Annotated in this window: 110 protein-coding genes and 3 tRNA genes (2 of these 113 running past the window's edge); 71 read left to right on the top strand and 42 right to left on the bottom strand. The window is 41.4% G+C overall.

The window, feature by feature from the left end; translation table 11 throughout:
* From ABIC84_RS01635 to ABIC84_RS01530, 22 genes are all read left to right on the top strand, one after another.
* On the top strand, positions 1–280 hold the end of the coding sequence (locus ABIC84_RS01635; RefSeq protein ID WP_426586684.1) for a glycosyltransferase family 4 protein. It extends 890 nt beyond the left edge of the window; only the last 280 of its 1,170 coding nucleotides appear in the window; the start codon falls outside the window, past its left edge; it ends in the stop codon at positions 278–280.
* Between the two features lie 18 nt (positions 281–298).
* On the top strand, positions 299–1,066 hold the full coding sequence (locus ABIC84_RS01630; RefSeq protein WP_426586682.1) for a DUF2334 domain-containing protein: 768 nt from the start codon (positions 299–301) through the stop codon (positions 1,064–1,066).
* A 17-nt stretch (positions 1,067–1,083) separates the two neighbouring features.
* Positions 1,084–2,328, top strand: a complete 1,245-nt coding sequence (locus ABIC84_RS01625; protein ID WP_426586680.1) for a DegT/DnrJ/EryC1/StrS family aminotransferase — start codon at positions 1,084–1,086, stop codon at positions 2,326–2,328.
* A gap of 9 nt (positions 2,329–2,337) precedes the next feature.
* Positions 2,338–2,928 carry a sugar transferase gene (locus tag ABIC84_RS01620; protein ID WP_426586678.1) on the top strand — a complete coding sequence of 197 codons (591 nt, stop codon included), beginning with the start codon at positions 2,338–2,340 and terminating at the stop codon, positions 2,926–2,928.
* An 84-nt stretch (positions 2,929–3,012) separates the two neighbouring features.
* A complete protein-coding gene (locus ABIC84_RS01615) occupies positions 3,013–4,170 on the top strand; it encodes an O-antigen ligase family protein (protein WP_426586676.1) in 1,158 nt (385 codons plus the stop codon).
* Positions 4,171–4,195: 25 nt separating this feature from the next.
* Positions 4,196–5,257: a glycosyltransferase gene (locus ABIC84_RS01610; protein WP_426586674.1), complete on the top strand. Its 1,062-nt coding sequence runs from the start codon at positions 4,196–4,198 to the stop codon at positions 5,255–5,257.
* A 30-nt stretch (positions 5,258–5,287) separates the two neighbouring features.
* Positions 5,288–7,129 carry an asparagine synthase (glutamine-hydrolyzing) gene (gene asnB / locus ABIC84_RS01605; protein ID WP_426586672.1) on the top strand — a complete coding sequence of 614 codons (1,842 nt, stop codon included), beginning with the start codon at positions 5,288–5,290 and terminating at the stop codon, positions 7,127–7,129.
* Positions 7,130–7,143: 14 nt separating this feature from the next.
* Positions 7,144–7,875, top strand: a complete 732-nt coding sequence (locus ABIC84_RS01600) for a hypothetical protein (protein WP_426586670.1) — start codon at positions 7,144–7,146, stop codon at positions 7,873–7,875.
* The gene (locus ABIC84_RS01595; protein WP_426586668.1) at positions 7,872–8,789 is read left to right on the top strand and encodes a glucosamine inositolphosphorylceramide transferase family protein; all 918 of its coding nucleotides are present in this window, start codon (positions 7,872–7,874) and stop codon (positions 8,787–8,789) included. The genes ABIC84_RS01600 and ABIC84_RS01595 overlap by 4 nt, the downstream gene beginning before the upstream one ends.
* 8 nt (positions 8,790–8,797) lie before the next feature.
* Positions 8,798–9,859: a glycosyltransferase gene (locus tag ABIC84_RS01590; protein WP_429262473.1), complete on the top strand. Its 1,062-nt coding sequence runs from the start codon at positions 8,798–8,800 to the stop codon at positions 9,857–9,859.
* Positions 9,860–9,917: 58 nt separating this feature from the next.
* Positions 9,918–10,364, top strand: a complete 447-nt coding sequence (locus tag ABIC84_RS01585; RefSeq protein WP_426586664.1) for a hypothetical protein — start codon at positions 9,918–9,920, stop codon at positions 10,362–10,364.
* A 208-nt stretch (positions 10,365–10,572) separates the two neighbouring features.
* Entirely contained in the window at positions 10,573–11,658 is a 1,086-nt protein-coding gene (locus ABIC84_RS01580; RefSeq protein WP_429262472.1) for an NAD-dependent epimerase, read from the top strand.
* 91 nt (positions 11,659–11,749) lie between these two features.
* Entirely contained in the window at positions 11,750–12,880 is a 1,131-nt protein-coding gene (locus tag ABIC84_RS01575) for a glycosyltransferase family 4 protein (protein ID WP_429262471.1), read from the top strand.
* A 27-nt stretch (positions 12,881–12,907) separates the two neighbouring features.
* Positions 12,908–13,711: a phytanoyl-CoA dioxygenase family protein gene (locus ABIC84_RS01570; protein ID WP_426586658.1), complete on the top strand. Its 804-nt coding sequence runs from the start codon at positions 12,908–12,910 to the stop codon at positions 13,709–13,711.
* 31 nt (positions 13,712–13,742) lie between these two features.
* The gene (locus ABIC84_RS01565; protein ID WP_429262470.1) at positions 13,743–14,717 is read left to right on the top strand and encodes a hypothetical protein; all 975 of its coding nucleotides are present in this window, start codon (positions 13,743–13,745) and stop codon (positions 14,715–14,717) included.
* The gene (locus ABIC84_RS01560) at positions 14,714–15,220 is read left to right on the top strand and encodes a GNAT family N-acetyltransferase (RefSeq protein ID WP_426586654.1); all 507 of its coding nucleotides are present in this window, start codon (positions 14,714–14,716) and stop codon (positions 15,218–15,220) included. Before ABIC84_RS01565 ends, ABIC84_RS01560 begins: the two co-directional genes overlap by 4 nt.
* 26 nt (positions 15,221–15,246) lie before the next feature.
* Positions 15,247–16,272, top strand: a complete 1,026-nt coding sequence (locus tag ABIC84_RS01555; RefSeq protein ID WP_426586652.1) for a GNAT family N-acetyltransferase — start codon at positions 15,247–15,249, stop codon at positions 16,270–16,272.
* A 23-nt stretch (positions 16,273–16,295) separates the two neighbouring features.
* Positions 16,296–18,248 (top strand): polysaccharide biosynthesis protein, encoded by a 1,953-nt coding sequence (locus tag ABIC84_RS01550; protein WP_426586650.1) that lies wholly within the window; start codon positions 16,296–16,298, stop codon positions 18,246–18,248.
* Positions 18,249–18,385: 137 nt separating this feature from the next.
* On the top strand, positions 18,386–19,912 hold the full coding sequence (locus ABIC84_RS01545; RefSeq protein WP_429262469.1) for a PAS domain-containing protein: 1,527 nt from the start codon (positions 18,386–18,388) through the stop codon (positions 19,910–19,912).
* Between the two features lie 577 nt (positions 19,913–20,489).
* Positions 20,490–20,927: a helix-turn-helix domain-containing protein gene (locus ABIC84_RS01540; RefSeq protein WP_426586646.1), complete on the top strand. Its 438-nt coding sequence runs from the start codon at positions 20,490–20,492 to the stop codon at positions 20,925–20,927.
* Between the two features lie 279 nt (positions 20,928–21,206).
* The gene (locus ABIC84_RS01535; protein ID WP_429262468.1) at positions 21,207–22,580 is read left to right on the top strand and encodes an MBOAT family O-acyltransferase; all 1,374 of its coding nucleotides are present in this window, start codon (positions 21,207–21,209) and stop codon (positions 22,578–22,580) included.
* Between the two features lie 3 nt (positions 22,581–22,583).
* Positions 22,584–23,531 carry a hypothetical protein gene (locus tag ABIC84_RS01530; protein ID WP_429262467.1) on the top strand — a complete coding sequence of 316 codons (948 nt, stop codon included), beginning with the start codon at positions 22,584–22,586 and terminating at the stop codon, positions 23,529–23,531.
* Positions 23,532–23,803: 272 nt separating this feature from the next.
* On the opposite strand, the gene ABIC84_RS01525 is transcribed toward ABIC84_RS01530, so the two are convergent.
* From ABIC84_RS01525 to ABIC84_RS01515, 3 genes are read right to left on the bottom strand one after another with little or no spacing between them, the layout of a single operon-like run.
* Positions 23,804–24,397, bottom strand: a complete 594-nt coding sequence (locus ABIC84_RS01525; protein WP_429262466.1) for a hypothetical protein — start codon at positions 24,395–24,397, stop codon at positions 23,804–23,806.
* Entirely contained in the window at positions 24,394–26,544 is a 2,151-nt protein-coding gene (locus ABIC84_RS01520; RefSeq protein ID WP_429262465.1) for a molybdopterin cofactor-binding domain-containing protein, read from the bottom strand. Before ABIC84_RS01520 ends, ABIC84_RS01525 begins: the two co-directional genes overlap by 4 nt.
* Positions 26,541–27,011 (bottom strand): (2Fe-2S)-binding protein, encoded by a 471-nt coding sequence (locus ABIC84_RS01515; protein WP_429262464.1) that lies wholly within the window; start codon positions 27,009–27,011, stop codon positions 26,541–26,543. Before ABIC84_RS01515 ends, ABIC84_RS01520 begins: the two co-directional genes overlap by 4 nt.
* 453 nt (positions 27,012–27,464) lie before the next feature.
* Here ABIC84_RS01515 and ABIC84_RS01510 point away from each other — a divergent pair, with 453 nt between their 5' ends.
* The 5 genes from ABIC84_RS01510 (at position 27,465) to ABIC84_RS01490 (ending at position 31,208) form a co-directional block, all read left to right on the top strand.
* Complete coding sequence (locus ABIC84_RS01510; protein ID WP_429262463.1) at positions 27,465–28,682, top strand: PQQ-dependent sugar dehydrogenase; 1,218 nt, start codon at positions 27,465–27,467, stop codon at positions 28,680–28,682.
* Positions 28,683–28,848: 166 nt separating this feature from the next.
* A complete protein-coding gene (locus tag ABIC84_RS01505) occupies positions 28,849–29,727 on the top strand; it encodes a helix-turn-helix domain-containing protein (protein ID WP_429262462.1) in 879 nt (292 codons plus the stop codon).
* Positions 29,728–29,791: 64 nt separating this feature from the next.
* Positions 29,792–30,052, top strand: a complete 261-nt coding sequence (locus ABIC84_RS01500; protein WP_426586630.1) for a hypothetical protein — start codon at positions 29,792–29,794, stop codon at positions 30,050–30,052.
* Between the two features lie 10 nt (positions 30,053–30,062).
* Positions 30,063–30,623, top strand: a complete 561-nt coding sequence (locus ABIC84_RS01495) for a DapH/DapD/GlmU-related protein (RefSeq protein WP_429262461.1) — start codon at positions 30,063–30,065, stop codon at positions 30,621–30,623.
* Positions 30,624–30,812: 189 nt separating this feature from the next.
* Positions 30,813–31,208 (top strand): (R)-mandelonitrile lyase, encoded by a 396-nt coding sequence (locus ABIC84_RS01490; RefSeq protein WP_429262460.1) that lies wholly within the window; start codon positions 30,813–30,815, stop codon positions 31,206–31,208.
* 244 nt (positions 31,209–31,452) lie between these two features.
* On the opposite strand, the gene ABIC84_RS01485 is transcribed toward ABIC84_RS01490, so the two are convergent.
* Positions 31,453–32,358, bottom strand: a complete 906-nt coding sequence (locus tag ABIC84_RS01485; RefSeq protein ID WP_429262459.1) for a VOC family protein — start codon at positions 32,356–32,358, stop codon at positions 31,453–31,455.
* Positions 32,359–32,667: 309 nt separating this feature from the next.
* Between ABIC84_RS01485 and ABIC84_RS01480 the strand changes: the two genes are divergently transcribed.
* A complete protein-coding gene (locus tag ABIC84_RS01480; protein WP_429262458.1) occupies positions 32,668–33,036 on the top strand; it encodes a hypothetical protein in 369 nt (122 codons plus the stop codon).
* Positions 33,037–33,051: 15 nt separating this feature from the next.
* Here ABIC84_RS01480 and ABIC84_RS01475 read toward each other — a convergent pair whose 3' ends face one another.
* The 6 genes from ABIC84_RS01475 to ABIC84_RS01450 all read right to left on the bottom strand — a co-directional run bounded on the left by ABIC84_RS01475 (position 33,052) and on the right by ABIC84_RS01450 (position 38,439).
* A complete protein-coding gene (locus ABIC84_RS01475; RefSeq protein ID WP_091162486.1) occupies positions 33,052–33,246 on the bottom strand; it encodes a hypothetical protein in 195 nt (64 codons plus the stop codon).
* Positions 33,247–33,455: 209 nt separating this feature from the next.
* Positions 33,456–34,328, bottom strand: a complete 873-nt coding sequence (locus tag ABIC84_RS01470; protein ID WP_429262457.1) for an alpha/beta fold hydrolase — start codon at positions 34,326–34,328, stop codon at positions 33,456–33,458.
* A gap of 492 nt (positions 34,329–34,820) precedes the next feature.
* Positions 34,821–35,924, bottom strand: a complete 1,104-nt coding sequence (locus tag ABIC84_RS01465) for a hypothetical protein (protein ID WP_429262456.1) — start codon at positions 35,922–35,924, stop codon at positions 34,821–34,823.
* Positions 35,925–35,928: 4 nt separating this feature from the next.
* Positions 35,929–36,588, bottom strand: coding sequence for a hypothetical protein (locus ABIC84_RS01460; RefSeq protein WP_429262455.1), 660 nt, complete (start codon positions 36,586–36,588; stop codon positions 35,929–35,931).
* Between the two features lie 7 nt (positions 36,589–36,595).
* Complete coding sequence (locus ABIC84_RS01455) at positions 36,596–38,200, bottom strand: ATP-binding protein (protein WP_429262454.1); 1,605 nt, start codon at positions 38,198–38,200, stop codon at positions 36,596–36,598.
* Positions 38,197–38,439, bottom strand: coding sequence for a helix-turn-helix domain-containing protein (locus ABIC84_RS01450; RefSeq protein ID WP_429262453.1), 243 nt, complete (start codon positions 38,437–38,439; stop codon positions 38,197–38,199). The genes ABIC84_RS01455 and ABIC84_RS01450 overlap by 4 nt, the downstream gene beginning before the upstream one ends.
* Before the next feature lie 84 nt (positions 38,440–38,523).
* Here ABIC84_RS01450 and ABIC84_RS01445 point away from each other — a divergent pair, with 84 nt between their 5' ends.
* Positions 38,524–39,399 carry a DNA adenine methylase gene (locus ABIC84_RS01445; protein WP_429262452.1) on the top strand — a complete coding sequence of 292 codons (876 nt, stop codon included), beginning with the start codon at positions 38,524–38,526 and terminating at the stop codon, positions 39,397–39,399.
* 10 nt (positions 39,400–39,409) lie between these two features.
* On the opposite strand, the gene ABIC84_RS01440 is transcribed toward ABIC84_RS01445, so the two are convergent.
* The 5 genes from ABIC84_RS01440 to ABIC84_RS01420 all read right to left on the bottom strand — a co-directional run bounded on the left by ABIC84_RS01440 (position 39,410) and on the right by ABIC84_RS01420 (position 42,652).
* On the bottom strand, positions 39,410–40,174 hold the full coding sequence (locus ABIC84_RS01440; RefSeq protein WP_429262451.1) for a hypothetical protein: 765 nt from the start codon (positions 40,172–40,174) through the stop codon (positions 39,410–39,412).
* Between the two features lie 193 nt (positions 40,175–40,367).
* A complete protein-coding gene (locus ABIC84_RS01435; protein WP_429262450.1) occupies positions 40,368–40,607 on the bottom strand; it encodes a hypothetical protein in 240 nt (79 codons plus the stop codon).
* A gap of 3 nt (positions 40,608–40,610) precedes the next feature.
* Positions 40,611–41,675, bottom strand: coding sequence for a DUF932 domain-containing protein (locus ABIC84_RS01430; protein WP_429262449.1), 1,065 nt, complete (start codon positions 41,673–41,675; stop codon positions 40,611–40,613).
* Positions 41,676–41,680: 5 nt separating this feature from the next.
* Positions 41,681–41,848, bottom strand: coding sequence for a hypothetical protein (locus tag ABIC84_RS01425; RefSeq protein ID WP_429262448.1), 168 nt, complete (start codon positions 41,846–41,848; stop codon positions 41,681–41,683).
* A gap of 195 nt (positions 41,849–42,043) precedes the next feature.
* On the bottom strand, positions 42,044–42,652 hold the full coding sequence (locus tag ABIC84_RS01420; protein ID WP_429262447.1) for a hypothetical protein: 609 nt from the start codon (positions 42,650–42,652) through the stop codon (positions 42,044–42,046).
* A 599-nt stretch (positions 42,653–43,251) separates the two neighbouring features.
* Here ABIC84_RS01420 and ABIC84_RS01415 point away from each other — a divergent pair.
* Positions 43,252–44,076 (top strand): alpha/beta fold hydrolase, encoded by an 825-nt coding sequence (locus tag ABIC84_RS01415; protein WP_429262446.1) that lies wholly within the window; start codon positions 43,252–43,254, stop codon positions 44,074–44,076.
* Positions 44,077–44,175: 99 nt separating this feature from the next.
* Here the strand turns inward: ABIC84_RS01415 and ABIC84_RS01410 are convergent, their stop codons facing one another.
* The gene (locus tag ABIC84_RS01410; protein WP_429262445.1) at positions 44,176–44,532 is read right to left on the bottom strand and encodes a winged helix-turn-helix transcriptional regulator; all 357 of its coding nucleotides are present in this window, start codon (positions 44,530–44,532) and stop codon (positions 44,176–44,178) included.
* Between the two features lie 94 nt (positions 44,533–44,626).
* Between ABIC84_RS01410 and ABIC84_RS01405 the strand changes: the two genes are divergently transcribed.
* The 15 genes from ABIC84_RS01405 to traK all read left to right on the top strand — a co-directional run bounded on the left by ABIC84_RS01405 (position 44,627) and on the right by traK (position 56,387).
* Entirely contained in the window at positions 44,627–45,379 is a 753-nt protein-coding gene (locus tag ABIC84_RS01405) for an SDR family NAD(P)-dependent oxidoreductase (protein ID WP_429262444.1), read from the top strand.
* 192 nt (positions 45,380–45,571) lie between these two features.
* On the top strand, positions 45,572–46,333 hold the full coding sequence (locus tag ABIC84_RS01400; protein WP_429262443.1) for a DUF6597 domain-containing transcriptional factor: 762 nt from the start codon (positions 45,572–45,574) through the stop codon (positions 46,331–46,333).
* A gap of 27 nt (positions 46,334–46,360) precedes the next feature.
* Positions 46,361–46,924, top strand: a complete 564-nt coding sequence (locus ABIC84_RS01395) for an NADPH-dependent FMN reductase (RefSeq protein ID WP_429262442.1) — start codon at positions 46,361–46,363, stop codon at positions 46,922–46,924.
* Between the two features lie 12 nt (positions 46,925–46,936).
* On the top strand, positions 46,937–47,296 hold the full coding sequence (locus ABIC84_RS01390) for a nuclear transport factor 2 family protein (protein ID WP_429262441.1): 360 nt from the start codon (positions 46,937–46,939) through the stop codon (positions 47,294–47,296).
* A gap of 522 nt (positions 47,297–47,818) precedes the next feature.
* Positions 47,819–48,685 carry an RteC domain-containing protein gene (locus tag ABIC84_RS01385; protein WP_429262440.1) on the top strand — a complete coding sequence of 289 codons (867 nt, stop codon included), beginning with the start codon at positions 47,819–47,821 and terminating at the stop codon, positions 48,683–48,685.
* A 146-nt stretch (positions 48,686–48,831) separates the two neighbouring features.
* Complete coding sequence (locus tag ABIC84_RS01380; RefSeq protein ID WP_429262439.1) at positions 48,832–49,335, top strand: hypothetical protein; 504 nt, start codon at positions 48,832–48,834, stop codon at positions 49,333–49,335.
* 4 nt (positions 49,336–49,339) lie between these two features.
* The gene (locus tag ABIC84_RS01375; RefSeq protein ID WP_429262438.1) at positions 49,340–49,636 is read left to right on the top strand and encodes a DUF4134 domain-containing protein; all 297 of its coding nucleotides are present in this window, start codon (positions 49,340–49,342) and stop codon (positions 49,634–49,636) included.
* Positions 49,633–49,941, top strand: coding sequence for a DUF4133 domain-containing protein (locus ABIC84_RS01370; RefSeq protein WP_429262437.1), 309 nt, complete (start codon positions 49,633–49,635; stop codon positions 49,939–49,941). The genes ABIC84_RS01375 and ABIC84_RS01370 overlap by 4 nt, the downstream gene beginning before the upstream one ends.
* On the top strand, positions 49,928–52,387 hold the full coding sequence (locus ABIC84_RS01365) for a TraG family conjugative transposon ATPase (RefSeq protein ID WP_429262436.1): 2,460 nt from the start codon (positions 49,928–49,930) through the stop codon (positions 52,385–52,387). Before ABIC84_RS01370 ends, ABIC84_RS01365 begins: the two co-directional genes overlap by 14 nt.
* Positions 52,384–52,680, top strand: coding sequence for a hypothetical protein (locus tag ABIC84_RS01360; RefSeq protein WP_429262435.1), 297 nt, complete (start codon positions 52,384–52,386; stop codon positions 52,678–52,680). The genes ABIC84_RS01365 and ABIC84_RS01360 overlap by 4 nt, the downstream gene beginning before the upstream one ends.
* Positions 52,677–53,327, top strand: coding sequence for a conjugal transfer protein TraI (locus tag ABIC84_RS01355; protein ID WP_429262434.1), 651 nt, complete (start codon positions 52,677–52,679; stop codon positions 53,325–53,327). The genes ABIC84_RS01360 and ABIC84_RS01355 overlap by 4 nt, the downstream gene beginning before the upstream one ends.
* Positions 53,314–53,943 (top strand): hypothetical protein, encoded by a 630-nt coding sequence (locus ABIC84_RS01350; RefSeq protein ID WP_429262433.1) that lies wholly within the window; start codon positions 53,314–53,316, stop codon positions 53,941–53,943. The genes ABIC84_RS01355 and ABIC84_RS01350 overlap by 14 nt, the downstream gene beginning before the upstream one ends.
* Positions 53,930–54,553 carry a TerB family tellurite resistance protein gene (locus ABIC84_RS01345; RefSeq protein ID WP_429262432.1) on the top strand — a complete coding sequence of 208 codons (624 nt, stop codon included), beginning with the start codon at positions 53,930–53,932 and terminating at the stop codon, positions 54,551–54,553. The genes ABIC84_RS01350 and ABIC84_RS01345 overlap by 14 nt, the downstream gene beginning before the upstream one ends.
* Before the next feature lie 5 nt (positions 54,554–54,558).
* Positions 54,559–55,764, top strand: a complete 1,206-nt coding sequence (traJ, locus tag ABIC84_RS01340) for a conjugative transposon protein TraJ (RefSeq protein ID WP_429262431.1) — start codon at positions 54,559–54,561, stop codon at positions 55,762–55,764.
* Positions 55,765–55,769: 5 nt separating this feature from the next.
* Entirely contained in the window at positions 55,770–56,387 is a 618-nt protein-coding gene (traK, locus tag ABIC84_RS01335) for a conjugative transposon protein TraK (protein ID WP_429262430.1), read from the top strand.
* Between the two features lie 5 nt (positions 56,388–56,392).
* On the opposite strand, the gene ABIC84_RS01330 is transcribed toward traK, so the two are convergent.
* Positions 56,393–56,521: a hypothetical protein gene (locus ABIC84_RS01330; RefSeq protein ID WP_429262429.1), complete on the bottom strand. Its 129-nt coding sequence runs from the start codon at positions 56,519–56,521 to the stop codon at positions 56,393–56,395.
* 46 nt (positions 56,522–56,567) lie between these two features.
* Here ABIC84_RS01330 and traM point away from each other — a divergent pair, with 46 nt between their 5' ends.
* From traM to ABIC84_RS01290, 8 genes are all read left to right on the top strand, one after another.
* Positions 56,568–57,590 (top strand): conjugative transposon protein TraM, encoded by a 1,023-nt coding sequence (gene traM / locus ABIC84_RS01325; RefSeq protein ID WP_429262428.1) that lies wholly within the window; start codon positions 56,568–56,570, stop codon positions 57,588–57,590.
* A 20-nt stretch (positions 57,591–57,610) separates the two neighbouring features.
* On the top strand, positions 57,611–58,369 hold the full coding sequence (locus ABIC84_RS01320; protein ID WP_429262427.1) for a hypothetical protein: 759 nt from the start codon (positions 57,611–57,613) through the stop codon (positions 58,367–58,369).
* Between the two features lie 373 nt (positions 58,370–58,742).
* The gene (locus ABIC84_RS01315; protein ID WP_429262426.1) at positions 58,743–60,206 is read left to right on the top strand and encodes an FRG domain-containing protein; all 1,464 of its coding nucleotides are present in this window, start codon (positions 58,743–58,745) and stop codon (positions 60,204–60,206) included.
* A gap of 45 nt (positions 60,207–60,251) precedes the next feature.
* The gene (locus ABIC84_RS01310; protein ID WP_429262425.1) at positions 60,252–61,010 is read left to right on the top strand and encodes a BglII/BstYI family type II restriction endonuclease; all 759 of its coding nucleotides are present in this window, start codon (positions 60,252–60,254) and stop codon (positions 61,008–61,010) included.
* Positions 60,997–61,434, top strand: coding sequence for a very short patch repair endonuclease (locus ABIC84_RS01305; protein WP_429262424.1), 438 nt, complete (start codon positions 60,997–60,999; stop codon positions 61,432–61,434). The genes ABIC84_RS01310 and ABIC84_RS01305 overlap by 14 nt, the downstream gene beginning before the upstream one ends.
* A 64-nt stretch (positions 61,435–61,498) precedes the next feature.
* Entirely contained in the window at positions 61,499–61,822 is a 324-nt protein-coding gene (locus tag ABIC84_RS01300; protein WP_429262423.1) for a helix-turn-helix domain-containing protein, read from the top strand.
* 1 nt (position 61,823) lies between these two features.
* The gene (locus tag ABIC84_RS01295) at positions 61,824–63,473 is read left to right on the top strand and encodes a DNA cytosine methyltransferase (RefSeq protein WP_429262422.1); all 1,650 of its coding nucleotides are present in this window, start codon (positions 61,824–61,826) and stop codon (positions 63,471–63,473) included.
* A gap of 35 nt (positions 63,474–63,508) precedes the next feature.
* Positions 63,509–64,120: a BglII/BstYI family type II restriction endonuclease gene (locus ABIC84_RS01290; protein ID WP_429262421.1), complete on the top strand. Its 612-nt coding sequence runs from the start codon at positions 63,509–63,511 to the stop codon at positions 64,118–64,120.
* A gap of 16 nt (positions 64,121–64,136) precedes the next feature.
* Here ABIC84_RS01290 and ABIC84_RS01285 read toward each other — a convergent pair whose 3' ends face one another.
* The 13 genes from ABIC84_RS01285 to ABIC84_RS01225 form a co-directional block, all read right to left on the bottom strand.
* Positions 64,137–65,843 carry an AIPR family protein gene (locus ABIC84_RS01285; RefSeq protein ID WP_429262420.1) on the bottom strand — a complete coding sequence of 569 codons (1,707 nt, stop codon included), beginning with the start codon at positions 65,841–65,843 and terminating at the stop codon, positions 64,137–64,139.
* A gap of 56 nt (positions 65,844–65,899) precedes the next feature.
* Positions 65,900–66,262 carry a hypothetical protein gene (locus tag ABIC84_RS01280; RefSeq protein ID WP_429262419.1) on the bottom strand — a complete coding sequence of 121 codons (363 nt, stop codon included), beginning with the start codon at positions 66,260–66,262 and terminating at the stop codon, positions 65,900–65,902.
* A 77-nt stretch (positions 66,263–66,339) separates the two neighbouring features.
* Entirely contained in the window at positions 66,340–68,256 is a 1,917-nt protein-coding gene (mobC, locus tag ABIC84_RS01275; RefSeq protein WP_429262418.1) for a conjugal transfer protein MobC, read from the bottom strand.
* Between the two features lie 3 nt (positions 68,257–68,259).
* On the bottom strand, positions 68,260–69,471 hold the full coding sequence (locus tag ABIC84_RS01270) for a relaxase/mobilization nuclease domain-containing protein (RefSeq protein ID WP_429262417.1): 1,212 nt from the start codon (positions 69,469–69,471) through the stop codon (positions 68,260–68,262).
* Positions 69,438–69,848, bottom strand: coding sequence for a plasmid mobilization protein (locus tag ABIC84_RS01265; protein ID WP_429262416.1), 411 nt, complete (start codon positions 69,846–69,848; stop codon positions 69,438–69,440). Before ABIC84_RS01265 ends, ABIC84_RS01270 begins: the two co-directional genes overlap by 34 nt.
* A 143-nt stretch (positions 69,849–69,991) precedes the next feature.
* Positions 69,992–70,270 carry a hypothetical protein gene (locus tag ABIC84_RS01260; RefSeq protein ID WP_429262415.1) on the bottom strand — a complete coding sequence of 93 codons (279 nt, stop codon included), beginning with the start codon at positions 70,268–70,270 and terminating at the stop codon, positions 69,992–69,994.
* A gap of 213 nt (positions 70,271–70,483) precedes the next feature.
* Positions 70,484–71,089, bottom strand: coding sequence for an AAA family ATPase (locus ABIC84_RS01255; RefSeq protein ID WP_429262414.1), 606 nt, complete (start codon positions 71,087–71,089; stop codon positions 70,484–70,486).
* Between the two features lie 56 nt (positions 71,090–71,145).
* Positions 71,146–71,466 (bottom strand): hypothetical protein, encoded by a 321-nt coding sequence (locus ABIC84_RS01250; RefSeq protein WP_429262413.1) that lies wholly within the window; start codon positions 71,464–71,466, stop codon positions 71,146–71,148.
* Positions 71,467–71,487: 21 nt separating this feature from the next.
* Positions 71,488–71,805 (bottom strand): helix-turn-helix domain-containing protein, encoded by a 318-nt coding sequence (locus ABIC84_RS01245; protein ID WP_429262412.1) that lies wholly within the window; start codon positions 71,803–71,805, stop codon positions 71,488–71,490.
* 186 nt (positions 71,806–71,991) lie between these two features.
* Positions 71,992–72,513, bottom strand: coding sequence for an ORF6N domain-containing protein (locus ABIC84_RS01240; protein ID WP_429262411.1), 522 nt, complete (start codon positions 72,511–72,513; stop codon positions 71,992–71,994).
* A 64-nt stretch (positions 72,514–72,577) separates the two neighbouring features.
* Positions 72,578–73,861, bottom strand: coding sequence for a site-specific integrase (locus ABIC84_RS01235; protein ID WP_429262410.1), 1,284 nt, complete (start codon positions 73,859–73,861; stop codon positions 72,578–72,580).
* A gap of 301 nt (positions 73,862–74,162) precedes the next feature.
* Positions 74,163–74,236 (bottom strand) — tRNA-Pro (locus ABIC84_RS01230).
* Between the two features lie 101 nt (positions 74,237–74,337).
* Positions 74,338–74,411 (bottom strand) — tRNA-Pro (locus ABIC84_RS01225).
* A 225-nt stretch (positions 74,412–74,636) separates the two neighbouring features.
* Between ABIC84_RS01225 and ABIC84_RS01220 the strand changes: the two genes are divergently transcribed.
* From ABIC84_RS01220 to ABIC84_RS01205, 4 genes are all read left to right on the top strand, one after another.
* Positions 74,637–75,839, top strand: a complete 1,203-nt coding sequence (locus tag ABIC84_RS01220; protein ID WP_429262409.1) for an NAD(P)/FAD-dependent oxidoreductase — start codon at positions 74,637–74,639, stop codon at positions 75,837–75,839.
* A gap of 39 nt (positions 75,840–75,878) precedes the next feature.
* Positions 75,879–76,316 carry an AraC family transcriptional regulator gene (locus ABIC84_RS01215; protein WP_429262408.1) on the top strand — a complete coding sequence of 146 codons (438 nt, stop codon included), beginning with the start codon at positions 75,879–75,881 and terminating at the stop codon, positions 76,314–76,316.
* 49 nt (positions 76,317–76,365) lie between these two features.
* Entirely contained in the window at positions 76,366–76,779 is a 414-nt protein-coding gene (locus ABIC84_RS01210) for a VOC family protein (RefSeq protein WP_429262407.1), read from the top strand.
* Between the two features lie 106 nt (positions 76,780–76,885).
* Complete coding sequence (locus ABIC84_RS01205) at positions 76,886–77,422, top strand: DinB family protein (protein WP_429262406.1); 537 nt, start codon at positions 76,886–76,888, stop codon at positions 77,420–77,422.
* Here the strand turns inward: ABIC84_RS01205 and ABIC84_RS01200 are convergent.
* On the bottom strand, positions 77,417–78,808 hold the full coding sequence (locus tag ABIC84_RS01200) for an MFS transporter (protein WP_429262405.1): 1,392 nt from the start codon (positions 78,806–78,808) through the stop codon (positions 77,417–77,419). The genes ABIC84_RS01205 and ABIC84_RS01200 overlap by 6 nt on opposite strands.
* A gap of 125 nt (positions 78,809–78,933) precedes the next feature.
* Here ABIC84_RS01200 and ABIC84_RS01195 point away from each other — a divergent pair, with 125 nt between their 5' ends.
* Together ABIC84_RS01195 and ABIC84_RS01190 are read left to right on the top strand one after the other, a co-directional pair.
* Positions 78,934–79,422 carry an Lrp/AsnC family transcriptional regulator gene (locus ABIC84_RS01195; RefSeq protein WP_429262404.1) on the top strand — a complete coding sequence of 163 codons (489 nt, stop codon included), beginning with the start codon at positions 78,934–78,936 and terminating at the stop codon, positions 79,420–79,422.
* Between the two features lie 174 nt (positions 79,423–79,596).
* Entirely contained in the window at positions 79,597–80,691 is a 1,095-nt protein-coding gene (locus ABIC84_RS01190; RefSeq protein WP_429262403.1) for a hypothetical protein, read from the top strand.
* Positions 80,692–80,840: 149 nt separating this feature from the next.
* Here the strand turns inward: ABIC84_RS01190 and ABIC84_RS01185 are convergent, their stop codons facing one another.
* The gene (locus ABIC84_RS01185) at positions 80,841–81,641 is read right to left on the bottom strand and encodes a hypothetical protein (protein ID WP_429262402.1); all 801 of its coding nucleotides are present in this window, start codon (positions 81,639–81,641) and stop codon (positions 80,841–80,843) included.
* 49 nt (positions 81,642–81,690) lie between these two features.
* The gene (locus ABIC84_RS01180) at positions 81,691–82,293 is read right to left on the bottom strand and encodes a hypothetical protein (RefSeq protein ID WP_429262401.1); all 603 of its coding nucleotides are present in this window, start codon (positions 82,291–82,293) and stop codon (positions 81,691–81,693) included.
* Positions 82,294–82,833: 540 nt separating this feature from the next.
* Here ABIC84_RS01180 and ABIC84_RS01175 point away from each other — a divergent pair.
* Positions 82,834–83,031: a hypothetical protein gene (locus ABIC84_RS01175; RefSeq protein WP_426586602.1), complete on the top strand. Its 198-nt coding sequence runs from the start codon at positions 82,834–82,836 to the stop codon at positions 83,029–83,031.
* A 90-nt stretch (positions 83,032–83,121) separates the two neighbouring features.
* Positions 83,122–84,894: a tetratricopeptide repeat-containing sensor histidine kinase gene (locus ABIC84_RS01170; RefSeq protein ID WP_429262400.1), complete on the top strand. Its 1,773-nt coding sequence runs from the start codon at positions 83,122–83,124 to the stop codon at positions 84,892–84,894.
* On the opposite strand, the gene ABIC84_RS01165 is transcribed toward ABIC84_RS01170, so the two are convergent.
* Positions 84,889–85,518: a response regulator gene (locus tag ABIC84_RS01165; RefSeq protein ID WP_429262399.1), complete on the bottom strand. Its 630-nt coding sequence runs from the start codon at positions 85,516–85,518 to the stop codon at positions 84,889–84,891. The two genes, ABIC84_RS01170 and ABIC84_RS01165, sit on opposite strands and share 6 nt — an antisense overlap.
* A gap of 1,391 nt (positions 85,519–86,909) precedes the next feature.
* On the opposite strand from ABIC84_RS01165, the gene ABIC84_RS01160 reads away from it, so the two are divergent.
* Genes ABIC84_RS01160 through ABIC84_RS01150 form a run of 3 tightly spaced genes read left to right on the top strand, consistent with a single transcriptional unit; the run spans position 86,910 to position 92,531 of the window.
* Positions 86,910–90,149: a SusC/RagA family TonB-linked outer membrane protein gene (locus ABIC84_RS01160; protein WP_426586596.1), complete on the top strand. Its 3,240-nt coding sequence runs from the start codon at positions 86,910–86,912 to the stop codon at positions 90,147–90,149.
* A 29-nt stretch (positions 90,150–90,178) separates the two neighbouring features.
* Positions 90,179–91,618 carry a SusD/RagB family nutrient-binding outer membrane lipoprotein gene (locus ABIC84_RS01155; protein ID WP_429262398.1) on the top strand — a complete coding sequence of 480 codons (1,440 nt, stop codon included), beginning with the start codon at positions 90,179–90,181 and terminating at the stop codon, positions 91,616–91,618.
* A 22-nt stretch (positions 91,619–91,640) separates the two neighbouring features.
* Positions 91,641–92,531: a BT_3987 domain-containing protein gene (locus ABIC84_RS01150; protein WP_429262397.1), complete on the top strand. Its 891-nt coding sequence runs from the start codon at positions 91,641–91,643 to the stop codon at positions 92,529–92,531.
* Between the two features lie 250 nt (positions 92,532–92,781).
* On the opposite strand, the gene ABIC84_RS01145 is transcribed toward ABIC84_RS01150, so the two are convergent.
* Positions 92,782–94,005, bottom strand: a complete 1,224-nt coding sequence (locus ABIC84_RS01145) for a CehA/McbA family metallohydrolase (RefSeq protein ID WP_429262396.1) — start codon at positions 94,003–94,005, stop codon at positions 92,782–92,784.
* A 221-nt stretch (positions 94,006–94,226) separates the two neighbouring features.
* Here ABIC84_RS01145 and ABIC84_RS01140 point away from each other — a divergent pair, with 221 nt between their 5' ends.
* The gene (locus tag ABIC84_RS01140; RefSeq protein ID WP_429262395.1) at positions 94,227–95,162 is read left to right on the top strand and encodes a DUF5996 family protein; all 936 of its coding nucleotides are present in this window, start codon (positions 94,227–94,229) and stop codon (positions 95,160–95,162) included.
* A 124-nt stretch (positions 95,163–95,286) separates the two neighbouring features.
* A complete protein-coding gene (locus ABIC84_RS01135; protein WP_429262394.1) occupies positions 95,287–95,535 on the top strand; it encodes a hypothetical protein in 249 nt (82 codons plus the stop codon).
* Here the strand turns inward: ABIC84_RS01135 and ABIC84_RS01130 are convergent, their stop codons facing one another.
* The 4 genes from ABIC84_RS01130 to ABIC84_RS01115 form a co-directional block, all read right to left on the bottom strand.
* The gene (locus tag ABIC84_RS01130) at positions 95,536–96,090 is read right to left on the bottom strand and encodes a hypothetical protein (RefSeq protein WP_429262393.1); all 555 of its coding nucleotides are present in this window, start codon (positions 96,088–96,090) and stop codon (positions 95,536–95,538) included.
* 318 nt (positions 96,091–96,408) lie between these two features.
* Positions 96,409–96,780 carry a VOC family protein gene (locus ABIC84_RS01125; RefSeq protein WP_426586582.1) on the bottom strand — a complete coding sequence of 124 codons (372 nt, stop codon included), beginning with the start codon at positions 96,778–96,780 and terminating at the stop codon, positions 96,409–96,411.
* Between the two features lie 122 nt (positions 96,781–96,902).
* Positions 96,903–99,467, bottom strand: coding sequence for a DUF7133 domain-containing protein (locus tag ABIC84_RS01120; protein WP_429262392.1), 2,565 nt, complete (start codon positions 99,465–99,467; stop codon positions 96,903–96,905).
* A gap of 163 nt (positions 99,468–99,630) precedes the next feature.
* Positions 99,631–100,488, bottom strand: a complete 858-nt coding sequence (locus tag ABIC84_RS01115; protein WP_429262391.1) for a 3-keto-disaccharide hydrolase — start codon at positions 100,486–100,488, stop codon at positions 99,631–99,633.
* 346 nt (positions 100,489–100,834) lie between these two features.
* On the opposite strand from ABIC84_RS01115, the gene ABIC84_RS01110 reads away from it, so the two are divergent.
* The 5 genes from ABIC84_RS01110 (at position 100,835) to ABIC84_RS01090 (ending at position 113,145) form a co-directional block, all read left to right on the top strand.
* Complete coding sequence (locus ABIC84_RS01110; RefSeq protein WP_429262390.1) at positions 100,835–104,920, top strand: two-component regulator propeller domain-containing protein; 4,086 nt, start codon at positions 100,835–100,837, stop codon at positions 104,918–104,920.
* A gap of 187 nt (positions 104,921–105,107) precedes the next feature.
* Positions 105,108–105,941, top strand: coding sequence for a glycoside hydrolase family 16 protein (locus tag ABIC84_RS01105; protein ID WP_426586574.1), 834 nt, complete (start codon positions 105,108–105,110; stop codon positions 105,939–105,941).
* Between the two features lie 570 nt (positions 105,942–106,511).
* A complete protein-coding gene (locus tag ABIC84_RS01100; protein WP_426586572.1) occupies positions 106,512–109,679 on the top strand; it encodes a SusC/RagA family TonB-linked outer membrane protein in 3,168 nt (1,055 codons plus the stop codon).
* A gap of 16 nt (positions 109,680–109,695) precedes the next feature.
* Positions 109,696–111,384, top strand: a complete 1,689-nt coding sequence (locus ABIC84_RS01095; RefSeq protein WP_426586570.1) for a RagB/SusD family nutrient uptake outer membrane protein — start codon at positions 109,696–109,698, stop codon at positions 111,382–111,384.
* Positions 111,385–111,531: 147 nt separating this feature from the next.
* A complete protein-coding gene (locus tag ABIC84_RS01090; RefSeq protein WP_426586568.1) occupies positions 111,532–113,145 on the top strand; it encodes an FG-GAP repeat domain-containing protein in 1,614 nt (537 codons plus the stop codon).
* Positions 113,146–113,194: 49 nt separating this feature from the next.
* Here ABIC84_RS01090 and ABIC84_RS01085 read toward each other — a convergent pair whose 3' ends face one another.
* The 3 genes from ABIC84_RS01085 to ABIC84_RS01075 form a co-directional block, all read right to left on the bottom strand.
* Positions 113,195–113,569 (bottom strand): GNAT family N-acetyltransferase, encoded by a 375-nt coding sequence (locus ABIC84_RS01085; protein ID WP_429262389.1) that lies wholly within the window; start codon positions 113,567–113,569, stop codon positions 113,195–113,197.
* A 557-nt stretch (positions 113,570–114,126) separates the two neighbouring features.
* Positions 114,127–114,213, bottom strand: a tRNA-Ser gene (locus ABIC84_RS01080).
* Between the two features lie 84 nt (positions 114,214–114,297).
* Positions 114,298–115,343, bottom strand: partial view of an HD family phosphohydrolase gene (locus ABIC84_RS01075; RefSeq protein WP_426586561.1) — the 3' portion only. 1,024 nt of this gene lie beyond the right edge of the window; 1,046 of the gene's 2,070 nt are visible here — the last part of the coding sequence; the start codon falls outside the window, past its right edge; it ends in the stop codon at positions 114,298–114,300.

The following is a 115,343-nucleotide window of genomic DNA, read 5'->3' as shown; positions in this document are numbered from 1 at the left end:
TTCCATAGCAGTGGATTGCAATTTTGGACCTTCGGAGATCATCAACAACGGCCAAAATGGAATACTGGTAAAAAGAGGATCAATAATTGATTTAGCCGATGCAATGCACCGTTTGGCCGGCGATGAGGTTTTAAAAACAACTCTTGGAAATCAGGCCCGTGTCATATCTCAAACCAACCATCCCGATAAGATACTGGGAGAATGGGAAACGTTAATCAAAAAGCACGTCACTGCAAGTACAACAGCGGCACAACTAACAAACAGCCAACCAGCTTTATAAAACTATCAAACTGTTAATATGCTACAGTACTTAATTCGTTTGGATGATTTATGCCCGACAAATAATCTCCAAAAATGGGAGCGTTTTTTCACTCTGTTTGACAGGTATGGCATAAAACCCATAATAGCCGTTATCCCGGCAAATAAAGACCCCAAACTAAAAGCCTGCGGTAATTTCAATCCTTACTACTGGCAGTTGGTGCGCGAACTTCAAAATAAAAATTATGTGATGGGCATGCACGGTTTTGATCATTATTACATAAATCACAACTCCGGCTTACTGAAGATGAATAACAGGTCGGAATTTGCAGGCTTACCATTGCAAACACAGAAAGAAAAAATAAGAAAAGCGGCCGAAATATTCAAACGTGAAAATATCAACCCCACTGTTTTTATTGCTCCTGCACATACCTTTGACCGCAATACACTGCTTGCTTTACACGAATATACCAACATTAAAATAATAAGCGACGGCCTGCTCAAGTCACCTTATGTAAGATTTGGTTTTAATTGGGTACCTGTTCAATTATCAGAAGTTGAGCAAAAAACAAAATACACCTGGACATTCAATTATCATCCCGAAACCTGTTCTGACAAAACGTTTGCTGAGCTTGAAATTTTCTTAGAAAAAAACCATCACCTTTTTGTTTCATTGGATGACCTCGATTTTTCAAATTATACCTGGGCAGATGCCTTTGCCGAAAAATATTGCATTTATAAACGATTAGCCCGTGATTACGCTCAAAAAGCAATCGCTTTTTTGGAACGGGTCCCTGCCGGAAACTAACACTATTTAAACCTGATATGAAAATTTCCTTTGCGCCACCTTACATTGACCAGTCTGTTATAAACGAGGTTATGGACACGCTTAACTCCGGCTGGATAACCACCGGGCCCAAAGTAGCCGCACTTGAACAGCAAATGAAACAGCTTACAGCTTCGGATTCGGCTGTTTGCGTAAACTCCTGGACGTCAGGAGCTATCCTAATGCTAAAATGGTTCGGCATAAAGGAAGGCGATGAAGTTATCATACCAGCATACACCTATTGTGCTACCGCCTTAAGTGTACTGCATTGCGGGGCTACGCCGGTGATAGTTGATGTTGATGACGATTGCTGCATCTCCACAGAAGCTGTGATCAAAGCAATAACCCCAAAAACAAAAGCAATTATTGCTGTTGACATAGCCGGCTGGCCATGCAACTACGAAGAATTAAAGGCGATTATCAATAAACCGGAAATTAAAAAATTATTCGTTGCTGAAAGCCCTAAGCAAAAGATTTTAGGCAGGATCCTCTTAATTGCCGACGCAGCGCACTCAATCGGTGCAACCATAAATGAATTGCCGGCAGCAAAGTATAGTGACGTATCGATATTTTCTTTCCACGCGGTAAAAAACATCACTACAGCCGAAGGAGGTTGTATCTGCATCAATTTGCCTGCCTGCTTTAATCCGGCCGAGGAACACCGGTATTTAAAACTATATACTCTTAACGGCCAAACCAAAGATGCCTTTACCAAAAGTAATGGCGGCGGCTGGAAATACGATATCCTGTTTATGGGCCTCAAAATCAACATGCCCGACATTTGTGCAGCAATAGGCCTCGGCCAACTCAGAAATTATGAGGCCAGGTTGCTGCCTATGCGCAAGCATGTTGCATCAATATATTGTAACAGGTTTAAATCAATGGACTGGTTTGTTGAACCGCCACTAAAAAACGAGCAAAGGGAATCATCCTATCACTTGTTTGCCCTGCGCATCAAAGGTATATCAGAGGCACAGCGTGACCAGATAATTGAAAGCATTATGGCTGAAGGGATCATGGCCAATGTACATTTTACCCCACTGCCAATGCTTACTCTTTTTAAAGATCTGGGTTATAAGATCGCTCAGTATCCATCAGCTTATGCCCTTTATGCAAATGAAATCTCATTGCCCATTTATCCTCAACTTACCGGTGAGCAGATTGATTTTATAGTTACTACGGTAATAAACTCCGTTAACTCTGTGCTGGAAGAATGTAAAGAACTTGCAAAAGTTGAATTATAAAATAGAGTTATGATTAAACGGCTTTTTGATGTTGGCATATCACTTATAGCACTGATAATGTTGCTGCCATTGTTTATTTTAATTGCTATAGCTATTAAAATAAATTCGAGGGGAAGCGCATTTTATAAACAAACAAGGGTTGGGAAAGATAGAAATGAGTTTGAACTGTTCAAATTCCGGACCATGTACATAAACTCGGACAAGGCTGGATTACTAACCATAGGCAGTAAAGATTACCGGATCACCAGTGTTGGTTACTGGCTCAGGAAATATAAACTTGATGAACTGCCGCAATTACTAAACGTGTTAAAAGGTGACATGAGCTTTGTTGGCCCGCGCCCCGAAGTACGGAAATATGTAAACCTGTATACACCTGCTCAACTAAGGGTATTAAGTGTTAAACCGGGAGTAACAGATTGGGCATCTATCAAATATTTTAATGAAAATGATATCCTGGCCAGCAGCGATGATCCTGAAGATATGTATATCAAGGTGATAGTTCCGTCAAAGATCAGCAAGAACCTCGAATACATTGACAACCAGGATCTCTTCATGGATCTGAAAATTATATTTTCTACAATAAAACGAATTTTTCAATAGCACCACTTTATTATGCTGCTTAAAAAGTGCCTCTTTTACGGATTAATGCTCTTCTATCTGTACACACTTGCTTTTAACATTTTCATGACAGATACTTTGAGGATTCCTGCGCCTGTAATTTTTTGCATGCTGCTATTCTTTGTGCAAAAGCCTTTGCTTGATTTTGGCTATTACAACGAGTTAATAATTTTTTTAATCGGCGTTTTTTTATACCAGGTAGTAGGGATGAGCAATTATATTACCTTTTTTGCCATACTCCTTACTATAATACCATGCTCATTATACTTTAATTATTTTGTAGGTGCAAATAAATCGCGCTATTACGCTTCAATACTAATGTTCTTCTTTTTGCTCATGTGCTCTATGATCATTATGGTACTTGATCACAGCATGGCAGGCACCATTGACCCGATCAGGAGCATGTTATTGGGCGAACCGGTTAAACAAAGTCCAGCAGGCCTGGCAGTAACGCAATTCAACTTCGGGTACCAGGTTGTAGCAATTACCACCTTTGCCTTTATTGCATCATGCACTACCGGGCAATATCTTATAGTAAGGGTTTTGGTTTTAGCGGCCTGCATTGTTTGCATTTACCTTGGCATGAACAGGTCGGCATTTATAAGCTTTGGGGCCGGGGTAACGCTCTTCCTGTTTGTTTACTATCGCTATAGAGCCGTTTTCCTGGTTGCAGCTACAGTGATCATATGTTTTGGGTTATACACTTATGTGTTAAAAGATAACACTGACGACAAAAACAACATTTTATCCAAAAACCAGGCTAAAGAAGCCAACGATTTTAACCGGGCCGATATGGCTGCCGAAAACCTTAAAATATTTGCTGATTACCCTTTCGGGCTTATATTTTATGGCAAAACCTGGGACGAGGTAACCTATCGAAACCCCTTGTTCACATTCGGCTTATCATCGCACAATGCCTACCTGATGTTTATAACCGTGCTTGGCCCGTTTTTAGGATTAGGGTTATTATGGGCCATATATTACAAGACCGTTCGCCTGTTTTGGCAAACTATAAAAAACGTAAAACATAAAGGAAGCGCTATTTATGTAGCTATATTTTTCACTTTTATAGCAGTTTCATTAAACGCGTTGTCACATAACGGGTGGCTAATGAGCGTGGACGGCCCTACTATATTTATTTATTTCGCTGTATTACATTACAACAGGTTAAAAGACCCGGTAAAACAAACCGAACCAATGCAGGAAGAATTAGCTGTCGCTTAAAACTTGATCCCAATTTTTATTTATAATGAGAAAGAAGATTTTCCTTGTTCTTGGTTCGCTTGGTACAGGTGGTTCTGAGCGTGTTTACTGGCTGCTATCGCAATATTTCAACAAGCCCGATTATGAGGTAGTTGTAGTATTGCTTAATGGAGACGAGTGCAGTTTCTCAACAGAAATAGCAGGTATCAGATTTTTAAACCTGAAAACAATAAAGGCTTCACGCTCATTTTTTAAACTTCGTAAACTGCTGAAAGATGAAAAACCATACGCGGTTTTTTCAACTACCGATCATATTAATATCCTGGTAGCCTTTGTTTCCATGTTTGTTAAAGTGCCTAATTTAATAGCCAGGGCATCTAACAATCCGCAGCAAATGGCGCAGTTTTATGGATTTAAATCCCGCTTTTACAATTATTTTTCAAGGTTTTTGTTTGTACGCTTTAACTCAATTGTTTGCCAGTCGGAAGAAATGAAACAATCCATAGCCCGACTTTATAATATCAACCTAAACAAGCTTATTGTTATTCATAACCCGGTTATTATAACGAGTGTAATAAAACCTCAAAACCAAATTTCGGGACTAAAGAGGCTTATTGCAGTTAACCGGCTCATCAAAGAGAAAGGATTATTTCGCTTGCTTGACGTTATGAAAGCACTGCCTCAAAACTATGTTCTAACTATAGCCGGCAAGGGCCCGCTGATGGATACCTTAAAAGCAGAGGTACAAAATATCGGCCTCAACGAACGCGTGAAGTTCATCGGCGAAATTAAAAATGTTGCCGATGTTATTTCTAAGCATGACTTACTGGTTTTAAGCTCATTTACCGAAGGCTTCCCTAATGTAGTGCTCGAAGCATTGTCGGTAGGCGTTCCGGTGGTTACATTCAGAGTTGGCGGGGTTAACGAATTGATAAGAGAAGGCTTTAACGGTTTTATAGCCGAGCAAAATGATCTGTGCACACTACGCCATCAAATTATCAGGGCATGCAATCAAACCTGGCAGCATCCTAATATCAAAGCCGATATCGTTGATCGCTTTAGTCTCGAGAAAATAGGCATGGAATATGAAACCCTGCTTGCTAATTAAACAAAACTATTAACCCCTCAGCGTTTTTTTATGTGCGGCATTTATGGATCAACAGTGAGATATGACGATAACATCATATTTCAAAAACTGGCAAGGGCCGATTTCAGGGGTCCCGATTATTCTGGCTTTGAACACAATGGTCCGGTTACCTTAGGCCATAACCGTTTGGCTATTGTTGATCTGGATCACCGGTCAGATCAGCCCTTAACTTACAATCACCTTAAAGTTGTATTTAATGGCGAAATCTACAATTATAAAACCTTAAAGGTAAAGCTCACAGCCCTGGGTTACAGATTCCTAACCGATTCGGATACAGAAGTTATTACAGCCGCCTTTCTTGAATACGGCGAAAATTGTGTCAACCATTTCAACGGTATGTTTGCCTTTGTAATTTTTGACACCCGCACGCTCCAGCTTTTTGGCGCCCGCGACAGGCTTGGCAAAAAGCCATTTTACTATACCCAAAATGGTTTAGATTTTGAATTTGCCAGCCAGCCATCGCAAATATGTATAGGCCGGAATGTAACTATCAATGAACAGGCTATTAACGAATATTTTGTATGGGGATACGTTCCCGAACCCAAATCGGCCTGGAACGAAATCCAGAAACTTGAGGCCGGACATTCATTTTGTTTTGATTGCAACACCGGCAGTTTCAGAACAAGAAAATACTGGGAACTGGATTTAAACCATGCCGAACGCTATGAAGGAGCATACCAACAAGCACAGGCCGATTTAACCCGGCTGATTACTAACGCTGTTGATATACGCATGCATGCCGACGTGCCCCTTGGGGTATATCTTTCAGGTGGTATCGACTCCTCACTTGTTGCGGCCATAGCTTCAAAAAACTATAATAATGTAAAAACCTTTTGCATAAAATTCAGAGAAAAAGGTTTTGACGAAAGCGTTTTTGCACAAAAAATTGCCGATCATTTAAAAACAGATCATCATACAATTGAATGTAATAAAGAGGAAGGCCTTGAACTAATTGAGAGTTTCGGCCGCTATTATGATGAGCCTTTTGCCGATTCAAGTGCCATCCCATCCCTGCTGTTAAGTAAACACACCAAAAAACACGTTACCGTGGTTTTAAGCGGTGATGGCGGCGATGAAAGCTTTTTAGGATATAGCCGTTACAAATGGTTTAATATGGTTAACCAGCTGTTTAAATGCCCGCTGGCGCTGCGTAAAAAAATAGCCGACATAATTAGCATTTCCCCTAACTATCGTCACAAGCTAATTGCAATGGGGATCTGCAATCCGGAGGTTAAATCACTTTACGGGCTTATGCTGGGCGGCCTGGAATACTCCTGGCTCGAAAATCCTAACATTGGCCTGCAGGTTCCGTTCATGGATATCTGGTCATCAAAATCAACAAGTATGCTTCAAAAGCTATCGGCATTTGATACCAAGACCTATTTAAACGGTGATATAAATACTAAGGTGGACAGGGGCACAATGGCATTTTCCTTAGAAGCAAGGGCACCGCTTATGGATCACCGGGTAGTTGATTTTGCTCAAAACCTGCCCGACAGCTATAAATTTAAATATGGCATTCAAAAAAGGATTTTAAAAGATATATTATACCAATACGCCCCGGCGCAATTGTTTGACAGGCCGAAAGCGGGCTTCACGATGCCACTCGGGCATTGGTTCAAAAACGAACTGAGAGATCATGTAATGGACCACCTTTCAATCAGCGAACTAAAGAACATTCCCGGTATTAATGTACAAAAATCATTTGCAATGATAAACGACCACATGAGCGGCAAATGGAACAGAACAACGCAGATCTGGAAACTGCTTGTATTTACACAATGGTTAAAAAATCAGCATTCAAAACCAATTTCAACATACCAGGTAGCTTAAACATTCAAAACCTTATGATCCAGATTAACAACAGGGCTATGCGTATAGTACCCTACACCGTTGTATGGTTTGCCGCCAAACCCAATTTATGGGGTTGCCTGTTAAAATACTATAAACAAAGTAAAAGCAGCGAAGCTGTTCCGGGATATCGCAAAGAGGATTTTTTCACCAAAATAATTGATATAAACGCGCCTGTACCTGCTATTGAAGCCAAGTTTGATAAAAATACATCATACGAAATACGCAGGGCCATTAAAGATGGCGTATCAACCGTAATGGGTACCGGCATTAAACAATTTATTGATTTTTACAATGCATTTGCAGCTACCAAAGGCCTGAAAAAAATCAACAAAGAATTTTATAAATACAAGCCGCACCTCTTTATCACCAAGGCGGTTTATCAGGACCAGGATATTGTTATGCACGCTTACATTCGCGACCATTCATCGCAAAGGGTAAGGCTCTTACATTCGGCTTCGCTGTTCAGAAATGAAAACGACAGCCAGTTAAGGGCTGTTATCGGCAGGGCAAACCGTTTACTGCATTTTGAAGATATCCGTTTTTTTAAACAACTGGGCTTCAAAATATATGACCTTGGAGGCTATGCTTACAACACCTCAGATACCGAACTTTTAAAGATCAACAAATTCAAAGATAGTTTTGGTGGAAGCCTGCTGCAAGAAACCGACTACGTACCTATATCACTCGCGTTCCTGTCATTTTTAAAAAAAATGTTTCGATTATGAAAGACCTTATCTCCACATTCACTTCAATTATTCACAAACTGTTTAGTTATGATAAATGGAATATAGGTTATATATCACAATCTCCCGAAAATCTTATCCATACTCAGCAGTTAAACGGAAAAATCAATTGGTTATCAGAAGATAAAGTGGATTATACAGCCGATCCCTTTACCGCAAATATCAATGGCCGTTTACATCTCTATTATGAAGAGCTTAATTTCTGGAAGGGAAAAGGCGAGATCATGATGACAGATAACATGCATTTCAAAAACAAGAAAAAAGTAAATGGTATCATGGAAGATGAAATACACCTCTCCTATCCTCACATGTTCACTGACAGTAACCGGCTATACTGTATTCCGGAAACAGGCAGGGCTAAACAGGTGGCACTCTATCAAATTGATATGAATAACCCGTATAAGTTTGAAAAGATCAGGGTATTGCTGGAAGGCCAGGCATTTGTTGACAGTTCCATTATCCATTATAACAACAAATATTGGCTCTTTACAAGTGTTTCGGGTGAACACGGCGTACTGTACTTATTTTATGCCGACACACTCGACGCTCCATTTAAGGCACATAAACAAAACCCGATAAATGTGGCGTCAAACGTGAGCCGATCGGCAGGCAGGTTATTTGTAGTTGGGCAAAAACTTTATATGCCCAGCCAAAATCCAAAAAGGTGTTATGGCGGCTCGGTAATGATCAATGAAATAACCACTATAACCGAAACAGATTTTCAATACCATACCGCTTTTGAACTACTTCCCCAGGCACCTTATGACGAAGGATTGCATACTATAAATTTTGAAGATGGATTATTGATTGTTGACGGAAAACGCAAAGTATTGAGTGCAATGGGACCATTTAAAAAAGTGATCAGAAAGCTGAAGAGCCTTAATAATCCTAACTAGTGCCCAAGATGAAGCCTAAATTACTTTTCGTTTCAATTACCAACAAGGCAAACGGAGCCGAAAACATATTGTTACAGGCTGCCCGTGCAAGTAACGCTTCTCTGCTATTTTTAAAGAAAGTTGAAAGCGGCGGGTTAAATATTCCCAGCGATCAACAAGTTGAATATGTGAGCAACGGAAGCATATTAAGTGGCTTTTCCAAGTTAATAAAAAGCTTAAGCCCTTACCGCACAGATCATATTATTTTCAGTACGCATCCTTACTTAAATGCTTTCCTGGGGTTTTTAAAACGCATTGGATATTTAAAATCAAAACTCATAGTAAGGGAGTGCTCGTCTGTTTTAACCCGGTACAGCGGTCTAAAAAAATTGAGCTACCAGATAGCATATCGGCTTGGCTACCCCGGGGCAAATTTGGTTGTATGCCAAACAAGCAGCATGCGGGATAGCTTTATACAGCATCTCCCATACATCGACAAGCGAAGGGTTATCATTCAGAAAAACCCGATCGACATTGAACAAAACCTGATAAAGGCCGAAGAAGCACTGCCCGCTGCCGATGCCGCTGTTGAATTTATTTGCGCAGCCGGCCGACTGATTCCTGAAAAGGGTTTTGATATACTAATTATGGCTTTTGATGAAATTAAAGCATCCCGACCCAATTTGCAGCTACTGATATTTGGCGAAGGCCCGGAGCGAGCCTCGCTTCAGAAATTGATCCGTGAATTAAAATTGGAGGGCCGTGTAGTATTAAAAGGGTGGATCGCAAACCCAATGCCTTATTTTAAGCATGCAAAAGCCTGTGTTATATCATCAATAAAAGAAGGTTTTCCGAACGTATTGTTGCAAATGATGATCCTGAACCCAGTTGTAATCTGCACCAATTGCGCAGGAGGTATCGATGAGATTCCGGGCATTTACCTGGCTGAAGCCGATAATGTAAACTCATTAACAACAGCGGTAAACACCGCCCTCAGCACTAATGGCAATCATAAAGACCTTATAATGCAATACGTAGAAGACCGCACCCCCGAAATATTCATCAAGTCGATACTGAATGCACTGGTATAACGGCCCCTGACTTATACATAGTAGCGCAACAACTTTAACCAACTAAAATAAAAATTTTATGAAAACAATTATTAAATCCACCCGAAATGTTGTGTTGCCTATAATAACAATTGTAGCCATGCTAACTGCTATTAACGGCTGTAAAAAAGCTGACCAGCCAACACCAACACCAACCCCGCCTACAACTACTCCTCCTGTTACAACACCGCAGGACGAATCTATCAAATCGATAAGCTTGATAGGATTGAGAAGTGATAGCGGCTTTTGTTACAAAATTGGCTATGATTTACCTGAAATTGGGGACTCGAACACCTCTCCAACTGTTTCAAAGCTCAGGCTGTTTGAAAACGGCGTTGAACTGGGGCCGGCCCACTCTACCCACCATGATATCCGCAGTTTTGGACTCGGACAATTTAGCCATTGGGGCAACACATTGTATTTCTCAACGTCGGACAATAGTAATCCACTTACAAACGGGAGAAAATACACTTATACCATGAAGTAAGAATTATCAAATCACACCCAAACGCGCGCAATTTGATAAATTCCTTACTCAAAAGTATTCTGCAACAAGTACATCTACCTGCCTTTTTCGTTACCATTCCTGATTCTTTGATACAGGCATTTACCATTAGTTAAGCGTTCGCGCTTGTAATCAACCAATAATCAACGCCTTCTCTGAGGCTTTCATTTAAACCTAATTTCACTTATTTATGAAAATTTTAATTACCGGCACTGCGGGATTTATCGGCTATCATTTAACCCAAAAATTACTTAAACGCGGCGACACCGTTGTAGGCATTGATAATATTAATGATTACTACGATGTAAAGCTAAAGCACGATCGATTGCTGAATGCCGGCATAAAAGTATCAGGAATGGTTTACAACAAACCTGTTTGCAGTACAAAACATCCAAATTATACGTTTATAAAACTGGATATAACGGATAAGGAAAATCTGCAGCAGCAGTTCCAAAATTATCAGTTTGATGCCGTTTGTAACCTGGCCGCCCAGGCAGGCGTACGCTACAGTCTTACTAATCCCGATGTTTATATTGACACAAACGTAAAAGGATTTTTAAACATCCTGGAATGCTGCAGGCATTTCAAGATTAATCACCTTGTTTACGCCAGTTCATCAAGCGTTTACGGTTTAAACAAAAAAATGCCCTTCAGCGAGCATAATATTGCCGATCATCCGGTTTCATTATACGCTGCATCAAAAAAAGCCAATGAAATGATGGCCCACACCTACAGCCATCTATTTAACCTGCGCACTACAGGGTTACGTTTTTTTACAGTTTACGGGCCATGGGGCCGGCCGGATATGGCTTTATTTATTTTTACCAAGGCAATTCTGGAAGGCAGGCCTATTGAAGTTTTTAACAACGGTAATATGCTTCGCGATTTTACCTACGTAGATGACATTGTTGAAGGCATTACGCATGTTATTGATCAGCCGGCTGAACCTAATTATCTGTGGAATGCCAAAGATCCCGATCCGGCCACATCATCTGCACCTTTCAGGGTGTTTAACATTGGCAGAGGAGCACCAGTTAACCTGCTTGATTTTGTAAGCGAAATTGAAGCACAGGTGAATAAAAAAGCAATCAAGACACTAATGCCAATGCAGGATGGTGACGTTGCCGAAACCTGTGCCGATGTTTCAAATTTAGATGACATGCTGAACTACAAGCCCCAGGTCTCTGTTCATACTGGGGTTGAACGATTTATTGCATGGTATAAAAAATACTACCATATTAAAAGCACCAAGTCCGAGCCGGTTCTTGTTCACTAAAATACCGCTCCCGATAATCGTGTATTATCTTTTGAATGGCATTACGTCTGCAATAAATCCTCACTTATAACCTATTGCTTATTATACCATTATGACAAGCAAAAAAGTGCTGATCGCCTGCGATTCGGCCAAATCGTTGATTGATTTTAGAGGTAAATTAGTTGAACTGATGCGCAAAGAGCATACCGTTTATGCTTTTATCCCTGCAATACCGTCCGAGCAACGCGCAAAACTGGCATTGTTAAACATCGTTTTATTTGAAAACAATCTAAACGGCAGTAATGTATCGATCCTATCTGATCTGAAGTATGTATTGAAACTTTACCGGGTCATTAAACAGCTAAAGCCGGATGTTTTTTTTCCATACACCCTTAAACCGGTTATATATGGAACACTTGCAGCCAAACTGGGTGGCGTGCGGAAAATAACGCCGATGCTTTCGGGCCTTGGTTATAATTTTGTTAGCGGTAACACATCTTTAACAAGCAAAATTACCCGCTTTCTACTTAGGTTCAGCCTTAAAAACAGACAGGGGTTGTCTGTCATATTTCAAAATAAAGATGATGTACAAACGCTGCTTGATTCTAAAATAATATCGGCAAAGCATCAAACTGCAGTGGTCAACGGATCGGGAGTTGATTTGAGCTACTATGCCCCTACCCAGCCGGATATTAATAACATAAGCTTTATCATGGTATCCAGGCTAATCAACGCCAAAGGGATCCGCGAATATTTTGAAGCGGCGCAAATTGTATTCCTAAAGCACCCACACGTAACTTTCAAACTAATCGGATCTTATGATGATAATGTCGACGCCATTCACCCCGATTTATTTTCGGAGATAAAGCACCGGAGTGTAATTAATTACCTGGGCGCCGTGGATGATGTAAGACCATATATAAGCAGTTCATCTGTGGTGGTACTACCTTCATACTATCGGGAAGGAATTCCACGGTGTTTGCTTGAAGCCATGGCTATGGCGCGTGCCATTATAACCTGCGATTCCGTTGGTTGCAGGGAAACGGTTGAAACATCACCCAATAGCAATGGATTTTTAATACCTGTAAAAAACACAGCCGAACTTGTGCACAAAATGGAGTATTTTATAACCAACAATGAAGCTATCAGCAGTTTCGGGCTTAACGGGCTGGCCTTGGCAAAGGAAAAATTTGATGTGCATAAAGTAAATGCTATGATGATGCAGATAATGGACCTAAACTAATTAGCCGAAAATCAACAATACAAATTCATGAGAAATAGACTTAACTACGGAGACAGGCACTTTGAAGATTTCCGCGTTGCGATGCGTGATTACGGATGGGTTATTTTTGAGAATGCATTAGACAGCGATTTTGTTGCAGTTATAAATGAGGATTTAAAGGAAGCGTACGTAAAACGACGAGCCATTCAGGAAAAAAATGGGATAAGCTCTAATATGGTCGGCACACTTCACCACCTTGTTGAAAAGGACAATTTCAGCTTGCCGTTTATTGAAAAAATGTATTGCGCCGATGAGATAGCTTATTTTTTGAGTGGTAATTATATACTGAATGGCTTTAATGCTGTAATACACACCCAGCAGCAACATCCTTATGTAAGTAATATGCACCGTGATGTGCGCACATTTTTAGGCGATACAAAATTATTAGTGCAAATGATAGTTACCCTGGATGACTTTACCGAAGAAAACGGTGCTACCTATTTCCTGTCGGGCTCACATAAAACGGACATTAAACCTAACGAAACTTATTTCTACGAAACCGCCGACAGGGCTGTAACACCAAAAGGAAGTATCATCCTTTTCGACTCCAACATATGGCATGCTGCTGGCGAAAATAAAACAATTAAGCAACGCCGGGCATTAACGCTGGGATTCACCCGCCCTTTTATTAAACCACAAATGGACTATCCAAGGGTATTAGGCTACGACTTTATTGATAAGCTTAGTGCTGATCAGCGGCAGGTATTGGGTTATAATTCACGTATCCCAGAAAGCCTGGAAGAATATTATCAGCCCATTCATTTAAGAATGTATAAAAGTGACCAGGGTTAACAACTTTATTTTTCACACTCAATTTACAGTCATGCAAAAAAATAAAGCCGCGTTAAAACCCATAGGCGGGTATTTGGAGCTGGAACTGCCCAAAGGGAATGAATACTATCCCGATCTGGTTCGGTTAAACACAGGACGCAACGCGTTAGAGTACATATTGATACAAAAAAAATACCATAAAATTTATATTCCTTATTTCACCTGCGATGTGCTGCTTGAGCCTATTTTACGAACAGGTATTCAATACCAGTTTTATCATGTCGACCGGCAGTTAGATCCCATCATTGATTTTGAGATTGAGCCTGACGCCTGTTTTTTATATACCAATTACTTTGGCATAAAACAAACAAAAGCATCAGAGCTTAGCGGCAAAATCAAAAATCTTATAATTGATAATTCGCAAGCCTTTTTTTCAGAGCCCCTTGCCGGCATTGATACATTTTATTCGTGCCGCAAGTTTTTTGGCGTTCCGGACGGCGCATACTTAAGCATTAAAAGAAAACTCACTAAAAAGTTGCCCATAGATAGTTCGGTAAACCGGTTTTCGCACCTCATAAAAAGTATTGACGCAGGTATAGAAGCCGGGTATTCTGACTATATAAACAACAGCAAGGATCTGGAAAACAACGAGATCAGGTCTATGTCGTTATTAACCCAAAAGATGCTTTCAAGCATCAATTACAATGAATGTGTATTTACGAGGCAGCGAAACTTTAATTTTCTGCACAAGCACCTTGCCGAATTTAACCTGCTCAAGTTTAACGCCGCTGATGAGCACACAGTACCATTGGTTTATCCTTTTTTAACAAACGACCGGCACCTAAAGGTTCATTTGATACAGAAAAAAATATATGTTGCCACCTACTGGCCTAATGTATTTAAATGGACTAAGAAAAATACCAACGAAAATTACCTGGCCCGGTGCTTAGTGCCATTACCAATCGATCAACGGTATGACCTTCAGGATATGTTTTATATGTTAAATACCCTAAGACTTTTTTTATGACCATTTCAGTTTACATACGCCCCCTTGTAATAGAAGATGCGTCCGTATCTTACGCATGGCGTAACGACCCATTGATATGGGTATATACAGGCTACAAACCTACTCATTATATTAGTTCGGAAATAGAAACAGCCTGGTTACGTGAAAAGCTGGCCAAGCCCGATCAGCTTAGATTTGCAATTTGTGTTAAAGAACTTAATACCTATATAGGAAATATCCAACTGCTTGATATTACTAATCATGACGCAGAATTACACCTGTTTATTGGTAACAAACTTTACTGGGGTAAAGGAATTGGTTACCAGGCAACAGTACAGATGATACGATATGGTTTTTTAATAAAGGAACTGGATGAGATTTATTTAAAGGTACACCCTGCAAATATCGCGGCAATAACTGTTTATGAAAAGGCAGGGTTTGAAATTACAGGTAAGGTAAATGATCTGATTACAATGAGTATTACCAAAAGTAAGTTTGTTTGCCTTCAAAATCAACAGTCATAATTTACCATCTCCTAAACTTTAATTCAATGATTAAGATCTTTACCCTGCTCAATAAAGAGGAATGGATTTCTTACGTCGGTAATTCGGCCGAACATGATTTTTATCATACATGGCATTATCACTCCCTTGAAACAGCCGGAGATCCTGTTCTATTTATTTATGAGGAGTCAGATACCTATATCGGCTTCCCCCTGCTGCAGCGAAAAATTCCGGGTTCTGACTACAACGACCTAACCTGTGTATATGGTTTTTCGGGTCCGTTTTCAAACAAAAAGATTGATGAGATAGATGAGGAGCTGTTGGAAAATTTTAAAGGCGCTTTCAATAATTTCCTTATAAAGGAAAAGTATGTGTCTGTTTTTGTAAGACTTCATCCTTTTTATAAGCAGCAAAAATTACTGGAGAAATTTGGAGGTGTTCACGAAAACGGAAAAACGGTAGTACTTGACCTTTCAGTGCCTATTGATGAACAGCGCAAAAAATACAGGCAATCAACCATGGATGCTATTAAGCACGCATGGAAAAGGGGGTTTAAAGTAAAGGATGAAACCAATGCTGACGGCTTAAACACCTTTGTCGAAATTTATACCGAAAACATGAAACGCGTTGGCGCCAGTAGCTACTACCTGTTTAATGAAAAATACTTTTCAGAAATATTAAACACATCTGAATATGAAGCCCGTTTGCTAACTGTTTACTATAACGACATTGCAATTGCAAGCACTATAATAACCTTTACAAATGGTATTATTCAAGCCCATTTAGTAGGTGCCCGGGCAGAATATTTACACCATAGCCCAACCAAATTTCTGGCCGATTGCATAACGCAGATAGGCAGGGAAAAAGGAATGAAATATTACAACCTGGGCGGTGGCCTTGGATTTAAGAACGACAAGCTCTTTGACTGGAAATGTGCCTTCTCCGACCTCCATCTTGACTTTAAAACATGGAGATATATTGCCAATCCCGAAATATACCAAAAGCTTTTGCAGGATAAGGGCATTGAAGAAAACGCCGAAGTAGACTTTTTTCCACTATACAGATACGCTTAAGATAATACCTAAATAAACCAGTTATGATATACCTCAAAAATTTGTTATTCCAGGATAAGTTTCATTCAAGATGGCTAATCCTGGTAATTGACCTGATGGTAGTTTTGTTATCATTATGGACATCACTATACTTTAAAAACCGGCTTCAGTTTGATCCCATCAGTCTTTATTATATGCTCTTTTATTGCAGCAATGCGGTGCTGGTTTTTATGATAATGAAAATACATACATGTATTATCAGGTATTCCAACACACGCGATATGATGCGGATTTTAATAACCGTACTGGCAAGTAATGTTACGTTTCTGCTGTTTTATCATGTGTTCTTCGCTTTCTATCTTAAAATCGATGTCACCGGATTGATGGATGTGCTGCTGATCAATTTCTTTATCACTTCGTCTATGCTTATGTGTATGCGTATTATAATCAAGGATGTTTTTAAATACATTGAGGCAACAAGTTATAAAGTTGAAAAAGAAAATGTACTGATCTACGGCTCCAACGAACCTTCCATACTAATTAAAAATGCCCTTGAAGCACAAAAAGGATTTATACTCAATGTTCAGGGCTTTATCGACACCGGGGTTGACAGAATATCAAAATGCATTGAGCAAAAGCAGGTTTATCCTATCAAATCAATTGATATGCTAAAAAAACGCTACGATATAAAGTCAATGCTGATAACATCCGAGGATATAAAAATCGATGGAAAAAGAAAGGCTGTTGAGAAATGCATTGAACTTGGCATAAAAGTAATTGTTGTGCCGTCATCAGACCAGTGGATCAATGGCAAGCCAAACCCAAATCAGTTTAAAGACTTAAAAATAGAAGACCTGTTGGAGCGAAAACCCATAAAAATCTGCAATGAACATATTTTGGATGACATTAAAGGTAAAAGGATTTTGATCACGGGTGCTGCTGGTTCAATAGGTTCTGAGCTGGTAAGGCAAGTGTTAATGTATAGTCCCGAATTTGTTGTATTATGTGACAGGGCCGAAACCCCGTTGCATGATATTCAAATGGAAATTGAAGACGGCTTGTACGGTAACCGCACCAGGATCTTTATTGCCGATATCCAAAATTCCGGTCGTATAAAAACACTATTTAATTTATATAGGCCTCAAATAGTATTTCATGCGGCAGCTTACAAGCACGTACCGATGATGGAAAATAATCCAACTGAAGCTATTTTAACAAACGTATGGGGCACAAAAATCCTGGCAGATATTTCAATAGAATTTAATGTCGAAAAATTTGTAATGATATCAACAGATAAAGCGGTGCGTCCAACAAACATCATGGGTGCCTCAAAACGGATAGCCGAAATGTATATTCAATCGTTAAATAACGTGTTATTTGAAGAGCATTTTTTTAACTCTGATCCGTCAAAAGGCAACCAAACCAGGTTTATAACAACCCGCTTTGGCAATGTCCTTGGGTCAAACGGCTCCGTGATCCCTCGCTTTAAAGCACAAATTGAAAAAGGCGGGCCCGTTACCGTTACCCATCCGGATATCACAAGGTACTTTATGACTATACCCGAAGCTGTACAACTGGTACTTGAAGCAGCCGTAATGGGCAATGGGGGCGAAATATTTTTGTTTGACATGGGCGAGCCTGTAAAAATTGCCGATTTGGCGGCGAATATGATAAAAATGGCTGGTCTTGTTCCGGGAAAAGATATCCAGATTGTTTATACCGGCTTGCGGCCTGGCGAAAAACTATACGAAGAGTTGTTAAATGCGGAAGAAGAGGTAATACCTACTTATAACAAAGACATCAAAATCTCCAAAAATATCCCGGTTAGTTATGCTAAGATCAATAATTTAATAAAGGACCTTTTGGAGCTCAACCTGCATAATGAAGTTGATTTGATGGTATCGAAAATGAAAACCATATTGCCCGATTACATCAGCAATAATTCTCAATATGAAAAGCTCGACATAAAATTGATTGACAAACAAATGGTGAACTAAGCTTTTTTTTAATTTATATGATTTATCTTATAGGTTTTCAATAATAATTTGCAGATTTAAGCAAATTAAAACCTAATATCCCATTCGCATTACGATGGGTAAAGCTGATGATTGTTATTTTTTAAAGAGGAAATCTAATGTCCTTTGATCCGAATTCTGATTTTTTTGAGATAGCGTTCAACGTGACGGAGCATACTGAAGCCATGCTGGCTTATTGGGATAAAAACCTGATTTGCCGCTATGCCAATAAAGCTACGGCCGATTGGTTTGGGATAACCCCGGAGCATATGATCAATAAATCACATCTTTCAGAAATTTTGGGAACATTATTTGAAGCGCAGCTTCCTTATATTAATGGTGTGTTAGGCGGTAAAATACAGGTTTTTGACCAGGTAATTCATTTGTATTCGGGCAAAGCTAAAAACGTGCGGGTAACTTATCATCCCAACTATGTTGAAGGTGAAATAAAGGGATTTTATGCACATATGGCAGACATTAGCCCGCTAAATAATAAATCCCACGATAATAATAAAACAGGAGTAGAAAAACTACCGGAGTTTGTAACTCAAAACCACCAGCTCCTTGAAAATGTTGCAAAAACACTAAATGAGAACCTGTTTATCGGATTTCCGAGTATCTCTGCACTTTCAAAAAAACATTTTGTATCTGAGTCAAAATTAAAAAGAGATTTTAAGCTGAGTTTCGGCAGAACGATATTTTCCTATTACCGGTATCTGCAAATGGAAATTGCAGACAGATATATCAGGGAAAAGCGCTGCAATAAAAACCAAATGGCGGTGATGCTTAATTTTTCCAATCCGTCAAATTTTTCGGCATGTTATCATCGATATTTAGAAGAAAAATCATCCGATGGTGAGCTCATCGAAACACAAAAAGAAAATAATACTCATAATAAAATGCTTATAGAACAGGCCCCTATTGCTATTGCCATGTTCAATAACCAGATGCAATTTATTGCTGCTTCAAAAAAATGGGTTGCCGAATACAAACTTGAAAACACAGGTTTTATTGGAAAAAGTATATATGAAGTTTTACCAGATACAAAAAAGAAATGCGAAAAGCTCCATAATCATTGCTTAAAAGGTAATATATATCAATATGATGGCCTGCTCTTAAAAAAGAATGATGGCACCCGCGTTTGGTTAAAGTGGAATATTCAACCTTGGTTTACAACTTCGGGAGAAACAGGCGGACTATTTATCCATACCGAAGATATCTCCCAAATTAAAGCCATAGAGAAAGAAAACAAACAGGCCGAGAAGCTTCTAAAAAGAGCCGCTACCTTGTCAAAAATAGGTACCTGGACACGAGATCTGCTTACCCATACCATGCAATGGGATAACGTTATAAAAAGTATCCTTGAAGTACCTGAGTACTTCGTACCTGATATAAAAACGATATGGAAACTTTTTAAACAAGGCAAAAGCGAGAGACTTAGTAAAAAAGCTTTAAAAGACGCGTTAAAATACGGAAACTCTTTTGATATTGAAGTTGATATGATAACCGCCAAAGGTAATTCAAGAAAGATAAGAATTATTGGTTATCCTGAATTTCAAAATAATAAGTGTAAAAAGCTATCAGGAATACTTCTGGATATTACTCCTCTTTCACCGTTTAAAACGGCCAATTTTTTAACGGACTGAGCTGTTTAGAAAAATATTTTATCGTACTGATCTCCAAGCGGAAGATAAAAAAAATGATAATTCGCCAATATTTTACGAATATATGCGTTTGCAATAGCGCTATGTGTTAAATTTATCTTATTTTGAAAAAAATTACACCTTTAGTAAAATTAACTAAAATAACACTTCATTGGATGGATAACAGTTTAATAACTTAACTACCACTCACAAAACCTGGCAAATATCGGCCCCAAAAACGTGCAGAGCCATTTTTACTATTCCTAATTAGTGTGCATTAACGCCTTCTACAGGTATAATTTGGCCTTTTATAGGTTGAATTAAGATAGGAAGTATACATAAATTTAATTCACAAACGATGATACGAATTATCAACAAGGTCATTGCTTGTTTATTGATAAACGAATGTGAAGCATTAAATACCAAACAAATGAATAACCTAAACTTAAATCATGATTCAGAAAAATCCGAGACCCGATATTTATGATCATAAATATCTATAAGTAATTTGCAGTTTATTATAACCTAAATTTAATTATGCTAACCAACTAAAAATTGACACCTAATCGAATCTAATCTTATGCACAGCAAAGTTTATTACCCTGTTAGCTCATATATCAATAACGATCAAAGATCTATTGGTATTAATGACACTCAAGATTTACATTTTGGCAAAATTGTAGAGCGAATTGTTAGACGTGACCATATGGGGATAAGTGAAATCGCCCGGAAGCTCAACGTAAGCCGCAGAACGTTATACAATTGGTTTAATACCAAAAGGCTTAGCTTTGATATAATTTGTCAGATCGGAATCGTTATCGAACATGATTTTTCAAAGGAATTTCCCAACGAATTTGCTTTGAGATTTAATTCGCCGAATGCCGAAAAGGATATCGAAACCCATGAAGCAAAAGACGCTCCGCTTGATGCCATATATTATTGGATGGACAAGTATATAAAATTGCTTGAAAAATTCAATGAAGCGTTGCGCAACGAAAACACGCTAAAGGCAGATTGACAGCTTCCAGATATCACAAAATTATTATATTGACAAAAGACCCTTACTTACTTTTTTTATACAGTTATAAGTTGGTTGCTGCAAAACAGCGATCAATTTTTGTTGCCTTTTGTTATACATCTACATCTACCTATTTCCCAGCCTGTACATACTGAATATCCCTAAGTCGGCCACTATGGCTATTTTTTAAAATTCACCATCATGCTTTTTAATTCCTTTGGGTTCGGAATATTTCTGATTGTGGTTTTTGTGCTTTATTGGTTTGTACTTAACCGAAAAATGCAACAGCAAAATTTGTTGCTGCTCGCTGCAAGCTATTTTTTTTACGCTTGCTGGGACTGGCGGTTTCTTTTACTGTTAATTTTTTCGACCCTTTTAGATTATTTTACCGGGCTAAAAATGTACCAGGCAAAAACACCAAGCCTAAAAACCTTTTGGCTTTGGTTAAGCGTATCTGTAAACCTGGGCTTTCTGGGTGTTTTTAAATACTACAACTTCTTTGCAGCATCGCTTGCCAGCATATGCGCCAGTATCGGGATCCATTTAAGCCCGTTTACCCTAAATGTAATCCTGCCTGTCGGTATCTCTTTTTATACATTTCACGGTTTATCATATGTAATTGATGTTTATAAAAACCGTATTAAAGCCGAACGGAACTTCATCGACTATTCATTGTTTGTAAGTTTTTTTCCGCTTTTAGTGGCGGGCCCTATCGAACGGGCAACACACCTTTTGCCCCAGGTAAAAACAAAGAGAGAATTTAACTACCAGGACGCAATTAATGGCCTGAGGCAAATTCTATGGGGCCTGTTTAAAAAAGCTGTAATTGCCGATCAATGTGCCGACTATGCCAACATGATATTTGCAAATAGTTCACACTATTCAGGCAGTACCCTGGTTTTAGGCGCCATATTTTTTGCATTCCAAATCTATTGCGATTTCTCGGGCTATTCTGATATGGCATTAGGCATAGCAAAACTTTTTGGATTTGAACTGCTGAGAAATTTTGCATTCCCATACTTTTCAAGAGATATGGCCGAGTTTTGGCGCAGATGGCATATCTCACTATCGTCATGGTTTAGAGATTACTTATACATACCTCTTGGGGGCAGCAAAACAGGCACCTGGCTCAAAGTAAGAAACACATTAATCATTTTCTTGGTTAGCGGTTTTTGGCACGGCGCCAACTGGACCTTCATCATCTGGGGTCTTCTAAATGCTTTATTCATTCTCCCTTCTATCCTTTTAAAAACAAACAGAAACCACCTCGAGATAGCAGCCAAAGGTAAAGCTATGCCAACTTTCACCGAAGTCATGCAAATGATAGCCACATTTCTGCAGGTAATTTTTGCATGGATCTTTTTTAGGGCTGATAGTGTTACACAAGCATTTAAATATATTGGCCGGATTTTTTCGCGATCGCTTTTTTCCATACCTCAATTAGATGTTAACAAAGCACAATTGCTTGAAGTGATCATTCTTATCCTATGTTTTATAATAGTTGAGTGGCAGGGGCGGGAAAACCAATATGCCATTGAGAAGTTAAGTTGGTTAAGAAAAAGAGGGTACAGATTGACCTTTTACTATACATTGGTTGTGGTGATTTTTTTATTTACAGGAAAAGAGCAGCAGTTTATTTACTTTCAATTTTAAGCAATGCACCGCTTTTTAATAAAAACCATATCATTTGTTTTAATGAGCTGCCTGCTCATTTTAGCTATTGCGCTCATCCCGGGTTATATGGTAAATAAATTTTCAAAGTTTAGTGTAAAAAAAGACAATACTATTGCACTTTTTGGTCATTCGCATTCAGAATGTGCCTACAATGATACCCTAATACCCAAGCTAACCAATCTGTCGCATTCTGCCGAATCTTATTTTTACACCTTTCAGAAGGTTAAAAAATACCTGTCGCAAAACCCTCAGATAACCACTGTACTTATAGAATTTTCAAATAACCAGATTGACACAAAAATGGATGACTGGACATGGGGATATACCTACATGTCAAACATGTTTCCGCAATATGCCTCTTTTATGAGTCCGGCCGATTTTGAATTGCTGGCTAAGCACAATTCAAAATATTTTATGAATTGTGTAGGCATAGCTGCACGTACCAATTTTATTAAAGCGCTTTCATTTAATTACGATTATACAGGAAAAACAGGAGGATATTTCAAAATAGAAGGTTCCATGCTTTTACCTTCAAATAATCCGGCGGGTAAAAATATTAAAACACCATCAAATAAAAGTGCAATCTCAACAACCAATATTCAATATCTCAGGAAAATAATAAATTATTGCAATAGCATGCATAAAAGTGTCTTCCTGATCAGGAGCCCGCAACATCCTTTGTATGAATACAGAAATAATGAGGCCGAATTTTCGCTGATCCGGGAGCGTTACTTTAGCGATATAAAATTCCTGGACTTCAATAACTTTCCGCTAAAAAATGATGACTTTGCCGATTTTGGGCATTTGAATTTCAAAGGAGCTTTAAAGTTTTCGGCGTACATCAATCAGCGCATTATAAACGGGATGCTTAATACCGTTAGTACCGCATCCCTAAGTCAGCTTGATAATAAAACGGTCAGTAGCAATTAATAAATAAAATATCAAACAATTAACTAACAGCGCCTGGTACCAAATGTATCGGGCTTTTTTTTGTCTTATAAATAGCTTAAACTTTTTATATCTGATGACTATTGCAGGAGGTTTGCCGGCAATTTCGATAACCAGGATGAAGCTTTGGCCTGCGCATTATTATTAACTCAAACTGCATTTAAATAAGCAGCATTATAAATCAACAACTTAGATAGCTGAGCTATTAAAAACCCCGCTTCCTCCGTCTTTAATGATCCCGGCTTTGTCACACTTTATTTAGCCGGGGCATACGCACCGGTTTTTAGCCAGGTAAGCCAGGCTTTCTTGAATGCCGCATGGCTCATTGGCGGAAGCTTACGGCCTTCTCCCGGTTTCCAGGCCGAAAGCACCAGTCCATCATCTGCATGTGCAATGAGCTTCTGCATGTCCTTATGCCCATTTTGCTTGGGATCAATGATTTGCTTTGCCAACTGACGGGGCGTCCTGCCCTGGAAAACCATTTTCATATCGGCAGGTGGCAGATGCCAGTTGGGATTGCCCGGAGGCGTGTGCAAGCCCGGGGTATTTGTTGACTGATGGCAATTGGCGCATTTCATGGCATAAACACCCTTACCGTCCACCCCTCGTTTGGGAAACATGGCGTGCAAGTGATTATCTTCACCCTGCAGCGGTATATCACCTGAAGGATGACAATTCATACAGCGGGCGCTCATTAATACAGTGTAAACCTGTTTAAAAGCTGCAACAGAAGCTACGCTATCTTTGGGCAGTGCCGCATAATTAAATGTTGATTTTTCCTCTTTGAACGATAATATGACCGCGCTTGACATAAACAAAACGATCATGGTGATTATTAGTTTTTTCATGCCTGTTTTTCGAGTCGGTTGTTAACGATAGGTAAATTGTAAATCCGTTTTCCGGTTGCTGCAAAAATTGCATTAGCTACAGCCGGTGCTGTTGGCGGAACTGCACATTCTCCGGCGCCTCCCATTTTTTCCTTGCTGTCCACAATGTAAACATTGATCCGCGGTGCTTCATACATCCGGGTGATCCGGTAATCATAAAAATTATTTTGTTGTACTTCTCCATTAACGAACGTCAGCTCGCCGTACATTGCCATCGAGATACTGAAAATTATCCCGCTTTCCATTTGGGCTTTTACACCGTCGGGATTCACGGCCAGGCCGCACTCAATTGCACAGTCTACCTGATGTACCTTCGTAACTCCTTTATCAACGCTTACTTCGGCTATAATAGCTACGACGCTGCCAAAAGCCTCATGTACCGCCATGCCTTTAAACCGCCCTGGTAACAGCGTTCGGTTCCAATTGCCTTTTTCAGCCACAAGATTAAGAGCAGCCAGGTGCCTCGAATGATTTTTAAATAACCCGCGGCGGTACTCCACAGGGTCGATACCTGCATTGTGGGCAAGCTGGTCTATAAGCGTTTCCATTACAAATGCAGTATGCGTACCACCTACAGACCGGTACCACAAAACAGGCACTACTTCTTTGGTGGTGTGAAGGCCTACAAAATGATTGGGTATCTCGTCCAGATATGGTGATCCTTTTACGCCTTCCACCGTTGTATCATCTATTGCCGGAGGCGGACCGAAAAGCACTGCCGCATCCGCCATAATTGACTGACCTGCAATATTATGGTTCCAGGCAATGGGAAGACCGCCCTTATCAACGCCAATCTTTACATTATGGACATAAAAAGGCCGGTAAAAGCCGCTCTTCATATCATCTTCCCGTGTCCATACCATTTTTACCGGCCTACCGCTTGCTTTCGCAATATGAACTGCCTCCGAAACAAAATCGCAGGCAGGTGTAGCACGCCTGCCAAAGCCTCCCCCAAGGAATGGTATATTTACTTTTACCTGCTCCGGCTTAAATCCAAGAATTTTTGCTGCAGCGGTCTGTTCCCCGCCTGGTAACTGTGTACCCGTCCATATCTCGCAGCTGTCATTTTCAATCTTTACTGTGCAATTCAGTGGTTCCATAGGTGCGTGGGCCAGGTAAGGAAAAACATATTCTGCCGAAATGGTATTTACCGCTTTTGGAAACGCTGCTTTAACATCGCCTTTTTCCTGAACCAGGAGGCCATCCGAGGCAGCCAGTTTTCGGTAAGCCGCAGTTTGCGCACCGGTGTTTAACTGCACGCCGGCACCATGGTCCCAGGTTATTTGTAAGGCCTTCCGTCCCTGTTGTGCCGCCCAGAAGTGGTCGGCAATAACAGCCACACCCGTCGGAATTTGTACAACCTCCCTTACGCCGGGAATTGTTTTCGCCTTACCGGCATCAAACGATTTAACTTTACCACCAAAAACAGGTGCATGTGCAACAACAGCGGTAAGTAACCCGGGAAACTGGATATCCATGCCAAATTTTGCGCTACCATCAGTCTTTACTCGCGCATCCATCCTTTTGCTTCCTTTGCCTATATACCTCCAGTCGGTAGATGAACGCAGCGGAACCTTTGCTGGTACAGGTAACTTTGCGGCATCGTTAGCTAACTCTCCATAAGTGTATCTTTTGCTCCCGGCAATAACAAACCCATCTTCCGTTTTGCAGCTTTCAACAGCAGTCCCCGAACGGGTAGCGGCTGTTTGAAGCAAGAGCGTCCGCGCGGTTGCGCCGGCATTACGATACCTGTCAAACTCAGACCAGGTGGTACTTGACCCGCCGGTAATTTGGGCACCGTAAATAACATGGTTAAACGTCTTATCGGCACCGCCATGTTTAATATTGATTTTTTTCAGATCCACATCAAGCTCATCCGCGATAAGCATGGGCAGTGTAGTCCAGATCCCCTGCCCCATTTCCACGTGGCTCAGATATACCGAAATGCTATTGTCTGTACCTATATTTAAAAATGCATTCGGGGCAAACACATTTAAATCAGCCGTATCTGCAAGGGCAGCCAGTTTATTGGCCTTTGGAATAGTAAATGAGATGAGCAAGCCACCACTCAATAATACACCTGATTGTATAAAGTTACGCCTGTTCATGATTTTGCTCCTTCCCGCTGCAATTCTGCCGCTTTGTGTATAGCCGACCGGATGCGGGGATATGTACCGCAACGGCAAATATTACCCGACATCGCATCGTCAATATCCTGATCTGTTGGATTGGGGTTTTCCCGCAGTAAAACAGCTGCCGACATGAGTTGGCCCGACTGGCAGTAACCACATTGCGGAACATCGAATTCGGCCCAGGCAATTTGCAAAGGGTGGTCATTTAATTTAGACAGTCCTTCAATTGTAGTAACCCGCTGCCCTGCCGCACGGCTCACCTTTGTTACGCATGACCGTACAGCTTCGCCGTTCAGGTGTACAGTACATGCTCCGCACTGCGCCACGCCGCAACCGAATTTGGTGCCGGTAAGGCCTAAAAGGTCACGAATAACCCACAGTAAAGGCATGTCCGGGTCAGCGGCAACCTCCTGCTGTTTCCCATTGATTGTTATCGCTATCATATTGAAGAGTTTAAGTTAGGCTTGAGATCGGGAATTAATAATTAAATTTAATATTTCTACCAGGAATACCAGTGTAAATAAAATAGTTATTTTTCTTTAAATCTATTGCAGGTTAAATCTGGCGCCAGGGTGAACCGACCCGGCCATTTCTCAATTCAATGTTCTATATTCCTGACGTGCTTGGCCGTTTACCTTTTTAAATGCCGGTGTAAAATACCGCGGGCACTTAAATTCTAAGCTGTAGACACTAACCAGCCAATTTCATATCGGCCGGAGGGAGATATCTCAAACATCGCAACGCTCTTTATATGTACTGATAATAAATCATTGTCCTTGGGCTCTGTTACAACCTGATGGCCTGTTAATATTACCGGAGCAAGCAGATTTATTTGCTCAACACATTTTAACATTTGCCTGCATATTATTTATCTTCACAACAAATACATATTACCCATGTCAAAACCAATCAAACCCTTGTTAATTACCTGTGCAATTGCTTCACTTTGCTTTTTTATTGATATTGCGCGGGCTGTTGCCCAGTCACTGCCGCCCGTTGAAACGCAATCACCAACGGCCGACTACAAGCCTGCTTTTCCGGGTCAGACAAGAGCCCCCGGCGCACAAACTAAAACCAAACTCAGTGTAAACGTGATCAATCGTGAGCTGAAACAGCCCTTTGCTTTACGCTGTTTGCCCGACGGGCGCTTTTTAATTACAGAAAAAGGCGGTAACATGCGGATATTAAGGGCTGATGGCGGTTTGGACAAGAATATTCAAGGTTTGCCGGCAGTAGCAGTGGGTGGCCAGGGAGGTTTGTTAGATGTTAATTTTGACGTTTCTTTTGTAAAAGACCGGACGTTATTTTGGTCATACTCCGAAAAAGTTCCTGAGGGATTCCAGTTGGCTGTCGCCACTGGTGTACTTTCGTCCGATTACAGTAGGCTCGAAAACGTAAAGGTGATCTATCATGCTAAACCCGCCTATAACGGTCACCTGCAATTCGGCTCACGAATCGTTTTCGATAAACAGGGTAACCTGTTTGTAAGCACAGGCGAACATGGGGATGATGAAATGCGTGTCAAGGCCCAGGACCTGAATACCGCAATCGGAAAAGTATTGCACATAACTCGTGACGGGAAACCGGTACCCGATGGACCATTTGCGCAAAAAGCCGGCGCTTTGCCCGAAATTTACGCTTATGGCTTAAGAAACCCTGAAGGCATGACGATGAACCCAAATACCGGCGAATTATGGGAATCGGAATTCGGTCCGCGCGGAGGTGACGAAATTAACATTATCCGGCCGGGAAAGAACTATGGATGGCCGGTTATTACTTATGGTATCGAATACAGGGGTGTAAAAGTTGGCGATGGCATACAGCAAAAAGAAGGCATGGCCCAACCCATCTATTACTGGAACCCAAGTATTTCACCGTGCGGCATAACCTTTTATACAGGCAACCTGATTCCCGAATGGAAAGGAAATCTATTTGTAGGCGCCTTAGGTGGATCACATATCATCAGGCTTATTATCAAAGACAATAAGATTGTAGCGGAAGAACGCCTGCTGAAAGACAAGGGCGAACGCTGGCGTTCTCTTGTTACCGGCAAGGACGGCGCATTATACGGTGTTACGGACAATGGCAATCTTTACAAAATAAGTAAGCTTTAATGTGAAAGGTTATATGGGAGAGTAATTTTGCTTAAATCGATCAGCGCTGCTTAATATAGCGGAACCGCCTGTTTACAATTCGGGAACAGGATATACTATTACATCAAAGGTCAGCGCTTGTCCTTTTAATTGGAAATTGAAAGTTTGAGTTTCATAACTTTACATCATGGACAATAAAATAGCGCGATCGGTTTCTCCCTTTAACAATGAACTCAGGTTAAAAGGCTTCAATGTTTTCCAGATAGAAGAAGACGATCAGGCTGTCCGGGTTTACAGTAGAAAAGACTTTTACAAAATTTGCTTAACAACAGGCAAAAGCAAGATTCACTATGCCGACCGCAGCTTTGAAGTGGAGGGCACTGTTTTGTTTTTTGGCAATCCGCATATTCCTTATTCCTGGGAAACTATCTCAACCACTTATGTGGGTTATACCTGTCTCTTTTCCGAAGAATTTCTGTGCGTTTCAGAACGTACCGATATGCTGCAGCAATCACCCTTTTTCAAGATCGGCGGCACACCGGTATTAAAGATCACCGAACAGCAAAGAGCGTCTCTGAACATCCTCTTTCAGAAGATGATAGATGAGCAAAACAGTAGTTACGTATATAAAGACGACCTGATATGTAGTTACATCAACCTGATCATGCATGAAGCGATGAAAATGCAGCCCTCTGAAAATTTTGATCAGCATAAAAACGCTGCCTACCGGGTTGCTGCTGTATTTATGGAATTGCTTGAAAGACAATTTCCTGTAGAAAGCCCAAATAAGCCGTTGCAGTTGAAGACGGCCCAGGACTACGCCCAAAACCTCGCCCTTCACGTAAATTACCTCAACCGTATGGTAAAGGAAGTTACCGGCAGGCCAACATCTGCGCACATTGCAGAGCGGATTATTAGCGAAGCAAAAGCACTGTTACAACATACTGACTGGAACATAGCCGACATTGCTTATGCACTTGGCTTTGAATATCCCAGCTACTTCAACAATTATTTTAAACGTATGACGGGCACCAATCCAACCTCGCTTCGCACCATGGAAGTTTGATTTTCATAAGCATTGGTTTGATTTTCTTAAACAGCAAAGTTGGCAACAGCACTAACTTTGCAAAATGAAAAACATCGGCAGATACAAAACTTCCATCATACTGCAGCTGATGATTTTAGGTGCAGGTAGTCTGTTTTCACTAAGTGCCACGACGCAAAAATTTCTACACAAAGGTGATGTGGTCACCATTTCGCCGGGCATCTTACACTGGCATGGTACTACGTTCCAAAACAGCTTTACGCAAATAGCAATCAATTTCAATATAGAAAAAGGCATTGCGATATGGCTACATATTTCTGATAATGAATACAATAGCGTTAAATAAAAACATTATTATGAAAGATATTTTCGAACGGTTGAAAGCAGGGGAATTTGTTCCGCTTACTGACCCAGAATTTCACAAGGTAAATGCTGTGGTGGCCCGCACTCTGGCGTTGTCGCCTGCACTCAATGCAGCAACCACCGTTGAGCAGGTCCGCGAGCAGCTTAGCAACATTATTGGCGCAACAATAGACAAAAGCACCACTTTGTTCGCACCGTTCCATACCAACTTTGGCCGTTTCATTAGTATTGGCAAGCATGTGTTTATTAATCATGCCTGCTCGTTTCTTGACATGGGCGGTATTACGCTGGAAGATCATGTGCTCCTCGGCCCTAAGGTAAACCTGATCACTGAAAATCATCCACTCAACCCGGTTAACCGGCGGGGTATGATTTGCAAACCTATCATTATTAAGCGCAACGCCTGGATTGGCGCTGGCGCTACTATATTGCCGGGTGTAACCGTTGGAGAGAATGCCGTTGTTGCCGCGGGTGCGGTTGTTAGCAAAGATGTGCCGGCAAATACTGTTGTCGGCGGTATTCCGGCAAAAATTTTAAAAACCATTGAACCATGAAGAACAATGGCGCATTAGCATATCGGAAACTTAAAAAGTTAATTACTATACAGATAATAACATTTACCCACAAATACAGGTTATTAAAGCACGACAAGTTAACGAAGCCAGGAAAATATAATGGCTGCAAAATACACTACATTATGTCATTGATGTCAAAACCATATAAACTCTCTTAGTCTATTTGTTATGGAAATTATTAAAAACGGCATGCAAGCATCAGTAAAGGGCCCGGAAGCCTGGTTTACGGGCGCGGTGCGTATAGATCCCCTATTTGCAAAAAAAGAAGCAACCAAAGGCGCAGGGGCTTTGGTAACCTTTGAGCCTGGCGCCAGAACAGCCTGGCACACTCACCCGGCAGGTCAAACACTTATTGTTATCTCCGGCCTTGGCCGGGTACAACGCGAAGGCGGGCCGATCGAAGATATAGGGCCGGGTGACGTAGTTTGGTTTGAACCAAACGAGAAACACTGGCATGGTGCCTCGCCGGGTAAAGCTATGAGTCATATAGCCATTCAGGAAGCTGTTAACGGCGATGTGGTTACCTGGCTGGAGAAAGTAAGTGATGATCAATATTCAAAATAAACGATTATGGAAACAACAACAGTAAAAAGCACACGATACTGAAGCTGCAGATGCGCCAATTCATGATTCCAATCTTAAATCAGCCGGCATCCTGCCGACCGATTCAGTAGAGAAAGCCGGTTATGGCAACTTTGTACATTGGATGGACCCTGAAGGCAATAAAATTGAACTATAGGAACCTAATGATGTGGAATATGCCAAGTCGGTAAATTAACAGGTAATAGCGGCATCACGCCGACACTGGTCACAGGCCATCAGAGGCCCGCTGCAGAGTTGCGATGTCAACTTTCTTCATCGTCATAAAAGCCTGCGTAATGCGTGCAATTTGGTCGGGGCTGCCGTTTTTCAGTGTTTTTAACATAACTGTTGATGCAACCTGCCAGGACACTCCATATTTGTCCTTCAGCCATCCGCATTGACCGGGTTCGCCATCAACCGAAAGCGCCGACCAGTAATAATCGATCTCTTCCTGTGTTTCACAGGGGATCAATAGTGACACAGCATCGTTAAAACTAAAACCGTGCGGATGTGCGCTGTCCATAGCTGCCAGCCAGGTTTGGTCGATATAAAAATCGGCAAACATAAGCGTGCCGGCTTTATCTGGGCCCATATCCTCCGGACGTGGCGCCGTAATACCGCGTTTACCGTCTTTAAACACAGAGCAATAAAAATCGATGGCTTCATCCGCTTTACCGGCCACCTGGCCGGTATACATCAGCGACGGAACGATCACCGGTCTTTCTTCACCTGCCGGATTGGTCAGTATCAGTTGCCATGACACACCATATTTATCGCTCACCCAACCGTAGCGCTCGCTGAAAGGATACCGGTCGAGTGGCATCATTATCTTCCCGTTTTCTGACAGTTTGCTCCAAACTTCGTCAATACGCCCTGCGGCATCCGAGTCACGCGACGGATCAAAATTGATCATAAAAGAAATAGAGGGGCTGATCTTCAACCCATTCCCGGCGCTAATGCCCAGGAATGACTGGCCGGCAAAGGTAAATTCAACTATTTCGCACTCTCCGCCGGGCATTGGGAAATGATTAACATAGTTTAAAGCCGAATCAGGCATTAAGGTTGCATAGAACTCGGCAGCTTCCCGGGCTTTATCCTGGTCGAACCAGATGTGTGGTTTGATGGGTAACATAGATAAATGATTTAGTGGTGATATATAATTAAAAATTGTAAGCGTTAATTGTTTTTACAGACAGCACCGCCGGTTAAGGCTTCACCTTGCAGCCTTTATCGGGAATAAAAACTCAAGATCCTAATCTGTTCTGATTTTTCTTATTCACTACCTCAAAACTAATTGGTTTTTCATGGCCCGACAAGGTGCATTAGTGACATTTAAGCGGCATATTATGACATGAGTTCGTTCACCGTCGGTCTGCCAAACCAGATGAAAAACCCTTTATTTTCATCAGGGTGCATTATATTGCACATTCATTGAAAAACTATGAAAAAAACCCTGCCATTTGACTTCCTGCTCGATTACCTGCCGACAGGTATAATCATCAAGCCGGCGGTAGGCATGTTCTATATCTATTTCGATAAAAAAATTGTGCTGATCTTCCGAAAGGTTGGTAAAAATCCGCAGCATAACGGTATTTGGATCTCTACCACGCGGGAAAACCATTCCAGCCTCAAAAGGGAAATACCGGCCATCACTGATTTTGTATTAGACGAGGGCTTTGATACAGCCTGGCTCCTGCTTAGTGACAGCCACGATGATTTTGAGAGTTCGGCAATACAGCTGTGCGAACTTGTTTCGCGCACGGATAAAAGGATCGGTAAAGTAACCCCTAAAAGCGCAGCGATGTTTTAATAGCTTCCTGAACAATTAATCGTTGTCAGCATCAGCTTCTTCGGGATGATCTTTAAAATATTCCCGTGCCTTTTTTAAACCTGTGGCTATGGCCAGGCCCTCATCCCCGCTTTCCTTCAAAATTTCATTAGCAATTTCTACCGCCTTTTCCCGCAATTTGGGAGGTTGATTTTTGTAAGATGGCGGGTAATCTCCGTTATACCAGGGCATGCTTCCTCCTTTTTAGGCAACAACAATTACGATGAAGATTTGATTGCAAAAAGTGTTGATTGAGCGGCAAGAAGTTCAAAGCATTTCTTCAAAAGATCATTCGAACTACTCTTTCAAATACTTGCGAACAATATCCTTACGAGAGAAGCTGCCTGATCAAAAAGCTAAATTCTGATAACTCTTTTCTGTTAGCATGCATTTGCATCAGCTTACTTTAAAAAATTGCTCAAGTAGGTCAACACCGTTGTTGTCTGCATCATCAGGCTTACATGTCCTTGCGAAGGGACAATGGCCAATTGCGATTTTGGCATTGGCGCTAAATCAGCAGAAACGCCGCCGCCTAATAATTTATATGTTTTTGCCAATTCAATTTTGTCCAGCCCATCGTTATCACCAGCTATGATCAATACCGGCGCAGAAATTTTCGAGATATTTACATCACCAAAGTCGAACGGCTCCCGCGCGAAAGCGATCATCTGCTCTATAAACTTTGACCATTTTGTTTTATCTGGGGCTATAGCATCGTATGCGGCTTTCATAGGAGTATTCATAAAAAGTTCGGGCTTCCAGGATTTAAATGCATTGGTTATTTCAGGCAGCCAGCCGCTACTTTTATAAGTAGAAGAAATGATCACTAATTTTTTTAACCGTTTAGGGGCTTGTATAGCGAACTTGTAAGCCACAGAGCCACCCATACTATATCCTGCTACGTCGGCATTCTCAATTTTCAGGTAATCCATCACCCCTTCTACATCATTTGCTAAGGTAGCATATGATAACTTTCTATCCGAAAACGGTGTATGCCCGTGTCCCTGTAATTCAATGGCAATTACTTTCCTGTTTTTTGATAGTTCAAGGATCAATTCGGCCCAGTTTCCGTCAATTGTCATAAAAGCGCCATGCAGTAAAATGAGCGGCTTACCCTCGCCATATACCTCATAATAAACTTTGATACCGTTCGCAGGCGCATAGCCACTGTTGGAAGGCTTTATTTGTTGTCCGTTTGATCGGGATGTTGCAAACATAATTACAATGAACAGTATTGATTTAAGAGCATTAAGTGCATGGAGTAAATTTTTCATGGCGTTTAAGTTTGATTTTATTATCAATACAAAAATGGAACTCGTTTCAGGGTTTGATAGCGTGCAAAAACGACCACTTAGGGGAGAATTGCGACAAAATATGCTTGTAAGCGAAGAAATGACTCTGGTTGCTCCCCGTTAAAAAAGATCAAGTAATGGAAGCAAGTAAACATGAATCTGTAAAAAGAAAACCCTCTAAAATTCAATTTAGAGGGTTTTGACACTTGGTATCGCTTTAGTCGGGATGGCAGGACGCGCACCCAACTCTGTTTATATCTTAAAATCAGTAAGTTAAAAGTACTATTCCAAATTGCTCACCTTTTTGTTCGCGGGAATGTTTTGTATCGCAAAAGTACGCATAATAAGCGATTTTAATCTAAATATTTTTTCAAAATAGACGAGTAAAATTCTCGTAATTATTACCATTAAAGTTTACAACACTAAAATCGATCAGCAATGTAAACACGGGGCTTATAGCAGCAAACCAATAAATTAGGTAAGCAATTTACTTGTCATCGTTTTAAGTTTCTCTTCCAAAATACCGAACTTTGAAGTTATATAAATAGTCCTCTCTCCTTCAATAATTTCAATATAACTCGCTCTCCTCATTGCGTTCAAATTAAGATCTTCGCCACTGTCTTCTAAAAAATCTTGTTTAGGATCGGTAGCTTCTAATAATGACCATGAGATTGGATTGGTAAATTTTATCTTTTTGGATAAAATCTTACAAAATCCTTTATTTGATATTTGTTTAACTGGGATGACGACATTGGTAAACGAGCCAACATTGTTGGGCCCTACTTTAACCCTATTGGATTTATATTTAATTCCATCTACACCTTCCGCGTCAACTATCCATTGTAACAAAAGTTGAGGCACAATATATTCAGGCTTAAATACTTCTGTCGGCTTTCTTACAATGAACGAACACGCAGCTAAAAGAGGCCAATAAGTAATGAATTTCACCAAATGCGGTATAAACTTTTCTTTGTTCCCAGGAAAACAACGTTTACGTAAATCATTTGTATTAATGTTCAAATCAAGAAGTTTGAAGTCGGACAAACTTAAATCGAATCTGGAAACATGTAAGTTACTTAATGCAGGTCTATCCATTTCTTCCCAGCATACAAAAATTGAATCGCCGAGATATAGACAAGGAAGGCCAGGTATGCTATACCTTTGGGTGGCTACTTTCTCCCGTAAATCAAATGGAATGTGAAACACGTCTTTTTGTTTTAATTGAGATCTCACATCTGCTCGCACTCTATATAAATTTCCCTTTTCCGTAGCTGTTAGAGAGCGTTGAATTTCCAATAATGACAAACTATTCAATTCATCCATGCATTCTTTCAAAATGAAATATGCTTGGCCTGGAAAGCCATTTAAAAATGTGTCTACTACTTTTATTAAACTAATACACTGCTTTTCAATTATAGGCTTGTTGGAAATCAAAGAGCTATGGACATCTCCAGTAAATCCATTTATTATGGTCAAGAATTCTTTATAAATGTTCTTTAACGACTGAGAAAAATCTTCTTCAGATTTTATAGGCAAATCGAAACACTGGTTTGCGAATATTGACTTATTTGATATCATTAGTCTAACTGGTAGCGATTGTAACTGCGAGTTCCCGAAGAGACTCAAAATGATTAAAATCAGTTGTGAAATCGTTTATTAATGTTTCGCTGCTAAAAATTCTTAATTCTTGTTGAACATCTACATTAATTGCGCGTAAAATCCAATCACACATTTTCGGGGTTATTGGTTCGTTCCGGCGTTTAAGTCCCGCTGCGGTAATTAACATAGACCGAAATTGTTTTGTAATTGTACCGGCGACAATGTCTCTCGCTTTTAATGCTTTTGAAACCTCTGCCCAGGCATTTGCAGAAACTTGATTGATTATTGTCGAATAATCTGGAACAACTAAATTTTCAAGAAACTCTCGAACAGCCTTCATAGGCTGTGGATCAGCCAATAGCGTTTCTGCATTATCGTAAACCTTTGCTCTTGCCTCTGGATTATCATACCGAACCAAAATAAAAAGCGTTGCGATGTCAATTTTCTTTTCATCTATAATTTTGAACTCATCTTCAAGTTCTCCTAACTGATGAAAAACATCTACCACGCTACTATCCACCTCTAATTTTTCGGCAATAACATCCGGTACGATACTCGTATTTTGATTACTCCAAATGAGAAAATCATCATACCGTTTCGATATAGGAATAGAATTGTCAGTAAGGTTTAGGATATCTTTCATTTAACGTTCAGACCGTCGTAAAAAGCTTGGATAATTGTTGATCTCGAAAATTAGATGAGTCATGCAAATTGTAATCAAATTTGTCATACAAAACAAATAGAATACAATCTGCTATAGACCAATTTACTACGATTTGAACCTCCCTCTCATTTAAATTATTTCTCGCTAAGTCACGGTAGACTGGTGAGTCTGTATTTATAACTATAGCAAGTTCTCGGGATTCTTTTTTATAATGATAAATCCACGGTTTTTTATTTTGGACCTCTAACAATTCGTCAAATATTGGATCAACAATCGTAAACCATTGACCATCCCTCAGTTGTATAGCTCCATTTGGTATTTGTTCGTGTTTTTCTTCTTCAGGTTTTTGTAAGTTACTTTGGGACGGCGGTTTGGGATCGGTTTTGACCGAAATATTTGGTTGATTCGGTTGTGCAGGATCATTATTCGCCTCCTCGGGTTCACCGTTAAGTATTGATATTGCCTTTTTTACTGCGCGTCGATGTTGTTGAATCGATCTTATTGATTGTTCGGCCCTCTCGTAATCACTTTTCTTATAGTCTTTCGAAGCGTTCATGACTACCTCAAGATGTTTTTTTAGAAGCTCGCGAACTTGTTGCCAGTTTTGCGTAGAATAGTCAAATCCAACTTTATGAAAAGCAGGCTTGCACATATCCAGGTGCAATTCGCCATAAACACGGCCGTAAACGGGGTGTGGGTTTTTAGGCATTAACCCACCCAAACGAGAAGGCAATTGATGAAATCTTTCAATGATTTGGTTGTTTTTAAATAAATGTAACCCCCATTCACCAGAACCCGATGCAGTAGTTTTCATTAACGCTATCCAACCTTTTATTGGAAGTAACTCGTTGCTGTCTTCATCCTTGACAAAAAGATTCAAGTCATCTAAAATAATTTTCGATTCTTCAAAAACAGGAATGGCAATTTTTTGACAAGGATAAACCTTAGAATTATTACCGTCAACAACTGATATGGTTACGTTTTCAACGCCAATTTCTGGTTGAAAAATTTCTTGTAATGCGTCCCTTACGTGTATAGGGTTAATGCTTTTATGAGTCAGGTCGGTTATTTCTATTACTGTACCACTATCGAATCCTCCCAAGAGTGACGTATTTAAAGCGGGAATTGTAGTTCCATGCAATTTGTTGCGATATTCATTGAACTTTTCATCATTGTCCAAAAGCCGACTATTCAATAAAAATTTATTTTCTATCGAGTTATCTGTTAAAGGTTTGCTTAAAAAGTCAATTTTCCATCCCAAAGTGAGGCAGGCAACTTTCATTCCCATACCAAACATTCCCTTCCTGACTCTCAAATTTCTGCGTAAATCATCGTTTGATACTGATAATTGGATAGCATTTTTCAACTCATCTGAAGTCATGCCAACACCATTATCTCGAATCCTCAATAGATTAGTCCCTATAGTTATTTCAATGACGGTGTGAATATTATCTTCAGCTCTACGCCGCCAATCTAACGAGTTTGCAACAAGCTCAGCTATTGCGCGGTGAGGATCCATCCCCATGGCTCCTAAACCCTTCGGAGTCCAAAATTTGTTCCCGGTAGAAAGTTCTATGTTAAATTGGGTCATTCGGAAATTATTTTAATTTTATCTATTATAGTTTGAACGGATGAATTTAGGCAATTGCAAATTTCAATTACCTCTATTAAATCTAATCTGCGTTCACCGTTTTCATATTTACTAATAAAAGATTGTGGTACACTTAACCTTTTAGCCAAATCTTCCTGCCTTAGACCAGCGTCAATTCGTAGCTGAGTTAATTCGGTGATTAAGGTTTTATATTTTTGACTGTATAAGGTTTTCTTCACGCAAGGAAAGTAGCGGTAATATTTTCATATCCCAAATTAGGATATTAATTAAAATGGTTACATTTGTGGCTCAAAACAAATTCATTGAACTCAGAACCTGCAATAATTCCTAAGTCTACTTTTACCCCGCCTAAAGTTCAATTTTTGAAATGGGTAGGCAGCAAACATAAGTTTGCATCGGAAATGGTGCAATTCTTTCCTGATGAGTTTAAGATATATCATGAACCATTTCTCGGCAGCGGATCGATACTTGCAACTTTAGCACCGGACATTGGATATGCCTCAGATATCTATCCTCCTTTAATTGAAATATGGCAGACGTTAAAAGAAAATCCTACAGAGGTTATTAATTGGTATGAGGCTCGATACAATAAGTTTTCATCTGGTGACAGAAAAGAACAATACGAGTCTATAAAGGCTGACTTCAACAATAGGCCTAATGGCCCCGATTTTCTATTCCTCACGCGTGCTTGTTGGGGAGGAGTAATTCGGTTTCGCAAGCTTGACGGATATATGTCTACGCCTGTGGGTTGGCATGAGCCAATTAATGTAGCATCATTTACCTTACGCGTAAATGAATGGCATAATCGTATAAAGAATGTAACTTTTAACTGTGAAGATTATAAAGAATCTTTTAATCGGGCCTCTGCTGGAGATTTAATTTACTGCGATCCACCTTATCAAAATAGCCAGTCGATCTTGTACGGATCTCAACGATTTGATTTTAGCGAACTGCTTGAGTGTATTGCCAACGCAAAACAAAGGGGTATTTATGTTGCAATGAGCATAGATGGTCATAGCCGTTCAGGAGTAATTCAAGAAAACCTTAAAATACCACTAGGGATATTTGAAAGAGAAATTGATATTAATAACAGAATTTCTATGTTGTTACGATTTAAAAAAGTTGGTCAAAAGTTGACAACGGAAAGAGATACGGAAAAATTGTTCTTAACTTATTAGAAGTATTTTTTTATTGCGTAAGGTTAATATTCATTCGATTTTGTGCCCAGCCTGTAATGAAATTATATGCAACCTTTTGTACTTTATTTAGTCGAGACAAAACCAGCTCGATATGCTCAACATCAACTGGGATAATCCCGTGAGCAATTTGATCCCTCAGTTTATTATGCGAGTCTATCCACCTCTCAGTTCCGTCAATTTCGGGCCAATTAACTTGATCGTTACCCCATAGCATATTAAAACAATCGTAAATCTGATTAATTATACCAGCACGGGTTCGGTCATTTTGTTGATGATAGCCTGATGCTACTACGCTTATAGCATTCCAAAATCCCATATATTTATCAAAAGCATCATCTGTATATAGTCCTTTGCGATACCAATTCAGCGCCCTTAACAACTTTGTCTCGTGAAGATTTAAGTTTCTGGAATGATCGAAACAAAATCTAATCTCTCCTTCATCGACTATTGCTCGAATAGCGTTTTTATCTGTTGTGGATCTGTGGTCGTTTAGAGACACATTTAGAGGGCCATTTATGCGAACAGCTAAAATATCTAACATTTTGCCAATGAATAATAAAGCAACTTTATAGGCTCGATCTTGATCAATCGTGAAAACAGTTACTGTGAATATGGCTCCTGCCGGATGTTTCTGGACAATAATATCGCTTTGAAAAATATTATCTCTTACCAATTCTTTTTCTGCGTTAAATCTTAAATGGCCGTTAATTGTAATTGGCCCGCTGACAAGCAATTCTACTTTGTAAGTTCTCATAAACTAAAGGTAATGTAATAGAAAATTTTAACAGCATTTTTTTGAGAACAAAGCGCCCCCTGTTTGCACCGCTAAAAACGATCAGCAATGTAAACAGGGGGCGTATCGGGGCCGGCATCGCGGGCCCGCCGGGCATTTTTCAAAAACCTTAATTCTTATTATGTTATCACATATAAAACGACAGCACCTATTATTAATAACGCACCGATAGGTTCAATAACTTTTCGAAAGTAGTTATAAACAACGCCTGACTGTAACTCCTGAAATGTTGCAGGCCTGCAATATTACGGCGGTTAAACCTGCGCCTGCCGATAAGGTAACGTAGCAATAATCCAATAAGCAGTAATATGATGGCGTAAATGGTCAGGTGGTCGGGATAATGAGTTATATGTTCATAACTGTAGGATTTAATAAAATGGGGCGTGAGCCCCATTTATCAGTTTAAAATCAGTTGTGTTTCCCCCGTGCGTTCAAATTCTTTGCAAAGTTGGAAGGCGGTTTGTGTTTTGGCTAAGCCGTTGCCAAATAGGATAGATTTTAATTTGGTTTCTTCGTCTTTGTAAGATTTCACATTTTGCATAAAACCACTGACAGCGTTGTACGCACCAAACAGCGTTCCCCGTGTGGTGTCCATTTGTTGGGTGGGATGGCTAAAGGCAAACTCGGTAACCTTTTCAACGGTGTTTAAAAACTGGCTGGAAAACTCGTCCATGTTTTCGCCGTCAATGATTTTCTGCAAAACCTCTTTGCTCGGTGCCATTGCTTGCTGTATCAACTTTAACACTTCTTTATCGGTTATCCGCACCTTTGCCCAACGGTTGAAAATGGTGTTTAACTGGTCGCTAATAGTGTTGGTTATACCCATGACCTCGTGCGCCTGTTTTAAGCGCTCCTGCGCGCTTTGAGTGTGGCGTATCTTAACCGAGTTAGTCATGTTCCCTAAAGCGGCGTTGAGGGTGTTATTACAAACGATACGGATAGGTGTAAACGCTGCGGTAATACTGCCGTAACCATCATGCGAAGTAGTTAAGAAAAGGTATTTTTCTATCAGGTCGTTATTACCAACCCGAATATAGTCGGGTAATTTAGCGGTAATAAAAATGCGCTCCCCGTTGCCCAATGCGCCACAGGTTTCATATAATATGCCGTCACCACCGCCGACGATGGCATCAAAAAAACTAAAAGCGTCCCGGTTCTGCACGACTTCATAGTCATTACCAACTACACCTAATACCTGCTCCGTGTCTGCCCTGACTGTGGCGAAGTAATTCGGGACTTCTATGTCGGGTATCGCTTCATCATTGTTCCATAGGTGGTTATTGGTATCGTGGGTAAACAGGGGGCGTTTCTCTACGATATAATCCAGTCCTGCAAATCGTATCGCTTCGCTACTGGTCGGGTAATGGTCAATGATCTGCCCTAAGTTATGCCAGGCTTTTTCTTTTACGCTCATAAAACTGTGCTTGCCTGTTTTCTCGTTAAAATTTATTTGGTGTGCCATGTTGTTTATTTTTTAGTTTTTAATTCCATTATTTCCGTTTCGGTAACTTCCACATTCGCCGTACTGCCGATAAAATAGGCCGTATTGGTTTGCAGTTCTTCGATAGCATCGTGGATATTGACTAAACCTGTCCTGATCTTTACCTTAATCAGCAGGTACACGGTATCTTCCATTGCATTAATCTTGATAGTTATTTAAAAAGTCGTTGTATTCAAACTGAAACTGTGCAGGATTTTCTTTGGCTAAAGTTTCTGCGTACCCCTCCCAAAATATTTGGTTGGTGAACTCTATAAATTGCTCGTACATCTTAATTCCTGTTTTTAGTGAAACCTTAAAAAATGCCCCCGCTCACGCAGGGGCATAATTGCTTAATTAGTTGGGAAAACGATGTTTGCTTCAATTTCACCCAATTTTTCATGGCAGGCATCAAAAATGAATTGTGTTACCATGCGGATAAGGTTCGGTGTGTTAGTGGTAAACTCACGGCCTTTATCATCTTTGATAATTAGTTTGCAACCCTGATATGGGTTGACCTCTAACTCGTCGTTTTCCTCGATCAGTTTCACTTCAAAATCCTCTAAGGTTTTGATGCGGGCAATCAAGGCCAAACGCTGGATGGTCAGGCGGTGCAGATTTCCTACAGATTTTAAGGTCTGCTCTAAATTCATGGCAGGTTTGATGTATTTTATCTCACCTTCGGGTGCTTCCTGCGCTACTGCTTGCCCTTGTAGTTCGGGTGCAGGGTTAGCGGGTTCGTTATCCACTGTAGCGGTATCACCGCCCTTTGTTTCGGGAGCTTGGGTCTGCGCAACTGGCGCAACCTCGGCGGGCTTTTTATCTTTTGGTGGTTCATCCTGTTTGGCTTCTTTACCTGTGATGTTAGGGCGGTTTTCGGTTCTTGGTGCGTTAGTTGATTTTGCATTTGCGCCTTGCACTTTGTTTGCATTTTTCTCTGCTGTGTTCATTTTGTTAAGCATTAAAGAGTTAAAAATTTTGTTGTTTATTTCTCTCTTTCGCCTCTATCCCGTAAAAGCTTTTTCCAAAAGAAAAAGGAGAAAAAGAAAGCAGAATTTTCCAGGCACGTCACACAGCAAAAAGGAAACGGAATAATTGGAGGGGACCCCTTGGGGAGGCAGCCGTTTATGCCGTAGTCTTTTTGCAGACTATCAGCAAGCTTCCGGCAGCAGTGCCGAATTTTGATTTGTTTTTCTCCTTCTTTTGGGAACAGCGATCAAAGCTAAAACACTTCAAGTGTCTCGCAAGTGCAGAGGCATTTGAGACTAATGGCACGAATGGCGACGCTTTTGCGCCATAAAAGGGCTTGTTTTGAACGACAGTGAATATCAAGCGCAGCGTTAGGGATTGGCGGCGGCATCCTCCGGAGGAGATACAGCAGAAAGCCCGGACCGAAGGTAATGCTGTAATTGTTATTTTTTTGTGATATTAGTCTGATAAATGCCTTTGCACTGTGAGCTTTTTAGGGGCCATAAAAAAATGAAAAATCCTATAAATTTTTATATGAGATTTTGCTTTTTACACCGACACCAGCTCAACTGTAAAAGTTGCCAATAGCCTTATGGAAATAGAAAAATACGTAAATTCTAAAGATGGAACTAGAATTGGTTACCGACAAATTGGAAACGGCGAAGGATTAATCATTGTTCACGGTAGCGGAAGAATTTCTGAAAATTATCGTAATCTAGCAGGGAAGCTTGCACAAAAATTTACGGTCTATACCATCGACAGACGCGGACGCGGACTAAGCGGTGACTGGACTACAAATCACAGCATAAAAACTGAGGTCGAAGATCTTACGGCACTGGTAGCGGCTACTCAAGCCAAGTTTATTTTTGGCCATAGTTTTGGCGGCGTTATTTCTTTGCAGGCCGCGATGCCATGCAACATCCAACGGCTGGCGGTTTATGAACCGCCGATTTCTATAAACAACTCTATCCCTTTTTCTTGGCTACCCGAATTTGAAAAAGCGTTGTCAAGAAATGAAAAAGTTAAAGCGATGGCCATATTTCTAAATGCTCTTCCTCCACCCAATATTAGTAAGTTCCCGAAAGTAGCTTACATGCTATTAGGATATGTCGTTAAGTTTTTGGAGCGAAAAAAGGCTAATCAGGTCAAAATGCTCAATTTACTATATACGATACCGCCCGATTTAAAAATCGTTAAATCATTGGATTTCAATGTCAATACCTATAAAAGTATGAGTGTAAAAACGCTTTTAATGAGCGGCACGGGTAGCCAAATTTTTTTTCAGAAATCCGTAGAGGCATTAGGTGAAGTGCTTCCAAATGCACAGACTGAAATCTTTGAAGGTTTCGACCATTATTCCCCTGAAGAAAGGGTTGAGCAAATTGCTACTTCCTTGGTGAACTTCCTCGTTGAATAAAATGCTTTCAAACAAGCGTATAGGTTAGATAAAGAATTTATCACTTACCGCCTGTAGGCTGAATGCATATCTTTACCGTCCTACTAGAAATAGTTAATGCTATTTAGTCAAATTTTTATGTTTGTTGCCCCAAGCGCTTAACTGCTTGAATATTGGCAAAAAATCCAATGCCATAGGCGTTAGTTCATATTCTACGCGCGGAGGTACTTCTGCATATACCGTCCGTTTAACCAATCCATCGCTTTCTAATGCACGCAATTGTAGTGTTAGCATTCGCTCGGTGATTAAAGGGAATATTTTACTTAACTCGCTAAATCTCAATTTTCGGTCGCTTAATTTATCAATGATCAATATCTTCCATCTACCGCCGATCTTATTGACCGCATAGGTAAGGTCACACTCCGTTAGGAAGCTTTCATTAAGAGTAAATGTTGAATTCAATTTACGTTTTGCCATTACTTACATTTTTGTATGTACCACACAATTAGTTGTCAACGGATAAAAATAGACGTTGCCTCATAAATTTGAAAGCACAATAAACAAAATAACAATGGACTTACATTTAAAAGGAAAGACAGCAGTAATAACAGGAGCCAGTCAGGGTATAGGAAAAGCTATTGCCCGCGAATTAGCCCTGGAGGGCGTGAAAGTTTTTGCCGTAGGCAGAAATGAGCAATTGTTGCAAACGTTACAACACGAAATTGAAGCTCTAGGGGGCATTGTACCGGCGACTTTCGCTCAGAATTTGGTCGAGCCGGACGGCCCGCAGAAGATATCAGAAGCGGCGTTATCAGTGCTTGGACAAGTTGATATTCTGATTAACAATGCAGGACGGAGCCAGGCAGTAGATGTTATTGGCCCTGAAGAACTATGGATTGAATCCATGACGCTCGATTTCGACCGTCATCGTCAATTGACACAAGCTTTATTACCAGATATGATTGCGCGAAAAAAGGGAACAATCTTAAATGTAACCAGTACTTATGAATTGCGCTTTCTCAATGTTTCATCCATTGCTAAAGCAGCTATCGTAATGTGGTCAAAACAACTTGCCGGACAATTGGGACAGCATGGCATTAGAGTGAATTGTTTGCAACCTGGTCTTATTGACACGGAAAATACAAGGCGGATATTTACTCCGGAAGAGCGAAAGACACATTCCGCTCAAGAAATTCCATTAGGCGATTTTGGTGAGCCCGAAGACATGGCTAATATGGCGGCCTTTTTGGTTTCTCAACGTGCCGGCTATATAACAGGGACGGTTTCTGTAGTAGATGGAGGTGCGCGACGCTATGCTTTTTAATGACCCGGTTTTAAAACAAGACGGTTATTCATGTTTAAGCATATTTACGTATTAATGGATTGTAGCCATCTCGAAACTGCAAAGTAGCGAATGGACATTTCTTTTGATGCATGATTGGTAATAACTCATTGAGGAATGAAGTTCATATGAAACACAGCCCCGCATTTGTTGTTTAATATTAATCCATGGCATATGATAAATCAAAATGCATTAAAATATCAACGTCAGATACCTACAGGGTTCCTCGCAGACCTTGTTAGCTCTTTTTGGACATTGGAGAATACTGCGGATGAAGATCAGATCGTTACAGTACTTCCAGATGGCTACTTCGACATTTTATTTAATTCTGCAAATGGAAAGCCGTTCAAAGGGATGTTAATTGGGCTTTCCAGCAGACCGCAGGAATACATTATGGAGGGGCGCTCAGTTACTTTCTCTATAAGTCTTAAACTCACAGCCGCTGAGTTCATTTTAAAAAAAACGATTCGCCACCTTCGTGATACCTATGAATATCTACCCCAGGATTCGGCATGGTATAATTGTTTGAATAAACCCTCCTTGGAGATTTTCGTAAATGCCGTTACCGATTTTATGTACGGTCTTCTTGATCATCCAATAAACGAAAAAAAACTCCAGCTATTCAACAATATATACCGAACTAATGGTGATGTAAGTATAAACAAATTATCTGCAAGTATTCACTGGAGTAGCCGACAGATCAACCGCTATTTTCAAGAATATTTTGGATTGTCACTAAAAACTTATTGCAGCATTTTGCGATTTCGGGCAACTTTTGAGCAACTCCATAACGGTAAGCTTTTCCCGCCGAATAATTACTACGATCAGGCGCATTTCATTCGGGAAGTAAATAAATTTTCAAAAACCACTCCTCGACATCTCGCAAAAAATGCCGATGACCGATTTATACAATTAGCTACGCTGAATGCTTCTTAATTTTGCTTTGTATTTAAAATCATTGTCATGAAATACCATGTCATCGGCCTTTGCGGCAGTTTACGTAAGGAATCCTTTACACTGAAATTGCTAAAGGCTTTTAAAAAAAGCGCACCAGACGGGGTTCAATTTGATATTATTGATTTATCAGGGCTTCCTTTAATTAATGAAGATCTAGAATCTGAACTCCCTGAGACAGTCACAGAGCTTCATCGAGTTATTAAGGGTGCGCATGCCGTGCTGTTTGCCACTCCAGAGTATAATAGATCATACTCACCTGTTATCAAAAATGCGATTGATTGGGGTTCACGTCCCGAAGGAAAGAACAACTGGGATGGTAAGCCTGCCGGTGTCATTGGATGTTCGCCATATCAATTAGGAGCTTTCGGCGCCGTCAATCATTTACGCCAGGTGCTGATGTACGTAAATATGCCTGTCCTGCAGCAACCGGAATTTTATTTAGGTAGTATTGGCCGTAAACTTACTTCAAATGGAAATATCAATGATGACGACACCCAGAAACATATAAACGACTATTGGGTAGCCTTTGTACAGTGGATTAAAGGCAACACTAATTCTTTCAACTATTAACAATAATCTGCTATGACTCAATTAAAAAAATCAACAACGAGCATCGCGAAAGAAGTGGTACTAAACTTTTTAAACGCAATAAATGAAGAAAACTTTGAAGCCGCAAAAAAGCACGCGCAATCTGATATGAAGTTTGATGGCGTACTTGGTCAGCGAGACAGCGCCGAAGCGTATTTCAAAGACATGGAAAAGATGAAAATGAAGTATGACATAAAAAAGGCATTTGCCGACGGTGATGACGTTTGCATACTTTCAGATATTACTATGGGCAACGTTACGATGTTTACTTGCAGTTGGTACCGTTTGGATGGCGGGAAAATAAAATCGCTTAAAGTTGTTTTCGATCCGCGGCCGGCACTTGAAAAAAAGTGAAGCACTAATGAAATTTCCATCCGTCTGAAGCGTAAATTTTAATTAAAGCTGTCAGATAATTTAGGATCTGTAATATTTTGATATTGATTTATAAATTAACAACGAGAAAAATGGAGAAATAGTTTTGTCAGAGCTTCAGTAAGATATGAAGCTGTTTAACGAAAAAGTGAAAGGCTTAATAAAGATCGTCAACTGATTGATTATATTTGGCTCAACCTTACTTGATACGAAAAACAGCGATACCGAAGCTACATATAACATTTGATTGCGTTACTACGCTCCCGAGATCATAAAACTGGTAATTTTAAAAGACGGGAACAAGTGCAATGCCTGCCGCTGTGCGGGCTTGCTTGTTCTGTCTTACAGGTATACCAGTACCTTTGATCTCAGTTCAATGTCTTGTCCGCACTGCCACAGGCCGACAATCAAATCAGGCGTTCCAGCCTAAATCACTAACTTTTATCTATCTAGCGAAGACGTGAAAGCGTACCGCTAATGTTTTATTCTTTTCTCAACCTTATCATGAAAACATTTACAGACCGCTTCTACAGCGCAATGGAAAACCAATTAGCCGAAATCACCTTATCCGGCCAACCTCCTACCGAGCAATATAAGCAATCCATTAAGGTCTGTAAGAAGGCCATGACCAAACTCAAGAACTATATCTCCAGCTATGCTTTTGAGAACACTGCCGAAGAAGTTAATTTCTTTAAAGAGATCAAGCCGCAATTTTACAGCAAGTACATCTACTATATCAACGTCTATAACTTCCTGACCCAACGGCCAACCGGCGGGGAGAATATACAGCAAGACTATATCAAGATGCACCTGTTCGAGTTGAAGACCTTCTTCGACCATAACCGGGCATTTTACAGCTATTACCGTTCAGGTAACACGCTGTTGGACGAAGTTTATTATACCCGTGGCGGTTTTGATGTTCATGCGGAGTTGGAAGATTTTGAAGAAGATGAACAATACAGCACCAGCCACGACTATAAACTTTCAAAGATCATTGCTCATGAAAAATTCCAGGAATATCTGAACCTTGAACTGGCGAGGCTAGGAAATGAAGATTTTGTAGCTTTAAACGGCAAGAAAGTTTTCCCCTTTCCTCACCCGCAATGGACGGCCAGCCAGACTGATGCCGCTGAACTATTATACTCCCTGCAAACTTCCTGCGCAGTAAATAATGGGAATATTGATATCAAAGACCTGGTACTGATCTGGGAGTTCATCTTCCAAATGGAGATCAAAGAGCCCTACCATAAGCTCATCGATGTAGCCAAACGCCAAAAAGAGATGTTCGTATTCCTCACCCGGTTGCGTAACAGCTTATGGAGTTTCATCAAGGAAAAATTTAAAAAAGGTTTACCGCCTGGTAACGAATAAACAATATTGCGATCCATTTAGGGCTTTAACAGTTCATCCCTGTTTAATAATCACCCAACCCGTTCATAGGTGGGGTGATATGTTTTTTTACACTCACCACCTTTGATCTACCGACGGCATGGGGCCGCCGGGTAAATCAAATGTCTATGCTTAACTCCATATCCTGGCAGCAATACATTGCTGCCGTTCTGCTGCTCAGTGCAGCTTGGTACGCCTACGTTGGCCTACACTATTTCCAACCCGAAATTTCAGCGTTCCTTAAGATCAAAAAACCGAAGGCCTCAGCAGTACCAGCTGTCGCTAACCAAACCAATACGGTCATGGGCAGTATCCAGGCTGATTCCGACACCGGCGCATACCAATCCGATGAATTGGTTTTTAGTAACGCGCATCCTGATGATGTAAGCGAAGAAACTTTACCCAAAGGCCCAAGCGATGATCTGCTGGCTGAAGCGCAAGTTTTGGTGACCGCTTATGAAGGCAATGATAACAAAACCGAATTCCTCTCGCTCTTGCAGCAACTGGTCAACAGTTACGAAGTTTTCCGTGACGAGATCAGCCTGCCCCGCGTGATCGAATCCCTCAAACAATTTGCCCAGGCTAAACTGCCGTTTCGCCTGAATGACACTGAATGGCCACTAAATTTTTAAATCAATGAAAAAGCAATTTCAATTATTTGCCATGGCGATGCTGATCGCCATCACCGCATCAGCCCAGGACGGGAATGCGGGTATCAATGAAGCGACCAACCAGGTTAAAAGTTACTTCGCTACCGGCACCAATCTGATGTATGCCATAGGCGCCATTGTGGGCCTGGTTGGTGCTATCAAGGTTTACAAAAAATGGAATGATGGCGAACATGATACCGGTAAAGTGGCCTCCAGCTGGTTCGGCAGCTGTATCTTCCTGGTCGTAGTTGCTACAGTACTCAAATCATTCTTTGGTGTATGAGTTACCAGATCAACAAAGGGATTAACCGCCCAATAGAATTTAAGGGGCTGAAGGCACAATATATTGGTTACTTAGGCGGTGGCCTAGTCGTGTTACTGGTCTTGTTCGCGATCCTTTACCTGGTCGGTCTGGCCGTCTACCTATGTATCATTATCATCCTTGGTTTAGGCAGCCTGTTATTTCACCAGGTATTTAGCCTTAGCCATCGCTACGGTGAACATGGCTTAATGAAGCGAAATGCCTGTAAGCACCTGCCCACTTATTTGAAATTTAAAACAAGGAGATTATTCTATGAAAAGCGCTGAACAAGTTTTCCCGATTTACAAAGTGGAGCATGATGCCCTGGTATCAATGCAAGGTGATTTGAGCATTGGTTTTGAACTGATCTTACCGGAGTTGTTCACCCTATCTAATGATGAGTATATGAACTTCCATCAAACCTGGGTCAAGGCGATCAAGCTGCTGCCAAAGAACAGCATCTTGCATAAACAGGATTGGTTCGTTGAAGATCAGTATCAGGCCAGCTTCGGCGACAAAACATTTTTGAGCCATGCCAGTGAGCGCTTTTTTAACGAGCGCCCTTACCTCGCCCACCGCTGCTATGTGATACTCACTAAAAAGCCGGACAACTTCAAAACCGTAACCAGCGCATCGAGTAGCTTATTACGGAAACATATCACACCATCCGAAGCCACATCAGCCGAACTATTCCGTGATTTTGCGGATAGCGCCGGCCAATTTAAACGCCTGCTGGAAGATAGCGGACTTGTCCGCGTCAGGCGTTTAAGCAATAATGACCTGGCCGGAACATTAGTAGCGCCCGGTGTATTGGAGCAATACTGTTTCCTCGTTAGCGCCGACGATGAACCCATATTAAAAGATATTCATTTAAAGGACGGCATCAGGATCGGTGACAATTTTTGCCAGCTCTATACTTTAGCCGAGGCGGAACATCTGCCCGGGCTGGTTGGCCCGCGCATCACCTATGACCGATACAGCACAGATAAGACAAAATTCAGCACGGGCTTTGCCAGTCCTATCGGTGCCTTGCTCAACTGCAATCACATCTATAACCAATATTTATTTATCGAAGATGGCGCTAAAACCCTGAAAAAACTGGAAGCTAAAAAACTAAGGTTGCAATCTTTGTCAGCGTATTCCCGTGAAAACGCTATTGGCCGCGACGCTACGCAGGAATTCTTGAATGAAGCCATCAGCCAGCAAAGGCAACCAATAAAAGCACATTTCAATATCCTTGCCTGGACAGATGATAAAACGGAACTCAAAGACATCAGGAACAAGGTCAGTTCTGCATTGGCGCAATTGGATGCGCAGCCCAAACAGGAAACCGATGGTGCGCCGCAGATCTGGTGGGCCGGTCTGCCAGGCAACAGTGGTAATTTCCCGATGAACGATACCTTTGATACATTCGCTGAGCAAGCGACCTGTTTCTTTAACCTCGAAACTAATTACCGTTCATCACTATCACCCTGCGGTATCCGACTCGGCGACCGTTTGAGTGGTAAGCCTTTGCACGTTGACCTGAGTGATGAACCCATGAAAAATGGCATCACCACCAATCGTAACAAGTTCATTTTAGGACCTTCGGGCAGCGGTAAATCGTTTTTTACCAACCACCTGCTGCGCAGCTATTATGAACAGGATGCACACATCGTACTGGTCGATGTTGGGCACAGTTATGAAGGACTTTGCGAATTTGTGGACGGTTATTACTTTACTTATTCAGAAGATAACCCGATCAGCTTTAATCCTTTTTATGTAGGTGCCGGTGACGTGCTGGACACGGAAAAACGGGAAAGCATCAAAGCCATGATCCTGGCTTTATGGAAAAAGGAAGACGAAGGGGTTTTAAGATCGGAGTATATCGCCATCAGCGACGCACTTTTCAATTACTACGAATCTAACCCGGAATTCGCTTGCTTCAATTCGTTTTACGAATTCTTAAAAGGGCCGTTTTACGAAACGATGAAAAATAGCAGAGTGAAGGATCAGCATTTTGACATCGATAACCTGCTCTTTGTCTTAAAGCCTTATTACAAAGGTGGCGAATATGATTACTTGCTAAACGCGACGGAAAACCTTGACCTGCTGCACCGCCGTTTTATTGTCTTCGAGCTGGATAATATCAAAGACCATCCGATCCTGTTTCCGGTGGTTACGCTCATCATCATGGAGACCTTCGTTTCTAAAATGCGCAAGCTGCCCAAAGAGACCCGTAAAATGATATTGATCGAGGAAGCCTGGAAAGCCATTGCCCGTGAAGGTATGGCCGAGTACATCAAATACCTGTTTAAAACAGTCAGGAAATATTTTGGCGAGGCTTTGGTGGTAACACAGGATATTGAAGATATCATCAGTTCGCCGGTCGTTAAACAAGCCATTATTAATAACAGCGATTGCAAGATACTTTTAGATCAGCGCAAGTACCAAAACGACTTTCCAAAAATTCAGCAACTCTTAGGTATCACCGATAAAGAGACCGCGCTCATCATGAGCATGAACCGCGCCAACGACGAGCGCTACCGCTATAAGGAAGTTTTCATCAGCCTCAACGGCCAGCTCTCCAGGGTTTATCGTACCGAAGTCAGCCGGGAAGAATATTGGACGTACACCACCGAATCAGCCGAAAAGGCGAAAGTTAAAGCCTACAAAAAGAAATATGGCGACATCCGCAAGGCGATAGCCATCCTGGTACAAGAAGAACACGACACTAAACACACTGCAGCATGAAAAAGCTCCTATTGATCGTGCTGCTATTCGCAGCCTGCAAGTTCCGTGCAAACCATGATGGAACCTATGTCAGTCACACTCAGGGACAATTTTCAATTGCCGACGATACCTTGATCGTGGCCGATACCGTAGTTCTAAACCATACGGGTTTTCAAAAGATCCGTAACGGCGAGGTAAAACCCAAAGCCTATAAAAGCCGCAAATGGACTTTGAACAGTCCCGATGCGCCGGTGATGCAGATCAGCGATGGCCAAATTATCATCGGTTCGACTACTTACAAAAAACTGCCATGAAAAAGTTAATTATCATTACCCTGCTGTTGGTATCGTTTCGCAGCCAGGCGCAATACCAGATCGTAACGACTGTGGTCAAAAAGGTCATCAAAGCCATTGACCTGAAGGTACAGCGGATGCAAAATCAAACAATCTGGTTACAGAACGCGCAAAAGACCCTGGAAAATGAACTATCCAAATTCCGGCTTAACGAGATATCCAATTGGTCGCAAAAGCAGAAAACGCTATATGACGACTACTATCAGGAGTTATGGAAAGTAAAATCAACCATCGCCTACTATCAGCGCATTAAAGATCTGACGGTTAAACAGGTTGCAATGGTTGGCGAATACCAAAGGGCCTGGAAGCTGTTTCAGTCCGATAAGCACTTCAAACCTGACGAGATCATCCAGATGCAGCGGGTGTATGTAGGCATATTGGATGCCAGCGCTAAGAATTTAGATCAGGTCATGCTGGCCATCAACCCCGGAAAAACGCAGATGAGCGACCAGCAGCGCTTAGAAGCCATCAACCAGGCAGGTGACCGTTTGGACGAAAATTACAGCGACCTGAAACAATATAATAATCAAAATATGATCGTCAGCCTGCACCGCAGCAAGGACATTAACGAGCTACAAACAGTAAAGAATTATTATGGCCTGCATTAAATTCACCCTCATCGCACTGTTGCTCATGGGCAGCGCGCGGGCACAGACCTTTGCGGAATGGTTCAGCCAAAAGAAAACGCAAAAGAAGTACTTGTTACAGCAAATCGCTGCCTTGCAAGTATATAGTGGCTATGTGAAAACAGGTTACAATATTGCTAAGGGTGGCCTGGGCTCAATTGGCGGTTACATCACCAATGAAAACGGCTTGCATACCGATTATTACACCCGTTTAAAAACCGTAAACACCACCGTAAAAAACAACCCGCAGGTCAATGATATCATACGCTGGCAAGGCGATATTTTAAAGCAAACCGGTGCTATCCAAAAGCAAACCGGACTGACCAGCAATGAAAGTTCTTATACGAAGAAAGTTTGCCAGTCCCTGCTGCAAGATTGCGATGCCCGTATCAATGACCTTATGCTTATCCTTTCTGACAATAAAGCTGAAATGAGTGATGAAGAACGCATCACGCTAATAGCCAGGTTGCATCAGGCCATGCAGGATAACTATCGTTTTGCCGCCAGCTTCCGCTCACAGTTGCGGATCTATGTGGGCAATAAAGCGCAGGAAAAACAGGATAACCAAACATTAAAAAAATTGTATGCGAACCGTTAAGATCATCCTCCTTTTACTTGGCCTTAGCCTGGGCGCTAAAGCACAAAGTGACGAATTGCAACAGCTCATGCTTAATATTGAGAAGCTCACGCAATTCAAAGCCATCCTGTCTGATATGAAACAGGGTTACCAGATCTATCAGCAGGCTTATGGCACCATTTCCAATTTATCGAAAGGAAATTTCGATCTGCATAATATTTATCTCACCGGCCTGATGGCCGTTAATCCGGCGGTCAGGAACAACCCACGGGTCGGCCAGATCATGAGCCAGCAAAGCGATATCCTTAATGAATATAAACGCTACTCTAACCTATTCCGGCAAAGCGGTTCATTTAACAGCAACGAATTAAATTATATGAATAATGTTTTTAACCAGCTCGTCAAGCAAAGCAATGCTAATATTGATGAACTCGCTAATGTGACGACTGCTAACAAATTGCGCATGACGGATGACGACCGCCTGCGGGCGATTGACCGAATTTACCTCAGCAGTTCCGATCAGCTCCAATTCCTGCGCTATTTTAACCGCAAAGCTGTCATGCTCAGCCTCCAGCGCAGAAAAGATAACAGCGACACCCAAACCCTCAAACGGCTCTACGGCCTTAAATAAATAACATGAAAAAGAAGCTTTTAACAAGTGCCTTACTGGCGCTAACGGGGATGTTTTTTCCATTATTTTCCAGGGCCGACGGCTTGGCAGATGATATTCAGGGACTGCAAGGCGTCCTGAACAATGTTTATAACGATATGCTGCCTATGTGCAGCCAATTGATCGGTGTCGCCCGTGGTATAGCCGGTTTTGGCGCACTCTGGTACATCGCGGCCAGGGTCTGGCGGCACCTCGCCAACGCGGAGCCGGTCGACTTTTACCCCTTAATGCGCCCGTTTGCTTTAGGGATGGCCATCCTCTTGTTCCCAACCGTCATCGCCGTGATCAATGGCATCATGAACCCGGTCGTTGCCGCTACTGGCGGCATGGTCAAAAATTCCGATGCGGCTATAGCCAAATTATTAGCGCAAAAACAAGCGGCCATCGAAAAAACGGATTCCTGGCAGATGTATGTTGGCGATGATGGTGAGGGCGACCGGGACAAATGGTATAAATACACACACCCCGATGACCCCAATGGCGATAAAGAAGGTGTTTTTTCCGGTCTGGGCAATGACGTGAAATTCGCTATGGATAAGGCCAGCTACAAATTTCGCAACAGTGTGAAGCAATGGATGTCTGAAATCCTAGAGGTGGTTTATGAAGCAGCCTCACTATGCATTAACACGATCCGCACCTTTTACCTGATCGTACTGGCCATACTCGGCCCGCTGGTATTTGGCCTGGCTGTATTTGACGGCTTCCAACATACGCTGACCACCTGGCTCGCAAAATACCTCAACGTATTTTTGTGGTTACCTGTCGCCAATATTTTCGGCAGTATCATCGGCAAGGTGCAGGAAAATATGCTCAAACTGGACATCCAGCAGGTACAAAGCGCTGGTGACACCTTTTTCAGTTCGACCGATACGGCATACCTTATCTTTTTACTCATTGGCATCGTCGGCTATTTCACCGTTCCGGCAGTAGCTGGCTATATCATCAACCCCGGTGGTGGTAACGGCCTTTTAAATAAAGTCACCAATCTCACCGGCATCAGCCTGAGTTCCATCAAATCCAGCTCCTATGGCGCCGGTATGGCCGCAGGTGAACGCATGGCGCAAGGTGCAACCAATCTAATCAATGCGCCCGGCCATATCGCAGATGGCTACCGCTCAGCCGGTTCCAATAATGTCCAATCAGAAAAACTAAATGGAAACCCTAAAAAATAAAGACCATGTTTACACACCTCAGAAATATCGAAACCGCTTTTCAGCAAAATAAACGCATCGTCGCATTGGTCATATTAACCAGCGCAATCATATCCATCGCAGCTATTTATTTCTCCTTTGCGGCCTATCAAAAAGCATCAGCACATATCTATGTGCTGGCTAATGGTAAAGCCTTGGAAGCCATCTCAGCGGAACGGAAGGACAATATCCCTGTAGAAGCGCGTGACCACATTAAAATGTTCCACCATTACTTTTTTACCCTTGACCCCGACGAAAAAGTGATCGAAAGCAACATGAGCAAGGCTCTATACCTGGCTGATGAAAGTGCCCGTAACCAGTATAGCGGTTTAAAAGAAAAAAGCTATTACAACAACCTTATCTCCGGCAATATTAGCCAGCAGATACGGGTGGACAGCATTCAGTTGAATATGAACAGCTACCCTTATGCTTTTAAATGCTTTGCTACGGAAAAGCTGATACGGGCCACGTCCACCATTAACAAGTTATTGGTCACGCAAGGCTATCTGCGCAACGTCAGCCGTTCCGATAATAACCCGCACGGTTTCCTGATCGAAAAATGGGAAACTATCGCTAACCGCGACACCACTATTGACACGCCATGAAAAAATTACAGCGATGGTTCAATACCCTGCCGGTCAAACGGCAAAAGCTTTGGTTGGTGATATTCTGCCTGGTTTTCACTTTGCTGCTTTTGCTCAGTATCGGCTTCCAGCAATTCAACCTGAATACGGGCCATATCCTACAACCAAGGATAAAAACAGAAACACTAAAACATCAATAACATGAAAAAGCAACGCAAATTCTTGTTGGTATTGCCATTAATGGTAATACCATTTATGACCATGGCCTTTTGGGCTTTAGGTGGTGGTAAAACCACCAACCCGCAAATCGAGAATGCTCGCGGACTGGACACCGATCTGCCGCAAGCACAGTTTAAAGACAAGGCTCAAACTGATAAAATGGCGGTTTACCAGGCGGCACAGCACGATTCCAGCCAAAATGGTGTCAGCCCCGCTTTCCTCAAATCAATGGGACTGGACAAAAATAATACGGGCAAAACTGATTCGGTGATGACCACCGATGACCAGACCATCAAAATACAAGCTAAACTGGCACAGTTAAACAAGCAACTTAATCAACCACAGGAAACGCGCCCAACACAAACTTACGACGAACCTGATCCGCAACAGGTCAAGCAGCTTAAAAAGATGATGCGCAACATGAATGGCAACGGCAACCAACCCGACCCTGAAATGCAGCAACTTAACAAAATGCTGGACAAGATACAGGCCATTCAAAACCCATCGAACGTTAAGAGTGAGCCTCGAAAAAATGAGGTTGCCGCTCCATTCCGTGCGGTACCGGCACTAATCGATGGTAAGCAAAAAGTAGTGGATGGTGCCGCTGTAAAGCTAAAGCTAACCGACAGCGTTACTTTAAAAGGCCAGTTCTTGCCTAAAGGGCAGCAACTGTTCGGCGTATGCCAAGTCACCAATCAAAGACTGTTATTAATCATCCAAAATATCAGGCTGGATAAGCAGATCATCCCGGTCAACTTAACCGTCTTTAGCCTTGACGGTATGCCAGGCATTCCGGCACCGGAAGCCGAATTCGGCAATGCCGCAGGTTCCGGCGCAGACCAAGCGATCCAAAGTATGCAGTTTCTGAGTATGGATCAAAGCCTCGGCGCACAGGCCGCAGCCGGTGGTGTGAACGCCGCTAAGAGCCTGTTCAGCAAAAAAGTAAATAAGATCAAGGTCAAGCTCCAAAACGATTACCCCGTGCTGTTAAAAATCAATAAGTAAGTATCATAAATAATTAAATCATGAACACAGAAAATTTAAATTACCTGCAAAAGCAACTGCTGAACCTGGGGTTCGGCGAAAAGCTGAACGACGAACTGGAAAAGAATTTAAAAGCCGGCAACAAGAAATTTAAGCTGACCGCTGAAAATGAGTACAATCAGCAAAAGGTTGATTACACGCTTTACTTCAAGGCTGGCGACGACCGTACCTTTTTCAATAAATATGACGCTTCCCTGCAAGGTAAGGAAGAAGGGCATACCTTTTATATCAACCGCGGCGGTGCCATCACCGCTAAGGAAGCGTATAATCTCCTGGAAGGCCGCGCAGTTTACAAGCAACTGGAAAGCCTGGACTTGGAGAAATATCATGCCTGGGTGATAATCGATAAGGAGAATAAAACTGATAACGGCCAAAATAAGCTACGCACATTTACCGAGGGGTGGAATTATAAACCTGAACGTGCTGTCGATAAAATGGACATCGTAGGTATCAACGAAGAGGGCAACCGAGATAAATTGATGAAGTCACTGGAAAAAGGTAACCGTCACCAAGTAACCGCTATCAGAGACGGTAAAGAAGTAAAGCTATTTATCGAAGCGAACCCAGCCGAACACCGTGTTAACCTTACCAATTGGAAGGGCGAAGCACAGCAACTGGAGCATTATAAAAAGCCCGAATTGAAAAACGAACCAAATAAAGGTAACAAGCGAGCGCAGAACCAGGAGGATGCGCCTGTAAAAAAGCAAGGCAAAAGTAAAGGCACTAAAATGAAAGTATAGCTTATACTTGCATTTCAAACGGCTGTCATTCTCGATAGCTTATTGTGATAAGGTTTAGGTTGAAAGTCCCCGGCAGCGAGTGTTTTGGGGACTTTTATTTATCTTTAGCTGCCTAATCGTTGTCATGAAAAGTTCGCTTAGCCTGCTGTTACTCTACATTTGCCTTATACTTACTTCACAGTTCAAGGTGCTGCGCAATCCGTAAGCAGAATCTTCAATGTTTTAGGCGTCGTCTTATTTTGTATGGTGACATGCGGCTTGGCTAATAGTATAGGAACATGCAAAGCCGGAATAACCATTGTTTCTGAGTAATAATTTATATACGTAATATCAAAAAATTAATGAAGCTTGTATCTTAGTCAACCTGGATTATATGAGCGAAATTTTTCAAGCCGCTGACCTAAAAGGCGCACTGGACTTAGCAAAGCAATTTAAAGTATCAGGAAAATACAACCTGTTTCGTGGGCAGGCCCAAGACTGGCCGGTCATGTCGTCACTGGGAAGATTATTACCGGAACCCGACCCTGAGATTCAAAAGCAACTGGAAAGATTGTTCCTGTACTTTGATTCCAGTTCTGCGCTCAGGAAATACAAGGCGGATATTGACTGGTTTTGGGCGGTGGCGCAGCACTACGGCCTCAAGACGAATTATATTGATTTTACGGAGAGCCCGGAAGTCGCCACCTATTTTGCCACGAATTCCCATGACAATTTACCTGGGGAAAACGCCGTGATCATCTGTCTGAATGAAGCAGACTGGAACTCCTTCATATCGAGCCTCAAAGGATATTTTGAGGAGGAGAAAGTGATAGCCCCTTATATCGCCCGGATCGATGTCGACAATCTCTGGCGCCTTCAGGCGCAGCAGGGATGTTTTATGTTCACACCGTACAGCCAGATCGAATTCTTTTACGACTTCGATCGGATCATATTTCCGTTTAGCGAACCCTACAGTGCTATTCGAAGCGGTCATATCTATCCGAAACGTAAAAGCGAGCTGGAGCAGCTACTGGACCATTACTTTAATATGGAGGAACGCATCAAGGGTGCCGAGCGAATGAGAAAGTTTGCCGAAGAGATCAACATGCCGGTCAGTCACATCGGTGGACTGGAATTCGATCATTATTTCAAAAGGAAACAAAAGCATACAAGCTGGCGTTCGGCGGAATTCAAAACCTGGGACCTCCCGTTGATGGAGCGCTGGGCTCCCGGCAATAGGATCAGGCTGCAACTGAACTATGTCAGAGATTTGCCGGCTGCCGTGCAGCTAGAGACCATTAGGCAGCAACTCGCTCACGTGTTCCGAAAAAGGAAGATCAGTCGGATAACGCCGATAAAATTCTATCTCGATCCCATACCGGACATTGCGGCTAAGGACATTAAACTGATCCAGCGGTGCTGCAGTCGGGCCTGGGATGGAATGCGCAATTTACCATTCTCAGATGCCGAGATCATCCAAATTATCAGCCAAGTCGTGGTCGCAGGTGTTACCGAGGCGCTAACGGACCAGGTACTCTCATTTTCGGGTGAAAAGCTGCTCCTGCTGGAGATGACCAATGAATACGGCAACACTAGCAGATGCCAGGTCTCACCTTCGGTGATCATTTCCTGCTTCCGGGCCGATCTATTCGATATCCTTTCTGACGAGGCGCCAAGGGTGTTGCAGCCGGAAATGTTGCTGCACATCAATGATCCCTACCTGCTCTTTGATTTCCATTTGTTGCTGGCGGCCTTCAAAAAAGAGATAATCCACTCTCAGCTTTTGCTGCAGCAGGAGAACGAACATCCGGTGATCTTCTTTACGCCGGCTCAGATAAATGTGCTGGGATATGCCTGAGTGAATTTGCGATCTTTATAATATCTTTGACAAATATTCCAGTTTATGCCTAATTATTATCCGAATTCCGATATCATCAATGTCCCTGGTTATGAGGTGTATTTTACGAGATTCGCCGATTCTATTATCAATGACCACTTTAAAGACGCCAAGGCGGAACTGGAAGATATCCTAAATTCCTTTTATATAGATGAAAAACAGATTGTTGAAGGCGGTGGTGGCCGAAGTTCAATCACGCAGACGCTGGCAGCTCTGATCGACAAGTACGGATGGCTGAAAGCAAATATTGAAAGTGAGCATCATGTGCGGGGCAAAGTGTTGACGTCCGAAAGTCATGAAGTCGATCACTACAAATCTTTTGTTCAGGGCAATATCGGCCTGGAGATTGAATGGAACAATAAAGACCCGTTCTATGACCGCGACCTGGAGAACTTCCGAAAATTACACCAGATCGGTGAATTGAGTTTAGGAATCATTATTACGAGGGGTGCCAGTTTGCAGCGGGAATTATTGCAGGTCTATACCCGCTTCCTGGAAGAATTACATCCTTTTGATATGGCAAAGCTCTTGACACGCATATCTTCTTCAGATAATGCGAAAAGTGTGATCGCCAAATTCATCGATCTTCCGAAAGAAGAATCCATAAAAAGAATAGCCGCTGCGTTATACTATTCAAAGTATGGCGCAGCAACCACGCATATGGACAAACTACTGCTACGTCTGAACAGGGGTGTCGGCAATCCATGCCCCTTTATTTTAATTGGTATAGGCTCAGAGCGCCTGATAAAAAATGAAGCAGTATAGCAGGGACAAAAGATCGCCGGTACCCGTATCAGGTACGGCATCGAAGGTCATGAGTTCGATAAAAGGCAAGAACACCAAACCAGAACTACTTTTCAGAAAAGCGTTATGGCGTAGTGGCCTAAAAGGCTACCGGTTGCATTGGAAAGTTGAGGGCAGGCCTGATATCGCCTTTCCTGGAAGAAAACTGGCTATATTTATTCATGGGTGTTACTGGCACAGATGTCCCATATGCAACCTGTCGAAACCCAAAGCCAACAGCACTTTTTGGTCAGATAAATTTGAAAAGAATGTTGAAAGGGACGGGCGTAAAACATCAGCGCTGGAGCGTGATGGCTGGACGGTAATGACCTTTTGGGAATGCGAAATCAAAAAAGATATTTCTCCATTGGTCCGTCAGGTCAGCGCATTGGTTAACAAATGTTGAATTGTTGATAAGTTTTCTATTGATATTTTTTATCAATAGAAAACTTATCAATATATTTATCCTCATGAGAACTTTGGGTTCAATCATCAGAGAATTAAGGGAAGCACAGAATTGGCCGCAGCGCAAGTTGGCCAGTGAGCTTGATATGGATGTTGCTGTATTAAGCAGGATCGAGAATGAAAATAAATTCCCCAAAAAAAGGATCGATGAGATCATCGAGGTGATCGCCCGTTTATTTAATGTCTCCAAAGAAGAATTAAAAGAGGCATATTTAAGTGACGAGATCGCCTCTTTATTGGTATCCCAGCCGGATTACGAGAATGTCCTGAAGGCATCTAAAGAAAAAGTTAATTATTTACGCTCTAAGGAGCCAGTAAAAGTAATATAAAATGGCAGTTATTGATCTGTATAGTGGAATTGGTGGTTGGACACTCGGCTTCAAAATGGCAGGTGTTCCGGTACTTTCTTCTTATGAATGGTGGAAGGATGCCAACCAAACGCATAATAAGAATTTTGGATCGGATCATGCTGAACGTGATATCAGGAGGCTCACCCACGCCGATCTTCCCGACCCGGCTTTGATCGATTTCGTGGTTGGGAGTCCGCCATGCACACAGTTCTCTCTGGCGAACCGTGGAGGAAAAGGGGATATTGCGGACGGGTTAGTAGATATAAAAAAATTCCTGGAGATCGTTGAGTATTTGCAACCAACCTATTGGGCAATGGAAAATGTTCCAAGAGTTGCCGGAATATTGGCCACAGAAATTGCTCCGGGAGGGTCGCTGGAACGTTTCGCGCCGCTCTTTGGCGATATCCGTGTTTACAAAGCATCAGATTTTGGTGTGCCACAGGACAGAAAAAGAATGATCGCCGGAAGATTTCCTTTTGATCTTTTTGAGTCTTACGCATCGCGGATACCTAAGATCAACCTTGGCGATGTGCTTCATGCCTTGGAGCAGGACCCGGTCACTGACCCCGTTTATGACCTGACACTGAATAAAGAAATGGTTACAGATCATGTGCTTGAACCTAACCTTTCTGTTGAAGAGGAAAGGATCAACCGTGAGTCAAAGACACACCATCCTGTTTATAATGCAATGAGTTTCCCCGATCGCCTTGACAGACCATCAAGGACCGTGACCGCGCTCTGTACGAGGGTATCGCGTGAAAGCATCATCGTTCAGGATTCAAGAAATAACATCAGGCGGCTTACTGTCCGGGAAAGAGGTTGCATACAGTCTTTCCCGATCAATTATCAGTTCTTCAGTAAGACTTATGCTGGGAAGATCAAGATGATCGGCAATGCGGTGCCGCCATTGCTGACCTTTTACATTGCGCAAAGTATGCAGGGAACGCCACTTGACCAGCTGATATTCGCAAAACAGGTTGAACCTGAACGCCTGATATTAGGAGCGGAAATGGCAGTTTCCCACCGTCCCGATAATGAGGGCACCAAATTCTCAAAGACCAGATCATTCCGGCTGGCATTGCCGGGCCTTAGATTCGGCAGCGGCGTACGGTTTGAATTGAAGAATGATTTTGACAAAGTTTCTAAAGAGGTTAGCTGGCGTTTTAATTTCTTTTATGGTAACTCAAAGAACATCAAAGGACACGGACTGGACAGTAAGTTATTCTACAAGGCAGTCAAAACTATAGATTTACTGGACGACGAGCTTCTAGCTGAACTGTTAAACGATTATTTAAGGTCAGTTAAAGAGATCAGACCCGACAATTTACAAAAGAGTTGGACAAACATAGATCGTACTTTAAAGGGTCCAATAGCACTGACAGACGAATTAGCTGAACATGCTTTCCGATTTAAGGCGCATTTAAAGGAAAATGAAAGCCATATAAAGACAATGCTTGCCTTTGTCGCATCTGAGTTGAGCAGCCAAGACGGCAAGGTCGATAATAAAAAACTGATCGAGAATAGTATTGAGGTCTTTATCGGCATTTTACTGGGATCAGCCTTCAATGCGATCATGAATAAGGAAGATATCAAATTGCTGGCCCCGGAACTTAACCCTATCTTTGCTTAAAGATCATTGACCTTAACCCAACTAAACTCCACTGAATGAAAATAGGGGCCTATTATTCCCATTTGAATGGCTTTGAATGGATTCAATATCATCATAAAGATATGTGGAAGGAGATCGTCGGTGTGATCGACTCTATTGACCTCGCAAAATATCAAACGAAGATCAGCAAAGAGAAAACAAAGATGGGTAATCTCCTCTATAGCCCTGGTGATCTTAATGCGATCATTAAAGAAGGGTTTGCAAAGTTGGGCTGGTATGAGAGCCGGACCAACTACTGGGTAACTGATGATTACGACTTGATCACTAAGACCATGCATTTGCCAGAAAATGAGCAGAAGGCTGAGATCGAAAAGTCAGGTAAGGTACCCATCAGGTCATATAATCAAACGGATTTTGTTAAGAACAGGATCGCTGTTGAGGTCCAATTCGGCAAATACAGCTTTATCGCATATGACCTTTTCGTTAAACATCTGGCCTTTTACGTCGGCAACACCATTGAGTTGGGCGTTGAGATCTTACCCATGAAATCCATGCAGGCCATGATGTCTTCAGGACCAGGATATTATGAAGGAGCACTTTACGACCTGGCCAGACAGGGTCGTGGCGTTCCATCAGTACCGTTGATATTGATCGGTGTTGAACCCTGACATAGATCATCCTTCATCAAGCTAAGATCGCTGTTACCTTTTCGTCCAGTTGCTCTTTGAATTTGACCTGTATCAGTTTACGCGCTTCTGAGATGATCTTGCCGTTATCAGGGTCATAAGCCTTTAATGTGGTCTCGAATAAATCGATCTTTTGATCTAAGGTAGTGGCTAACTTTTGATCCAGATAAATGATATAGAATATCTTTTGATCCGTCACCGGATATCCCTGCCCATGTGCTTCATAAGCGTATTTGATCTCATAATACCGCTTTACATAATCTGCCGACCTAGTGATCTCGAAATTCCCTTTATTGAATATCTGATCATAGTATTTATCAAATATCTGTTTCTTTTGGTTTGACGCTTTTTCCGGGAATCCCTGGATCGCAAACAATATTTGTCCGAATTTCTCCATACTGATCTTATGGACATAGGCACCTTTGTCAGCTATACCTGTATCACCGACCTTGCGGGCGTAAATAATGTTGTTTTGATCAAGAAATTGCTCGATCTGTATCTGTTCCTCACTTAGTGATTTTAGGTCTACGTTGGAGATGGCGTTTTGACTATTTGTATATTCTGCGATCTTATTCCTTATATTATTTGCAGAAGAGGTCTTGAATATTCTTAAAAGAAGTTCGCAATTCGATAGGTATTTAGTAATATTATCTTTATCCAATTGGCTGAATTTGTGGATCGTTCGCAGCGTCTGCCCTCCGTTCACAACCTGAAAATCCTTAATGTTGATCTTGACCTTTTTATTGGCATTGGTATCCTCCGATATGATATCGTTCGCTGTGATCGTCAAACCATTATTGTACATGAAGAACTTGGTCGGCTCCTCTTTTAGTGTCCGGAAGATATTGTCATTATACTTTGAACGTACAATGAGTCCTCTTACGTTATCAAACAGCAGATCAAAGTCCATATTGCTTCCGGCCAGTTCTTGGAAATTTTCCATTTTATAATTCTCCCGGTGATGCTCATTGTTACAAGTGATCCTTACCAGATCACTGGCCGAAACCCGCACCACATAAGATTTTGACGATGATAAACTACTTTCTACAAACGGTAATATGGCATCTTTATCCAAATGTAATATGGCATTAACGGGTTTAGGCCTTATCGACATCAGATTAGCGATCTTATCCAAGCCGTAAGTGACGATCTCTAAGCCATATAACTCATTTAACTGTGATAATTCAGGACCGTTAACATCAAGCTCTTCATTATCATTACTGACAACGTGCAAACGTAATTTCCATATCTCGTTACTTGATAAGCACTCGATCACATTTTCAACAGCTTGTTTCACTTTTCCGCTCATTCCTTTGGTATTTTCAGTAAGGATCGAATTGGCAAGCTTTAATGACAAAAAAGTCTCATTCAAGCCCTGCTTTTTATTATTGAACTTTTCCCGGTACTTGAAATTGAAAAGGTCTATGTAATTCTCATCCATATTCACGTAGATCGCATCAACACCAAAATCATCGTCTTTTTTATTGAAAACCAAGGAATTGAATTCCTGATCAGTAATGATATCCGTAATGTCCGATATATCTTTTAGATCACATATTGATTCCAACATCAGTAAATAAAATCCGAACCGTTCTTTGTGTCTTTCAGAAGGTAAGGTTAATTTTTTGCCCAGGTCCTTTTCTAAAAGATCAAAGTATTTTTTGCATTTTAAGTCCAGTAGTTTAAAATCGTTCAGGTTTGCCATTATTTGTTGTTTTGTAATAATTAATGATAAGTTGCGGCGTTCATATTGTTGCAAAACTATTTACCCTCGTCGATCTTGTCGAACGTCTCGCGGGTTTTCTTTATCGCTTCAGATAATGATTCGATATTATTGGATTCCCGTACCAGACTGATATCATCCAGTAACTGATCAATTATATCATCATTTAGATCATCTGTTTCTTTCAGAAAACTGGTCAGGCTATCAGTGAGATATGATCTTAGTTTGTCTAGTCCCGTCATATAGATATCTTTCAAATCCTCGTTGGTCGGATCGGCAAGGTACTTATATTCATTTTCATGTACACGGTCAAAAAGTGCCGCGTCCGCAGCTGGAACACCGTGCTTTTTAGTGTTGTAAGCACGCTTAATAAGTTCTTCGTAAGCGATATTATACATCATCATCTTGGAAAGAGCTAACTCAGGTTTGTTTTAATCGGTCCGGATGCATAAATAACGGATATTCATTTGACTTCAAGTCAATCATTATTGACGATATTCAAATCTGACGTTAATGATCCTACAATCTGTTTAACATCCGCCTTTATACGGGTGTAAGTTAGCGAAATCCCGTTTATATCATGTTTCCTTGCCTCCGGAATTTTTTGGTAAAGGTCTTCTTCCAGTTTGATGGCCCCATGGTCATTTTGGATTTGACAGTGAAAAGTTTTTAGCGCGATCTTATTCGTAGGGTCATCAGCGACCATGCCCACGAATTCACCGGACGATAGCCCGGCTATTTTGGAGGCGGGTATCGCATAATCCAACTGCGTGGAACGGCTGACCGAAGTGTCGCTGCTATTGATCGAGACACTTTCTTTCGGCTGATTGATCTTGCCAAATCGTTCTGACAGTTGCTTGGCCGTGTCGCCGGTCACCTGGCCGCAAATAATATTGCCGACAATGTTCATAATAACCTCCGCCTGCTCCCGCCCGTAATCCTTCTTAAGCTGGCTGTAGTCCTGCACGGCCAGTGTTACCGCTACTTTATTGGAACGGGCAGTAGCGATCAGGTTATCAATGCCATTAAAATATATCGTTGGAAACTCATCGAATATCAGGCTGCATTTCTGCTGGTGCTTTCGGTTAACTAGTTTATTGATCCGATTAATATAGAGCGATAATACCGCCCCATAAACCTGCGACTTTTGCGGATTGTTAACGAGGCAAACCACTTTCGGCTCACTGGGGTTATTGATGTCGAGCGAAAAATCATTGCCACTCAGGACGTAATATAGCTGCGGTGAACTCAAACGGGCCAAGCTAATCTTAGCGCTGGCGATCTGTCCTTCCAGCTGCTCAAAAGCTTCATTTTTCAAGGCAGAAATAAAGGGATTGATCAGCACTTCGATCTCCGGCTCATTGCTTAATACAGCAAACAGATCTTTATAATCCACGAGAGATAGTTCAATGACATGTGGCAAAGTACAGTACCTGCCTCCTTCGTACTTTTTTAAAAACCAGATCAGCGCGGTGACGAAATTGATCGGGGATTCCACAAAGAAGTCACCCTGCTTTTTGATCCATTCGCGGTTTAAGCCCATCATTATCGTGCGGGCTGACTCCATCGCGTCGGTAATATCGAGCATCGTATCCGGCTCCAATGGATTGCTACGGTGCATGATATTCTCAAAATTGATGACATAGAATGAACGACCGCCATGTTCTCTCAATGCGTTATAAGCAATCCTGGAAAGGTCATCGTATTTAAAATCATAGATCAGCATGCTGAACCCTTTGCGGATATGCTGGGTTATGATGTGTCGGATCACGAAGTAGGATTTACCCGCCCCTGGACTGCCACCGACCAGTGTGCCCCGAAAAGGGTTGATGAAATTGATCCAGCTATTTCTTTCCTTGCCCTTTAAATGATATTTAGCGGGCAAATTAATGGAATACTCATTTTCCAGCAGCCGCTCTTCCTGCGGAAAGGTTTCGTTCTCTTTATTGAAAATATCTCCATCCAATTTCAACTTGAGCATACGAAAGAGCAGTCCGCCACCCGTCATAAAGAACAGGTAGCCAAATGCGGTTCCGGCGATATAAAGCCAGGGAAGCCTTAGAACATAGTTACTGAAAAAATAAATCAGCAGCCCGGTCACGCAATAGGTGATGATGGTTTTTGGCCTGATCTTATCATCGCGTTTGCCTTTCGAGCCGATAAGCGATACGACCAATAAAAGAAGGGCGCTCAGTTTGGCGAACGTTACGCTTCTAAACACCGCCATCCGCGATAGCGGTAATAAAATATAATCCACGATCTTGTGCGTGAGTTTTATTTCCTGAAAGGCGCCGTAGCAGACCAAATAAAAATGGATGATCAGGATGGCAATGCTGAGTAGCCGGGTAAAATCAATGATCTTACGCAGGGCTTGTTCGTTCTCTCCGGTTTGCATAGTTTACAGATTAAGTCCTTTTCGTTTCTTCATTTTGAATTTATTGAGTGCGGCCAGGTCTTCACGTTCCGCAGCAAATAAAATATCGATCATTTCGTCACCAGCTGGTGCCTGATTGAATTCATGACCAACCTGGGCTTCCATTTGATTTTGGAATTTGGTTTTTGTAGGTTCAGGTAATAATTGTGTGCTCAATTGATTGGCGCTATAAACTTTGCTGAGGTCGCTACCGTTAAATACCGCCTTATTCTTCTGGTCGATAAACGTCACACCATAAATGCGCCCTTCTTCGTTTTGGCGCAGGATGCAGTGAATGCCTTTTTCGCGCAAGGCTTTCAAAAAATGCTGCCGGGTTTGTGGTTTGGCAAGGATGTCATCAAGTATTTTAATGAGCGGTTCTTTGTATGGCTTGCGTAATTGCGCATTAAGCTTGAATTTTCCCTCCAGTGTTTTCAAGGTCGGTTTACCATAAATTGCGCTGGCCTTGACCGGCACGCCCACTTTATTCCCTCGCTTATCCAATATCCAGTAAACCAGCCCTTCACGGGCGTACATCCGGGAATCTTTGGAACCCCGGTCAGCCTGGATATTATATTGTCCGAGAACCGCGTTCAATTCAGGTACACTGATGAATTTGTAGGCCCGTAATACATAACTCAGGACATTGGTCATGGCGCGCTTGGTTTCAACCTTGCCATATTCAGCGGCCGAGAGCCCGACCTTCAGATCCGGTTTTTGTTTGGCCTGTTCATCTGCTTTGACCAAACCATATTTGATCTCGATCGCCTTTCGTGTTTTCTCCGATTCATTTTGCCCCAGGTAGTGCAAACTGATTCGTTTACCGTCGCGCTGGATATTGGTGGTCACAATGTGGCAATGCGGATGCCCGGCATCTTCGTGGCGATACAGCAGATAGGGTTGCGTAGCGAAGCCCACACCGTTAAGATAGTCCTGGGCAATCTCGTTCAATTTTTCATCGTCCAGACATTCACCATTTGGGAAATTGAGGGAGATATGTACAGTATTAGTTTTGGCCCATTGGTTCATCGCCGCCAGATCGGTCAGCCTGAAAAGCTTATCCTTAAAAGATAATTGCTCTTTCTCTTTCGGGTATTTTACGGCTGCTATCAGTTCTGCTTTTCCCTGCTTTACTTTGTTCTCATTATAGTTTAGCGCGCCGATCAGGCTTTTACCGCTTTTGATTTTTGCGACCATATATCTGCGTATTGGTTCATCCGTTCTTTGATTTGATCGATAGCAGGTTCCAGTTTACTATTGATCACGCTTATCAGATTCATCCATAAGCGGGTGTCTGCATTGCCGTGAGCGCTGTTAATACTGCGCATCGCCTGGTTCAAATTATTACCGATAGCATTCAGTTCCTGCCGCAGCAGGATCATTTCCTCCAGCACATCATCCATCGCTTTATCCCGGTAATTGACCGTGATGGGCTTTTCTAAAAGCACATTGCGCATATACTCACTTAGCTTACGGAAGCGGGTCTTTTTAAACCTGTTTTCCAGCAATTGATATTCCTCCGGTTTAAAGCGGAGGTTCTTCCATTGTATGCGTTTATCTTCCTTTTTGTCCATTGTCTGTTAGTTTAAAAAGCCGACTTCGGAGGCTTTTGCCTGGACCCGCAGCCCCACGGCGCGGAGGGCAAGATTCAATTGTGACACAATTGTACATCTTGCTAACTGCTGCGAAGCGGGCAGTTTAATCCTGCTGTTAGTGTTTAATCGGCCTTTTTTACATTTATTTCAGGCTTCGCCTTTAGGTTGAGATATAATTCAAGTGCCTGGATGTTGATGTTCTTTAAGGATATGTCATACTCCAAACCGAAGGCCTTTACCCGCTTTAACAAGGTCTTTGGTATCCAGTTATTGAACTGCACTTCCACTACTTTAATGTCAGCAATTACCTTGACTGGCTGCACTTCCTGAATCGGTGTTTTAGGCCGTTCCTGTTTCAGTTTATCGGCAAGTCCACCTAACTTATCTTTATATTTATCCATGGCCGTATTTTATAGATTTATAGCATTCTATATTGCACATCGACAATTATAGAATTGTAGATTTATAGCAATCCATATCCGCCCCTTTAGAATTATAGAAATATAGATTTATAGTATTCTAAACAATTAGCTTTCTACAATTGCAGAATGCTAAAAAGCTATAAATGCAGAAACCTATAGTTATATAATGCTAATGATATAGAAATATAGTTTTCAGCTACTGATCAATTCGACGATCTCCTCGGCGAGCGAGGTTAGTTCATCCTTCGCTTTTTGGTCGCCGCTATTGAGCACACCGGCGGTCATTGATGACCGGGCGATACTAACACGATCATGGATGACCGTTTCCAATAAATGCACATCTAAACTTTGCAGCAAACCTCTTACCTCATTGGTCAAACCAGAACGTGGTTTGACCATGTTCAAGACGACACCCGCGCGTACCTCGGGTGCGCTGGCAATAGCTTCATTGATCAAAGCAACGGTTGACCGTATGGCCATTACGTCGAAGAAACCCGCCTTGGTCGGCACCAGGATAAAATCTGAATGTAAGAACAGTTCAGGGAGCGTGCTGGATAAATAAGGTGGCGTGTCGACGATAATCAGATCATAGGCCAGCTTTTGAATGTCGGTCAGGTTAGCAACGCCTTTTATCGCCAGGTCGGGAAAATCATCCCGGCTGTGATATAAGCTACCTTGTAAGTCCGTATCGACCAATGCGACCGAAAGTTGATCTTGAAAACATAATGCCAGGTTTATTGCTAAAGTGCTTTTACCTACGCCGCCTTTTTGGTGGGCTATCGTGATGATCTTTGCCATAGTTATAGAATTATAGATTTATAGAATGTTATAATTATAGATGGACGGTCAAGCGGCTAAAAGCCGCTATAGAACATAGTATTTGTGCGCAACCGCTTTTCAAGCTTTAATTCTTGTTGGTAATTAAATAGCCAGTCACTGGCGAGTAGCTTCCAATTGCGGTAAGGCGTGCCTCTGGCACTGCACCAGTTGGCATTTTGGAAATATTTATAAAAGGCGTTAGCCTGCGCAGGGTGTCCTTTTTGGTCAAAGTATATTTCAACTACCTTAATTTCAGGTGGCATTTCATAACCAAAGCCTTTGGTTGTCGGCAACAGCTTTGCAGCCTGCGCCCTGATCTTTTCTGTAAAGCGTTTAGCTTTTCGTTTGAGTTGCATAGCGGATAAGTTAAAATGTTATTAAGCCTGCTTGTTGGTAGCCATCATTACGGTGATATCTTCGTAGTCGTAATAGATAGAGCCGCCGATTTTGGTGAAAGGCAATACACCGGTGTCCCTCAGTGATTGTAGGAAGCCATGAGATATGCCCAAAAGCTTTTTGACCTCGGTAGACTTAAGCCATTTTTTTCCAGGTGCGCCACTAATGCATTCCTTAATGATGCGTTTGAATTCCTGAAGCATATCTTCTTTGAACTCTATTAGATCGCTTTGGGTCAGTATCTGATCCCTTGTTGGTGCTGTCATGGGCGTTCTCGCCCGCTGTTGTAGTGTATCCATATCTTTTCTGATTTATCGGGCTTCAAAAATCGCGATAGCGCAAATCATAAAATGACAACTTCGGAATAGGTTGAGTGCTTTTTATATCCAAGAGGACTTAATTGAATCAGAAAAGATCGAAATAAAAGTAGTCTTGGTCAGGTGGTAATACGGCTTCGCTGCGGCGATACCTTTTTTGTTCGCTGTTTAACTTTTTAGCTTGAACCCGATAGGTTCGCGCGGTGCGGGATTATATTTGGCTTCCAACAATTCGTCTAAATACCTGAATACAACTTCCATGTTCTTGTCCTGATTATCCAGCTTACTTTTGATTTTCTCAATCTCCAAACGTAATTCAGTATTGTCCATCAGCATTTTGCGCACACGTGTAAATATGCGCATGATCTGAATGTTCACGGCAATAGCACGGTCGCTATTAAGTACACTGGACAGCATAGATACGCCCTGCTCGGTAAAAGCCATCGGCGCGTATTTGATATTACCACCATGTTTCAAGGTGCCAATTTGGCTCCTTGAAATTTCTTCGGCATTTAATTCAAACATAAAATCTGGTGGGAACCGCTTCAGGTTCCGTCGGACTTGCCGCTTTAGCTGTTTGGTCTCTATTTGGTAAAGGGCAGCGAGGTCGCTGTCCAACATTACCTTTTCCTCCCTGATGTAATATATTTTCTCGGCGATGGTTTCATCACTTATCATTATTGCTTCCATAAATGTTATTGGGGTAGAACAAGTCGTGAAGTCACAATTTGTGACCTCACGATCACATAATTACTTAGCTGGCTTTCTTTAAATTACGTTTAGCGCTGCTTTTGCGAACCGGCGTTTCCTTGCTTTGGGAAGCTAATTTGCTACGCAAAACATTCATGTCATCACTAACCTTGCGCTCAACAACTTTTGCATAGATCTGCGTGGTGCGGATTGTCGTATGGCCCAGCATTTTGCTTACCGTTTCAATAGGAACGCCGTTAGAGAGTGTTACAGCCGTCGCAAAGGTATGCCTTGCAACATGGTAAGTTAGCGTCTTATTAATATCGCACAAGTCAGCTACTTCCTTTAAATAGCTGTTTAATTTTTGATTAGATATATGTGGTAAAAGCGTTCCGGCTGCTGCCGCCTTGGGATGCGATTTATACCTTTCTATGATTTTGGATGCCTGGGGTAGTAACGGGACATTGACGGCAATACGTGTTTTTTCGCGGGTAGTCTTTATCCATTGGTTATGGTCGATGCCCCATACAATATTATCAGGTGTCAGATCCATTACATCGACGTATGCCAGGCCCGTATAACAGCTGAGTACAAAAAGGTCACGCACATAAGCTATACGCTCAATACTTAGCTTTTTATTTTCCAGCTTATGCAATTCGGCTATAGTTAAAAAGCCACGTTCAGTTTTATTGAATTTCAATTGGAACATGGCAAATGGGTCTTTATCCAGCCAGGCCATTTTCACAGCCAGCCGAATGATCTTACGGAAACGTTCCAAATGCTTCATAAGGCCATTATTTTCCAATTTTTTTTGGTGGTCGTCCGGAATACGTTTTCTGAGAAAATGTTCCAGTTTAGTTATAAAGCTGTAGTCCAGTTCGGAGAGATAAACGTCACTTCGCTTGAATTGCTGGTGCACGAATTCTTTAAGGTAACCAGCGGTCGTGTAATAATTTTTCATTGTACCGGGAGCCAGCACATCTTTCATATTGGTATTGTGATATTCAACGATGGTATTTAATGTATGCTCGGAATCCTTCACACCGGCGAACATGTTCTTCAATACCTCGGCGGTAATTACTTTCTTTTGTAATTGCAGCTCCTGGTAGTGGTTGGCCATCATACCACGCAATTGTTCAAGGTGGGTATTAAGCTTTCTAAGTTCGTCGTTTTTCGGCTTTGACAAACCTTTTGCGCCGTTCCAGTCATCGGGGGATACCTGTCGTTTCAGCGCAACTTCACACCGGCTTTTATTTACTACGATGCGCATGTAAATGCCTGCCAGGCCCTTTTTTCCACGGTTTTCCCTTAATACGAAGTGAATTCCAAATGTGTTTGTTGTTCTCATCTTTCCAGATTTTAGATTAATTAAAAAATTGTTTTGAACTGTTATGGCCAAAACTGTTCACCGGAAAGGCAAAAGAGTGAGCTAAATGCGTCTATTTTAGTCTATATATTACATGATGCAACTAATTGTACATCAGCAGGTTAGACCCTTTCTGGTGAACAAATCTAAAATTTAAAATCTGTTCACCTTTTTACTCGCATAACACAAGGAATAGTATGTACTGAGAAGGATTTGAATAAAATAAAAAACCCTGTAAATGAGATATTTACAGGGTTTTGAACCATTAAAAATCCGTGGTTCGTCGGGATGGCAGGATTCGAACCTGCGGCCTCCACATCCCAAATGTGGCGCGATACCGGGCTACGCTACATCCCGTTTTTTTATTCAGCCTGCGCTGGCATGTTATTCCGCCAATCAGAAAAGAAAACCCTCTAAACTTTCAATTTAGAGGGTTTTGACACTTGGTATCGCTTTCGTCGGGATGGCAGGATTCGAACCTGCGGCCTCCACATCCCAAATGTGGCGCGATACCGGGCTACGCTACATCCCGTCTCCCTGATTGGGTGTGCAAAAGTAGGATTTTAAATTAAGTTGCAAAATTTTTTTTGAAAGATTTTTCAACCCTTCATATAATCTCCTCATTAACAAAATATTGCCTTAAATTAAATTCTTTATGGTTTCTCAAAATACTGAACAACCCTGTTATTACACTTGAGTTCCCTCCAAAAAACTAAAAAAAGGATTTCATGTTGTTCTGCTATAGCTGTTCAAATCCATGAATTTATATGAACAACAACCTTACTGGCTAATAAAAAATGGCATAGTTGCTTCCTACCCTTCTCTGCAAAAAGATTTGAAGCTGGATGTAGCAATTATTGGAGCCGGCATCAGTGCCGCTTTAACAGCCTGGCAACTCCGCAACTCGGGCTTAAGTATAGCTGTTTTTGATAAGCGCCACGTTGGTATGGGTAGTACCGCGGCCAGCACTGCTTTCCTGCAATATGAAATTGATACGCCCCTTACATCTTTAAAAAACCTGGTTGGCGAAGCAAATGCCGTAACAAGCTATCAACTTTGCCGCAAAGCCATTTACGATATTGCCGATTTATGTAAATCGCTTAAACCTGCCTTTGATTTTAGCCTGAAGCCAAGCTTGCAGTATGCCAGCTTCAAAACACATATAGCCTCGTTAATGCAGGAATATGAACTCCGTAAAAAGCATGGTTTTGATGTACATTGGCTCGAAGCTGATGAAATTGAACAGAAATTCGGGTTTAAAGCTTCGGGGGCTATTTTCTCCACGGATGGCGGTGAGGTTGACGCATACTTGCTTACCCATGCTTTACTTACAAATTTTGCCAAAGCCGGTCATAAAGTATACAGCAATACCGATATTAAAACCATTGAGCATCATAAACAAGGCATAACGCTGCAAACCGGCAATGGCTCCGTTATTGAAGCTAAAAAACTGGTTATTGCATGCGGATACGAAAGTTTAAAATACATTCCCAAAAAAATAGCCGAAATAAACTCAACTTACGCACTGGTTTCGGAGCCTTTGCCCGATGTACGTTTTTGGTATAAAAACAGTTTGATTTGGGAAACTGCTGTACCCTACATGTATTTTAGGGCTGTAAGTGAAAACCGCATCCTTGTTGGAGGCCGCGATGACCCTTTTCATCATCCGCATATACCGCCTTCTGTTATTAAACGAAAGGCGGACATGCTACAGCAGGCTTTTCTCAAAAAAATGCCGCACATCCCATTAAAAGCTGATTTTAGCTGGGCGGGTGCTTTTGCAAGCACAAAAGATGGCTTGCCTTATATTGGCTGTATCCCCGAAAGACCAGACACTTATTTTGCGCTTGGCTTTGGAGGTAATGGTATTACTTTTAGCGTAATTGCTGCTGAAATTCTCCATGATCTTATCATGGAGAGAAAGAACGAACATGTTCAATTGTTCGGTTTTAACAGGTAGCGCGTTTTCAAATAATAAAAGCCGATATTTATACCTGAAATGACCGATCAATTACCAAAAATATACCTTTACCGCAGGCTTGTACATGCTAAATTGTTCATTGATAAAAACTATCACGAACCGATCGACTTGAACGATATTGCCGACGAGGCGTATTTTTCCAAATATCATTTCATCAGGTTGTTTAAAAACATCTATGGTAAAACACCACACCAATACCTCATCCAGGTGCGGGTTGAAAATGCCCGGCTGCAATTAAAAAAAGGCCTTCCCATTGCTGATGTTTGTTATGCTGTAGGTTTTGACAGTGTTACTTCATTTTCGGCTTTATTTAAAAAGATCACCTCCTGTTCTCCTGCAAACTACCAGCAAACAGAACTTAAACGACAGGCGGAGATGCAGCAATCGCCCCTCAAATTTATACCTGGTTGCTTTGCCCGGGAAAAAGAATGGCAGCGAAATCGCAATTTTCAATAAGCCCGGTTCTTTTTTGATAACGACTTTTGGTTTATCAAACAACATTAACATGATAACCAGATTAAACCATGTAAGCGTATTTGTACTTGACCAGGACAGCGCTTATGATTTTTATGTGAACAAATTAGGCTTTACCGTAAATACAGATGCTGCCATGGGGCCGGGAATGCGCTGGCTCACTGTGTGTGCTCCCGGACAGCCCGAATTGGAAATATCACTCATGGCCATAACGGAGGGCATGATGTTCGACGCACAGTCGGCACATCAAATGCGCGAATTGGTACAGCGCGGCACCTTTGGGTTCGGGGTTTTTGAATGCAACGACCTTATAGCTACTTACGAAGAGTTAAAAGCCAAAGGCGTTGAGTTTACTAAAGCCCCCACTAAAGAGTTTTACGGCTTTGAAGCCTTATTCAAAGACGACTCGGGTAATTGGTTTTCATTGGGTGAAAAGAAAAGATAAACGCCTGCACACGCAATGGCGCAAAACCACCCCAATTATGGCACAAACGACAAGGTGTAAATTTTGATTTTGCATGGAGATTTGTATAAATCATTTTCAAAACATCATGGAAAATCAAATAACCACCACCCTCCAAACCGATGCACGTATTAACTTACTGGCAGTATTTGAGGATACTGCCAGCAACCTTTTATCAACCATTGCCTTGTTCAATGAGCAACAAATTAATATTGTACCACCCCACGGCGGATGGACAGCCGGACAGATAGCGGAGCATGTTTTTAAATCGGCTTTACAACTTGTTCCGGTACTTACCGGTGCCGACAAACCAGCAGAAAGAGACCCGGCTGAAAAAGTAAAAATGATAAAAGACCTGTTTCTTGATTTTGAAGCCAAATTCAAATCAGCACCAAATATATTGCCATCAGACGGGCCTCACAATAAATCTGAGCTTATCGAATTATTACAAACAGTTATCATCCAGGTTAGAGAAATAATTAACTCCAAAGATCTTTATGCCATTAGTACTGACCTGGTAGTTCCTTTTTTTGGTGAGCTTACCCGGTTAGAATGGCTCTATCTTATTTGCTATCATACTCAAAAGCACATTCACCAGTTAAAAAACGTCGGGCAGTCTTTATGATTCATTTAATGATATCTGCATGTTCCTGGCTACCGAATTTACAACGTAAATAATGAGCCATAGCAAACCGATTAAAGCATACATACTAAGTATAACAAGCGATAAAGTGCTCACGGAAGCGCCTTCATCGCTTGTTTGCATAAAAAGTGTGAGTATAGACAAACCTACTCCGGCACCTAAAAAGTAAGCGGTAGTACCCAGGCTTGATGCCAACCCGTAGTGTTGTTTGGGGATGTTTTTTACAGCAAGTACCGACAAGCTTGTAAAACAGATGGTCATACCTAAACCGGATATAAAAGCAGCGGATAACAGCAGTAAAGCGAGAGAGTAACCTGTAAATACCGCGCAAATTAAAACCAGTCCCCCGGTTAACATACAACTCATACCCAACAATCCTGTTTGTTCGGTTGTTAACCGTTTCATGATGCCGGGTAGCATAAACTTAGCCACAATAGCTGATAAAAAACTAAAAGGTACCAGTAACAAGCCCGACCGTGCTGCGGTGTAATGCATATCTTTTTGCAATAATTGAGATATAATGAAAAGGTAACCGGTAAAAAATGCGCCTAATAAAATGAATACGCCATTTGCGGTAATAACTGATGACGCTTTAAAAACTGAAAGATCGATCAGCGGATTTGCACCCCGGGTTAAACGGACATATAAGAGCCTCATGCAAATAACCACGCCTATGGCACAAAGCATAATAAAAGTATATTGTTGTTTGATATCTGCAAGCTGGTGCACACCATAACTAAGCATCAGCAAACCTATCACCAATAAAATACCCGAAAACAAATCGGGGGATGGCTGCTTTTGTTCAGGAGCGTCATTAGCCAGGGACAGCCAGCCTATAACAATAATAAAAACCAGTATTGGCACGTTGATCAAAAACACCCAATGCCAGCCTAAGTAAGTGCTGATGATTCCGCCAATGGAAAGACCGCTTCCTGAACCAACCGCCGCGAATGAGCTAAAGATCCCGATAGCCTTACTCCGCTCCCGTTCTTCGGTAAAAGTATGCGTTACTATGGAAAGTGCTGATGGCATGATCAACGCTGCTGCCAAGCCTTGTACAGCCCTCGATAAACTAAGAAACACAAAAGTACCTGATAAGCCGGCACCTAATGAAGTTACCAGGAATAATACCGCACCGGTAATAAAGACCTTCTTTGGTCCGGCAACATCAGACAGCTTCCCTCCTATAATCAGGAAACCACCGTACAATAGCACATAGAGCGTTTGAAGCCATTGAACTTGGTCGTTAGTGACCACAAACTGCTTTTGTATTGCCGGAATGGTGAGGTTAATGATGGCGATGTCAAGCGCTTCGACAAATATGGCCATAGAGGCTATGATCAGGACTTTGTTCTTTTTTTGTGCCATAATTTTGATTTTTGTCCTTTCAAAACTATGTTAATAGAAATTAACAATATTATTTATTATAATTTTGGAACATAATTAAAAATTAAAGCGCTTTAAAAGAACAAACGCCCAATTAACACACCGTTATGGCCCCACAAACAGAACAAGAAAAAGCCGGCATCCAGCTTGATGAAAAAGATTACGAAATATTACGGCTGGTTGAACGGAATGCCAAGCTTACTGTGCGGGAAATTGCTGTTAAGATCAACCTAAGCCCTACGCCTGCGCACGAACGCATTAAACGCCTTGAAAAAGCGGGGGTTATTAAAAGCTATACCGCCATTTTAGATAAGCGGATGCTGAACAAACGCATCATGGTTATTTGCATGGTAACCCTGCGCGAACATAGCCGCAGAGCAGGTGCCGATTTTATTAACGCTGTATTGGAATTTGACGAAGTGATAGAATGCTATAACATATCGGGCGATTTTGATTTTATGCTCAAAATTGTTTCTGAAAGTATGGATAGTTACCATTCGTTTTTTGTAAATAAACTAAGCGAAGTAAAGGGTATTGGCCACTCAAAAAGCACTTTTGTAATGGATATTATCAAAGAAACCAATCATTTGCTTTAACTTACACAATAGCAGTGTTCTCCGTCCGTTTATATGTCCGGATAATTAATCGGTTCAACACCCTTTTTTATCGATTCATTAACCCGGTATATCAAATTGTTATCTTAATTTTAAGGTCAATTAAAACAGCACTTTTATCGTAATTATTACCAACCGGGTTTATAACAGACATATATGACTGCAAAACATTTACTTTTTACTTCCAAAATTATTGGTTGTTTATTAATAACGGTTGCCTTTTTTTCCTGTAAAAAAGATAAAACCGTACCGCCTCAAACACAAGTTAATCCTGTTACGCTTGGTTTATATGAATACGCCAGCGGGGTAAACAAGCGGATCTTTTTACCCATTACCCTGGTAGGCACAAAAGCAGTAACTTATTATACCGTGTTTGATACAGGTTCATCAGGAATGACGCTTGATGCCGCAGGTATCCTGCCTGCATCAATGATCACATCGTCAGGCATCCAGTTTACCGGGGACTCGGTGGTTGTGAACGGTATTACGGTTACTAATACCAAGGGCACAATAAGCTTTGGCGACCAGTTAAGCTCCACAAAAGAATACGGCAATTTAGCCTACGCCAATATCACCATCGGCGACGCACAGGGCAACCTTACGTTAAAAAGGGTGCCATTTTTTTTATACTACAAAATAGTTGATGAAACTGGTGCGCAACTATCGGCCCATGCCAGCGATGTTTTTGGTGTTGGCCCCGGTACAAGTTATGTAACCAGTCTGATTCAGAGCCCGTTAAGATCCTTTAGCACCGGCACAGGTCTTACAAGCGGATTTAAGCTGGCCACGTTAAATAAAAGCTTATTTTCCACCAGTGGAACTTATGTAAGCAATCTGTTAACTATCGGCTTAAGCAACAGTGATCTTTCATCATCCGGATTCATTATGCACCCGCTTTCTTATTCAAACAGCGGCGGATACTCACCTAATATCCCTGCAACTATCACTTACAATGGAAAGACCATCTCCGGACAGATTTTGTTTGATACCGGAACCCCATCAACTACTGTAATTGAAGACAGGCTGGCAACCAATTCAATAGGCAGCCTTCCCGCAAATTCGACCGTAACCATAACTACCAACAAGGGCTTTGTTTATACTTATACCACATCAAGCACCGGAAACCTAACAGAAGTGCAAAATCCCAATAATACGGGTGATTACCGTACCATTTTCAGTCTCGATTTTTTCATCAGTAATGAATACCTAACCGATTATGGCAACCATCAGATCGGGTTAAAAAACAACTAAACATTAATGCTTAAGGTCGATACCATTATCTTCAAAAACCATACCCTCATAATTTCAACTCCTTTTTATACTCTGTCACGAGGTGAGTTTTTCAATGCGCTACAAATTTACAGCGACGCTTTTTAAATAAATCAAAGGATATTAAAAGTCTATTTTTTATTACAGATCTCTGTAACAGCAGTACGGCGGGTGGCAGTGTAAACTATTCCATTTACCATTTCATAGCCAGTAGAAACGCTTTGCGAATAGCGTTTTAAAATAACCCCGGTGTTGTTATCTATGAGCATTGATCCGTTTATCCGGCTATTTAAGCTACCGCCTAAAACCGAAGTTTTATAGGTAACAACGGTAGTTGTGCTGCTTATAGCATAAACTGTATAGTTGGTTTCGGCCGATGAAGTAGTCACCTTCCATGAATAGCCCTTTTTAAGCGCGACGCTTACTGGAAAATCAACCATTAACTGTAGTGTGGTCCCTGGCGACAACCGTTCGGGCTGGATGCCGGCAAAAGATAAAAGTGTATCATTGGCAACAGCCGGGCGTTGTAAATTCAGGATCTCGCCTTTGTTGTTTACTGAAACTATCGATTGATTATTGAACATCTTTTGCAAACCAACCTGGATAACAGAATTTGGGTCGGCAGGTTTACCTGAGTTATATACCAGGTTTTGGTTCATTGCATTTATGGTATCGATAAGCTTATCAGTAGTAATAGTAAAAGAGGCGCCCCTTTCAGAAGCATCGGTTACCTTGTAAGTTTTAACAATTATTGAAACCGAACCAACTCGTAAAGTTTGGCTGCCGCGCTGTAAAATACAATTTGATTTTGTAATTACCTGTCTTTGAAACTCATCTCCATGTTTAAATCTGCCCTGGGCATAGGTAACACCGCTCGCAAAAGCTAATATTATAACTAATATATATTTTAACTCAATTGGGGTACTTTTCATTTTGGTGTTCTTGTTATAATGCCTTTAATAATTTGACATTATGTCACAATTAGTGTTTTTTCCTGTTTGATTGGGGTTTGCCTTTTAACTTATCATCCTTCGTTCCCGCAGGCGATATCATTTTAAAGCTCTCGCTTTCGGGAATTTCCGGGATAGACCAGGGTGTAAGATTTTCGGAAGGCTGTAAAAGCGGTACCATACTTGTTATATCAGGCATTATCGGAATGGGGCCTTTTATAATATTCACCTGGCCTGATACGGTTGGCTCAACAGGCGCTGGCGGCAATTCCGGTGATTCGGGCAAAGGGAGGTCCATAACGGCTGAAAACTGAAGGTCTTGCATCGTTTGCTTCGGCAAATGCGGGGCCTCGGGTGCTTCGGGTGATGGAATTTCAGGTAGCCCCGCAGTTGCACCATTAATATCGGGTTGATCGGGTGCATCAACCAAAGGTGGCGTTGAGCCAATTGCAGCCAGCACAGGCATTGGAGTTGTTGAAACAAAGGACTGAGCAACTACCGGGATATCCGTAAGCGTAAGTACAATCGGCTTACCAGCCAAACCATTGCGTTGAGTGTTTCCCTTGGTAATTGTACCAGGCGTTAATGGCGGCGGCACGTTCCAGTCCGACTGATTATTGCGGCTCTGGGCCACAGTTTTAATTAAGCCCCCCCAGGCAACTAATAACCAAATAAAGCATGGTATTAAGCTGTTGAGTCGCCGGTTTCTCTCCTTTTTGGGGACGATGTATGACATTTCCATTTAATTATCTTTATGCAGAAAGCGATTGCTTTCCATACAATCAGCCAGTTTTATTTGGTGAATAATAGCTTATTAATTTAATTTTTATTGATTGTCAATGAGTAATAATGATATTAGGTATAGGTTAGAATTATATCGCAAAATCATTACTAAAGTTAATCCTTTTTATCAAGTGCGGCACACGGCTTTCCAATATATCCTATCTGTATAATAGTAAATAGTGTTTCTACATGATATGCTTACCTCCAATATTTCATTCGTAAAAATAAGCTTTATGGTGTTACTCCAAAATACCAACTGCTTTGTATTGTGTGCATTTCGGCAGCTCCATAAAATTGTACTGTCAAGCACGATGGTGAAATAATATAAAACAAAGCTATAAATGGTTTTGAACAAATTAATTCATCGCGTTTCACCTAAATTAAAAATACCATGGAAAGTACTTTAAATTACCTTGCGGGCTTTGTTTCCCTAACTTTTATGGGATTATCGGCTATGTATAAATTTAAGCTCGACAAATTGCAGGGAACAGGCAAAATACCCAACATTATCAGCGCCAGGCAACGGCAAATTGTGTTTTTCGTGTTAGCCGTGTTATCTGCTTTAATAATATTCATCTCCAGATTTTAAAAACACATTAACCGGTAACAACCCCAAGACCGACGACTTTTGCTGATAAACATCAAATTACTATCTTTAACCGGGACCAAAAACCCGGATATGAAATACCCTTTGTTTTTTCTGCTTATTTTAGCTGTAATTCCGTGTTACGGTCAAAATATTGACAGTTTAGAAAAGGTTGTTTTCAGCAAATCACCAACGCAAAAACGCTTAACCGCCGCCACTCAGATTACCAACTATCCGGCTGAAAAAAATCCGGCCAAAACCATTACTGTTTTAAAAGAAGGATTGAACCTTGCACATAAGCTAAACAATAAAAAAGCAATTACTTTACTATCGCAAACTTTAGGAGAAGCCTATTTCCAAACTAACCAATATGATTCCGCATCATATTATTATAACATTGCCGCGGTTGCGCTCAATAAAATAAATCAACAGTACATTTTAACCGATAGTTATTACAGGTTGGCGAAAGCGTATGTAAAATTAAAAAATCATAAAAAAGCGCTTGAATTTTGCATGCTGGCAATTTCGTATGCCCCAAAAACCGGCGAGCGTACAGAATTGACAGAAGCCTTAAACCTGGCCGCGACGTTATATGAGGCAAAAAACAATTACCGGGAGGCCTTAAATTACTCCAGGCAGGCTTTCGACATAAGAGACTCTTTAAACCTTGCCCGGCAAACAAATGAAAACACCTCTGAAGCATACAGCCATAAATTTATGGGGGATGTTATGGGAAGTATTAAACCCAACGAATCAGAACAGGAAATTTTAAAAACCATCGATGTCAAGAAATCATTAAATGATACCCTTGCGCTTTCAATTAACTATTTTAACCTTGGCGTATTGTATAAAAACAAACGGTTATATCTACAATCTCTCGATGCCTTAAAAAACAGCCTTCAGTTTGCCACACAAATAAACTATGCAGATATGCAAAGAAGCGCCACAAACGAAATAGCTGATTTGTATGAGCAAATGGGCAACTATAAGCAATCGCTGATGTACTTAAAAAAGCATGCAGCAATTAAAACCTCAGGTAACAGCACCATTGATGAACTACAGGCAAAATACGAAATAAAACAACGTGAAGACCAGGTATTGCAACAGCAATTTGAAATAACAAAGCGTAATTACTGGATGGCGGGTATCTGTGTTTTTATACTTTTAATGTTCTTTACTGGCTTTTTTTATTATAAACAAAACAAGCTAAAACAGCGCAATATAGCTATGCAGGCTATAATTGCGGCTGAGGAAAGTGAAAGGCGAAGAATTGCCCGGGATTTACATGATAGTGTAAGCCAAATAATATCGGCGGCCAAAATAAACCTGTCAGTTATAAGCAGTGAATTACTTTTTATAAATGAAGAGCAAAGAACCCGTTTTGAGAAAGCAATTAACCTTGTTGATTATGGATTTAAAGAGGTAAGAACGATATCACACAATATGATGCCCTGGGCACTTCATAAAACAGGGCTGGCACAAGTAATTAAACAATTTATTGAGAATATTAAGAACAATAACATTGCAATAAACTTTTTTTGCCAGGGGTTTGATTCGCCGTTTGATGATACCATCGAGATCATTTTATACCGGGTATTACAGGAAAGTGTAAACAATGTAATGAAGCACGCTCGTGCCAACAGGGTTGACATTTCACTCATGAGAAGCGATGAAAACATCAGCCTCACTATTGAAGATAATGGCATAGGCTTTGACACAACCAATCCTGATATTTTTAAAGGGATGGGCTTAAACAACCTGCTGTCGCGAATAAATTTTTTAAATGGCAAGGTTGAGTTTGATTCGCAGCCTAACAGGGGCACACTTGTTTCTATTTATATCCCACTCGCCAATAAACCTTTATAAGTTATATTGCATTATAAACCGGTTAAGCTCAACCGGATTTTTCAGGTTAAGCTTTTGCATAATATTTTTACGATGTGTTTCAACAGTATAAATACTCAAGTGAAGATGATCGGCCACTTGCTGGTTGGTAAAATTCTGTTTTATAAATTGTAAAAGTTCAGTTTCCCGCTTAGTAAGCTGGAACTGCTTTAAAAAAGGATCCGGTTCATTAGGCATAGAATTAGCAACCGGCTGTTTACAGGGAAAATACAGTTGCCCTTGCGCTACGGAGCGCATTACCTGCAATAGTTCCGCCCTTTCGACATTTTTGAACAAGTAGCCGCTGGCTCCTTCAGCTTTTGCTTTTTCAATCAGATGATCCTCATTGTATGTAGAAAGCATGATTACCTTAATTTTAGGATAGTAATCCTTTATACGCTTAAGTACGTCAAACCCGTTCATACCCGGCATATTGATATCAAGCAATATGAGGTTGGGTGTTTGGGTGTGTAACAAATGCAATAATTCCTTACCGTTTGCTGCAACGCTCACTACCTCTATATCCGGCTCTCCCTGCAATAACATGTGTAAACCGTTTATAAATAAAATATGATCATCTGCTATTATTACTGATAATTTTTCCACGGTACTTTTCAGGTTATAAATTCATTGTAAATCTATATTTTATCTTCACTTCAAAAAATACCAACTGATTTGTATTGTGCATCCTGGCCTCTGTCCATAAATTGTTCTACCAAAGCAAACTTAAATAAATGAAAAGCCATCGCACATCTTATTTATATGAACTACGCTTACCCGGTTACTGTACCCCCAATACATACCGAAACCTATTAAAAGGAAAAAGTGATGGAATACTTTATTAGCACATTTATAATAATGCTGATTTGTATAATCGCATTATTGAAAGATAAATCTTATGACAACGGTATTGTTTTACCAAGGCCCCAAAACAAGCGCCCTTATTTAAAAAACAACCAGTTAACCCAATGTAATTATGTTCATCATACGGTTACAAAGGTGCCTGCCAGGTTTATTATCGATAAAAATGAATCACAAACTGAAGTATTTGTTACGCTATTGACGGATAATCTCGTAAATCCTTCAATTTTCAACACCCCTACAACAGTGTTCATCAAGGCCAATCCAACGATTCGTTTAAATATTAATAAGAATGTTAACTCTGCGAATTGCTTCTGTTTTCAATACCGGATAAACCAGTTTACCCCCTACTATCTATATTTCGGGCAATGTTTTAACAAACAGCAGGATAAATAGTTGACAGCTTGGTGCATGTATTTTCTATATACGCAATGACGAAATATCTGAGATAAAATAGATTTTCAAACATTTTTGATTAAAAAACCATCAAAATTTAGATTAAGGAAAAAAATAATTAATTATTTTTTTCCTTAATCTAAATATAAAAAGCCATGACCGGTCATTATTATTTACAGGAATACTGCATCAAAGAAATAAATCACCTTCAGGAATAATAAACCCTATCTACATAAAAATAAATAACATACTCACAATCAATAACTTAAAAAAACAATCATTTAAGCTAATATTAATGATAAAAGCTTTTACCAAAAAATTATTCAATTTCGTCGTCCTGTAACTTTTTTTTTACAAAAAAATATTATTATTTTTAAAAGCCGAAACAGTTAAGCTTTTGTTAAACATGTATTCAACATTAAAAAACAAAATAAGCGCCTTTTTTGGCTCCTATCACTCAATTATAAAAAATAACTGAGTAATAGTACGTGATATTTCGCATCTTTTATCCATATTCCTACCTCAACCATTTCCAAAAATAAAAATCATATAAAATTTACATGAATTTTATATGAAGAATCTAAAAAAATCGTCATTTTATCGAAATTGAAGTAACGTTTTATCACTTTTTTTATCAATATTTAAATATATAATTGAAATATTAAACTTTTTTCAACTTTTTTTTCATTTTATTACAAAAATCGTAGTTTTGGGTATTAACTAAAACTGATTTTTTAACAATGAAAAAACTCCTACTCGCAAGCTGGTGTTTGTTCATGCTATTTATTAGTGTGGTACATGCACAAAACAAAACGGTTACCGGCCGGGTAACTTCAAAAGACGATGGACTACCGCTGCCAGGCGTGTCCGTAAGAGTTGTAGGTACCACACTCGGTACACAAACAAATGCAGATGGTAAATTTTCTTTATCTGTTCCTGCCTCTGCAAAATCTTTAGGCTTTAGCTTTATCGGTTTTACATCTCAAACAGTTGAAATCACTTCAGCACCATTAGATGTTAAACTAACAAGCAGTGCTAACAAATTATCAGAAGTGGTAATTACCGGTGCTTATGGTACCAAACAGTCATCACGTTCGGCTTCTTATGCGGCACAGGTGGTAAAGTCAGATGCACTTAATACCATACGCCAGCCTAACGTTAATAACGCGTTAGCCGGTAAAGTTGCAGGTGTTCAGGTACGTAGCCAGTCAGCTGCAGCTTTAGGTCGTAATACCAATATCAGGCTGCGTGGTGCTACCGGTTTTGGCAGCGGCAACAACCCTTTATATGTTGTAGACGGTACTATAATGCCAAATGCCGACGATTTGAGCAATGACGACATCGACAACATCAGTATCCTGAATGGTCCTGCAGCATCTGCTCAGTTCGGTTCACAAGGTGCTTATGGCGCTATCGTCATCTCAACTAAAAAAGGCAAGAAAACAAAAGGCGTTGGCGTTGAATTAAACCTTGGTGCCAATTTCGACAAGGCTTACATCCTGCCTAACTACCAAAACAGTTATGGCGGCGGTGCTTCTGCCGATTTTATCCAATACCATTGGAAAGATGGTGATCCTGAAGGATGGAAAGCTTTAGATGGCAAATATTACCCGGATTATACAGACGATAGCAGTTGGGGACCTAAAATGGTTGGCCAGGAGTATATCCCATGGTATGCATGGGCTGCTGGTACCAAATATTCTTTCAAAACTGCGAAATGGACCCCTCAGCCAGATAACGCCAAGGATTTCTTCCGTACCGGTGTTTCTTTAAATAACAGTGTGGCATTTACTAAAGCGGCTGATGATTACAACATCAGGATGTCATACAATAACCAGCACACTACAGGCATAGTGCCTGAAACCTGGCTAAACAAAAACAACTTTACCTTAAACGCTAACTACGATCTTAACAAACACCTCACAGCAGGTGCAAGTATTAATTTTTCGGGCACACAACTTCATGGTCAGATCAGTGATGCTTACGCAAGTGCTTCAAGTGGCTCGTTCAACTCGTGGTTTCACCGTGATTTGGACATGGGCATCATGAAAGAATTACAGGATCTAAAATCGCCTGACGGCACCTATGTAAGCTGGAACCACCAAAACCCTAACTCATACGATCCATCAAACCCGGGCTCGTTTTATGCGGGCAACTATTGGTACAACCCTTATTTATGGCAAAAACAATGGCAAAACCTTAACACCCGCGACCGTTTGTACGGAAATATCTACTTACAGTACAAGATCAATAATGATTTAAGCTTTAAAGTTACCTACCGTCGCAATCAAACCAACACCTGGAACGAAGGTAAAATTTCATCTGAAATACAGGCCAGCGGTACACAAACAGGACAGAAAGCTGGTTATGGCACTTCAACGTCTTACTCAAACCGCGAAAACTACGAAACCTTGCTTAACTATGATAAGCAGATCAAAGATTTTCACCTGAATATTAATGCCGGTAGCGATTTTTACAACTGGAGTTATAAAGATAACGGCGCCAACACCAACAATGGTTTAAGTGTTCCTGACTTGTATACCCTGGCAAACTCTGTGGATCCGATCAGCGCCAGCAATACCAGGATCCAGGAGCAATACCGTGCGGTATTTGCGAAAGCTTCTGCCAATTACAAAAGGATTGTATATGCTGATGCGACTTTACGTAACGACTGGTTTTCAACCATCTCTACTATAAACAACGCTAACTCAGTGTTGTCAAAATCATTTGGTGGGTCATTCGTATTCAGCGAGGTATTGCCTGAATTTAAAGACTGGTTAAACTATGGTAAAATAAGGGGATCATGGGGCCAGGTACCATTAGCTTTAGGTAACACAACCGAAACATTTGGCGCATACAGGAACAATACACTATACGGTATCGCTCCAAATAAATGGAATGGCGCCTTATTGCAAGGTGGCCCAACCCAATTTGTTGACCCTGCCTTACATGGCACAACCACTACTTCAAAAGAAATTGGTTTAGACTTAGGTTTCTTTAACGACCGTTTAACTTTTGGCGCTACTTACTGGGCTGCAGATGACAAAGACCTTCCATTGGGCTTAGCGGTTAACGCTGCCAGTGGTGTATCATCTATCCTGACCAACGTAGGTTTGATCAAACGGAGAGGTTTGGAGATAACTGCAAGCGGTACCCCTATCCGGTTACCAAACTTTAGCTGGACAATTAATGCCAACTTTGCACAGTTATTGGATAATACAGTAGTAGAGATCAGCAATAAATACGGTGTTGACCGTGTGCAGGTTGCAGGTGTATGGGGTACAGACATGCCTTATCTGATCAATCAAAAAGGCAAATGGTGGGGCCAAATTTACGGTAACGGTATCAAACGTAACGCTGCCGGGGTCCCAATCCTTACTTCATCCGGCGCTTACATCAATGATCCTAACGTATATTTCGGCAGTGCATTGCCTAAATATACCGGTGGTATACAAAATACATTCACTTTATTTAAAGAGTTTGTGTTGAGCGCAAATATCGACTATCAGTTTGGTGGCAAATTCGCTTCATTATCAAACCGTTGGGGGCAGTATAGCGGTTTAACGGCTAATACGGCGGCACTTAACGATAAAGGCATGTCGGTACGTGACCCTGTTGCTGATGGTGGCGGTGTTAAAGTTACCGGTGTTGATGCCGACAATAAAGCCGTGACCTATTACGTCGACGCAAAATCATACTATCAGGGTTTAACAAACAATAAAACTTACGATCCCTACATCTACGACTTGACTTTCATCAAACTTCGTGAGGTTGCTGTAGGTTACAACCTGCCGATTAAAAGATGGGGTTTAGGAAATGTATTCCAATCGGCAAGGATTGATTTAACCGGCCGTAACTTATTGTTGATATACGCTAAATCTAAGGATTTCGATCCGTCGGAGATCACCGCGACAGAAGGTGAAACTGCCCAATACCCAGGCACGAGGGGGTTTGGTTTCAACCTAAAAGTAACATTCTAAGCGAACAAGGATTATTAGACTAAGAAAAAATGAAAAAGATATATCTATATACATTAGCAGGCGCGTTCGCCTTTTTAGGCGCGGGTTGCAATAAGCTAAAGGATTTTGGCGACGTAAACAACAATCCTGCAGCAACAGTAACGCCAATCCCTTCGGCCTTGTTATCAAACGTTGAGGCAAATTTGGGTGGTTATGCATCAACCGGTACCGAGGCAATAAGCGGAGGCCAGTATGCTCAATATTTTACTGAAACACAGTATTCAGGTACTTCATTGTACAACCTCCCTCAAAACGGCTTTACCGGCAATTACGCAGGCAACCTTAATAACCTGCAGCTTATCATTAACCAAAACCCAAGTAAAAACATGGTTAATGTGGCTAAAATACTGCAGCAGTATATTTTTTGGATAGTGACGGATTCGTGGGGTGATGTTCCTTACAGCGACGCACTCAAAGGGGCGGCTAACATATTGCCTAAATATGATTCCCAGGAAACCATTTATAAGGGCATACTTACCACGCTGACTACGGCTATAAATTCGTTTGATTCATCGCCAATAAGCGGTGACATCATTTATGGTGGTGATGTAGCATCATGGAAAAGAATGGCAAACTCTCTTAAATTGCTTGTTGCAATTCAAATGTCAAAGGTAACCGCTTCTTCTTCCATCGCATCTGCGGCAACCAACGAAGCTATTAACCCAGCTAATGGAGGAGTAATAACTACTACCGATCAAAACTTCAAACTTCAATATCCTGGAGGTAATTACAAAAGCGCATGGTGGAACCTGTATAACGGACGTAAGGATTTTGCCGAATCAAAAACCCTTACCGATTATACCGCGAGCACCAGCGATCCGCGCCAGGCAGCTTTTGGCGGCGAGAGTGAGCAGGCGGGTAACGTTACGACATCAAATATTGGCGTTCCATACGGCTTAGCGCGTTTAGCGGTGACCTCTTTTACCGACGCTAACCCAAAATGGGCACGTGTTTTACGCGGCGACTTCAGGCTTGAAAACGGATCAGTAACCCTGATCACAGCTGCAGAGGTGTGGCTGGCAAGGGCCGAAGCTGTAAACCTGGGCTGGATCACTCCAACAACATCTGAAACAGTAGCCATCGATTTCCAAAATGGTATAGGTGAATCGTTCGTACAGTGGGGGCTAACATCTGCTGCGGGTAAAACTTTCGCACAAGGCTTAGGCACACCTAACATTCAGCTAATTTCAACTCAGCGTTGGGTGGCAAGTTACCCTGACGGCCATATGGCCTGGGATATCTGGAGGAAAAGTGGATACCCAGTACTTACTCCTGCTCCTGATGCTACAAACGCATCAAAGCAAATTGTAAGGAGGTTTGTGTATGCTACTTCAGAGTACAATACTAACGGCGCAAACGTTAGCGCGGCAGTTACACGGATGGGCGGCGATACTCAGGATACAAGAGTTTGGTGGGATGGTGGTAAATAATCATTTTAAAAATTGACACAAGATGAAAAAGAACATATCAAAATATTTACTTCTTGCCGGTATCGCATCTGCGATCGCTTTTTCAGGCTGCCGGAAAGAAACCGCTGCTGATAAGGTTACAGGGCAGGCTATGGACAATGGCAAGTCGTTTGTCGGATTTCCGGACGGTCTTGAACAGCAGCATTTCTTTGATCCATTCACAAACATTAAAACTGTTGATGTATTTTCTATCAAGCGCGACGCAAAAAGCGCTGCCGATTTGCAAAAAGATCAAACTGTGGTCTTAAAAGCAATTCCAGATGCAATTGATAAATACAACGAGAATAATGAGACCGAATACGAATTACTTCCAACAAGTTTGTATACCATAAGCAGTACTAAGGTTACTACCGGAACTTCAGGAAACCTAAATGCTAAATTTGCTCCTGGCGACTTCCAGAACTATTTTACCATCAAATTAAATGGAAGTAAATTTGATCTGACAAAAAAATATGCGCTTGCATATATAATCAGTGACGCTGCCGGTTTAAACGTACATGCTGAAAGCAAGGACACGCTATACACCTTCTTTGCTATCAAAAACAAATATGATGGTGAATACCACTCAACAGGTATTTTTCACCACCCTGTGAATGGTGACCGGGCAATTGATCGGGATAAAACCCTTACTACAGCTGGTGCTACCGCGGTTAGCACGGAAATTGGCGACATTGGAGGATCAATGACCCTGACCGTAAATGAAGCTACAAATGAGGTAACCGTTTCAGGAAATGTTAGTGCAACCCAGCCCTTATTACCCGTTGCTGGGAAGAAAAGTACTTACGACCCTGCCACTAAAAGCTTTATATTGAATTATAGATATCCAGCCGGTACGGGCGACCGTGTTGTTGAAGAAACCATCAAACACAAATAATATAACAGCAAATAAAGAGCCGCTTTGCATTGCATAATGCGGCTCTTTTTACACCCTGTTACATCATAAATAATTGATGGATAAGTACCAAACCTTATCAATAACTAAACAAATCTGTATTGAATAGGTGTTTCATTAATCATTTAAACACCAACACTTTTAACTGCAGCTTCGTTCTTTTAGTTAATAGTTACAACAAGAAACCGTACACAGTAAGCTCGTGTACGGTTTTCCCTGTTATATTCGGTTGTCAGAAATTCGGATCAAAATTAAAACAGATCGGGTTTGACAATCCTACCATATTCCCGCTCAGTGCTGCCGATTGCGGCACCTGCGGGTAAGGAGTTGATGGCCCTTCAACCGTAACCCGGTAATAAGTGCGGCCGGCTATTGCCGGCGTATCGGTAAATTCAACCACTGGCGTTTTGCCTTCCATTTTAAAAGTGCCAAACGGATTCCCGTTTTTCACCACACTGATGGTGTAAGTGGTATCCTTTATGCTGTTTCCGGTCAACTGAACTTTAAATTTAACCGGCTTTCCGGTTGCCTTCACGTTATCGCCCATTATCATATCCATCTTATCATCACCATTTAAATCAGCATAAAACTCAACACGGGGAGCATATGGGTTTGAACTTATGGATACCCGTCCGTTGGTTAAGGCGTCAATAACAGCTTGCTTAGTACGTGCAGTTGCAAATACCCAGGTAGTAGGCGTTCCTGCATAATTGGCTTTAGCCTGGTAAGTATTAGGGCCTGGTTTTTCGTCCCCTACAGGCACGCCGTGATGTGCATCGCTCCCTCCCCTGCCGGTTAGCTTTCGGCCCGATGACAGCATATCATCCCAGATCATGATCGCATTGGCATTTTTTGACCAGATAGCAGAGTTCCATACTTCAATTGAATTGACCATATCATATGAATACCCAAAATGATCCTTACCACTCGGGTGATTTGCAGATAAGTGGATGCCCAGCTTATTCTTTATGCGCCCTACAACGGTATCGCGCTGATCGCGCACATCGTATAACTGCTGATGATCATAAGGCCTGGCCGAAAAGGCGTTGCCGTGGCCGCGGGTAGTTGTCCATTCGGCAGCGTAAAGCAGCAATACCGAATCTGATTTAAACTCCGGATCAGTCCAGGTATTGTGGGCTACGTCGCCTTCTACATGATTATCGTGATCGGTAATAGCCAGGAAATCGATCCCTACCAACTTGCAAAAAGTAATGATCTTGCTGATTGAATTATTTGACGACTCCTTGCTATGCCTGGAGTGCATATGCAGCTCGCCTTTAAGCCAGACACCCTGACTGAGACTGGCCGGCGGCGGCAGTGTGCCCAGCGGTTTGGGAGCCCAGGGATTTACATGGGCCGATTGCCCCAACGCCGAACCGCTGATGCAGCCCGCAACCATAATTATTAAACCGGTTTTAATTAACAGTCCAATGTTCCTGTTAGTGCTTAGTACCATAAGTAATTTTGTCGATCTTTTTATTTTGTAATACTTTCGGCAGCCAACTTAGCCCACTCATGTTAGCTCACCGTTAACAGGAACAAATGATATAAAAATGTGACAGTGAAGCAAAAATTGAGGTGTCCGCTTTAATTTTTATTTGACTGAAAATTAAAGCTAACATCCCGCAAAACATTTGTAATTTAGGATTAAGCGATTTAACTCAACAAATTATACCTATGAGCAACCCGACAACAACACGCTGGCCCAGGCTCGATTACCATGATCTTAAAGATACCCTTGCAAGTGTTCATATGTGGACTCAAATCATTGGTAAGGTAAGACTAAAACAAATGCCCTGGATCAATCATTCATGGCAGGTCACCCTTTATGTAAGTTCAACCGGTCTAACTACCGGAAGTATGCCATTTGAGGGCGGCGTTTTCCAGATAGATCTTGATTTTATCAGTCATACCCTGAATATATCCACCAGTACCGGAGAAAAACGATCGTTTGGGCTCGGTACCGGAAGCGTGTCCGCCTTTTACAGTTCCCTGATGGATAACATTGCTTCAGTTAATGCAGGCGTAGAAATATATGCAGTGCCGAATGAAGTGGAGCCGGCTATTCCTTTTGCCAAAAATCATACGCCATGTAACTATAATGCTTCCATTATGCATGATTACTGGCAGGCACTGGTAAGGATCCACAATGTTTTCACCGAATTCAGGGCCGGGTTTCAAGGAAAAAACAGCCCGGTACATTTCTTTTGGGGAGGATTTGACCTGGCGGTCACCCGCTTTTCGGGTAGGCCTGCACCAAAACACCAGGGCAGCGTACCCAATATGCCCGCGATAGTAATGCAGGAAGCTTATTCGCAGGAAGTGAGCTCATGCGGCTTTTGGCCGGGCTCGGATGCTTTCCCTCATCCCGTTTTTTACGCATATTGCTACCCGACTCCGGAAGATTTTGCCACACAGCAGGTATCGCCTCCCGAAGCATTTTACAGCGGGGAAATGGGTGAGTTTTTATTGACTTACGAAGTTATTTCCCGATCGGCCGACCCGGAACGGAGTTTGCTTCAATTTTTGCAATCCACCTATGACGCCGCGGCTAAAACGGGAAATTGGGATAAAGATCTGCAATGCGATTTATCGGCGTTAAAGAACGCGTGAGATAAACATTGAGAGGACTCTTTCGACAGACCCTGAGGAAGCTGTTCTAAGAACCTGGAAATACATTTCAATTTGCTATTATGCAAATTATAAGTTAACTTTATTTAGCAATAATTATTTGATTATGAGCCAATTTCCAGATCCCGACGAAACCCCAACCCCTGAAGAAGACAGTGGAAATATCCCTGATATATGGGATATCAAAACATCGGGCAAGGGCCGTGTGGGCAGGTCTGACATTAACCTTGATGAGGCCATGCCTTGTGCCGAAGACAGCGAGCCTTATTTGGAAGGGGATATAGGTACACCTGGTTTATGGGATGATAACGACCCGTCATCATCTGATCAGGCGGATTATCTGGGATCGGAATAGTCAGGAAGCTATAGTTGCAATAGCAAAAGCTATCCCCATAACTATGGGCGAAAAAAATATTGCCCGTAAACAAAGTACGTAAATATTCCATCTATAATTGTTTTTCTTTGTGTTTTGCTCAATCCGTTCCTGGTAATTGATGATCTCAACTTTGTAAAACCTCAGGATCCTTTCATCATCAGCAATATCCTTATGGAAAAATGCCTTATCAAAGTATACTTTGGGATTTGTACCTGGCAAAAGATATTCACTTGGGGTTAAGCCTTGCAGTACAAACATTAAACCTACTATCAAAAAATAAAAGATCCCTACAATTGCCGTAAATAACAAACTATCCAGGTGAGGTGTATCCTTCCATTTTCCGATTGCATAAGCCACAAGACCAATTAAAACGCCCGAAACCAGGGTTAATAATCCGTTTGATCGCTCGTAAATACCCTTTGCCGTTTCTATGGTGTAGTTATATGATTTTTCGGCCTGTTCAAATATGAACTTTGCATCTTCCAGGGTCAGTTTATTGAGCCATTCCTTTTTTTCCTGCCAGAAGTTTTCCATATGGATACTTTTAACCTAATTTAAACTAAATCCGGCGTAATCCATACAAAATCAAGCAAATAGATATTAAAACATCCTCGCATAAAGTTCATTGACAGATTAATGACATCAAACTACGAGATTAATTAAGCAGGTTTAAAGGGAAAGGGATATTTTTATCCTATGCAAAAGGTGAAACAGATAGTGGGAGGACTATCATTGATATTTAACCGTTACGCGTCGTTTTCAGACTTGACATTATTCCCCATCAGTCGGAAGTTCACCATGAAATAGGTTGGGGAATAAAAAGCGTTAATATCTTCAATGGAGCTATAAGAACTAAAGTTTATTAAAAAATTCACCGAAATGCCAGAGGATACCGGAGGGGTCGTGTAAAAAACATTCCCTCCCCCATTGCTCCACGCGGATCGGAGTTAATCTTACGCCGGCATATTTCGAAGGTAAATCTAAAGCTAACAGCTCATCCCAGTAGCGGGCGACATCATCAACCTCCAAAAACAGCATGGTATTATCTATCCAATCTTTAACATATGCTTTTTGCAGATAAAAGGCGAGCTGCCCTGTTTTAAATACCGACATATCTGCACTCAATACAACTTCTTCAAATCCCAGGTCGCGATAAAAACTTAGCGATATTTCAAAATCTTTAGCGCCGATGAACGGCCTGAGCGATATAGCTTTGTGTTGCATAGTTGAGATTTAAATTTGAGTCGGCAACCTGCTAAATAAGAAGCAAATTGCCGGCTAATTAAATACGAAGATACTTTATGACCACTGGTTTTCAAACACCTTCATAATTCTCCCTCATCTTTTTAATTTTTTTGCTGAGATAGAAAAGTAACCAGTGAGGCAAATTCATCATATGATAATGCATTGGCAAGACCTACAGGCATCATAGATGTTTTCAATTCCTTCCTGGTAAGCACATCGCTGGATTTAATGGTAAATACATCTCCGGTAATGTTTCTCATCACTATTTTTTGAGCAGACTCATCTGTAATAAATCCCATATAATTTTTATTGCCTTTAGCTGTAATCATCACAGTAGCAAATCCCTGCGAAATAGAAGCGCTGGGTTTTAAGATGGATTCGGCGATTTGCTGGCGGTTCATGATAGACCCGATCTGTCCCATAAACGGCCCTTTTAATTTTTCGCCGCGGGTAAGGCTATGGCAGGCTACACAACCTTGCTGCGTAAAGAGTGCCTTTCCTTTCTTTGGATCTCCTTTAACTTTGGCTAACATTAACATCACGTCTTCAATAGATGAATTACCGATTTGCCCTTTTTTATTCAGGATCTTTGACAAATCCACTTTGACCTCTTTTGTTGGAACACTTTTTTCCTCGCCGCCAAAAGCTGTAATTCCCATTTGGTGGCGCTCATTCAGATCAGCATAAAATTGTTTGCCCGCAGTGCCTGCTTTGCTTCGTTCAAGCGTCAGGAACTTCTCGATACGAGCCGAGCCTCCCCAGGTTATACCCTTATAAATTGGGCCATGTGAATCGGGCCGGGTTCCCCACCACCAGGATGCATCATAGGGAGCTTCCTGCTTATAAAGGCGTGCCAGGGTTACCAATATTTGTTTCTTTGTTTTTACATCTTTGATTTTGGGATAAGCAACAATCAAACCATTTACCGCTTTAGTATCGTACATATACCTCAATGCCCATAATGCTAATGTTGAATTGGTAGTTCCAATTGCACCAACGCATGCATCAACCGCATTCATGCTTACAAGTGCCCTCACAGCCAGATGGGGCAATATTATGGCCGAATTTGGCGTGGCGTGCGGCCCTTCGGTATTTTTAGCAGGTGCCGAAAAACTTGCAGGAACTTGTGTTTTAAGTAATTCAGGAGCGGCTTCTAAACGGCCAAGACGACCCAAACCTATAATCGCCGCAGCTTTCACGCGCGGAGACGGATCTTTCAGCCCGTTCAAGAAAGGAGCTATTGGTACTTGTGCTATCCCTTCTTTCCTGTCTGTTAAGGCTCGTAATGCAAATTCCCTCAGAGCATTATCCTGCGTTAGTTGTGCAAGGTTAGCTATTCCGCTCTCCCGGGCAATTTGTCCGTAAGTAAAAAGAGCAGCCACCCGTGCATATAAAGCAACACCCGCATCCGATGCTATGGCAAAGGCTGCCTTACCGCTTTCGTCGGCCGGCCTGGTAATAAGTTCCTGTGAGGCATTTAATCTTGCCACCGCGCTTTCTGATTTTAACATATTGGCCAAATCAGCTACGGCCAGCGTTTTAACATCAGGAAATGCTTTATAGCTCCATCCGTTAGGTATGGCCCTGATAACATAACCCTTTGATGCACTGCCAGAATATCCCGCACCATCCCAGGCCGAAAGATAGAGCCGCCCCGAACCATCAACATCCAGATCGGTGATCTGAGGTAATTCAATAAATGGTTCTTCAGTTTGTTTAAAACTGGCACCATCTGGTTTTACCCTATTTATATAAAGTTCGCTCCGTCCCCAGTCGGCCGTCATAGGTAGATGGTTATATTTTTCGGGCCAGGTAGGTTCATCCATAAACAGCGAACCTGTGCCTGAGCCGCCGCCCAAATCAACCAGGGCGGGCAGAATCTCATCTGTAAAATGCTGAAATAACAAGGGGTAACCATATTCGCCCGATTGAATATGATGCGAGAAACGGATGTTCCAGCCGCCGCCATCATTAGTATTATCGCGTGTAAATACATTCATGTACGGATCTATAGCAACATCATAAATATTGCGGGTACCGTGGGTATAAACCTCCATTTCTTTGCCATTAGGCCTTACCCTTATGATGCCGCCGCCAAGCATAGTCAGTTTTTTACCATCCCGGTCGGTGGCATCATGAAAGCCGAAATCGCCAACAGCTATGTAGATCCATCCATCAATCCCCATACGGATACCATTGGTAGCATGGTCTGTTCCGCGTTCAACCAGCATGTGAGCATTACTCAGGTGCTCGACGAGTGGTCTTGGCGGGCCATCAGCAATGCCATCATGATCTTTATCTTCAAAAACTTCAAGGGTCATACCGGTCGCCTTACGCGTTTCTTTCGAAAAAACTGTATGAAGCACAAAAACCTGGTCGCCCATGATGAGTATACCGCGCGGGTCGTCAACATCAGCAAAATCTGTATGCTTATCTAACTTACCATCATTATCGCTATCGATAAGTTTAACTATCCGCCCTTTCCCGGGATCTTTACCCAGCGAACCAATCATATCAACGCCAACAAATACCTCGCCTGTGGCTGCCACAGCTAAACAAGCGGGGCTTGGTGTAAGCTCAGGTCCGGCAAACCTGGTGATTGTAAAGCCAGCTGGCCAATGGAGCGAATCGCTTTTAGATTGACTTTGTCCTCGTATTGAAGCCAAAGTACTTGGTTTGGCATGTCCCGCTTCATTACTACGGGTATTTGTAAAATATTTGAGCGTCAAAAAGAAAGATAAACAGAGAAATAGGGTTAAGGATAACTTTAACATTGTTGTTTTTTAATTATACAGGTAAAAGGCAGTCAAATTAATCTTTTTATTTTATTTATTGTTTAGGAATCCGTTTCTCAGCGGTTAACTGTTTAACTACGTCGGCTAATTTCTGAGGATCATGCGCATATTTTTCAAGGTTAACAATCTCAACTTTCCTAAACTCAACAGGATGGCTTTCGCTTTGCAGGGAAATTGTACCGCTTTTCAACAACGCACCTTCCTCTGTGCTGCCAACCGGGTCCAGTTGCGGGCGCTGATAACGTAACACTTCTTCTCCGTTTACATAATGTACCACCAGCGAATCGCCCAAAACAAGGGCCTCTACCCTAACCCACTGATCGCCATGAAAGGTTTCCGATTTTGAATCCAGGCAATGACTTTTAACTACCGAGTTATTTAAAACGTATTGTGTACCGGGGGTGCACACGTTCGCGGTCGGCCGTTTATCTTTACCATTGCCGCCCAACAACTGAACCTCAATGGATATTGGAAAATCCTGGTCTACCTTCATAGTTTTAGGATCCTGCCCGTGTATCATAATTCCGCTGTTGCGGAACGCCCATCCGGGGCCACCTTTTACCTGGTTACCTGTGAAACGATACTCTACCCCTATCAGGTAATAAGAAAAAGGCTTTTTGTAAAACAAGTGCCCAAACTGGTCATCAAATTTTTCATATTGATCATAACTTACCTGGATCTTATGATCAACAACCCTGAAGGTGTTACCAAAATTTTCATTTAATTGATGTTTCCTGATTTTAACAGTCCAATCCGTTAAATCCTTTCCGTTAAAAAGCTGTTCCCACTTAACTTTCAATTTTGGATCCGGGCGTTTAAACGCCAGTAATATGGACAGGCTTATTAAAAATAAAACACTCAGTGTTGAAAGAATGAGTCCACGCTTTATCATGACATATTTTTTTATTATCTAACTATTAGTTTACTGCCCGAAAAATAAAAAAGCAGATTGCTATATAGGTTTAACTGGCTGCTGATCAAAAATGCAATAATAGACTTAGAAAAAAAGGGGGTAAAGCCCTAAATTTAAGGGGGTAAAATAAATTGCCTGTAAAAATCAAGATACAGAAAACTATCTGGTAGTATAGAGCAATTAACTATAGACATATACTCAAAACAGCACCATGAACACTACCCCTGCCCTTGCTTTGTAACATTATCACTTGGATTAAAAAACAAGACACTTTTGTAAATCAATTTGATATTTTTACTTACCAATTATTAACTAATAATTTATAATGCATAGTAGGATAAATAACGTCTTAAATCCGAAAATATACTTTAGTTTCCTGTTCCTTTTCGTTTACCTAAATGTTTTTGGTTTCACAGCCGGACAGCCCGTGCAGTATCTTGGTATCGAAAACGGACTATCTAATAATGCGGTTACATCTCTCTACCAGGATCAATATGGTTTTATGTGGATGGGCACTTATGATGGCTTAAACCGATATGACAGCGATGAATTTAAAGTCTACAGAAACGAGTGGAACAACAACAAATCCCTCCCATACAATCATATAAGTGCCTTAAATGGTGTTGGTAACAAAATATTGATAGGCACACAACGCGGGCTTGTTTTTTATAATTACCCCGACTCTTATTTTTATCCGGAATATTTCCGGGAGCACAACAGCGGGCGCCGGTTAAAAATAACTTCAAATATAAATGTTATTGTAACCGATAAGGACAGTAGTATATATATAGGAACGGATGAGCTGGGGTTATTGAGATATGACAAAACCAGGAAACTTTACCTGCAAACGGGGCTTACCAACCAATATAATTATAGCGTAAAAGCATTATATCCAACCCGGGCAGGTGTTTGGGTATTTGTAAAAAACCGGGGGCTGGGTTTATATGATCCAAAATCCGGGCGTATAAATATCATGAATACTCAACTTAACAGTGCCAGTTGCCTGCTTGCAGATAAAGTGGGCAACCTTTGGATAGGCACCGAAAACGGCTTGTTTATATTTAACAGTAAAACACGAGCTATCAAGAGGTTTCACCAGGCTATTGATAAACTTACCAGCGATAACATATCCAATTTAACTCTCGACGAAAAAGGTAATATCTGGATAGCTACCGACGGTGGCGGCATCAATATTTTAAATACAGATAGTGGCAAACTCACTTTTATTACCAATGGTAACAAAGCAGGTTCATTGCGCAGCGGGGCTGTTACCGCGATTTATCATGACAGGGAATCAAGAAAGTGGATAGCAACCCTGCGCGGCGGGGTTAGCGTTGTAGACAACTTTAAAAAGCCGTTTGCACTTTTTAACAATGATCCCTTCAATAAAAACAGCGTGATCAACAATTTCATTCTTTCATTTTGTGAAGATGAAAAACATAACCTATGGATAGGCACCGATGGCGGCGGGCTTTCTTACTGGGACATAAAAAATAATTTATACACCGGTTATACTCATGCATCAACCGGTGGGGGCTTGAGTACCGATTTTATCGTGAGCATACTTAAAACCTTCGATAATAAAATATGGGTGGCTTCTTTCAACGGTGGTATTGACCAATTTAGCAAAACTACCGGCAAATTCAAGCATTACAACTGCTATAATACATTAACTCAAACAACCGATAGAAACCTATGGAAACTTTTTGAAGATTCCAGGCACCATTTATGGGCAGGTACTACCAGGGGCGGCCCATTATATCTTTATAACCGAAAAAATGACCGCTTTGAACTATTCGATGAAGACCTGGTTAACATACACGCTATATTTGAAGACAGTAATGGAAACTTATGGGCAGGTAATTACACCCGGCTCATTAAAATAGATACCGTTAAGAAGGCTCATCATTTTTTTAATGTGGGTTATGGCATCAGAACCATCGCGGCAGATAATTCAAACCATTTATGGGTTGGAACTGAGGGTGGTGGATTGCTAAAATTCAACCTTCCTGATATGAGCCGTGTGAGGTATACCAAGGTTAATGGTTTGCCGGGTAATTCAATCCTCAACATCCTTATCGACAATAAAGAAAACCTATGGTGCAGTACTTACAATGGTTTAAGCAGGTTTTCCCCGGCAAAAAATAAGTTTACAAATTATATTGTTTCTGACGGTTTGCAAAGCCTCCAATTTAATTACAACGCAGCTATCCGGCTTCAATCGGGCGATATGGCCTTTGGAGGGATTAATGGATATAACATTTTTAATCCAGACAGCATACAGGTAGCAGACCATAGGCCCGATCTTCGCATAACCGGCCTGAAAATTGACAATTCAGAAACTGATGGCTCCAGCGAATTGCTCAAAAATCAATCTGTAGCGGATCTTAAAACAATCCGGCTTAATTATGAACAGGCTGCGCTTACCATTCATTACACAGCACTCGAATATTCGTTTCCGGATAAAATTGAATATGCTTATTATCTTGAAGGATGGGATCATGGGTGGAACTATGTGGGCAAGACCAAATCTGCATATTACACTCATTTAAATGAAGGCAGTTACAGGCTAAGGGTCAAAGCTACAGACACCCGGGGAAATTGGATGCCGAAACAGATCAGTGTTAAAGTTATTGTGTTTCCGCCATGGTACAGAACATTGTGGGCCTACGTAGTATACCTGGTTATTATCTTTGGGGTAATATACCTTTATTTCCTATACCGGGTAAAACAGGCAAAGCTTAAATTTGAAATTAACCTGGCTAACTTAAAGGTTGAAAAGGAAAAAGAACTGAATGAAAAGAAGCTCGCTTTTTTTACCAATGTTTCGCACGAGTTCAGAACGCCGCTTACGCTGATCATTAATCCTATCAAAGATCTGCTGGACAAAAATAAAAGCCATTCGGACGAGCTAAATACGGTATATAGGAATGCCCGGCGCTTATTAGGATTGATAGATCACCTCCTGCTGTTCCGCAAAACTGAAAGCGAAAACGCGCAGTTAAATATAAGTGAGATAAATTTTGTGCGGGTATGCGAAGAGGTATTTTCGTGCTTTGCACATCAGGCTAAAATCAAAAACCTGAATTTTAACATTGAAACAACCAGCAGGAATATTACGGTATTTGCCGATGTCGAAAAAATAGAGATCTCATTGTTTAACCTTATTTCGAACGCGGTTAAGTTTACACCAGATTATGGCACCATCAAGATTTTTGTGGAAGAAGATGACACACATGTTTACTTTAAAATAACGGATAATGGCGTTGGTATAAATACCGAAACCGGCGATAAACTGTTTGATAAATTCTACCAGGTAAAGGATAATAATTACTTTAAAAAGGGTTTCGGTATCGGTTTGTACCTGGTTAAAGTATTTATTGATTGCCATAAGGGCACGATAAACTATTTAAATAATAAAAATGGCGGAACAACCTTTACCTTAAAGCTATCAAAAGGAATAAAACACTTTTCGGCAGAGGAGATAAATATTGTAACAGCTCCTGACTATAATTTTGTAAATGACCTTATAGATCATGGCAGTAAAGACCTGGTTGAAGAAAATACCAAATTGCAGAAGCTTGAACTGTTTAGCCAGGAAAAGCATACCCTGGTTGTTATTGACGATAATGAACAGATCAGGACATATATCAAAAAAATATTTTTTGCCGACTATTTAGTCCTTGAAGCAAAAGACGGAGCAGCGGGTCTTGAGCTGATTAAAAAATATATACCAGATCTGATCATCAGCGATATCCTAATGGACGGAATAAACGGGTTGGATTTATGTAAAATGATTATGGATGATGCGGCCATAAAGCACATCCCGGTTATTTTGCTCACCGGCGATACCACACCCGATATTATGGTTAAAAGCCTTGAACAAGGTGCAATAGACTTTTTGCGAAAACCATTTGATAAAGAATTGCTCACAGCAAGGGTTAAAAGTGTATTGAGGAATAAAACAAAACTTCAGCAATATTTTTATAAGGAGGTTACGAAGGAAAACATAGCCATTAATATTTCGCGGGAAAATAAAGACCTGCTCAACAACTGTAGTGCTGTTATTGAGCAAAATTTCAACAGCGACAATTTTGATGTTTATGCCCTTGCCGATGCAGTCGGCATTAGTTATCCAACATTATTTAAAAGGATCAAAAGCACTACCGGTCAGTCTATCAACAACTTTATCAGGTTTGTTCGCCTGCGTAAAGCCGCCGAGCTCCTGATCCAAACCAATTGTAATATCAATGAGGCGGCAATACAGGTAGGTATCAGCGATATCAAATATTTCAGGGAACAATTTCACAAACAATTCGGCGTCAATCCATCAGAATTTATCAGAAAACACCGGGCAAATTTCCAGGTCTCCTATCGCTTAAACGAGTTTGAAAAACCTCCCGTAAATTAAATATCAATGGTGCAAAGTTCGGAAAGAGAAACATCAGGCTGTCTTAAAAACAGCTGAACAGCCTGAATACAATTTTCTCTCCCCTTTAATTTATAGTTTTGTCCCTCCTTTATACTTTAAATTATGCCTTATTTTGTTTCGGACGAAATCAATAAGATCATTTAAGATTTATAATTATTTCATTATTATGATTACTAAAATAATTACTGTCCTACTGCTGATAGCAATTCCGCTTGTCGGTAAATGCCAACAGGATACGGTGGGCGGCTATAAATTGGTTTGGGCAGATGAGTTTGACGAGTACGGCTCTCCAAAGCCGGATAATTGGGCATTTGAATCCGGTTTTGTACGGAATAATGAAGATCAATGGTATCAGGAACAAAACGCAATTTGCCGTGATGGTAAACTGATCATTGAGGCGCAGCGGGTACATCTGCCTAATCCGGGATATGCGCCTAACAGTACCAACTGGAAACAGAAAAGACAATTTATAAATTATACATCGTCAAGCATTAACACAAGGGGCAAACACAGCTTCCAATACGGCCGGTTCATTATGCGCGGCCGTATAAGTACCGATGCCGGGCTATGGCCCGCTTTTTGGACCTTAGGTGTAGAAAAGCCATGGCCAGCCAACGGAGAAATTGATATTATGGAATATTACCAGAATAAGCTTTTGGCTAATATTGCCTGCGGTACAGAGGTTCCTTATAAAGCTAAATGGTATAGTAACACCAAAGCCCTCAATACTTTCAAAGCCAACTGGAGCAAAAAATTCCATACCTGGCGTATGGACTGGGATCAAAACGCTATAAACTTATATGTAGATGATCTTTTACTTAACCATGTGGACCTGAAAGATCTGGTTAACCAGGACGGCACTCAATTTAATCCCTTTATGCAGCCTCATTATATATTGCTTAACCTTGCAATAGGTGGTGATAACGGTGGCGACCCATCTGCCACAAAATTCCCTAAACGGTTTGAAGTTGATTACGTTCGGGTGTATCAAAAAAATTAAACCGCCTGATCAGTACACTTTGTTTGCTGCCCTTTTAAATTGTCATATATACATTATTCCTCACTAAAAACAGGGACATACGACCGTTTTATTTTAAAAACGTTGCATATAATGGATTTTATCCCCTTTTTTTTACAGCTTTACCCCCTTTTTTTTCAAAAAAATACCGCTTAATTGTGGCTACCAATTAACATAGACTGTCTGTTAGAACCTCTGCAAATATTATAACGGCCTGTTTGTACAGATTTTTTATTTATTAAAAGTTGCTTGCTGCCGCTGTGAAATAATATAACCTCAAATGTTTATAAAACACAGGGTTACACTATTAACGTCAGATTAAGACGGAAAGCTACCATTGTTCTTTGAGATTACTGCCTGAATTGCACCCTAAATTTAAACTGTTGTTTTAACAATTATTCTATTAACTCATTTCATAACCTAACAAAAAATTATGGCAAGACAGAAAAACTAAAAAGAAAACGGACCATGATCCATACGCATTAACTAATGCCAAGTTTTAAATTCTAATCACTCCCAATTATGCAATATTTTTTACCCGATAAAATATCTTTGAGAAGAAAATCCGGGTCAGTAGTTTTATCACTGATCCTGCTGATAGCTATGCAAACAAGCAGCTATGCAGCTACTGCCTTTAACTCTTTCAGCGGAATAAAACTTAACCGATATACAGCCGCCGTACCCATTAAAGGTAAAGTAATTGACAAAACCACCGGCGAAACCATCATTGGCGCATCTGTAAAAATCAAAGGAACCAGTACAGGTGCCGTTACCGATGTAAACGGTAGTTTTACACTTAACGCCGAACCTAATGCTGTACTGATAGTTAGCTATATAGGTTATGAACAGGCAGAGTTTCCTTTAAACGGACAAACTTCAGTAACCATCAGGTTACAGGTAAATGCAAAAAACCTGAATGAAGTTATCGTTGTAGGTTACGGTACCCAAAAGAAAACGTCCTCAACCGCAGCCGTATCTACAATTCAAACCACCGAAATTGCAAAAAAACCGGTGGTTAACTTAACCAACAGCCTTGTTGGTCGTGCCTCTGGCTTAATCATAACCCAAAGCAGTGGCGAACCAGGCTATGATGGTTCAAACATATTGATCAGGGGTATTGGATCCAATGGTGGTAGTTCGCCATTGCTTATTGTTGATGGTGTGCCGCGCGATTTCAGCCGTCTTGATCCAAATACTATCGAAAACGTATCGGTATTAAAAGATGCTGCTGCTGTTGCTCCATATGGTGTGGCGGGAGCAAACGGTGTAATCCTGGTTACTACCAAAAAGGGTAAATCAGGCAAACCAACGCTAACTTATAACGGATACTATGGTATCCAAAACCCAACCAAGGTGCCCACATTTGTAGGCTCGTATGAGTATGCGTTGCTGCGTAATGAGGCCAATGCCAATGATGGTCAGCCACCGGCATATACAGCAGATGATATTCAAAAATTCAAAGATCATTCAGATCCCGATGGGCACCCCGATGGGCACCCTTTACAGCAAATTATCCAGAAAAACCGTCCAATCACGTATCATAATGTGACACTTTCGGGAGGTACAGAAGACATCAAGTATTTCGCAGCCCTTGGATATACTCACCAGGCAGGTATGTGGAGCACCACCTATCTTGATAAATATAATGGTTCGTTAAACTTAACTGCAAACGCCACTAAAACCACAACGGTATCACTCTCTGTTAACAGTTATGTAGAAGATCAGCACTTTCCATCCCAAAGTGCTGCCACAATTATTGGGCAGGCACAACGCCAGGCGCCGACAACGCCTATTTATTACAGTAACGGGTTATGGTCCGGCTATATTGGTCAGTCGCTTATAGGCGAAATTTATCACAGCGGTTATCAATTCAATGAAAATACGGCCGTATTGTCGCAGTTTACAATTGACCAGAAGCTTCCGATCAAAGGTTTAAGCTTGAAAGGTGTGCTCAGCTATGATAATGGGCCAGATCCTTTATTCACAGGAAACCAAACCTCGTTCCAGCGTATTTATACTACCCCGATACCTTTCTATAATGTTGACGTTACTACCACCCCTTACACTTATAAACAGGGGATACAAGGTAACTCAAAGGCTACATTTTCAGAAAATTACAGCCAAAACCACACATTGACCATTCAGGGATTGTTATCTTATGCGGGTTCATTTGGCAAAAGCGATATTACCGCTTTAGGCGTTTTTGAAAGCCGCCGCGTAAAGTATCAAACATTTGGGGCCACTAAATATAACTACAACCTTGATATTGATGAATTGGATTTTGGTGGTCCGGCAGCTGCAGATGCAACCAATTTTGGTCGATCAAGCGGGCAAAAACAAATTGGTTACGTGTACAGGGTAGGTTACTCCTATGATAAAAAGTATTTGTTTGAAGCAACGGGTAGATATGACGGAAGCTACCTCTTTGCTCCAGGCCATCGTTATGGTTTCTTCCCCGCCTTTTCTGCCGGTTGGCGACTGTCTGAAGAAAAATTCATTAAAGACAATATTCTCTGGCTTGATAACTTAAAACTTAGGGCTTCCTGGGGTAAATCAGGGGCCTATCCAAGAACTAATAACAATATTCAAACCTACCAGTATCTAAACCCTTATAACCCTTATGCAAACTCCGCTGTTATTAATGGCAGTGCCACACAGGGAATCAACGAGGCGTTGCAGGGCAATCCTAATATCGGCTGGGAAAAAGCGACTAAAACAGATATTGGATTTGAAGCTACGTTATGGAAAGGTTTACTAAGCATTGAAGCCGATTACTTCTATGAAAAAAGGGGCAATATGCTTGTAAGCATTGGGAATACATTACCCGGTGAATACGGCCTCGGAGTAGGGCTTGTAAACGGCGGCATCATGAGTAATCACGGTATCGATCTGACACTGCAAAGTTCCCATAGCTTCTCAAAAGACCTGCGGTTAGATGTTACAGGTACTTTTACCTTTGCCAGGAATAAACTATTACAAGTTTATGAGACAAATGCAACAGCGAACAATCCAAACAGGAGAATAACAGGCAGGCCTTTAAATACCATATTTGGATACCAGGCGTTGGGTTATTTCAAAACAACGGATTTTAACGCAGATGGATCGCTCAAAGCCGGTTTACCAGTTCCTTCTTTCGGACCTGTTAAGGCGGGCGATATTGAATACGCTGATTTAAGCGGACCTGACGGAAAACCAGACGGCAAGATCGATGCTAACGACCAAACTGTAATAGGCCATCCTAATACGCCAGAGATCATCTATGGTTTAGAACCCAGGTTGACGTTCAAAAACTTCGATCTTGATGTTTTATTTCAGGGTTCGGGTAACAGCAACATTGTTATCAGCAACTATTTTGCTTTTCCTTTCAACGCGTCCGGTTCGGCCTCTCAATTGGTATATGACGATCATTGGACGCCTTCCACTCCCAACGCTTTATATCCAAGGGTTACCGGTACGCCCACATCAAATAACACACAAACTTCGTCCTGGTTTGTCAGAAATGATTCCTACATCAGGTTAAAGAGCTTTGAAGTTGGCTACACACTGTCAAACAAGCTATTGCGAAATAAGATCCAGTCTATAAGAATTTACGTTGCAGGGCAAAACGTCATTAACCATTTACCTCATGTAAAGGAAATTATCGACCCCGAAAATAGTGGCAATAACACCAACTACTATCAGCAGCGTGTATTTTCATTAGGTTTAAATGCCACATTTTAACTAAAATAAGAAAGCGATGAAACAGATTTTTAAAAAATACAGAGAGCTTTTTTTACTTGCTTTGCTTGTTGTAAGTATCAGTGGATGTAAAAAAGATGATTCTTTAAATGTAACAAATAAAGCATTTTTAACTGATGTAGCTACATTCAGTTCGCAGAGTAATGCAGATCTTTTTGTAAATGACATATATAATCAAATCCCCGACGTCAATAACGATTACCAGCTAACCGAACAATATGCTGATAACAGCTTTTGTGGAGCAGCCTGGGAAAACGGTCAGGCAACTGTAAGGGCAGGTTCCATTGGCCCAAGTAACGTACCTACCGGCCCCGGTAGCATGTGGAGTTGGGAAGGAAACTATAGCAAAATACGAAAATGCAATGTATTTCTACAGCAGGCTGCTTTAAATAAAGCGAAGTATACCGACGATTGGTACAAGCAGCGCGTTGCGGAGGTTACGTTTCTAAGAGCTTACTTCTACTCCCTGTTGTTCACGGCTTACGGAGGGGTGCCTATTATTACTGTCCCGCTTGATAACCGGAACGGAACTGATATTTTTACTGCCCGGGGCACTATTGATGAGACTGTTGCCTTTATTGAGGCTGATTGCGATGCCGCGGCCGCTGTTTTACCTACAAAAGCAGCACAAACCGGGAGAGCCACAAAAGGCGCCGCATTAACACTTAAGGGCTGGGTCGAGCTGTTTGCAGCCAGCCCGCTGGTAAACACGGCCAATGACGCGGGAAAATGGAGTAAAGCAGCAGCTACCAACAAATCGGTGATGGATATGGGTACTTATAGCCTGTTCAACACTTCGGCTACTTCTTATGCCGATCAGTTTCTATCGGCAAACAACTGGAATGTTGAAACGATATTTGCTCGCGGCTACGCTACCGGACCAGCAAAGGGCAGTCACCGGGAAGGTTACCTGGGCCCGGTGTATGTAAACGGTGTTCAGCAGTCATGGGGAAACCTTGCTCCAACACAGGGTCTGATTGATGATTACTCGATGGATAATGGCTTGCCTATTACAGATGCGGCTTCAGGTTATAATCCTCAAGCCCCTTACACCCATCGTGAGCAGCGTTTCTATCAGTCAATCTTATATGATGGTGCAGCATGGCAGGGAGATATAATAAAAACGCGAATAGGTGGCAGTAACCAGATAGACCTTGGCTCGTCAAGTGATATTACCAATACCGGTTATTATGCCCGCAAAACACTGGATGAAAGCATCACCGGGCAAACCAGTATCAACCTGGCGCCGAGCTTTGCCAATTACATTATTTTCCGTTACGCGGAAGTGCTGTTAAGCTATGCTGAGGCGCAAAATGAAGCGGTTGGACCAGATGCATCGGTTTATGACGCGGTTAATAAAGTAAGGACGAGATCTGCATTGCCTGCTGTAAAAGCCGGCTTAACCAAGGATCAAATGCGTGCATATATTCGTCGCGAACGCCGCATTGAGCTCGCATTTGAAGATAAACGATGGTTTGATATTCGCAGATGGCTGATAACTACCGGCACAAACGGTGTGCTTACCACGCCGGAATATGGCATGAAGATCGAAGCCGGCGGCTCAGGGCTAACGTATACCCCGGTTAAAATATTTACCAATACCTTCTTCGAGCGGCAAAACTGGATGCCAATTCCGCAAGCGGAAATTGACAAGAATAAAAAACTGGTACAAAACCCAGGATACTAAAAGATTAATACCTTTAAATACATAACCCCGGGCAAATGCCCCGGGGTTATGTATTTAAAGACAACTCTCACCGATTAATATTTTTTAGCTTTAAGCTTTGTGCATGCTGCTTTCAGCTTTGTATATTAACCGCCTTATAAAATATTCATGAATAATAAACCTGATAGTCAACGTCCTGCAAAAAATCGCAAAGTTGTAATTGTTGGTTCGATTGTTTTAGTCATGACCATCTTGGTAGTTTATTCAATATGGCATATCTCCGAAAACAAACAGGATAATGCCGGTACTGATCTACGAACTGATTACCCGATGGCAACCCTTCAAAGCATTGCCGGGGGAAAGATCTTATCTCAACGATACTGCCGCTCGTGCCATATGCTGCCCGAACCAGCCCTGCTTAACAGGTTTAAATGGAAAAATGTATTTCCGCAAATGGGTTTACGCATGGGCATTAAAGCCCACAGAGGTGAATCATACGTAGGGACAATTAAGGGCGACGATTTGATTGTGCCGGACAAGCCCGCATTAAATGAGGAACAATGGCAGGATATTATCGATTATTACATGAACACTGCCCCTATCGCCTTACCTGCACAAAACAGGCCTATGGCTATTAAACAGGAGCTTCCATTTTTTAACATCCAAAAACCACAGCAATCATTTGACGGCAAACAGGTGTTGGGCTGCTATGTAAAAATTGACAACAGCGTTAAGCCGGCCCGTGTTTTTATTGCTAACGGGCAAACAAAAAAGCTTTATCTTTTATCAGCTCAATTAAAAGTTATCGATTCGGTATCGACAACCGGCCCTGTGGTAGATCTGCTTTTTGACCATGGCAATACCATGATCTGCATCATAGGCAATGAATTAGGTGCAAACAGCGATAAACTGGGTACTATAACCCCATTGACAATTACTGCCGAAGGCAAAATGCAATTAGCCGCCCGGCCCGTTTTTGATAAGCTTGGCCGACCAGTTCAAATACTGGCGGCCGATTTGAATAACGACAACAAAACCGACTATGTTATTTGTGAATTTGGAAGTATAACCGGAGGGCTTTGCTGGATGGAAAATTTGGGTAACGGCGCTTTTGCAAAACACGTGATAAGTAATTTACCCGGAGCTATAAAAGCGTATATCGATTACCAGGACAACAAGTTGCCCGGCTTATATGTGCTTTTTGCACAGGGCGAAGAAGGCATTTTTCATTTCGAAAACAAAGGGAGCGGCAAATTTGATTCAAAGGAAATTTTAAGGTTCCCGCCGATTTATGGGTCGTCCTACTTTGAAATGGTTGACATGAACCATGACGGCTATAAAGACATAGTTTACACTTGCGGCGATAATGGGAATGCAACGCTCGTATTAAAACCATACCATGGTGTCTACATTTTTTTGAACGATGGGAAAGGCAATTACAAACAGCGGTATTTTTATCCCATAAACGGCTGCTATAAAGCCATCGCTAAAGATTTTGATAGTGACGGAAATATTGATCTTGCAACAATCAGCCTTTTTACCGATGCAAAGCAGCCCGAAGAAGGTTTTATATATTTAAAGAACACCGGTAATTTAAACTTTGTACCATATGCTTTTCCGGCCGATACAAAGTTTGAACGCGCGGTAACTCTTGACGCCGGTGATATAAACGGTGATGGAAAACCCGACCTGCTTATCGGAAATGCTTTTTTTGATTTTGGCCCCTTCAGCTATAATATCAAAGAGCCGCTTTTCTACATTTTGAAAAACGCTTCTAAGTGAAAGCAGCAACTAAATTTTCAATGCAAATGATCAGGGTTATTTGAGGGAACTATAGCTGTTTTTCAAACACCATATATATATCATTAGTACCCACATATGTAAAGCCTAACCTTTTACAAATATTTACTGCTTTGATGTTGTCAGCATTCACCTCGGTGCGGCATTTTTCAAATCCCTTCATTGTTAAATCTTTTAACGCAAATTCAACAAGCCTTCGGCCATAACCCATCCGTTTTGTAGAAGGATCAATGATCAGCATGGAGATAAATCCAACTTTATTTTCATAATCGTTGGCATAATAAGCCAAAAAACCTTGTAAAGCATCTTGTGCCATAATAGTTATGATACAAGCTTTTTCAATTAGCTTATCAATGTAACCATCCAAATCGCCTACTTCAAACAACCCGCTTTCATCGTTAATCATCAGGTTCATTAAATCATAAATTTTCGATTTTAGGTAAGAGCCCTGTTCAATCATGATTGGTTAAAATTTATTTTACTTAATTAAAATCGGTTATATCAGCCAGGTAGGCGACAAGTAACAGAGCGGATTAATACATATTAACCCTTTATCGAAATGAAATGATGCCGATATAAAGTGACTGATATTTAGATTACAAACCAATTTATAGGTATATTTTTAAAGAAACAACAAGAGTAAAATAATGGTATTAAATTGTATATCAATGAACATAACGTTTACACTATTTGTAAACCGTTTTTTTAGAGTTTCCATCGATAGTGGATAAGCCACAACATATTGCCCCTTGTTAGCCAATTTGGTTTTGACTGCCTTAGTTATCAGGATCAAATAGTTAAGAATGTAAATGAAATTGGTGAAAAGGGGCAATCAAAATGGTATTTCAATAGCTTCCATTTGTGCAAATATAAGCGTTTAATGGATGTAGGTAAACAGTATCGGCTTTTATACGAGACCTATATCAACAAAAAAGGATCGCAACTTGCGATCCTCTTGCGAAGCGGAGAGAGAGGGATTCGAACCCTCGGTACCGTTTCCAGTACGACAGTTTAGCAAACTGTTCCTTTCGGCCTCTCAGGCATCTCTCCGTTTTGTTTTTTAAACTATATCCCTTTTTTCAGGGACTGCAAATATAGCAATTCAAGTATCCCTGCAAAAAAAAATTACATTTTTTAATAATCTATTCTTACGTGATAAATACTCATTAGCATCCGCTTAAAAATGGCCTTGATTGTTTCTATATCTTTCAAAGTTATATTACTGTCTTTCAACTGGTTTTGATCAAGCTTGTATTTTACAATACGGTCTACCAGTACACTGATCGATTCTTCATCGGGCTCCTTTAATGAGCGCGAAGCGGCCTCAACCGAGTCGGCAAGCATCAAAACGGCACCTTCTTTGGTGAAAGGAATAGGACCGGGATAGCGAAAAATATTCTCGTTAATGAATTTTTCCGGGAAATTTTTCAATGACGACTGGTAAAAATAATCCACGCGGGTATTACCGTGATGCGTACGGATAAAATCAATCACCACCTCGGGCAGGTTGGACTTGCGCGCCATTTCAATACCCCTGCTCACGTGGCGGATAATGATTTGGGCACTTTCTTCATAAGGCAGCTTATCATGCGGATTAAAGCCCGAGCTTTGGTTCTCGATAAAGAACAAAGGGTTCTCCATTTTTCCTATATCATGATAAAGCGCCCCCGCCCTAACCAGCAGGGCATTGCCGCCAACTGCATAAATAGCGTTTTCGGCCAGGTTAGCTACCTGCAGCGAATGCTGGAAGGTGCCCGGAGCGTTAAAAGCCAGTTCGCGCAGCAATGGCGCATTGGTATTGGTAAGCTCAATGAGCGTAATTTCGGAAGTGATGGCAAAAACCTTCTCGAACAAATAAATAAGCGGGTAAGCCAGCAGGGTAAGCAGTACGCTAACTACAAAAGGCAAAAAGTCCATCCAGTCGATGTTCAGGAAATCACCCTCACGAATAAAGGTAATCCCCAAAAATGCCACGAAGTAGGTAAAGATAATGATCACTGCCGAGATCAGAAACTGTTCGCGGCGTACCAGGTTTTTAATACTGTAGATGGATACCATACCCGCCGTAATCTCATAATAAGCAAACTCAAAACTGTTAGGTACAAAAAAGCCGGCTATCAGCACCACCAGCAAATGGATATTAAGCGCCAAACGGGTATCAAACAATATCCGAATAATGA

This window comes from Mucilaginibacter sp. 3215 (assembly GCF_050433785.1).
Lineage (GTDB): Bacteria > Bacteroidota > Bacteroidia > Sphingobacteriales > Sphingobacteriaceae > Mucilaginibacter.
Note: the sequence above shows the minus strand (reverse complement) of the source record. Positions and strands in the feature narration are given on the sequence as shown.

Excerpts from the sequence above, each read along its gene's own strand:
- ABIC84_RS01630 (WP_426586682.1), top strand. The coding sequence starts at position 299 with ATGCTACAGTACTTAATTCGTTTGGATGATTTATGCCCGACAAATAAT.
- ABIC84_RS01625 (WP_426586680.1), top strand. The coding sequence starts at position 1,084 with ATGAAAATTTCCTTTGCGCCACCTTACATTGACCAGTCTGTTATAAAC.
- ABIC84_RS01620 (WP_426586678.1), top strand. The coding sequence starts at position 2,338 with ATGATTAAACGGCTTTTTGATGTTGGCATATCACTTATAGCACTGATA.
- ABIC84_RS01615 (WP_426586676.1), top strand. The coding sequence starts at position 3,013 with ATGACAGATACTTTGAGGATTCCTGCGCCTGTAATTTTTTGCATGCTG.
- ABIC84_RS01610 (WP_426586674.1), top strand. The coding sequence starts at position 4,196 with ATGAGAAAGAAGATTTTCCTTGTTCTTGGTTCGCTTGGTACAGGTGGT.
- asnB (WP_426586672.1), top strand. The coding sequence starts at position 5,288 with ATGTGCGGCATTTATGGATCAACAGTGAGATATGACGATAACATCATA.
- ABIC84_RS01600 (WP_426586670.1), top strand. The coding sequence starts at position 7,144 with ATGATCCAGATTAACAACAGGGCTATGCGTATAGTACCCTACACCGTT.
- ABIC84_RS01595 (WP_426586668.1), top strand. The coding sequence starts at position 7,872 with ATGAAAGACCTTATCTCCACATTCACTTCAATTATTCACAAACTGTTT.
- ABIC84_RS01590 (WP_429262473.1), top strand. The coding sequence starts at position 8,798 with ATGAAGCCTAAATTACTTTTCGTTTCAATTACCAACAAGGCAAACGGA.
- ABIC84_RS01585 (WP_426586664.1), top strand. The coding sequence starts at position 9,918 with ATGAAAACAATTATTAAATCCACCCGAAATGTTGTGTTGCCTATAATA.
- ABIC84_RS01580 (WP_429262472.1), top strand. The coding sequence starts at position 10,573 with ATGAAAATTTTAATTACCGGCACTGCGGGATTTATCGGCTATCATTTA.
- ABIC84_RS01575 (WP_429262471.1), top strand. The coding sequence starts at position 11,750 with ATGACAAGCAAAAAAGTGCTGATCGCCTGCGATTCGGCCAAATCGTTG.
- ABIC84_RS01570 (WP_426586658.1), top strand. The coding sequence starts at position 12,908 with ATGAGAAATAGACTTAACTACGGAGACAGGCACTTTGAAGATTTCCGC.
- ABIC84_RS01565 (WP_429262470.1), top strand. The coding sequence starts at position 13,743 with ATGCAAAAAAATAAAGCCGCGTTAAAACCCATAGGCGGGTATTTGGAG.
- ABIC84_RS01560 (WP_426586654.1), top strand. The coding sequence starts at position 14,714 with ATGACCATTTCAGTTTACATACGCCCCCTTGTAATAGAAGATGCGTCC.
- ABIC84_RS01555 (WP_426586652.1), top strand. The coding sequence starts at position 15,247 with ATGATTAAGATCTTTACCCTGCTCAATAAAGAGGAATGGATTTCTTAC.
- ABIC84_RS01550 (WP_426586650.1), top strand. The coding sequence starts at position 16,296 with ATGATATACCTCAAAAATTTGTTATTCCAGGATAAGTTTCATTCAAGA.
- ABIC84_RS01545 (WP_429262469.1), top strand. The coding sequence starts at position 18,386 with ATGTCCTTTGATCCGAATTCTGATTTTTTTGAGATAGCGTTCAACGTG.
- ABIC84_RS01540 (WP_426586646.1), top strand. The coding sequence starts at position 20,490 with ATGCACAGCAAAGTTTATTACCCTGTTAGCTCATATATCAATAACGAT.
- ABIC84_RS01535 (WP_429262468.1), top strand. The coding sequence starts at position 21,207 with ATGCAACAGCAAAATTTGTTGCTGCTCGCTGCAAGCTATTTTTTTTAC.
- ABIC84_RS01530 (WP_429262467.1), top strand. The coding sequence starts at position 22,584 with ATGCACCGCTTTTTAATAAAAACCATATCATTTGTTTTAATGAGCTGC.
- ABIC84_RS01525 (WP_429262466.1), bottom strand. The coding sequence starts at position 24,397 with ATGAAAAAACTAATAATCACCATGATCGTTTTGTTTATGTCAAGCGCG.
- ABIC84_RS01520 (WP_429262465.1), bottom strand. The coding sequence starts at position 26,544 with ATGAACAGGCGTAACTTTATACAATCAGGTGTATTATTGAGTGGTGGC.
- ABIC84_RS01515 (WP_429262464.1), bottom strand. The coding sequence starts at position 27,011 with ATGATAGCGATAACAATCAATGGGAAACAGCAGGAGGTTGCCGCTGAC.
- ABIC84_RS01510 (WP_429262463.1), top strand. The coding sequence starts at position 27,465 with ATGTCAAAACCAATCAAACCCTTGTTAATTACCTGTGCAATTGCTTCA.
- ABIC84_RS01505 (WP_429262462.1), top strand. The coding sequence starts at position 28,849 with ATGGACAATAAAATAGCGCGATCGGTTTCTCCCTTTAACAATGAACTC.
- ABIC84_RS01500 (WP_426586630.1), top strand. The coding sequence starts at position 29,792 with ATGAAAAACATCGGCAGATACAAAACTTCCATCATACTGCAGCTGATG.
- ABIC84_RS01495 (WP_429262461.1), top strand. The coding sequence starts at position 30,063 with ATGAAAGATATTTTCGAACGGTTGAAAGCAGGGGAATTTGTTCCGCTT.
- ABIC84_RS01490 (WP_429262460.1), top strand. The coding sequence starts at position 30,813 with ATGGAAATTATTAAAAACGGCATGCAAGCATCAGTAAAGGGCCCGGAA.
- ABIC84_RS01485 (WP_429262459.1), bottom strand. The coding sequence starts at position 32,358 with ATGTTACCCATCAAACCACACATCTGGTTCGACCAGGATAAAGCCCGG.
- ABIC84_RS01480 (WP_429262458.1), top strand. The coding sequence starts at position 32,668 with ATGAAAAAAACCCTGCCATTTGACTTCCTGCTCGATTACCTGCCGACA.
- ABIC84_RS01475 (WP_091162486.1), bottom strand. The coding sequence starts at position 33,246 with ATGCCCTGGTATAACGGAGATTACCCGCCATCTTACAAAAATCAACCT.
- ABIC84_RS01470 (WP_429262457.1), bottom strand. The coding sequence starts at position 34,328 with ATGAAAAATTTACTCCATGCACTTAATGCTCTTAAATCAATACTGTTC.
- ABIC84_RS01465 (WP_429262456.1), bottom strand. The coding sequence starts at position 35,924 with ATGATATCAAATAAGTCAATATTCGCAAACCAGTGTTTCGATTTGCCT.
- ABIC84_RS01460 (WP_429262455.1), bottom strand. The coding sequence starts at position 36,588 with ATGAAAGATATCCTAAACCTTACTGACAATTCTATTCCTATATCGAAA.
- ABIC84_RS01455 (WP_429262454.1), bottom strand. The coding sequence starts at position 38,200 with ATGACCCAATTTAACATAGAACTTTCTACCGGGAACAAATTTTGGACT.
- ABIC84_RS01440 (WP_429262451.1), bottom strand. The coding sequence starts at position 40,174 with ATGAGAACTTACAAAGTAGAATTGCTTGTCAGCGGGCCAATTACAATT.
- ABIC84_RS01435 (WP_429262450.1), bottom strand. The coding sequence starts at position 40,607 with ATGGGGCTCACGCCCCATTTTATTAAATCCTACAGTTATGAACATATA.
- ABIC84_RS01430 (WP_429262449.1), bottom strand. The coding sequence starts at position 41,675 with ATGGCACACCAAATAAATTTTAACGAGAAAACAGGCAAGCACAGTTTT.
- ABIC84_RS01425 (WP_429262448.1), bottom strand. The coding sequence starts at position 41,848 with ATGGAAGATACCGTGTACCTGCTGATTAAGGTAAAGATCAGGACAGGT.
- ABIC84_RS01420 (WP_429262447.1), bottom strand. The coding sequence starts at position 42,652 with ATGCTTAACAAAATGAACACAGCAGAGAAAAATGCAAACAAAGTGCAA.
- ABIC84_RS01415 (WP_429262446.1), top strand. The coding sequence starts at position 43,252 with ATGGAAATAGAAAAATACGTAAATTCTAAAGATGGAACTAGAATTGGT.
- ABIC84_RS01410 (WP_429262445.1), bottom strand. The coding sequence starts at position 44,532 with ATGGCAAAACGTAAATTGAATTCAACATTTACTCTTAATGAAAGCTTC.
- ABIC84_RS01405 (WP_429262444.1), top strand. The coding sequence starts at position 44,627 with ATGGACTTACATTTAAAAGGAAAGACAGCAGTAATAACAGGAGCCAGT.
- ABIC84_RS01400 (WP_429262443.1), top strand. The coding sequence starts at position 45,572 with ATGATAAATCAAAATGCATTAAAATATCAACGTCAGATACCTACAGGG.
- ABIC84_RS01395 (WP_429262442.1), top strand. The coding sequence starts at position 46,361 with ATGAAATACCATGTCATCGGCCTTTGCGGCAGTTTACGTAAGGAATCC.
- ABIC84_RS01390 (WP_429262441.1), top strand. The coding sequence starts at position 46,937 with ATGACTCAATTAAAAAAATCAACAACGAGCATCGCGAAAGAAGTGGTA.
- ABIC84_RS01385 (WP_429262440.1), top strand. The coding sequence starts at position 47,819 with ATGAAAACATTTACAGACCGCTTCTACAGCGCAATGGAAAACCAATTA.
- ABIC84_RS01380 (WP_429262439.1), top strand. The coding sequence starts at position 48,832 with ATGCTTAACTCCATATCCTGGCAGCAATACATTGCTGCCGTTCTGCTG.
- ABIC84_RS01375 (WP_429262438.1), top strand. The coding sequence starts at position 49,340 with ATGAAAAAGCAATTTCAATTATTTGCCATGGCGATGCTGATCGCCATC.
- ABIC84_RS01370 (WP_429262437.1), top strand. The coding sequence starts at position 49,633 with ATGAGTTACCAGATCAACAAAGGGATTAACCGCCCAATAGAATTTAAG.
- ABIC84_RS01365 (WP_429262436.1), top strand. The coding sequence starts at position 49,928 with ATGAAAAGCGCTGAACAAGTTTTCCCGATTTACAAAGTGGAGCATGAT.
- ABIC84_RS01360 (WP_429262435.1), top strand. The coding sequence starts at position 52,384 with ATGAAAAAGCTCCTATTGATCGTGCTGCTATTCGCAGCCTGCAAGTTC.
- ABIC84_RS01355 (WP_429262434.1), top strand. The coding sequence starts at position 52,677 with ATGAAAAAGTTAATTATCATTACCCTGCTGTTGGTATCGTTTCGCAGC.
- ABIC84_RS01350 (WP_429262433.1), top strand. The coding sequence starts at position 53,314 with ATGGCCTGCATTAAATTCACCCTCATCGCACTGTTGCTCATGGGCAGC.
- ABIC84_RS01345 (WP_429262432.1), top strand. The coding sequence starts at position 53,930 with ATGCGAACCGTTAAGATCATCCTCCTTTTACTTGGCCTTAGCCTGGGC.
- traJ (WP_429262431.1), top strand. The coding sequence starts at position 54,559 with ATGAAAAAGAAGCTTTTAACAAGTGCCTTACTGGCGCTAACGGGGATG.
- traK (WP_429262430.1), top strand. The coding sequence starts at position 55,770 with ATGTTTACACACCTCAGAAATATCGAAACCGCTTTTCAGCAAAATAAA.
- ABIC84_RS01330 (WP_429262429.1), bottom strand. The coding sequence starts at position 56,521 with ATGGCCCGTATTCAGGTTGAATTGCTGGAAGCCGATACTGAGCAAAAG.
- traM (WP_429262428.1), top strand. The coding sequence starts at position 56,568 with ATGAAAAAGCAACGCAAATTCTTGTTGGTATTGCCATTAATGGTAATA.
- ABIC84_RS01320 (WP_429262427.1), top strand. The coding sequence starts at position 57,611 with ATGAACACAGAAAATTTAAATTACCTGCAAAAGCAACTGCTGAACCTG.
- ABIC84_RS01315 (WP_429262426.1), top strand. The coding sequence starts at position 58,743 with ATGAGCGAAATTTTTCAAGCCGCTGACCTAAAAGGCGCACTGGACTTA.
- ABIC84_RS01310 (WP_429262425.1), top strand. The coding sequence starts at position 60,252 with ATGCCTAATTATTATCCGAATTCCGATATCATCAATGTCCCTGGTTAT.
- ABIC84_RS01305 (WP_429262424.1), top strand. The coding sequence starts at position 60,997 with ATGAAGCAGTATAGCAGGGACAAAAGATCGCCGGTACCCGTATCAGGT.
- ABIC84_RS01300 (WP_429262423.1), top strand. The coding sequence starts at position 61,499 with ATGAGAACTTTGGGTTCAATCATCAGAGAATTAAGGGAAGCACAGAAT.
- ABIC84_RS01295 (WP_429262422.1), top strand. The coding sequence starts at position 61,824 with ATGGCAGTTATTGATCTGTATAGTGGAATTGGTGGTTGGACACTCGGC.
- ABIC84_RS01290 (WP_429262421.1), top strand. The coding sequence starts at position 63,509 with ATGAAAATAGGGGCCTATTATTCCCATTTGAATGGCTTTGAATGGATT.
- ABIC84_RS01285 (WP_429262420.1), bottom strand. The coding sequence starts at position 65,843 with ATGGCAAACCTGAACGATTTTAAACTACTGGACTTAAAATGCAAAAAA.
- ABIC84_RS01280 (WP_429262419.1), bottom strand. The coding sequence starts at position 66,262 with ATGATGTATAATATCGCTTACGAAGAACTTATTAAGCGTGCTTACAAC.
- mobC (WP_429262418.1), bottom strand. The coding sequence starts at position 68,256 with ATGCAAACCGGAGAGAACGAACAAGCCCTGCGTAAGATCATTGATTTT.
- ABIC84_RS01270 (WP_429262417.1), bottom strand. The coding sequence starts at position 69,471 with ATGGTCGCAAAAATCAAAAGCGGTAAAAGCCTGATCGGCGCGCTAAAC.
- ABIC84_RS01265 (WP_429262416.1), bottom strand. The coding sequence starts at position 69,848 with ATGGACAAAAAGGAAGATAAACGCATACAATGGAAGAACCTCCGCTTT.
- ABIC84_RS01260 (WP_429262415.1), bottom strand. The coding sequence starts at position 70,270 with ATGGATAAATATAAAGATAAGTTAGGTGGACTTGCCGATAAACTGAAA.
- ABIC84_RS01255 (WP_429262414.1), bottom strand. The coding sequence starts at position 71,089 with ATGGCAAAGATCATCACGATAGCCCACCAAAAAGGCGGCGTAGGTAAA.
- ABIC84_RS01250 (WP_429262413.1), bottom strand. The coding sequence starts at position 71,466 with ATGCAACTCAAACGAAAAGCTAAACGCTTTACAGAAAAGATCAGGGCG.
- ABIC84_RS01245 (WP_429262412.1), bottom strand. The coding sequence starts at position 71,805 with ATGGATACACTACAACAGCGGGCGAGAACGCCCATGACAGCACCAACA.
- ABIC84_RS01240 (WP_429262411.1), bottom strand. The coding sequence starts at position 72,513 with ATGGAAGCAATAATGATAAGTGATGAAACCATCGCCGAGAAAATATAT.
- ABIC84_RS01235 (WP_429262410.1), bottom strand. The coding sequence starts at position 73,861 with ATGAGAACAACAAACACATTTGGAATTCACTTCGTATTAAGGGAAAAC.
- ABIC84_RS01220 (WP_429262409.1), top strand. The coding sequence starts at position 74,637 with ATGAATTTATATGAACAACAACCTTACTGGCTAATAAAAAATGGCATA.
- ABIC84_RS01215 (WP_429262408.1), top strand. The coding sequence starts at position 75,879 with ATGACCGATCAATTACCAAAAATATACCTTTACCGCAGGCTTGTACAT.
- ABIC84_RS01210 (WP_429262407.1), top strand. The coding sequence starts at position 76,366 with ATGATAACCAGATTAAACCATGTAAGCGTATTTGTACTTGACCAGGAC.
- ABIC84_RS01205 (WP_429262406.1), top strand. The coding sequence starts at position 76,886 with ATGGAAAATCAAATAACCACCACCCTCCAAACCGATGCACGTATTAAC.
- ABIC84_RS01200 (WP_429262405.1), bottom strand. The coding sequence starts at position 78,808 with ATGGCACAAAAAAAGAACAAAGTCCTGATCATAGCCTCTATGGCCATA.
- ABIC84_RS01195 (WP_429262404.1), top strand. The coding sequence starts at position 78,934 with ATGGCCCCACAAACAGAACAAGAAAAAGCCGGCATCCAGCTTGATGAA.
- ABIC84_RS01190 (WP_429262403.1), top strand. The coding sequence starts at position 79,597 with ATGACTGCAAAACATTTACTTTTTACTTCCAAAATTATTGGTTGTTTA.
- ABIC84_RS01185 (WP_429262402.1), bottom strand. The coding sequence starts at position 81,641 with ATGAAAAGTACCCCAATTGAGTTAAAATATATATTAGTTATAATATTA.
- ABIC84_RS01175 (WP_426586602.1), top strand. The coding sequence starts at position 82,834 with ATGGAAAGTACTTTAAATTACCTTGCGGGCTTTGTTTCCCTAACTTTT.
- ABIC84_RS01170 (WP_429262400.1), top strand. The coding sequence starts at position 83,122 with ATGAAATACCCTTTGTTTTTTCTGCTTATTTTAGCTGTAATTCCGTGT.
- ABIC84_RS01160 (WP_426586596.1), top strand. The coding sequence starts at position 86,910 with ATGAAAAAACTCCTACTCGCAAGCTGGTGTTTGTTCATGCTATTTATT.
- ABIC84_RS01155 (WP_429262398.1), top strand. The coding sequence starts at position 90,179 with ATGAAAAAGATATATCTATATACATTAGCAGGCGCGTTCGCCTTTTTA.
- ABIC84_RS01150 (WP_429262397.1), top strand. The coding sequence starts at position 91,641 with ATGAAAAAGAACATATCAAAATATTTACTTCTTGCCGGTATCGCATCT.
- ABIC84_RS01145 (WP_429262396.1), bottom strand. The coding sequence starts at position 94,005 with ATGGTACTAAGCACTAACAGGAACATTGGACTGTTAATTAAAACCGGT.
- ABIC84_RS01140 (WP_429262395.1), top strand. The coding sequence starts at position 94,227 with ATGAGCAACCCGACAACAACACGCTGGCCCAGGCTCGATTACCATGAT.
- ABIC84_RS01135 (WP_429262394.1), top strand. The coding sequence starts at position 95,287 with ATGAGCCAATTTCCAGATCCCGACGAAACCCCAACCCCTGAAGAAGAC.
- ABIC84_RS01130 (WP_429262393.1), bottom strand. The coding sequence starts at position 96,090 with ATGGAAAACTTCTGGCAGGAAAAAAAGGAATGGCTCAATAAACTGACC.
- ABIC84_RS01125 (WP_426586582.1), bottom strand. The coding sequence starts at position 96,780 with ATGCAACACAAAGCTATATCGCTCAGGCCGTTCATCGGCGCTAAAGAT.
- ABIC84_RS01115 (WP_429262391.1), bottom strand. The coding sequence starts at position 100,488 with ATGATAAAGCGTGGACTCATTCTTTCAACACTGAGTGTTTTATTTTTA.
- ABIC84_RS01110 (WP_429262390.1), top strand. The coding sequence starts at position 100,835 with ATGCATAGTAGGATAAATAACGTCTTAAATCCGAAAATATACTTTAGT.
- ABIC84_RS01105 (WP_426586574.1), top strand. The coding sequence starts at position 105,108 with ATGATTACTAAAATAATTACTGTCCTACTGCTGATAGCAATTCCGCTT.
- ABIC84_RS01095 (WP_426586570.1), top strand. The coding sequence starts at position 109,696 with ATGAAACAGATTTTTAAAAAATACAGAGAGCTTTTTTTACTTGCTTTG.
- ABIC84_RS01090 (WP_426586568.1), top strand. The coding sequence starts at position 111,532 with ATGAATAATAAACCTGATAGTCAACGTCCTGCAAAAAATCGCAAAGTT.
- ABIC84_RS01085 (WP_429262389.1), bottom strand. The coding sequence starts at position 113,569 with ATGATTAACGATGAAAGCGGGTTGTTTGAAGTAGGCGATTTGGATGGT.